A 110,325-nucleotide genomic window follows, 5' to 3' on the forward strand; every position below is an offset into this window, starting at 1 on the left:
GGGTGAACGCCGCGCGCTCACCGGTGAGTCGTTGCCGCCCCGCATGGCCGCGACCGCGACCGCCCAACGCGAAGGGCTGATCTGCGATACGCACGTGCGGGTGATCCGCAGCTTCTTCGCCCACCTGCCCACCGACGTGGACGGCTGCACCCGCGAGGCCGCCGAAGCAGACCTGGCCCGCACGGCCAGCCACTACCGACCCGACCAGCTCGCCAAATACGCCCAGCGGATCATGGACTGGCTCAACCCCGACGGCGAATTCAGCGACCGACAACGAGCGCGCAGGCGCGGGATCACCCTCGGCACCCAAGAATTCGACGGCATGTCGCGGATCACCGGGTTGGTGACCCCGGAGCTGCGCGCCGCGATCGAGGCGATGTTGGCCAAACTGGCTGCCCCCGGCGCCTGCAACCCCGAGGACGAAACCCCCGTAATCGATTCGCCGCCCGACGAAGATGCGGTGCGCCGCGACAGCCGATCCCCGGCCCAGCGCAACCACGACGGATTGCTCGCCGGCCTGCGCGCCCTGTTCGCCTCGGGCGAGCTGGGCCAGCACAACGGCTTGCCCGTGTCGATCGTGGTGACCACGACCCTGCAGGAGCTCGAGGCGGCCGCCGGCAAGGCGCTGACCGCCGGCGGAACTTTGGTGCCGATGTCGGATGTGATCCGTTGGGCCAGCCACGCGCATCACTACTTGGCGATCTTCGACCGCGGTAAGGCGCTGGCACTGCACCACACCAAGCGGCTGGCGTCGCCCGCCCAACGAATCGTGCTCTACGCCAAGGATCGTGGCTGCACCAAGCCCGGCTGCGATGCCCCCGCCTACCACAGCCAGGTTCACCACGTCCGGGGGTGGGCCGCGACCCGCCGCACCGACATCGACGACCTCACCCTGGCCTGCGGCCCCGACAACCGCCTCGCCGAAAAAGGGTGGACCACCCGCACCAATGCCCAGGGCGAGACGGAATGGATACCACCACCACACCTGGATCGCGGACAACCTCGCACCAACCCCTACCACCACCCCGAACGATTCCACCGCGACCCCGACGGTGACGAACCGTAGCTGGCTCCCTTGATCGGCGGCGGCGTCGCGGGGTAGCGTGGTCCTGCCAATTACGAAACCATGCGTAGCGTAATTGGTCGGCGTCCCGTCTACCGGAAGGATCGGCTTGATGCGCAGCCGTTACGCCGGCCATCCGTTCACCACCTCGACGGCCGAAATCGCGGCCGCGCTCGAGGATGTCAGCATCCCGACCCTGCTGCTGTCGCTCGTCCACATCACCGGCGACCCACGCTTCATCCGGGACTTCAAGCCCATGGGGATTTTCCTCAACGAGGTCCAGGGGTTCATGTCGGAGGAGGACAAGGCGCGGGCCCGCGCGGCCGCGCTGCCGGTGATCACCGACTATCGGGACCGCGGTTGCCCCGAGCCCGAGCCGCTGAGCCCTGAACTCATTCGGGAGATGATGGACTGGGCCGCCTGCGAACACGTGACCGACGACTACCTGCCGCTGATCCTGGAGGAGATGGATCTCGAGGGCGTCGACCCCCGTCGCCCGGCCAAGCTGCCCACCGAATCCGCCGCCGAGCTACCGGTCCTGGTGGTCGGGTGCGGTGAATCGGGCATTCTGGCCGGAATCCGCCTCAGGCAAGCCAACATCCCGTTCACCATCGTCGAAAAGAACGCCGGACCCGGCGGAACGTGGTGGGAGAACAGCTATCCCGGCGCCCGCGTCGATGTCGCAAACCATTTCTATTGCTACAGCTTCGAACCCAACAACGACTGGACCCACTTCTTCGCCGAGCAGCACGAGCTGCAGGACTATTTCACCGCGGTGATGAACAAACACGACCTGGCCGAGCACATCCGGTGGAACACGGAGGTGGTCGCGGCCGAGTGGGACGACGGCGACGGCGCCTGGAGCGTCGCCCTGCGACACGCCGACGGCGAGACGAGCACGCTGACCGCGCGGGCCGTCATCACCGCGGTCGGGCAACTGAACCGGCCCAATGTCCCCGAATTCGATGGCGCCGAGAGCTTCGAGGGCCCGTCGTTTCACTCCGCCGCCTGGGACCACTCGGTCGACCTGACGGGCAAGCGGGTCGCGCTGATCGGGGCCGGCGCCAGCGGATTTCAGATCGCACCGGCTATCGCCGACCAGGTCGAGCACCTGACGGTGTTCCAGCGGACGGCCCAATGGATGTTCCCGAACGCCATGTACCACGACGAGGTCGGCGAGGGCGTGCGCTGGGCGATACGCCACCTGCCGTTCTACGGGCGGTGGTATCGGTTTCTCGTGCTTTGGCCCGGCGCCGACAAGGGCCTCGACGCCGCGGAGGGCGATCCGAACTACGCCGATCAGGACTACGCGGTCAGCGACATCAACGCCGCCGCGCGAATGATGTTCTCGCAGTGGATCACCAGCCAGGTCGCCGAAGGCTCGAACTCCCAAGAGCTGTTGGACAAGGTGTTGCCCGACTACCCCGCGACGGGCAAGCGGACCCTGCAGGACAACGGCAGCTGGCTGCGGACGCTGCAACGGGACAACGTCGAGCTGGTGCGCACACCGATCCAGCGGATCGCGCCGCACGGCGTCGTTACCGACAACGGCGTGACCCACGACGCGGACGTCATCGTCTACGCCACCGGATTCCGGCACACCGATGTGCTGTGGCCCCTGAAGGTGCGGGGCCGCAATGGGATTGACCTGCACGAGATGTGGGGGAGTCGTCCGTACGCGCACCTGGGCATCACGGTGCCGGGGTTCCCGAACTTCTTCATCATCTACGGACCCGGCACCCACCTCGCCCACGGCGGCAGCCTGATCTTCCAATCCGAACTGCAGATGCGCTACGTCGACCAGTGCCTGCGGCGGCTGGCGGAGCAGAAGCTGCATTCGATCGAGCCGAAGGCCGAGGCCGCCACCGCATGGCACGAACGGACGCAAACGCAGATCAAGAAGATGGTCTGGTCGCACCCGGCGGTCAAGCATTCCTACTTCAAGAACGCCGACGGCGAGATCCACACCGTCAGCCCGTGGCGCCTGAACGAGTACTGGGCCGCGGTGCGCGAGCCCGACTGGTCGCAATTCATTGTGCGAGAGGGAAAGTGAGCACAGCAGCATGCGCACGGTAGTCGTCGACGGACCCCGCAACATTCGCGTCGAGACCCGCCCGGATCCGGCGCTTCCCGGCCCCGACGGGGCAATCGTCGAAGTCACCGCTGCCGGCATCTGCGGATCCGATCTGCACTTCTACGAGGCGGATTTCCCGATGCCCGATCCGATTGCGCTGGGCCACGAAGCCGTCGGCACGGTCGTGGAAGTCGGACCCGAGGTGCGCACGGTCAAGGCCGGCGACCAGGTCATGGTGTCCTCGGTGACCGGCTGCGGCCACTGCCCGGGGTGTGCCACCCGCGATCCGGTCCTGTGTTACTCGGGCTTCCAGATCTTCGGCGGGGGCCTGCTCGGCGGCGCGCAGGCCGACCTGCTCGCCGTGCCCGCCGCCGATTTTCAGCTGTTGAAGACGCCCGAGGGGATCAGCACCGAGCAGGCGCTGCTGTTGACCGACAACCTGGCCACCGGGTGGGCCGCCGCGCAGCGCGCCGATATCCCGTTGGGCGGCACCGTGGCCGTGATCGGCCTCGGCGCGGTCGGGTTGTGCTCGCTGCGCAGCGCGCTGTTCCAGGGCGCCGCAACGATTTTCGCCGTCGATCACGTCGACGGCAGGCTGGACCGTGCCGCGCGGTGGGGAGCCACGCCAATCAAGGCGCCGGCGGTTGAGGCCATCCTCGCGGCGACGGGGGGCCGCGGCGCCGACGCCGTGATCGACGCCGTCGCCACCGACGCGTCCCTGACCGACGCGCTCAATGCGGTGCGGCCGGGGGGCACCGTTTCGGTGGTGGGTGTGCACGACATGAACCCGTTTCCGCTCAACGCCCTGGGCTGCCTGATTCGCAGCATCACGCTGCGGATGACCACGGCGCCGGTCCAGCGGACCTGGCCCGAGTTGATCCCGCTGCTGCGGTCCGGCCGGCTCGATGTCGACGGAATCTTCACCACCACACTGCCATTGGACGAGGCGGCCAAGGGCTACGCGACCGCGGAGGCCCGGTCCGGCGACGAGGTGAAGGTCCTGCTAACGCCCTAGTCCCGGCTCACTCCGAGCGCGTCGCCGTGATGTATTGCGAGTGCATGAAGGCGTCGATCTTGACGTCGACCTCCGGCGGGGTCATCCCGTAGCCGGCCTGCAGGTCCAGCGTGTTGCGGACCGGTTCGACGGCCCAGCCGTGCGAGGCGAGCGAGTCCGCCGGGTCGGACTTGGGTTCGTAGGTGAGGGCGGAGAAGTCGACGTCACCGGACATGTTGACGCCGGGATGGTCGGCTTCCAGGGCGGCGAGCTGCTGGCGGTCCAACCGCGATCCCAGCGCGCCGATGGCGATTCGGCTGCCGGGCGCGCTGAGCCCGCTGATGCGGGTGAAGAGCGCGTTCTGGGCGTCGTCGGTCAGGTAGGGCAGCACCCCCTCGACCGACCAGGCGCTGGGCGTTTCCGTGTCGAAGCCGGCCCCTTCCAACCGCCGCGACCAGTCGGTGCGCAGGTCGGCTCCGACCTCGATGCGGCGGGCCTTGGGCGTGGCGCCCTGCTCACCGAGGACGCGGGTCTTGAATTCCAGGACTTTCGGCAAGTCCACCTCGAAAACCGTGGTGCCAGAGGGCCATTCGAGCCGGTAGGCCCGGGAATCCAACCCGGCGGCGACGATCACCGCTTGCCGGATGCCCGCGTCGCCGGCGGACGTGAAGAAGTCGTCGAAGAACCGGGTTTGCACGCCGTAGAGGCGCGGAAAGGCCGTCTCGCCCTCCGAGGTTCCCGGATTGGCAAGCACCCCCGCCAGATACGGGTCCTGTGCGGCGGCGATGAATACCTTCGCGTATTCGTCTCGGACCAGCGGTTGCGGGCTGACGGCGTGCAGCGCCCGCCACCCCGCCACCAGCAGCGCGGTGTAGCCCACGCCGCTGACGATGTCCCACTGGTCGTCCTCGGAACGAAGCGAGCCAAATTCAGGTGTCGTGCTCATAGCGCACCAACGTACCCGCGCGGGCGCCGTCAAAGTTCCAAGCTCACCGTGACCGGGCCGTCGTTCACCAACTCGACTTGCATGTGCGCGCCGAACACACCGGTGCGCACCTCGGCGCCCAGCGCTCGCAGCGTCTCCGCGAACACTGTCACGAGCGGTTCGGCGACCTCGGCGGGCGCGGCCGCGTTCCATGACGGGCGCCGGCCCTTGGCGGTGTCGGCGTACAGGGTGAACTGGCTGACCACCAAGATGGGCGCATCGACATCGGCCGCGGACCGCTCGTCGGCGAGAATGCGCAGATTCCAGAGCTTTTCGGCCAGCCTGCGCGCCTTGTCCGGATCGTCGGCGTGGGTGACGCCGACGAAGGCCAACAGGCCCTGGCCGTCCGGCCGGATGGCTCCCACCACCCGGCCGTCGACCGACACCGACGCCGACGAGACCCGTTGCACCAGAACCCGCATGGCCCTCGATGCTGCCAGGTTCGCCTCGACAAGGTTGGGTAGGCTCGTCACGTGTCCGTGCTCGTCGCGTTTTCGGTCACCCCGCTGGGCGTCGGCGAGGGCGTCGGCGAGATCGTCGCCGACGCGGTACGCGTGGTCCGCGAGTCCGGCCTGCCCAACAAGACCGACTCCATGTTCACCGTGATCGAGGGCGACAGCTGGGAGCAGGTGATGGCCGTCGTTCAACGCGCCGTCGAGGCGGTGGCCGCCCGTGCGCCCCGGGTCAGCACGGTGATCAAGGCGGACTGGCGGCCCGGGGCCCACGACGCGATGACGCAGAAGGTCGCCACCGTCGAGCGCTATCTGTCCGACGGTTAGCCGCGGACCGCGTTCCGGAACGCCCGCTCGGCCGCGTCGCCGTGGACCGCGAAAACGACCTTTTCCAGCGAGCTCGCCCGGTGTTGCCGGACGACGTCGACCATCAGCCGCGCGGCGTCCTCGAGCGGGAAGCCGCCGACGCCGGTGCCGAACGCCACCAAAGCCAGCGTGCGGCAGCCGAGTTCGTCGGCCTTGCGCAAGGTGGAAGCCGTCGCGCGGGTGATGATCTCGGCGGAGGTCGGGCCGCCGAGTTCCATCGTCGCCGCGTGGATCACGTAGCGCGCCGGCATGTCGCCCGCGCCGGTTTCGACCGCGTCCCCCAACCCGATCGGCGCTTTCTCGATCGACTCCCGCTGCACCTCGGGCCCGCCGGCGCGGGAGATGGCCGCGGCGACGCCGCCGCCGTGCCGGAGTTGAGTGTTGGCCGCGTTGGCGATCGCGTCGACGTCTAATTTCGTTACGTCCGCCTGCAAAACCTCGATCTCGACCATCGGCACATTGTCACGCACCGCTTGGCACCCGAGGAATAGGCTGATCTGGCTCCCAGGGAGGCAGGTGAAGCCATGACTAGTGAAACACCCACGAGCGGCGAACCCGGACAGCCCGGACAGGGCGGCGCCGGTGGAGCCGGGGGCAGGGGAGGCGACGGCGGCCAGGGCGGCGCGGGTGGAGCCGGGGGCCGAGGAGGTGACGGCGGCCGGGGCGGCGACGGCGGGGCGCCAGGACCCGGTGGGCAACCCGGCCAGCCCGGTCAGCCCGGGCAACCGGGTCAGCCGGGCCGCTAAGGCCGGATGGTCGCCTGCTCGCGCACCAGCGCGTAGAGCCGCCACAAGTCCGGCACGCCTTTGAGCTCATACTCGCCGCGCGGCGCGAAGTCGCGCCCGGAGCCGGCGACGATGTCGCGCACCGTCGAGGACACCAGCACCTCGCTCGGCCCGGCCAGCGCCGAAACGCGCGCACCGATGTGTACCGACAGCCCGGCGACGTCGTTGCCGCGAACCTCGATCTCGCCCGCGTGAATGCCGACCCGCACCTGGACGCCGAGCACCCGCACCGCGTCGACGACGGCGTCGGCGAACGAAATTGCGGCGCTGGGGCTCACAAACGTCGCGAGGAATCCGTCGCCCGCCTGGTTTCTTTCGGTCCCACGGAATCGCGTGATTTCCCGGCGGACCAGGGTGTCGTGCCGGTCGAGCAGATCCCGCCATCGTTGGTCGCCGAGTTCGGCGGCGCGCTGGGTACCGCCGACGATGTCGGTGAACACGATCGTGGTGAGCACGCGCTCGCTGTCGGAGCCCCCGCGAACGCCGGTGAGGAATTCCTCGATTTCCCCCAGCATCGGCCCGGCGTCGCCGACCCAGTACAGCGAATCTTCGCCCGGCAGTTCGACATAGCGTGAGCCGGCAATGTGCTGCGCAAGATAACGACCATTGCTCGGCAAGATGAATTTGACGCTATCCCGATGCAGGATAAGCGTTTTCACGCCGATGCGCGGGAGGGTGTCGCGCACGTCGCTCTCGGTGACGACTCTGCTCACGGCGCGCGCCATACTCGGCGACGCCGCGCGGTTGCCGGCGACGTCCCACCACGCCCGGAACGCGTCGTCGCGGGCGACGCTGGGCGCGATGATTCCCAGCACATCGAACCCCTGTTCAACCGCATCGGGCTCGATCGCGACGGACGTGAACGGGTCGGTGGCGCTGGGCCGGGCGCCGACCGGGTAGTCGGGCGCCCACACGATCCGGGCGGTGCCGTTGATGATCACCAGGCTGCGCACCCGTTCGGCGTAGTCGGCGGCGAGCACCAGCCCGCTCATCGCGTTGTAGCTCGTCGCGAGGATGGACGCCTGCTCGCAGCCGACCGCATCCATCACGGCGATCGCGTCCTCGGCCCAGAACTTCGGCCCGATCATCTCCAGCGAGGGCACCCGCGACGACAGACCCATTCCGCGGAAGTCGAAGCGGATCACGCGGCTGAATGAGGCCAGGCGCCGGTAGAAGCGGTAGAGGGAGGGCTCGGCGTCGATGGAGTCGATCGGTATCGATGGTCCCGCCAGCAAGACCAGGTCAACCGGCCCTTCGCCGAAGACCTGGTAGGCGATGTCCAGCCCCAATTCGGGGTCACCGCATTTGGCGTAGCGAATCCGCGGCGCAGACGTCCCGGCCACCGCCTCAGGCTAGTTCAGTCAGCCGAGACAGGACACGCCAGTAGGCTCATGCCGGTGAGCGCACGCGCAGGCATCGTCGTCACCGGAACTGAAGTCCTGACCGGGCGCGTCCAAGACGCGAACGGTCCCTGGATCGCCGATCGACTGTTGGAACTGGGCGTCGAGCTGGCGCACATCACCATCTGCGGCGACCGCCCGGCCGACATCGAGGCGCAGCTGCGGTTCATGGCCGAGCAGGGGGTGGACTTGATCGTCACCAGCGGCGGGCTGGGCCCGACGGCCGACGACATGACGGTCGAGGTGGTGGCGCGCTTCTGCGGCCGCGAGCTCGTCCTCGACGAGGCGACCGAGAATAAGATCGCCGAGATCCTCAAGAAGCTGATGGGCCGCAATGCCGCGTTCCAATCCGCCCTGGAACCCGGCACTTTCGAGTCCATCAGGGCCGCCAACCGCAAACAGGCGATGGTCCCCGAGGGGGCGCAGGTGCTCGACCCCGTCGGCACCGCGCCGGGGGTGGTGGTGCCCGGCAAGCCCACGGTGATCGTGCTTCCCGGGCCGCCGCGCGAGCTTCAACCCATGTGGCACACGGCAATCGAGACGCCCGCCGCCCAAGAGGCGATCGCCGGCCGGACGACGTACCGGCAGGAGACGATCCGGATGTTCGGGCTGCCCGAGTCCGGGCTGGCCGAAACGTTGCGCGCCGCCGAGCAATCCGTGCCCGGCTTCGAGCGCCTGGAGATCACCACCTGCCTGCGTCGCGGGGAGATCGAGATGGTCACCCGGTACGAGCCGGACGCCGCGGACGCCTATGCGCGCCTGACCGAGGTGCTGCGCGAGCGGCACGGCCGGCAGATCTACTCCGAAGACGGCTCAAGGGTGGACGACCTCGTGGCCCGATTACTGGCCGGCCGCTGGATAGCGACGGCGGAATCGTGCACGGCGGGGCTGTTGGCGGCGCGGCTGACCGATCGGGCCGGTTCCTCGGACTACGTGACGGGCGGCGTCGTCTCATACTCCAACGAGGCCAAGACGAACCTGCTGGGCGTCGACCCGGGCTTGATCGAGAAACACGGCGCGGTGTCCGAACCGGTGGCCGAGGCGATGGCGGCGGCCGCGCTGAAGCGCTTCGGCGCGGACACCGCCGTCGCCATCACCGGGATCGCCGGCCCGGGCGGGGGGACGCCGGAAAAGCCCGTCGGCACGGTGTGTTTCACCGTCATGCTGGGCGACGGTCGCACCGATACCCGAACGCTGCGGCTACCCGGGAACCGCTCGGACGTCCGCGAGCGGTCGACGACGGTGGCGATGCACCTGCTGCTGCGCATGCTCGGCACCGCCGAATAAGCTCACGTCATTTCGGTTGGCAGGAAAGCGCTTTCGGAGGTTCCGAAGCGAATCCCGGTGGCATCCTTGCCGATCAGCGTGAGGAACGCCACGGCGATCAGCACCGGCACGATCGTCGCCGCCAGCGCGAAGGGGTAGCCGTGCGACTCGGCCAGGCGTTCCTGGATGGGCAGGTTGAACGCCGCCAGCAGGTTCCCGAGCTGGTACGTCACACCGGGGTAGAGGCCGCGGATGGCGTCCGGGGACATCTCGGTGAGATGGGCGGGAATCACGCCCCACGCGCCCTGCACGCAGAGCTGCATCAAAAACGAGCCGAGGCACAGCATCGCCGCGGTGTGCGAGTAGGCGAACAGCGGCACGATCGGCAGGCCCAACAACGCGCAGAAGATGATCGTGTACCGGCGGCCGAACCGCTGCGACATCGTCCCGAAGAACAGGCCGCCGACGATGGCGCCGAGGTTGTAGACGATCACGATCCACTTGACGGTCGCGCTGGACAGGCCGGCGCCGTGATTGCCCGTGGCGCCCAGGAAGGTCGGGTAGACGTCCTGGGTGCCGTGGCTCATCCAGTTGAACGCGGTCATCAGCAGCACCAGGTAGAAGAATCGCCGGATGATCGCCCCGTCGCGCAGCACGTCGCGGATCCTGGTGCTGGTCAGCTTCATCCGGTCCTGCGCGGCCTCCCACACCTCGGACTCCTCCACCCGGTAGCGGATGATGAGGCTGATCAGTGCCGGGATGATGCTCAAGGCGAACAGCCAACGCCACGACAACCCCAGCCAGTTCATCACCACCAGTGAGGCGACGCTCGCCAGCAGATAACCGAACGCGTAACCCTCCTGCAGCAGCCCCGAGAAGAACCCGCGCCGCTCGACCGGAACCTTCTCCATGGCCAGCGCGGCCCCCAACCCCCACTCGCCGCCCATGCCGATGCCGTACAGCAGCCGCAGCACCACAAGGACGGTGAAATTGGGCGCGAAGGCGCACAGGAACCCGACCACCGAGTAGAACATCACGTCGACCATCAGGGGGAGCCGCCGTCCGACGCGGTCGGCCCACAGCCCGAACAGCAGCGCGCCGACGGGGCGCATGATCAGCGTCGCCGTCGTGACGAACGCGACCTCCGCCTTGCTGATGTGGAAGGTCTTGGCGATGTCGGCGTAGACCAGCACGACGATGAAGTAGTCGAAGGCGTCCATCGTCCAGCCCAGCAACGCCGCGACGAACGAATTTCGCTGATCGGCCGTCAACTTATTTCGAGGACTTGTCACTTCAGCATCGTGCAGTACCGGGCGGCGATGCGCGAGAGTAAGTTCCGGATACATGCGAATCATCGACGCCGATGGACACGTCGCCGAGAACTCCTCGCTGGCGATCGAAGCGATCAAGCGCTGGCCCGATCACGTCAGGCCCAGCACGGACGGGCGGCTGCGGTTGACGTTGGAAGGCCGCAATTATCCGGAGGACCAGGGACCCGGGGCGGGCTGCCCGCCCGAGCACGGGATCAGCAAGGCACCCGACATCAATTGCCGCTCACCCGAGGGGGTGCTGGGCGACGCCGACCGCGATCACATCGACACCATGGTGCTGTATCCGAGCATGGGGCTGTGCGCGCCCAGCCTGGAGGACCCGGAATTCGCCGCGGGATTTTCGCGGCTCTACAACCAGTGGATCGCGGATTACTGCGCCTCCTCGGGGGGCCGGCTGCGCGGGGTGGCGGTCACCCCCATCGAACACGGCCGGGCGGCCATCGACGTCATGACCGAGGCCAAAGAGCTCGGGCTGGTGGCGACGCTGATCCCGCCGGCGCTCAAGACCCGCAACCTCGACCACCCCGACCTCGATCCGTTCTACGCCGCCGCCGTGGATCTTCAGATGCCGCTCGGCGTTCACGGCGCACCCGGCATTCACCTGCCGAAGATCGGCGTGGACCGCTTCACCAATTACATTCAGGTGCACTGCATCAGCTTTCCCTTCGACCAGATGACGGCGATGACCGCGATGGTCTCCGGCGGCGTCTTCGAGCGGCATCCCCAGTTGCGGGTCGCCTTCCTCGAGGCGGGTGCAGGGTGGGTGCCGTTCTTCATCGATCGCCTGCACGAGCATTACGAGAAGCGGGGCGACTGGGTCGAGCGCGGCTGGCGTCGCGATCCGCACGAGTACCTGGCCGGAGGCAACATCTTCGTGACGTGTGAGCCCGAGGAACCGATCCTGCCCGGCGTGATCGACGTGCTCGGCGCCGACTTCATCATGTTCGCGAGCGATTACCCGCACTGGGACGGCGAATGGCCGGAGAGCACCAAGCACCTGCGCACCCGCGCGGACATCAGCGAGGAGGCGCGCGAAAAGATCGGCGGGCTCAACGCGCAGCGTTTCTACAACCTCAACTAAAACCGCCCCGGCGGGTGGCAGGATTTCCCGCATGGGCCCCTTCCTGCTTCGCGCCACGCTGACCGGCATCGCAATGTGGATCGTCACGCTCTTCGTGCACGGCATGAGATTCGTCGGCGGCAGCACCACGCTGCAGACGATCGGCATCATCTTCGTGGTCGCCGTGGTCTTCGGTCTGGTCAACGCGTTCATCAAGCCGGTCGTCCAGATCCTGTCGATCCCGCTGTACATCGTGACCCTCGGCCTCTTCCATATCGTGATCAACGCGCTGATGTTGTGGATCACGTCGTGGATCACGGTGCACACTACGCACTGGGGATTGGAGATCGATCACTTCTGGTGGACGGCGATCTGGGCCGCGATCGTGCTGTCCATCGTGAGCTGGGTGCTGTCGCTGGTCATCCGGGACGTCACCCGCGCCTGAGGTTCAGCGGGCCCGCCAGCGCGGCGGTCGCTTCTCGGCGAACGCGCGCGGCCCCTCCTTGGCGTCCTCGGTCTCGAAAACGCGGTCGCTGTGCCGGGTTTCGTTGTCGTAGGCCGCCTCGAGGCCGAGCGCCAAACCTTCGACGGCCGACTGCTTCGTCGCGAACACCGCCAGGGGAGCGTTGGCGACGATGCGCTCGGCGAAGTCGTAGGCGGTGTCCATCAGCCGATCCGCCGGGACGACGCGGTTGATCAGTCCCATGGCGAGGGCTCGCTCGGCGTCCACCATGTCGGCCGTCAGCAGCAACTCCATCGCGTACGGGTAGGGCATCTGGCGCGGCAACCGCACCGTGCTCCCGCCGCCGGCGAAGAGGCCGCGCTTGGGCTCCATCATCGCGAAGCGCGCCTCGGGGACCGCGACTCGGATGTCGGTGGAGGTCAGCATCTCGAAGCCGCCCGCGACACAGGTTCCGTTCACGGCGGCGACGATCGGCTTGTACACCGGGAACCGATGCAACACGGCGTGGATGGCGTCGTCCTTGTTCCACCCCTCGGGCCTGGGCAGGTCGCCGGTGAGTTCGGGAATGAACTTCTTGAGGTCGGCCCCCGTGCAGAAGTCCCGGCCGACGCCGGTGATCACCGCGACCCAGGCCCGTTCGTCGTCGCGGAACGCCGCCCACGCATGGGCCAGGTCGCGAAAGTGCGCCATGTCCAGGGAGTTTCGCGTCTCGGGACGGTTGATCGTGATGGTGGCGATGTGATCGTCCAGCCGGTAGTCGATGCTCACCGCGCGACCCCGTCGACCAGGCGCACAACGTCGCGCGCGCAACCCCACGACAGCGTCACGCCGTTGCCGCCGTGGCCGTAGTTGTGAATGCATCGGGCCCGCCCGAGCGGCTCGGCTTCCAGTCGCACCGATGGCCGGTCGGGACGCAGCGCGGTGATCGTCTCGAGCACCTCGGCGTCGCCGAGTCGTGGCTCGATCCGGCGGCACCGGTCCAGGATCCGGTCGGTCACCCCGGGATCCGGGGTGGTGTCCCAGCGGTCGGGGATGCTGATGCCGCCGCACACTACGCGCTGGGGGTGCGGGAAGAAACATGTCCATTCCGGGCCCTGGTTCAATTCGATAAACAGTTGGCGCAGACCGGGATTGGCCAGCACGACGTGCTGGCCGAACAGCGGCCGCACGGTGTCGTCGCCCGTCAGGGCTCCGGCGCCGAGCCCGGCGCAGTTGACGACGATCGGTGCGGCGTCGGCGACCTCGGCCAACGACTCGACCTGGCGCGCCTCGATTTCGCAGCCGGCCGCGGCCAGGCGCCCGGTCAGGTAGTCGAGGTATTGCGGCATGTCGACCATGGGCATGGTGGCGCGAAACCCGGCGCCGAAGTCCCCGGGGACGTCGGTGGGGTCGGCCGGCCGCAGGTCGGGGATCAGCTGGGCCGCGGGCGAGGCGGCCTCCGCTCCGATGAATTCCCCGACGGCCAGCGCCGGTGCCATGCGAACGCCGGTGTCGGGGTCGTCGGCCAGATCGCGGAACACCTCGAGCGAGTGCTCGCTCCAACGCAGGGTCGCCGCGGCGCGTTCGGCGGGCCGCGGGGGAGCCCAAACCGCTCCGGCCACCGCCGAGGTCGTCTGCCGGGGCATCGCGGCCGCCCACACCCGCACCGGCCAGCCCGCTTCGGCCAGACACACGGCCGACGTCAAACCGCTGACACCGGCGCCGACGACGACGATCTGCTGCGGGTCACCCGCGTCACTTGCCAATGGCAGCGGGCTCCCGTCAAGAATGGGGGGGTTGCTGGCCGTTCTGGCCGCCGAGCAGCCCGTTGAGGATGCCGAGCGTGCCTTGCACGCCGGCGGGCGGCGCACTGGGAGGCAGGGCGGCGTCCGGGGTCAGCTGCCACGGCTGGCAGCCCGTCGTCTTGAAGGATTTGTCGGTCGGGTCGATCTGCACTACCTGTGGCTTCTTGCTCAGCGCGTTGTCGACGAGGTTGCCGTCCGGGTTGCCCGACCGCTTCCAGTAGCAGGTGCCGTCGCCGACGGGCCCCGCCGAGCTGTAGATGCCCGGCGCGATGTCGGTTCCGACCGCATACGTGCCGTCGTGATCGATCGCCGTCTTCGGCCCGGGCGGCGGCGCCGGCGTCGGATCGGCGCCGGCGACTCCCGCGGACGCCGCCCAACCCGCAAGCAGCAGCCCGGCGGCAACGACTCGTGCCGCTACCGGTGCGCCCGCTTTGAACCGCATAGAACGTCAGCGTACCGGGGCGAGCGCCCCATTTCACATTTCTGTTGCCGTGCGCACACCGAGAACCGCCTGGGTGCCCCGTCCGTCGTCGAAGCTCGCACTCCATGGCCAGCGACCGCGTGCATCCACCCACACCACCTGCAGCGCCGTCACCTCATCGCCGAACATTGCGCCCGCGAAAATCAGATACACGTCGGGGTGCTCGACCTCGACCATTTCGACAAGGGGGCCGGCGGGCAGGCCGATCCGCATGCCGGGGGACGGCCGCTCGCCCTTCACCGCTCGCCGACCGAGGGTGTTCAGCATCCGCGCCGCTCGGCGCGGCGCGACGCCCGTGACCAGGAGTTCGGGCAGCCCGTAGCGGGTCAGGCCGACCGTATACGCGAACGGCATCCGATCGCTCTCCACGTACTGCACTGCCCAGCCGCTCTCGAGCATCGTCTGGCGCAGTTCGGCGAGGTAGTCCTCGGCGGTGGCGCCCGGATTGTCGCACTTCCAGCACATCCCAAGTCCCCTTTCATCGTGCTTGCCGACACGATGCACCCAGGGTCTGACATGTTTGGTACGGCGAAGGCCGATCAACGGCGGCGTGCTGCCGCGATCTGTACGAAATGTGTTGTAAGACAGCAGATTACGTCAACCGGCGTACCTTGCCCGCATAGCCCAGCGCGTGCTCGTACACCTCGAGGTTGTCGCGGGAAATCCTCGCGTGCACGGGGCGCTCCAGGAAGAAGCGCAGCACCGGGTTGTAGGCGTGGTAGGTCTCGTGGAAGGTCAGCACGGTGGTGCCGTCGGGCTGCTCCTCCAGTTCGTGATAACCCTCCGCGCGGGACCACAGCGGCGCACCGACGGCAACATAACGCGACAATTTGTTGATCTCGGCCTCGGTCACGCTCTCCCAGGATCGCCCCTTGCCGCCGGACAGCAGGTACTTGGGAACCGGGAATATGCACGTGCGCACCAGGCCCTCGCCGGCCTCATTGCCTTCGTTCAGGATTTCCATGCTGCCGGTGGGCCACGTGAGGACCCGCGGCCGCGGCGCGTTCGGCGGCACCGGCGGATGAAGCACCCGCCACACCTTCCTCGGCGGCGCATCGACGTGGAATCGCACGGTGTAGGACTGCATCAGCTCTCTCCCCAGCTATCCCAGTAAGTGATCGTCTCCGCCGGCGGCCGCTTGGCCGGCCGGAAGTCAGTGCCGATGGTGTAGGCGACCGGGAACAGCGCGGCCTGGGTGGCGGTGTCGGGGATGCCGAGCAATTCGGCCACTTCGTTTTCCTTGGCCAGGTGCATCGTCGTCCACACCGATCCCAGCCCGCGGGACCGCAGGGCCAGCAGGAAGCTCCAGCCCGCCGGGATGATCGACGCCCAGGCCGACGCGGCGGTCAGCAGATTCGAGTTGTCGATGCGGTTGTCCAGACAGGGGATGACGTGCACGGGCACTCGGGCCAGCGTTTCGGTCAGGGCCAGCGCGCCGGCGTACACGCGCTGGGTCTGGGGATCGGCCGCCTCCTTGACCGCGTACGCGAGGTACTCGGCGCCGATGCTGCGATAAATGTCGCCGATCGCGGCGCGCTTGTCGGCATCGGTGATCACCAGCCATCGCCAGTCCTGCGCGTTGCTCGCGGTCGGGGCCTGCATCGCGAGCCGGATGCACTCGAGGATCACATCGCGACCCACCGGCCGGCTCAGGTCGAGGCGTCTGCGCACCGCCCGGGTGGTGGTCAGCAATTCGTCGACCGAGGCGAGGTCCATTGCGTCCTTCCCGGGGTTGGTTCAAGAAAGCTCAGAGGTCGATGGCACAGGATTGGTCGACGCCCAGGACGGTCAGCGAACGCCCCAGGCCCAGGAAAACCGCGACGCACAGCGTGAGATCGAGGATCTCCTCGTCGGAGAACGACTCCCGCAGCCGATCGAAGAACGCGTCGCCCATCGACGCGTGGTCGGTGGCGAAGCGTTCCGCGAACTCGATGGCGAGGCGCTGGCGCGCGGTGTAGCCGGGGTAGCTGGCGTACGCGGCGACGTTGTCGTACAGCTCGGGGGCGACCCCGGCGTCCAGCACCGATTGGGCGCGGAAGTCCGAGCAGGCCACGCAGTCGTTGATCTGAGCGATTCGCATCCGGGCCAGCTCGCGTTCCTCGGCCGGGAGCATGCTCTGCTGGTAAGCGCCGCGAATCATCCGTTCGACCATGGAGCCGAGCTGGGGTCGTAGCGACCAGATCATGGCGGCTTCGCCACCGGGGCCGTCGGGGACACTGACGCGGGCCATGCGTGAACTCCTGCCCGGGGAAGATCGTTACCTAGTGGAGCAAACCAGATTCTCAACTCGGCTGTCTAGGTCGGCGCCCGCATGCGATCGTGCATATGCATACCCGGCGCGGGCCCGAAAATTTGGTTGGCTACGGTCCGTTGATTGAGGGCGCTCATCGGGCGGGCGTCCCGAATTTGGAGGTCTGTGCGTGCTCTTCATGCACGAGGTGCACAAGGTCCGCGGCCGCAGCGAGGATGACTTCGAGGCCGCGTTTCGACAGGGCTGGATGCCCATACTCGCCGCCGGGAACGACGCGCGGTTGCTCTGGTACGCGAACCAGGCCCATGGCAGTGGACCGGCCTACACAGTGGTCACCGTGACCGCCGTTCGCGACGGCGCGGCATGGGAGCGCCTGACCACCCGGGTCCAGAAGGGCGATCTGCAGGAGTGGATGCGCCACCTCGACGAGCTCCGCCACGAGGTCGACGCCAAGCTGCTGGTCCCGCTGCCGTGGTCGCCACTGCAGGAGGTGGCCCTCGATCAGGTTCCGGTCGACGGGCGAGAGCACGAGATGAGCCTCTACATGGAAGACACCATGTGGCCCTACGAGGACAAGTTCGAGGAGTACATCGTCAGATGCGGCGAGGTCTACGCGAAGAGCCTCGGCGAGCCGTCGTCCATGCTCACGATGCACGCCGCGTTCCAGCCCGCGCTCGGCAGCCATGTGCGCCGCGAGGTGATCCTGATGCAACGCATCAGCAGGCCGGAGGCGTTGCTCGATCTGCTGCGCACCCACATCCCCGCCGAATACCGCGCCCCCGGAACATGGATGTACGACGCCCTCGACCTGCGCGACCAGTGGACCAGCCGGCTGCTGCGCACCTCGACGTGGTCGCCGCTGTATTAGGAAAGCGGATGCACACCGGGACGATCCACGAGGCCGCCGCGACCGGCGATCCCACCCGCGCCGCCCTGATCATCGACGGGCGCACCATCAGCTACGGCGAACTCGCGGCGACGGTGCGATCGTGCGCCGCGACCCTGGCCGCCCGCGGCGTGGTGGCCGGGCAGCGGGTCGCGGTCGTCGACAACGGCAGCCTGCTGTCGATCGCGACCGTGCTCGGGGCGGCGCGCCTCGGCGCCGCCGCCGCGCTGATGAATCCCGCCCTGACCCCACCGGAGCTACAGGGACTGCTGAAGAACGCCGGCTGTGCCAACGTGGCGGTCGCGGGGGAGCCGTACGTCGGGCGGGTGCGCGAGGCGGGCGCACCGACCGTCCTGACGGCCACCGACCTCACGGATGACGGGCCCGATCCCGCGCCGCCCGCCGACGACGGGGAAGGCCTGGTCCTGTTCACCAGCGGCACGACCGGACTCCCCAAGGCCGTCGGCATCTCCGCCCGGCAGCTCACAGCGCGGATCACGGGGATGGCCGCGCCGTTCCGGGCGGACGCCGCACCCGCGGTGGGCATGATGTGTGTCCCGTTCTTCCACGTCGGCGGCTCGCTCGGCACGCTGGGCAGTTTGTACTCGGGAAACACCTCGGTGGTGCAGCCGCGCTTCGACGCCGGCGAGTGGTTGCGGCTGGTGGCGGAGCACCGGGTGACGGCCACCTTCATGGTGCCGACGATGCTGCAGCGCATCCTCGATCACCCCGACTTCGCGACCAGCGACCTTTCGTCCCTGGTCGCCATCGCGTATGGGGCCGCCGCCGCGCCAATTTCCTTGGTGCGCAGGGCAATGGCCGCGCTTCCGCACGTCGCGTTCGCCAACGTGTTCGGCCAGACCGAGACGCTCGGGGCGTACACGACCCTGCTGCCCCAGGATCACCGGGATCCGGCCCGGGCCGGTTCGGTCGGCCGGCCGCTGCCCGGGGTGGACGTGCGAGTGGTGGACCCCGCCAGCGGCGAGGACGTCGCGCCCGGAGCCGTGGGCGAGCTGTGGGTGAACACCAGCCAGAACGTCACCGAAGGCTGGCTGCACACCGGTGATCTGGCCCGCCGGGATCCCGACGGCTACATCTTCCCGTGCGGCCGGCTGAGTGACACGATCAACCGCGGCGGAGAAAAGTTCGGACCGATCGAAGTCGAGGAGGCGTTGCGTTCGCATCCGGCGGTGAGCGACGTCGCGGTCGCGGGCGTCGCCGACGAGGAGCTCGGCCAGCGGGTCGGGGCCGCCGTCGTGGCCCGCGCCCCGGTGACACTCGAGCAGTTGCGGTCGCATTGCCGCGAATTGATCGCGTACTTCAAGCTGCCCGAGAGCCTGGCGATCGTCGATCAGATCCCGTACAACGCGACCGGGAAGGTCAGCCGCCGCCAGATCGCCGCGCTCATCGCGGATAGTGCCTGAAATCAGGGAGTGCCAGTGCTGTTTCTTCACGAGACCCACAAGGTGGCGGGCGCGCGGGAGGAGGAATTCGAAGCCGCCTACCGCGAAGGCTGGATGCCCACGCTGGCCGAGGGAGACGACGCCCGGCTGCTCTGGTACACCAACCACGCCCATGGCTCCGGGGTGTCCTACAACGTCGTCACCATCACGGCCATCAGCGACGGCGCGGCGTGGGAAAGCCTGGTCCGCCGCGCCCAGACCGGGGACCTTCGCCCATGGATGCGCGAGCTGGACAACCTGCGCCACGAGGTGACGGGCAAGCTGCTGCTGCCCGTCTACTGGTCACCGCTGCAGACGGTCGACTTGGCGAGCGTGCCCACCAGCGGCGAGACCCACCCGCCCACCATGTTCATGGAGGACACCGGCTGGCCCTACGCGCCGTTGGACGACTACATCCGGGCATGGGACGAGATCTACTACCGGCCGCTGTCCAAGGCGCCGGCCGGTATGCGGATCCTCAACATCCAGGCGTGCTTCCAGGTGGCCCATGGAAGTTATCGCCGGCGAGAAGCCATGCTGTGGCAGAAGATTGACGACGCCAACAACTACGCGGCCCTGGTCCACCTGCTCACCAAGGAGGTCCCGGCCGAGCACCGCAGGCCGGGCAGCTACATGGTGGAGGCGCTGAAGTTGCGCGATCAATGGGAGAGCCGCCTGCTGCGCACGTCGGAGTGGTCACCCCTGTACTGAGCTGGGGGCTGCGCCCCGTTCAGGATCCTGGCGACCTCGCCGACCGAACCTGACAATTGGTCCTCACTGCCGTGCCAGGTGGCGAGGACAGGGTTGCCCAGCGCCCGCACCGGCCATGAGGGGCGCCCTTTCGCGAAACTTAAAGGAGCGTCACGTTTCTCGGCGTGTCGTCGCAGTCATTGCAGTGTCGCGACGCGATCGCGCGTCGATCAACGCCGCAGGCTGAGCGATTCCAGGAACGGCTCGGCGACGGCGAGAAACCCGGCGGGGTCCGACGAGAAGACCACGTGGCCAGTGTCGAGGATCTCCAGCCGGGAACCGGCGATGGCGTCGTGGGTCGCACGGCCCGCACGCAGCGGTATGGCGATGTCCTTCTTGCCCCACACGACGAGGGTGGGCACGGACAGCTCGTCGGCGCGGTCACGCAGGTCGTGCTCGGGCGTGGCGAAGCTTCGCCACAGCGCCGCTCCAATGCGGACGCCCTCGGGCGTCTTCGCCACCGCGGTCGCACGCTCAACGATCCGCCGGTCGTGGTCGGTCCTGGCCTTCATGTAACCGCGGACAAAGAGAGGAGCGGCCCGGCGGAACACCGCCGGCGTGCCGAGCACCCGGCAAAAGCCCCGGACCGGTGGGGTCAACGGCACGAACCCGCCTGTGTTGACGAGGATTAGACCCGCCACGCAGTCTGGGCGATTGATCGCCAGACGCGCGGCCGCAAATCCGCCGACCGAATTCCCGATCAGCACCGCCCCGGACAGGCCGAGGCCGTCGACGACGTCTTCGAGCACGTCGGCGAAGAGCGGCGCGCTGGCCGCCAAGGGGGAGGCAACTGGATCGGATTCGCCGTGCCCGGGCCAGTCCACCGCGATGGTGCGGTAGTCCCGCGCCAGCGTGTCGGCGATCGGGTCGAAATCGTGCCGGTCATGCAGCGTGGCATGCAGTAGCAAAAGGGTTGGGCCGCTGCCGGATTCGTGGTAGGCAACGCGCCCCGCCCGGGTTTCAACAATCGCCATGGGGTTCCTCTCGGTAAGCGTTGACCGACTGGTCGGTCATGCCGTACGCTACAACGATAGGAACGCCTTTACAAGGAGGGAATCCAGATGGAACAAGCCCCGCCGCCCGAAGCGCCGTTTGCCGACAAGATGGCTTACTACCGAACGCAGCACACCTCCAAGGGCGTACGGGCGGTGCACCGCGTCGGCATCCCGATCATCGCGGCCGGACTGCCGCTGTTGTTCGCCAGGCCGAAGGTCGGTGCCACCATGTTCGTCGGCGGCTGGGCCATGAACATCCTCGGTCACCGGGTGTTCGAGAAGAACCTCCCATCGACCCACAAAGGGTGGATCACCTACCAGCTCACCGGGGTGATCGACGTGTGCGAGCAGTACGGCGACATGCTCGCCCGGCGAAGCCAACGCAAGGCCGGATTGGCGTGAGGCCCCCCGAGCCCGGACGCAATGCGCTGCTGGACGCGGGACAGCGGCTGCTCGGATCGGCCGACCTGGCGCGGATCTCCGTCAACGCCATCGTCGCCGAGGCCGGCATGGCGAAGGGCAGCTTCTATCAGCATTGGCCCAGCCGCTCGGAATATGTGCGGGCCTTGCACGCCCGGTTCCATGACGACCTGCAGGACTCGATCGCGGCCGCCGGCGCCGACCTGCCGCCCGGCCGCGAGCGGCTCGAGGCGGGGATGAACGCCTACCTCGACGGCTGCCTGGCCGAGCCGGCCACCAAGGCGTTGCTCGTGCAGTCGCGCACCGAGGCCGGGCTGAGCGACCTGGTCGCCGCCCGCAACGAGAGCGCGGCCGCGCAGATTGTGCCCGACCTGGTCGCGCTCGGATGGGCGTCTCCGGAACCGATTGCGGCGCTGCTCGTCGCGGCGGTCGCGGAGATCGCGCTGATCGAGCTCGCCGCCGGCAAGCGTGACAAACGGCTGCGCCGAGGGTTGCTTCGGCTCGCCACCCGGACGCCCGCGGATTGAAGTTCAGGGTGTGCAGGCGGGTTGCAGGGGCAGGACCGGGCCGCCGGATTGCAGGGACACCAGGTACAGGTAGGTCGCGAGCGAATGTTCGCAGGACACCGAGTATTTGACCAGAACCTTCGGCGGGAGCGGCAGCAGCCGAACGGGGTTGAACCAGTACGGGTTCAGCACGTGTTCGTAGTCCACCGGGGGAGGCAACGCGGTGACGATGTCCAGGCGATTCGCGACGCGAGACGAATTCTTCACCACCTGGTCGAAGGTCGCGGCGAACAGCGAATCCCCGGTGCGTGGACTGCCATAGGTGTAAACGGCCGGGGTGGTGAACGCCGTGTTGGCCGCCACGTCGAGGGCCAGCAGCGTCGCCAGGGCCCCTCCCAGGCTATGGCCGCAGATCGTCAGTGCGCCAACGGCTTTCGGGAACGATAGCCTTGCCAGCGCGTCGACCACCTTAGGCGAATCCGGCGTGGACCCGGTCCGCAGGGACGCGTACATGTCGGTGAAGCCGTCCTCCGTGTGGCCGGCGCCGACCAGGAACGGGCATGGCACCAGGGCGAACTCGGCGTCGTGAATCCATTCCAGCCAGCCTTCGGTGCCGCGGATCGCGATCGCCACATCGCCGGTCTTGTTCTCCTGGCAGATCAATCCGATGGAGACCGCGTCGTCTTCCCGGGCCGGGTTCATGTCAGTCGCCAGGTCGTTGGCGTAGATCGTCGTGACCACGGTGTAGTCGACGCCGCCGGTGCTCAGCGGCTGACCGGCCCGGTTCGTCAAATCGCCGGGCGATGTCGCGTAGGTGGCGTTGACGAGCTGGCCGAATTGTATTGCCCGCGTTACGTCTAACGCGGGCTGCGTGGCAGGCATCAGCCTTCGAACGTTCCGGTGAACTGCGCCTGCGCCGATGCGGCATTCGTGATCGCCTGCGCCGCCGGCACCCCGACGAGCCCACCGGGAAGCTGATAGGTGGCGGGCAGCTGGTAGAGGGTGAACCGGTAGTGGTGCACCCCGGTGCCCGCGGGCGGGCAAGGGCCGCTGTAGCCGGCCTGCCCCGCCGAGTTCGGCAGGCTGCTGCCGCCGGCGGGAGTCTGGCCGTCCCCGGTGCTTCCGGGACCGGGCGGGATTCCGACGACGATCCAGTGGACGTAGAGTCCGCGCGGCGCGTCCGGGTCGTCGACGACGAGCGCCCCGCCCTGCGGCGCCGACCACGTCAACGGCGGCGCGACGTCGGCCCCCTTGCAGGTGTACTGCGCGGGGATCGGCGCGCCGTCGGCGAACGCCGGGCTGCTGATCGTCACCGGCCCGGTGCCGGGCGCCTGGGCGACGGTGCGGCCCAGGGTCGTCACCTTCGGTGTCTGCGGGCCGGTCGTCCGGGTGCCACCCTGGCCGCCGCAGCCGGCCAGCGCGACGAGGAGCGCCAGCCCGGCGGTGACCGGCGCGATGCGGCGAAACGATTCCATACAAGACAGTCTCGCTCGCCGACGGTCGGTCGGGAAGGACCCGTTTCGGAGCCTACTTGCCGCCCTTGACCTCGAGCACGCGCTTACGCAGGCCGTCGGTCGCGGTTTCCATCAGCCCCTTGGCCCCCCGTTTGACCAGGAACCCCGGGACCGGAGCGGAAAGATCCACGGTCAGATCGAAACGCACCCGGGTGGAATCGCCGTCGGGCGTCAGGGTGTAGCGACCCTCCTGCGCGCGCTGCTGTTTGGAGCTCTCCAGCGTCCAGCCCACGCCGTCGTCGTGCACGGAGTAGTCGAGCACCTGCTCGTCGCTGACGCCCACGATCTTCACCGTTTGCCGCGATTTGCTCGGATGGCCGTCGGCGTCGCGTTCCAGGATTTCGACCTTCTTGTGAAACGACGACCACTCGGTCAAGGACTCGAGGTCGAACAGCACGTCCATGATTTCGTCGGGCGTCGCGTCGATGACGACTTCGCGGGAATCGGTGATAGCCATGACGGATTAGATAGCCATTGTCGCGGCGCTAAAACTCACGGCACCAGCACGACCTTGCCGACGTTCTCCCGGGCCGCCAGGATCCGGTGCGCTTCCGGCGCCCGCGCGAACGGGACCGCCGCATGGACGACGGGCGCGATCGTGCCGTCGTCGAGCGCCTTGGCCAGGGGAGTGATCCACGGCTCGAGCGTGCCGCGGTCGTCCCACAGCCGCAGCATGTTGATGCCGATCACCGCCTTCGACTCCGAGAGCTGATCGAGCAGGTTGAAACCGCGCAGCATCGCCAACGCGTGCGGCGCGGCCGCGCGCAGCGAGCGCTTCTCGCCGTGCTGCATGTTCGAAATGCCATAGCCCACAAGCCTTCCGCCCGGGCGCAGCAGGGCATAGGACCGGCGCAACGACGTGCCGCCCAGCGCGTCGAGCACCAGGTCGTAGGGATTCAGTCCCTTCCACCAGCCGTCGCGCCGGTAGTCAATGGCCCGGTCGACGCCCAGCTCGGCCAGCTTCGGGTGCTTTGCCGGCGACGCGGTGCCGTGCACCTCAGCCCCGGCGGCCTTCGCGAATTGGACGGCGGCGATGCCCACCCCGCCGGCCGCGGCGTGCACCAGCACTCGCTCGCCGGCGCGCAGCGACCCGTAACCGTGCAGCGCCGCCCAGGCCGTCGCGTAGTTCACCGGGACGCCGGCGCCCTGCTCGAAACTCAACGCGGCGGGCAGCGGGACGGAATCGGTGGCCGCCACGTTGACCACCTCGGCGTAGCCGCCAAATCGCGTGCCCGCCAACACGCGTTCGCCGACGCGGCCGGGGTCGACACCGTCGCCGACGGCCTCGATCGTCCCGGCGACCTCGTAGCCGACCACCGCCGGAAGCTTCGGCGCGTCGGGATACAAGCCGACCCGGGCCATGTGGTCGGCGAAGTTGACCCCGGCCGCCCGCACCGCGACCCGCAACTGGCCGGCGCCGGGAGGAGGCGGGTCCGGGCGCTCCTGGACCCGCAGGACCGACGGGTCGCCGTGCTTGGTGATGACGACTGCGCGCATCGTGTGATGGTCGCACACGCCGCCGGGCGCCTCAGACCCGCGCGGCGACACCGCTGAGGCGGGGGAGAACGACGTCCCGCCAGCCGGGGGCCATGCGTTCGAACGCCTGCGCCATCCTGGTGTCGTTCAGGTCAAAACCGCTGTGCTCCAAGAACACCCGAGTGCCGCCGCCTTCCGGCTCGAGTCGCCAGGTCAGCGTCCAGGCCGCGGTGAACGTGTAGACGAAGCGGTGCGGAGGATCGACCTCGAGCACCTTGCAGGGCTGCCTGCCGTAGCCCGGCATGTCGAGGGTGAACTGGTGGCCGACCACCGCGGCCACCTCGCCCTCGGCCCACCACAGCCGCATCAGCGCCGGTTCGGTCAGCAGCCGCCACACCTTCGCCGGTGGGGCCGCAACGAATTGGTCCACGCGGATCGTCGCGGGCGTCTCGCTCATTCCAGCTCCTCTGCCGCCTCGGCGAGCCCGGCCAGCCGTGCACGCCAGAACTTCTCGAACGGATGTAGCCACTCGCCGAGCTCCGCCAGCGGTTCGGCGGTCAGGCGGTAGATGCGCCGGCGGCCCTGCGGCTCGTCAGCCACCAGCCCGGCGTCACGCAGCACCTTGAGGTGTTCGGCGACGGCCGGGCGGCTGAGCTCGAACCGGTCGCTGAGTTCCCCCGCGGACAGGGGCCGCCCGGCCAGGATCTCCAGCAGCTCGCGCCGCACCGGGTTCGACAGGGCGAGAAAGACGCGATCGGCGGAGGCCACAGCCGCAATATATGTCGGGAATTCCCGACATGTCAACTTTTCCCGACACGTTCTCGCGCGGCACAAACCGGGCTACCGTCCTCCTTGTGCGCCTCGCCTGGGAACGACTGACCGACACGGTCCATCGCTGTCGGCTGGCGTTCTGCGACGTCACGGTCGGGCTGGTGCGGAGCGCCGGCGGAACGCTGATCATCGACACCGGAACCACCCTCACCGAAGCGGCTGCCATCAATGCCGACGCACGGCGGCTCACCGGGCGCCCCGTGACTCACGTTGTGCTCACGCACCAGCACTTCGACCACGTCCTCGGTTGCTCGGCGTTCGGCGACGCCGAAATCCACTGCACGCCTGCGGTTGTCGAATATCTCAAGTCGGGCACCGGCCACCTTCGCGAAGACGCGCTGAGCTACGGCGCGAACGCCGCCGAAGTCGATCGCGCGATTTCGGCGTTGCGGCCGCCCCGGCGCGGCGTGTACGACGCCGCAATCGATCTCGGCGACCGCACCGTGACGGTGACGCACCCCGGGCGCGGCCACACGACCGCCGACCTGGTCGTGGTCGTGCCAGCCCGAGACGGTGGAAGCGACCCGGTCGTGGTCTTCACCGGTGACCTGGTCGAGGAGTCCGCCGACCCCGATATCGACGCCGATTCCGACGTGGCGGCCTGGCCGGCAACCCTTGATCGGGTACTCGAGATCGGTGGCCCCCAGGCCGTCTACGTCCCGGGCCACGGGAGGGCCGTCGACGCCGAATTCGTCCGCCGGCAGCGGGATTGGTTGAAGAGACGCGCGCCCTTGGCGCCCGGCTAGGCGCGCGCGGCGGTGCAGGCGGCGATGAGGACGGAGGCCAACGGGATGGCGGCCTCGAACGCCCAGCCCATCTTGACGTGCAGCACGCCCGCGTCCCAACGGATCTCGCTGTGGCGGGGGCCCATCCCGACCGCGCCCGCCAGCGGAAGATACCAACGCTCAAAGCGCAAGCTCGTCTGCACGAAACGGAGACTACCGATCACCGGCGGGCTTTGCTGGGGATTGCGCGGGGGAAGGTGGTGAGCGCCATTGCGCCGACATGCCGGAGTGCGGCATGGCCACAGTTCCGGCTCGGGACCATTGCCCCCTGATTGAACCGCCATCTCCGGGGATAAACTCACGGTCAGCGGATTCCTGCCGAAGAGGAGCGTAACCCCATGGCCATCATCGAAACGGACACCGAGGTCCGCACGCCGTTCGAGCAGGACGTCGAGGCTACGCAGCGATACTTCGAGGGTTCGCGCTTTGCCGGGATCACCCGCCTGTACACGGCCCGCCAGGTCGCCGAGCAGCGCGGCACCATTCCGACCGACTACACCGTGGCGCGCGAAGCGGCGGCGGCGTTTTACGACCGGCTGCGCGAACTCTTCGCGGCGAAGAAGAGCATCACGACGTTCGGCCCGTATTCGCCGGGCCAGGCGGTCAGCATGAAGCGGATGGGGATCGAGGGCATCTACCTCGGCGGCTGGGCGACCTCGGCCAAGGGCTCCACGACCGAAGACCCCGGGCCGGACCTGGCCAGCTACCCGTTGAGCCAGGTGCCCGACGACGCGGCGGTGCTGGTGCGCGCCCTGCTCACCGCCGACCGCAATCAGCAGTATCTGCGCCGGAACATGAGCGAACAGCAGCGGGCGACGGCGCCGGAGTACGACTTCCGGCCCTTCATCATCGCCGACGCCGACACCGGCCACGGCGGTGATCCGCACGTGCGCAACCTGATCCGTCGCTTCGTAGAGGTCGGCGTGCCCGGCTACCACATCGAGGACCAGCGCCCCGGCACCAAGAAGTGCGGCCACCAGGGCGGCAAGGTCCTGGTGCCGTCGGACGAGCAGATCAAGCGCCTCAACGCCGCCCGCTTCCAGCTCGACGTGATGCGGGTGCCCGGCATCATCGTCGCGCGCACCGACGCCGAGGCGGCCAACCTGATCGACAGCCGCGCCGACGAGCGCGACCAGCCGTTCCTGCTCGGCGCGACCAACCTGAAGATTCCGTCCTACAAGGCCTGCTTCCTGGCGCTGGTACGGCGTTTTTACGAGCTGGGCGTCAAGGAGCTCAACGGCCATCTCCTCTACGCGATGTCCGACTCGGAGTACGCCAACGCCACCGGATGGCTTGAGCGCCAAGGCATTCAGGGCCTGATCTCCGACGCCGTCAATGCCTGGCGGGAGAACGGCAAGCAATCGATCGACGACCTCTTCGACCAGGTCGAGTCGCGGTTCGTCGCCGCCTGGGAGGACGACGCCGGGCTGATGACCTACGCCGAGGCCGTCGCGGAGGTCCTCAAGTTCGGCGAGAGCGAGGACGAGCCGACGGCCATGACCCCCGACGACTGGCGCCGGTTCGCCGAGCGCGCCTCGCTCTTCGAGGCCAAGGAGAGGGCGAAGGAACTGGGCGTCGACTCTCCCTGGGACTGCGAGCTGGCGAAGACCCCGGAGGGCTATTACCAGATCCGCGGCGGCATTCCGTACGCGATCGCCAAGTCGCTCGCGGCGGCGCCGTTCGCCGACATCCTCTGGATGGAGACGAAGACGGCCGATCTCGCCGACGCGCGGCAGTTCGCCGAGGCCATCCACGCCAAGTTCCCCGACCAGATGCTGGCCTACAACCTCTCGCCGTCGTTCAACTGGGACACCACCGGCATGACCGATGACGAGATGAAGCGTTTCCCGGAAGAGCTCGGCAAGATGGGCTTCGTCTTCAACTTCATCACCTACGGCGGACACCAGATCGACGGCGTCGCGGCCGAGGAGTTCGCCACCGCGCTCAGACAGGACGGCATGCTGGCGCTGGCCCGCCTGCAGCGCAAGATGCGACTCGTCGAGTCGCCTTACCGGACACCGCAAACCCTGGTGGGTGGCCCGCGCAGCGACGCCGCGCTGGCCGCGTCCTCGGGACGCACCGCGACCACCAAGGCGATGGGCAAGGGCTCGACCCAGCACCAGCACCTCGTGCAGACCGAAGTGCCCAAGAAGCTGCTCGAGGAATGGCTCACGTTGTGGAGCGAGCACTACCACCTCGGAGAAAAGCTCCGCGTGCAGTTGCGCCCGCGCCGGGCCGGCTCGGATGTGCTCGTGCTGGGGATCCACGGCAACGGTGACGAGCAGCTGGCCAACGTCGTCTTCGATCCCATCAAGGACCGCCACGGCCGCAGCATCCTCACGGTCCGCGACCAGAACACGTTCGCCGAAAAGCTGCGCCAGAAGCGGCTGATGACCCTGATCCACCTGTGGCTGGTGCACCGGTTCAAGGCCGACGCGGTCTACTACGTCACGCCCACCGAGGACAACCTGTATCAGACCTCGAAGATGAAGTCCCACGGCATCTTCAGCGAGGTCAACCAGGAGGTGGGCGAGATCATCGTCGCCGAGGTGAACCATCCGCGCATCGAGGAGCTGCTGACGCCCGACCGGGTGGCGCTGCGGAAGCTGATCACCAAGGAAGACTAGGGATCCGCCCCCGACTATTTGCTGACCGAGCCGGGGCCGTTGCCGAGCTCGTCTCGCCGCGCGCCGTTTCGGTCCGCGCGCGGCTTCGCCCGCGCGGCGGTCTTCACCTACCGCTGGGCCCCCCCGGAATCGTCGATGGCCGTATGCCTTGACAACTCTCCCTTGCAGCAATAGTTGCACATGTGTAGGATTAGCTGCGGCAAGCGCCCCTGCGAGGAGAGGACAGACCGATGACGGCTCGGGTCAAGACGGCGATCGCGATGTTTGGTGGTACCACCGCGCTGGCACTGGCGGTCGGATTCGGTGGCGTCGGCGTTAGCCCGGTGGGCGGCGCGCCCGCACCGACGACGCATGCGTCGTCCAGCGTGACGTCGGCGCACCCCGACGCGGTGGCCCCGGCGGGTGGCGCCGGCGTGCAGGCCGCCACTTTGGCAAGCTGCGTGTCCGGCCTCGACTGCTAACCGGCCGCATTCGCCCACTGCCACCGCCCCCATCCGTTTGCGCCGGCGAGAGCCGGGGTACGGAGAAGTGGACCGCGCAAAGAGCGGCGCGAGTGGAGAGGTGGGGATTGGCGATGAGATCAGCAGCTAGGAATGCCGTCGCACTTTTCGGCGGCACGGCGATGCTCGTGTTCGCAGTCGGATGCGGCGGCGGCAATAAGGGGCCGAGCAGCAGCAGCACGACGCCATCGACCACCACCACACCGTCGTCCAGCGTTGCGCCCGCGCCGTCCACGGCGCCGGGCGGCCCGACCGGTGGCGGCGGTCCCGGCGGCGGGGGCGGCGGCGTGCCCGGCGGCCCGACTGGTGGCGGCGGCCCGGGCGGCGGCGGTGGCAGCGTCCCGGGTGGCCCGACCGGTGGCGGCGGTCCCGGCGGCGGGGGCGGCAGCATCCCCGGCGTCGGTGGCGGCGGCGGTGGGCCGGGCGGCGGCGGAGGTTGCGTCGGCAACGTCTGCGGCGGCTACTAACACGCCGGCTACGGCGAAGACTTGCTACCAAGCCGGTGGGGTCATGTGATTCTGGCCCCGCCGGCTGAGCAATATCTGGGGTCCGCCCTTTTGCGGTAACCAACGGCGGCTTGGGTTATGGTTCGGGCAACTCGACCGCAAGGGGACTCCAATGGCCAAGCTCAGGTTCGGATATTTCATCGCCCCGTTCCATCGAGCCGGTACGAATCCGACGCTGGCCCTGCAGCGCGATCTCGAGTTCGTCGAACACCTCGACGCCGTCGGCTTCGACGAGGCCTGGATCGGCGAACATCACTCGGCGGGCAGCGAGATCATCAGCTCCCCGGAGGTCTTCATCGCCGCGGCAGCCGAACGCGCGAAGCGGATTCGCTTTGGCACCGGCGTCATTTCGCTCGCGTATCACAACCCGCTCTGGGTCGCCGATCGGTTGATGCTGCTGGATCACCTGACGCACGGGCGCGTGATCGGCGGGATGGGACCGGGCTCCTTGCCGACGGATTCCGCGATGATCGGGCTGAATCCCACCGACACGCGCGAGCTTCTGGAGACGAACCTCGACATCGTGGTCCGGTTGCTGGCGGGGGAGACGGTTAGCGCGAAAACCGCGACGCACCAGCTATTCGACGCGAAGTTGCAGCTCGCCCCGTACTCGGACGGCGGGATCCCGCTGGCGGTCGCCGCGGTCGCCTCGCCGACCGGGGCGCGGCTGGCGGGCAAGCACGGCATCGGGTTGCTGTCCATCGGGGCGACGCTGATCGTCGAGGGCTTCGACGCGCTTTCCTATCACTGGGGCATCGTCGAGGAGCGCGCCGCGGCCTTCGGCACGCACGTCGACCGCAAGGACTGGAGCCTGGTCGGGCCGATGCACATCGCCGAGACCGACGAGCAGGCCCGCACCGACGTGAAATTCGGCATCGAGTCGTGGTTCAACTACTTCCAGAAGGTTGCGGCCTTCCCGCAGATGACCATGCCGGGGGAGCAGCTCGACGAGATGATCGACATCATCAACGAGAGCGGGGCCGGGGTGATCGGCACGCCCGAGCGGGCGCGGGCCCAGGTGCAGCGGCTATGGGACCAGTCCGGTGGATTCGGCTGCTTCCTGCAGATGGGCCACGAGTGGGCCAACCCCGCCGCCACCAAGCGGTCCGCCGAGCTGTTCGCCGCCGAGGTGATTCCGCACTTCCAGGGTCAAGCGCAGCCGACACTGGACGCCGCCGCGCGCGCCGGGCAGGTGCGCGAGGGCTTCGCGCAGTCCCAGCTGCAGGCCGTCGAGCACATGACCAAGAAGTATGAAAGCGAGAAAAGCGGCTAAGGGTTTTCCGTCGTCACGGGGTTGGGGGTCGCCGGGTTCGTTACCCCGGGAAGCTGCCCCGGCCAGGGCGGCAGCCCGGTGTTCGGCTCGGACGCCGGCGCCACCTCTACCGACACACATTTCTTCGCATGAAGCGCGTTTTTCCACGCGCCCGGTGGGTTCGGCGGGGCCGACAGCGCGCCGTCGGGGCAGCGGAACGAGCACGAACCCTCCAGCGCCCCCAGCGGAGTGATGACCGAGGCGTTGAAGATGAAGATGTTGATGCCGCCGATGCCCTGCACGGCACCGCCGCCGTATTCGCAGTGCCAATGACTGCCGTTCTCCTCGACGGGGAAGTCGCACCAGTAGTGATAGGCCCCCATTTCCATGCCCGATCCGCCCACCCCGGGGTAGTCGCACAACCCGGGGCCCGGCACGTTGCCGCCGATATCCGCCTGCGCGACGGGAACACTCAGACCCAGCCAACCGGTCGCCGCTATGCCGAAAACAACGAAGCTTTTCATTCGTCCACCCCTTCACAGCGACCGAGCTGCACCGCGGCATCGTGGGCAATCACCCACTCGGGCAAACCAGCCGCGACGCCCTTAGTATTTGGCCTCCCGCCTCTGGTTTAAACCTCATATGCGGGCGATAGCCCCTTCTCAGCGGGCAGCTAGCGAGGGGGCAGATACATGAAGGATGACAATCACCGCCCCGGATCGGCGCCGGCGAACGGTGCGGCTGGTTTTGGCCGGGGCGGCGGCCCTGGCGATGATCGCGCTGTTCGACGCCGCGCGCCCCGAAACGACGCCCGCCGCGCCCGGATCCGTGCGCCTGACGGACGTCGCCGTCTCGGCTCCCGAGAGCGGACCCTTCGGGGGCTTCGCCGCCGATGCCGACGACGACCAGGCTCAGCAGCAGGCCCAGCTGCAGGAACAGCTCGACCTGCAGCAGATGCAACAGTCCATGCAGCAGGCCGAGCAGCAGAACGAAGCGGCCCAGCAGCAGTTCTTACAGGACATGCAGCAGGCGCAGACAACCGAGCAGCAGGCCAACAACCCCTAAGCGGCTCGAAAAACCTTGTACGCCAAGGTAATCGCTACCTTCCGCCACTTGCTTCGCGCTCGGCCGCCCTCACCAACCGGCCCGCAAAAAACCTGACTGCGCCGCCCAGCGCGGCCCGCATCACCGGGCCCGTCCCGGGGACCCCCTCGACGAACGCGCCGGTCCAGCGAATGTCGGTGCCGCCCGCCGGATTCGGGGTGAGGATCACCTCGCCGGAGTAATCCTTGGCGGGGCTCGGCGGCCCGACCAGCTTGTAGGCGTGGCGATGGTCCTGCTCGTAGGCGACGGTTTCCTCCTGCACGAGCAGGGGCCACATGCCCACCTTGCGGATGGACCCGACGCCGCCCGGCGCCGGATCCCCCTGGCGCGCCCAACTCGACTGAAGGACGATCGGCTTGGCCCACTTCGACCAGTTGGCGCCGTCGGCCACCAGCCGGAACAACGTCGCCGCGGGCGCGCTGCTGGTCCGGTTGATCTCGAACGTGAACTTACGACCCGACATCCCGACTCCTGAAGATCGCTGAGTGACCCGGATGGCACTGCCGCGTACCCTACCCCCACCATCTCAAAGCGCGGTTTCTCTGCGGGGCCCCGCGCCGGGCGCGATCATTCACGGTATGGCTCGGCGGTTCGCGTTTTTCGCGGTCTTGCTGTTGGTCGGCGCCTGCGCCGCGGGCCGTGGCCCCGCGCCCACCACCAGGTCGGCAACCGAGCACGCCGACGCGGCTGTGCGCAGCCAGAGCGTGCTGGACGACGCGATCAAGGCGGGCGCGCCCGGGTGCTCGGCCGCGGTCGGGGTCAGGGGGAGGGTGGCCTGGACGGGCGTTCGCGGGGTCGCCGATATGTCGAGCGGCAAGGCCATCTCGACGCAAACGGTGTTCGACATCGCCTCGGTGTCCAAGCAGTTCACCGCCGCCGGGCTGCTCTTGCTCGTCGCCGCGGGCAAGCTGGGCCTCGACGACCCCGTGTCCCGCTACATGCCCGAGCTGCCGACGTGGGCCGGCACCGTCACCGTCGCGCAGCTGATGCACCAGACCAGCGGAATCCCCGAGTATGTCGGGCTTCTCGAGGCCCAGGGTTATCAGCTCGGCGATCGCACCACCGAGGACGAAGCCCTGCAGGCCGTGGCCGGCGTGCCAAAGCTGGAATTTCAGCCCGGCTCGCAATTCGAGTACTCCAACTCCAACTACCTGCTGCTCGGCGAGATCGTCCGCCGGGTCGCGCACCAACCGCTGCCGCAGTTCCTCGCCGACCAGATCTTCCGCCCGCTCGGACTGGCGATGGTGCTGGATCCCACCGGCCCGGTCCCCGACAAGGCCGTCGCCTACGAGAGAAGCGGCGACGGGTACCGGGCGACCTCATCGGGTTGGGAACAGGTCGGTGACGGCGGAATTCAAACCACGCCAAGCCAATTGGTCGGGTGGGCCGACAATTACCGAACCGGACGGGTGGGCGGTCCCGCGCTCCTGGATGCGCAGCTGGCCGGCGCGGTGCCGACCGAACCGGGCGGCGCCGATCGGTACGGAGCCGGGATCTATTTGATGGCCAACGGCACGCTCGACCACGACGGGGCATGGGGAGGGTTCGTCTCGGCATTCCGCGTGAGCAAGGACCGAAACACGTCCCTGGCCGTCGCCTGCAACACCGACAGGCAGGACCCCGAAACCCTGGCCGACTCGCTGGCCAAACTGTGGATGTAGCCGAGCATCAACCCTTTTCGGTGAGCCCGGTGACCGTGCGGCCGTCCTCCAGTTCGACCACGGTCAGCACCGCGGGCGCCGGGAGGTCCGCCACCAGGCGCCCCAGCACCGCTTCGGAAACCCGGAAGAGCTCGGCCCGCGACGGCACCGCCCGTCCGGGCTTGGGGGTGGCGTGACCGACGTGGCGGGCGCCGAGCAGTTCGAGTTGCCGGCGCAGGGGCTCCAAACCGAATAGTGCTACCTCGCAGCAGCTTTCGATCAGGAGCGCGGGTGCCGTTGCGCAGAAGCGCGCGGCGATGTCGACGGCGATTTGGTCATGGAACGCGGGCACGACGATCATCACGCCGAACGGGCCGCCCGTGGCCGTCGGCACGCCGGGAACCGCCACCGCGGCCATGTCGAGCAGGTTACAGAAATTGGTGTAGGTGCCCATGCGCCGGTTGATCGAGAACGGCTCGGCCCGAACGTCGGCCAGCGCGGGGTGTTCGGTGGTGGTCGGAAGCAGCAGCGCATCGAATCCGGCGAGGAGCTTCGCAGCGGCGGCCCGGGCGTGGGCCAGCGCGTCGAGGTCCGCGGCGAACGCGGGGCCGGTGATCGCGCGGCCCGCGGAGATGATCGCCGCCACGTGGGGGTCCGCGCCGCGGTGCGCGCCGGCGAGGAATTCGCCTACCGCGGCGTATCTTTCGGCGACGAACGCGCCGTCATACAGCAGCAGGGCCGCCTCCAGCAGGACGGAGATGTCGACGGGTTCAATGCTGCATCCCGCCTCGGAGGCGCGAATCACGCTCCGCTCGAACGCGTCTCGGTAGGTGTCGCTGAGCGCGGTGAGGTTCGCGGCATCGGGGATCGCGATGCGCGGGTTGTCGGGCGCTGCCAGCCGAACGTCGGGGGGCCAGGTGCGGCTGCGGGGGTCGCCGGGGTCGGGCCCGGTCATCACCGCGGCCGCGGCGGTCGCCACGGCGAGGTCGGCCGCCAGCACCGAGACCGCGTCGAAGCTTGGGCAGGCCGGAACGACGCCGTGGGTGGGGACGATGCCGAGCGTCGGTTTGATGCCGATGATCCCGTTGAGCGCGGCGGGGACCCGGACGGATCCGGCCGTGTCGGTGCCGATGCCGATGTCGGCGATGCCCAGCGCGACCGCCACGGCGGAACCGGAACTCGAGCCCCCGGCGATCAGCTGGGGATGACGCGAATTGCGCACGGCGCCATAGGGAGTTCGGGTGCCGACCAGGCCGGTGCCGAACTGGTCGAGGTTCGTCTTGCCCAGCACGACGGCCCCGGCCTCGCGGAGCCGCTCCACGGCGACCGCGGTGGTTGTGGGCAGGTAGGCGAATTCGGGGCACGCGGCCGTGGTGGGCAGGCCCGCCACGTCGATGTTGTCCTTGACGGCGACCACCAGCCCCGCCAGGGGCTGGCTTTCCCCGGCGGCGAGCCGCTTCTCGACCGCGCGGGCGTCGGCGAGCGCGTCGTCCCGCGCGCGCAGCGTGATCCAGATTTCGGGCCGGTCGGCTTCGGCTATGCGCCGATACGCGGCGCGCACGCGCGCGGCGGGGGAGCCGGGCGGCCCGGCCGGCGGGTCAGATGACATATGGCGCAATGAGGACCATGACGCTGGCGACCGCGAAACCGATGAGGAAGGCGATCACCGTAAAGCCCATCACCTGGCGGACATTGAGCTTGGCGATGGCGAGCACCGGCAGCAGCCAGAACGGCTGAATCATGTTCGCGACTCCCTCGCCGACCGCGACCGACATCGAGGTCAGCCCGAGGTATGCCGGCGAGTGCTGGCCAATGGCCAACGCCGAGTCAACGGCGATCGGTCCCTGCACCGCCCAATGCCCGCCGCCGGACGGCACGAACAACGAGATGATGACCGACCCGACGAACGTCAGGAACGGCAGCGTGTACTGATCGGCGCCCCGCACCAGCGCCTCGGCCAGCACCGTCTGCAGCGCTTTGCCCGAGCCGGTGGGCAGATAGCCCAACAGACCAACGATCCCGCCGTACAGCGGATACTGCAGCAGCAGCGGGCCGGACACCTTCGCCGCCCCGGAAAACGCACGGATGAAGCGGATCGGCGTCCGGTGCAGCAGGGCGCTGGTGACGGTGAACAGCATGATCATCGACGAGATGTTCAGCGCGAAGCCGCTCAGCGCGAAATATGTGATGCCCGCGACGAAGACGATGACGTTGAGGATCCACAGGTTTTCCAACCACTCGGCGAACGTCCGCTTGCCACCGGGCGTCGGAGGCTCCGGCTCCTCGTCGAAGACCGCCGGATCGGGCTCGAGCCCGTGCCGGGGCTCCATGCGCCAGATCGCGACGGCGAGCAGGCCGACCGTGGTGATCACGGCGATCCAGTTGTAGGGCTGGAAAACCGTCAGCGTCAACGGCACGGTCATGCCGGTGATCTTGTGGATCACGTTGATCGGGCTCGTCGTGTCGGTGTTGGCCAGCGCGATCGACGACGACAGGCCCTGCGTCCAGACGATGTAGCCCATGAACCCGGTCGCGATCAGGTAGCCGAAATGCGCGCCCCGCAGGCGCTTTGCGACCTGGCGCGCCACCAGAGCGCCCGCCACCAGACCGAGTCCCCAGTTGAGCAGGGAGAAGACGGTGCTGACCGCGAAGCACAGCAGCGCTCCCTGCACCTGGTTGTCGGGCTTGCTCGCGAGACGGACGATGGCCCGCTTGAGGGCGGGCGCCTCGGCCAGCGTGTAACCCGTCACCAGGACGAGCACCATCTGGAACGCGAAGGTGAAGATGTTCTGCGGTCCCCACACTCCGCCGTACCACGCCTTGAGGATGCCGGAGGCCGTCGCTCCCCGGACGAGCAACGCGACGAGCGCGACGACGATGAGGGTGAGGATGACCGCGAAGAGATAGGGGTCGGGCATGAGGCGTTCGACGTAGCGGACGCACAGCTCGGTCAGCCCCTGGATGAAGCCGCGTCGTTGCGCCCGTCGAGGCTGTGTCGTGGTCATCTGTTTCCTCTGTCTCCCCGTTCCCCGAAACCCCGCCTAAGGCAACCCCAATTTTGTTGCCGCCGGGTGAACTCAGGGGCCCTCGTCGCCGATGACAACCGGAGTTGCCAGAAGTTGCCGGCGGGCAGCGTCCCGCGCGGGGAAACTGGAGCTCGACATTGCGATGAGTTTCGGCGACGGAACCTGTCTATATCTGTAGTTCGATCGGACTCGATCGGCTCATCATCGACGCCCCCGCACCCCCGTGCGGGGGCTTTTCACTTGAGAGGGGTTTGTCATGGGTTTGGCGGAGGACACGGTCGCAGGCAAATCGGTCTTGGTCACGGGTGCCAACCGCGGCATCGGTCGGGCCCTTGTGGAGGAAGCCGTCCGTCGTGGGGCTGCGCGGGTGTACGCGGGCACGCGAGACGGTTCCTCGTATCCCGACGAGCGGGTGGTTCCGATCGCGCTCGACGTGACCGACGCGGCACAGATCCGCGCGGCCGCCGCGACGGCGGAATCGCTCGACGTCCTGATCAACAACGCCGGCATCGCGCTCTACGACGACCTGACCGATCCCGCGATGCTCGAACGGCACCTCGCCGTGAACCTCTTCGGCACGCACGCGGTGACGCGGGCGTTCCTGCCGGCGCTGATTCGATCCCGGGGAGCGGTGGTCAACAACCTGTCGGTCAACGCGCTGGCGCCCTTGCCGATCATCCCGGCGTACTCGGTCTCCAAGGCGGCCGCGTTCAACCTCACCCAGTCGCTGCGGGCCGTCCTGGCCCCGCAGGGCGTGCGGGTTTTCGCGGTGTTCACCGGCCCCGTGGACACCGACATGAGCCGCGAACTCGACATACCGAAAGCCACCCCGCGCTCGGTCGCGGCGGCCATCTTCGATGCGCTGCAACGCGGCGAGCAGGACGTCTTCCCCGATCCGATCTCGCAATCCATCGCCCAGGGCTGGGACAGCACCCCGGCCAAGGAGCTGGAACGTCAGTACGCCCAGCTGCTTGCGACGGCCACGCCCGCATAACACCATCACCAGGAGGACAAGATGAACAACCTATCGGGTCAGACCGCGCTCATCGTGGGCGCCAGCCGGGGCCTGGGCCACGGCATCGCGACGGCCGCGGCCGAAGCCGGCGCCTCGGTCGTCGCGGTGTCCCGCACCGCCACGACGTTTCCCAACCCCACCAACGGTGCCGGCAGCATCGAAGCGGTCGTCGCCGACGCGGCCGACCCCTCGGCGCCGGGCACCCTGCTGGATCGATACGACCCACAGCTTTTGGTGCTGGTGGCCGGGGCGAGCCCCTTGCCGCGCCCGCTGCAACACCAAACCTGGGAGACGTTCTCGGCCAACTGGAACACCGACGTGCGCATCGCCTTTCATTGGCTGCGCGAGGCCCTGCTCAAGCCGTTGCGCCCGGGAAGCCGGGTGGTGGTTTTCAGCAGCGGCGCCGCCCTGGCGGGATCACCGCTCAGCGGCGGGTACGCCGGCGCCAAAGCGACCCAACGCTTCATCACCGGCTACGCCCAAGACGAGGCAAACCGCGCCGACCTGGGCATCACCTTCACCGCCCTGATGCCCCGCATCACCCCGCTGACCGAGCTCGGCCGCCCCGCCGTTCGGGCGTACGCGGCCCGCGAGGGCCAATCCGAGGAGGAGTACATCAAGCAGCTCGGCGAACCGCTCAGCCCGCAGGGGGCCGGCGCGGCCGTCGTTGAGCTGGCGCAGGCCGATACCGCCGCCGTCGCCGCGAGCTACCTCCTGACCGGCGCCGGCCTGCAGAAGATCGCCTGAAAGACCTTCCACCACAAGCGAAAGGCTGGACATGAACATGCAAACGCCCCCGATCGTGTCGGCGCAGGAATGGGAGGCCGCGCGCCAGCGGCTGCTCGTCAAGGAGAAAGAGGTAGTCCGGGCGCGTGACGCACTGGCGGCCCAGCGCCGGCGGATGCCCTGGCTTGAGGTGGACAAGCCGTACCGGTTCGACGGGCCCGAGGGCACGGTGAGCCTGCTGGACCTGTTTCAGGGCCGGCGTCAGCTGGTCGTCTACCGGGCGTTCCTGGAGCCGGGGGTGGACGGCTGGCCCGAGCACGCGTGCCGCGGCTGCTCGATGATCGCCGATCACATCGGCAACCTGGCGCATCTCAACGCCCGCAGCACCACCCTGGTGTTCGCCTCCCGCGCCGGCCAGCCCGACATCGAGCGGGTGAAGGCCCGGATGGGTTGGCGGATGCCGTGGTACACCATCACCGACGACTTCGACCGCGACTTCGGGGTCGACGAATGGCACGGCACCAACGCGTTCATCCGCGACGGCGAGCGGGTGTTCCGCACGTACTTCATCAACAACCGCGGCGATGAGGCACTGGGCACCACCTGGAGCTACCTGGACATGACCGCGCTTGGGCGCCAAGAGGATTGGGAAGACTCCCCGGAGGGGTATCCGCAGGGGCCCGCGTACGCGTGGTGGAACTGGCACGACGCGTACGGCGATCAGCCGGCGCAATGGTGGGCAGACCCCGAGCCGGGCGAGCAGGATCCCAGCGATCCCCGGCCGTCGCGCCGGGAGCCGTGAAAGGCTTTGGGCCATGCCGGACTCCAGCCTCGACGATTTCGCGCAAGTCGCCGAACAGTACCGGCCCGAGCTGCGGGCGTACTGCTATCGCATGCTCGGATCCGTCGACGAGTGCGAGGATCTCGTTCAGGACACCTACCTTCGCGCGTGGCAGGCCTACGAGCGGTTCGAGGGCCGCTCCTCGGTGCGGTTGTGGCTCTACAAGATTGCGACCAACACCTACCTGAACGCGTTGCAAACCCGCAAGCGGCGCCCACTGCCGTCGGGGCTCAGCACCCCGGCCGACAGCGCGACGGCCGCGCTAGCGCCGGCGCAATCCGAGATCCCGTGGTTGCAACCCGCCCCCGATAGCCTGCTCTACGGCGCCACCGACGATCCCGCCGTGGTCGTGTCGTTGCGCAGCAGCGTGCGTCTGGCGTTCGTCGCCGCGCTGCAACACTTGTCGTCGTTGCAGCGCGCGGTCCTGGTGCTGCGCGACGTATTGGGCTGGCAGGCCGGCGAAGTCGCCGAGATATTGGAGACGTCCACGGCGGCGGTCAACAGCGCCCTGCAACGCGCCCGTGCGCGACTGGCCGAGGCCGGCCCGACGCTGGACGAGCTTGGCGAACCCGCCGAGCCCGAGCTGCGCGGCGTGCTGGACCGCTACATGGCCGCCTTCGAACACGCCGACGTCGACGGGCTGGCGGAGCTGCTGCGCGCCGACGTCGAGCTCGAAATGCCGCCCATCCCAACGTGGTTCATCGGGCGCGACGTCGTGCGCGGGTTCCTGGCCCGGGTGGTGCTGCATACGCCGGATCAATGGCGGCTGACCTACACCCGCGCGAACGGCGCCCCGGCGTTCGCCATGTACCGGCGCGGCCCGGACGGCTCTTTCCACGCTCACGGCCTGGACGCGCTGTCGCTGATCGGCGGCCGCATCTCACGCATCGTCGCCTTCAACGACGCAACGCTGGTCGCCAAGTTCGGGCTGCCCGAGACGTTCGCGGGGTGAGGGCCCGGTCCGTGTCCGACACCGATGAACTCCCCGTCCTGTCCGAGGCGACCCGGTATCTGTTCGGCAACCTGCTCCTGGTTCGCGAGGCCGACCTGTCGGCGCCGACGCCCTGCGCGGACTGGGACCTGCGCCGGCTGCTGTGCCACGTGCGCGCCTCGCTGGCGGATGTCGCCGACGTGCTGGCGGCGCGCGGCCCCGACCGAGGGGCCGAGCGGGCGGCGACCGACCCCGATCCCTCCGATCCCGTCGCCGCGGTGCGGGTCGGAATCGTCGACTTCCTGCTCGCGTCGACCACGGCACCGACCGCGGACCGGTGGTGTGAGATCCGCGGCCGCCCGATTCCCGCCAAAGTTGTTGTCTACGTTGGGGCGATCGAGATGGTGCTGCACGCGTGGGACATCGCCCAGGCGTGCCGAACCGACCGCCCCATTCCCGCGGAGGTCGCCTCGGCGCTGCTGTGGGTTTCGCCACCCCTCGCCGAGGCCGGACTCGCCGGGCACGTGTTCGCCGCGCCGCTGGCGTCGCCCGCGAACGCCACGCCAAGTGACCAGCTACTCGCCCTGTTCGGCCGTCGAGCGAGCCGAGGCTAGGCGCGGGCTGAGGTTCGCCACGCCGCCGCGCGCCGCCCGCCCGAGGCCGACCGGCTGACCCGGGGCCGCCCGGTCGGGCCCCTAGACTGCGCCTATGGATTGCGGTACCCGCCACGACGCCGCGGCTCCACAAGGCATGCTTCTGATAGAGGACTGCCTGGACGCCGACGGCGGCGTCGCGTTGCCGCCGGGCACCACGCTGATATCGCTCATCGAGCGCAACATCGCCAATGTCGGTGAGGCCGTGGCATATCGCTACCTGGACTACGCCCGCTCCGAAGGCCAGACCTTCGAAGTGACCTGGAACCAACTGGGGGTCCGGTTGCGGGCCATCGCCGCGCAGGTGCAGAAGGTCGCCGGCGAGGGCGATCGGGTGGCGATCCTGGCGCCGCAGGGCATCGACTACGTCGCCGGCTTCTACGCCGCGATCAAAGCGGGCGCCATCGCGGTGCCGCTGTTCGCGCCCGAGCTGCCGGGTCACGCCGAACGGCTGCAGACCGCGCTGCGCGACTCCCAGCCCGCCGCGGTCCTCACGACGGCGGCGACGAAAGAGGCGGTCGAGAACTTTCTGGAAAGCCTGCCGGACCTGCGCAAGCCGCACCTGATCGTCATCGACGCGGTCCCCGACTCGGCGGGGGAGTTGTTCCTTCCGGTCGAGCTGGACATGGACCGTGTGTCGCACCTGCAGTACACCTCGGGTTCGACACGGCCACCGGTCGGCGTGGAGATCACCCACCGGGCGGTCGGCACCAACCTCGTGCAGATGATCCTCTCGATCGACCTGCTCGACCGGAACACCCACGGCGTCAGCTGGTTACCGCTCTACCACGACATGGGCCTTTCCATGATCGGCTTTCCCGCGGTGTACGGCGGGCACTCGACGCTGATGTCGCCCACCGCCTTCGTCCGCAGGCCGCTGCGCTGGATCCACGCCATGTCCGCCGGGTCGAAGCAGGGCCGGGTGGTGACCGCCGCGCCGAACTTCGCCTACGAGTGGGCGGCGCAGCGCGGCCTGCCCGCGCCCGGTGACGACGTCGACCTGCGCAACGTGGTGATGATCATCGGTTCCGAACCGGTGAGCATCGACGCGATCCGCACCTTCAACAAGGCCTTCGCCCCGTATGGGTTGCCGCGCACGGCCTTCAAGCCCTCGTATGGCATCGCGGAGGCGACGCTGCTCATCGCCACCATCGACGCCTCCGCCGAGGCATCCGTCGCGTACCTCGACCGCGAACAGCTGAGCGCCGGTCACGCGCTACGCGTCGACGCGGACGCCCCCAACGCCGTGGCGCAGGTGTCCTGCGGCCGGGTCGCCCGCAGCCTGTGGGCCGTGATCGTCGACCCCGACAGCGGATCCGAGCTGCCCGACGGTGAGGTCGGCGAGGTCTGGCTGCAGGGCGACAACGTCGGTCTCGGCTATTGGGGGCTGCCCGAGGAAACCCAGCTGGCCTTCGGCGCCAAGCTGCAGTCGCGGCTGGCCGAGGGCAGCCACGCCGAGGGCTCGACGGCCGGACGAACCTGGTTGCGGACGGGGGATCTGGCCGTCTACCTCGACGGCGAGCTCTACGTGACGGGCCGAATCGCGGACCTGGTCACCATCGCGGGGCGCAACCACTATCCGCAGGACATCGAGGCCACCGCCGCGGAAGCCTCGCCGATGGTGCGCCGGGGCTACGTCGCGGCGTTCGCCGTTCCGGCCAACGGCGAAGAACGCCTGGTCGTGATCGCCGAACGCGCCGCCGGCACCGGACGCGACGATCCGCGCCCGGCGATCCTGGCGATCCAGGACGCGGTGTCGCGGCGGCATGGGGTGGCGGTCTCCGACGTGCGTTTCCTGCCGGCCGGCGCCATCCCGCGCACCACCAGCGGAAAGCTCGCCCGCCGGGCCTGCCGTGCCGAATACCTGGACGGCACATTGGGCGTGCGCTAGATGGCATCCTGGCGGTGTGGGCTTGCTGATCCGCTTGGCCGAGCTGCTGATCGTGATCCTTCCGCTGACGGGCATGGCGATCGCGGCGGTGCGGGCGTTCGGCGCCAACAAGCGCCGCACCGAACGGCGGCAGGAACTCGACCCGCCGGCCGAAGCCGCGGTCCCGGCGGCCGAACGCGGCGTCAATAGCCAAGCGGCGCAATGGCGTTCGCTGCGACGCGTCATCGAGGAGCACGGCCGCACCGACGCCCGATGGCTCGAGTACGAACTCGACGTTGCCAAACTTCTCGACTTCCCGCTGATGACCGACATGCGGGACCCGCTGACCGTCGGCTTCCACAAGGCAAAGCTTCGGGCGGACTTCTTGCGCCCCGTCAAAGCCGAAGACCTGCTCGACGACCGGGAGGCGGCGAGTCGGTATCAGACCGCGGTCGAGGACTACGTGACCGCGTTCAACGTGGCCGAGGCCGAGGCGATGCGCAAGCGCCGGAGCGACTTCTCGCGGGAGGCCCAGCAGCGGATCGCGCGCGCCCAGAGCCTGCTGCGGGTGGCGTCGGACCCGGCCGCGGCGGCGCAGGAACGCCAGCAGGCCTTCGACCTGGCCCGCAAAGAGCTGGACGGCCTCCTCGTCTTGCCGTCGACGACGCAGGCCAGCATCGAGCGCGGCATCTCCGGTCAGTTGGAGAGCTAGGCGGCAAAGCCGGCGGGGTGCCACGATGATCGCATGACCGCCATACCCGACCTGCCCGACGCGGATTCAGGTCTTGTGGGTTTCCCCCTCAGCCCGCCGCCGCTTCCCGGCCCGGTCACGTTCGAGCAGCGCTGGGCCGACCTGACCTTCGTCCATTGGCCGGTGCGGCCCGAGAGCGTCGAACGCTTCTACCCGCCGGGAACCCGGCCGGACGTGTTCGCGGACGGGATGACCTACGTGGGGCTGATCCCGTTCGTATTGGCCAGCACCAAAGTCGGCACGGCGTTACCGGTGCCGTATTTCGGCGGCTTCGCGGAGACCAATGTCCGGCTGTATTCGATCGATGACGCCGGCCGGCACGGGGTTTTGTTCCGATCGCTGGAAACGTCCCGCCTGGCCGTCGTGCCCGTGATCCGGATGGCGCTCGGCGTGCCCTACGCCTGGTCGCGGATGCGGGTGACGCGACGTGGCGAGCGCATCGAGTACGACAGCGTGCGCCGCTGGCCGCGGCGCGGCCTGCGCAGCCGGCTGACGGTCGCCGTCGGTGAGGCGGTCGAGCCGACGCCGGTGGAGGTGTGGCTTACCGCCCGCTGGGGGGCCCACACCCACAAGGCCGGGCGGACCTGGTGGGTGCCGAACGAGCACGAGCCGTGGCCGTTTCGCCGCGCGGAGATCGCCGAGCTCAGCGACGACCTGCTGGGCGCAAGCGGGGTCCGCCCCGCCGGCGAGCGCCTGCGCCCGCTGTTCTCGTCCGGTGTGCGGACCCGGTTCGGTCGCCCGTTCCTCGTCGGCTGAGCCCGCTCAGGGGCAGCAGTAGCCGCCGTCGATCACGACGTCCGAACCGGTCATGTAGCTGGACGCCTCGCTGGCCAGGTACAGGTACAGCCCGGCGAGCTCGTCGGGCCGGCCCAAGCGGCCCATCGGTATTTTCGGTTCCCACAGGGCGTGGTAGTCCGCCAGCGGCTCGACGAGCTCGGTGAGGATGTAACCCGGGCTGACGGCGTTGACCCGAATGTTGTGCGGCGCGAACTCGACGGCCATGGCCTTGGTCAGGTGAATCACCGCCGCCTTGGAGGCGCAGTAGTGGCCCACCTGCTGCGGGATGTTGATGATGTGGCCGGACATCGACGCGGTCGTGATGATTGACCCGCCCCGTCCCTGCCGCACCATCGCCCGGGCCGCCGCCTGGGCGGTGAGGAACACGCCCGTCACGTTGGTGTCCTGGATGCGCTGAAACTCTTCCAGCGGCATGTCCAGCATCGGGGTGACGGTGATGATCCCGGCGTTGCAGACCGCGATGTCGATGCCGCCCAGCTCCGCGGTGGCCCGGTCCACCATGGCGTCGACTTGAGCGGGCTGGGTCACGTCGCAACTGATGGGCACGGCCCGGCCGCCCGCCGCGGTGAGCTCTTCGGCGACTTTGGCCAAGGCGTCGGAATGCCTTGCCGCGATGGCCACTTCCGCGCCGGCTTGAACGTAGGCCAGTGCCACCTCCTTGCCGATGCCGCTGGACGCCCCGGTCACCAGGGCGCGCTTGCCGCGCAAATCAAACAGGTCCAGCACACTCATCGGACATCCCCATTCGCCAACCGTCGCCTTCAACAAGAACCCGTTCTAGTGTGTCCGGCATGGGCAAATTCACCAGGGCCGAAATCGAGCGAGCCGTCGAAAACTACACGAAAGTCGCCGAGGGGTGCAGCGCCTCGGGCGACTGGCGACCGTTCGCCGATCTCTTCACCGAGGACGTCGTCTACACCGAGCATCACTACGGCGTCTTTCATGGCCGGGAGGCGGTGCGCGACTGGATCGTCGCAGTGATGGCCCCGTTCCCGCACATGCGCTTTCCCAGCGACTGGATCGCCTACGACGACGACAACGACGCCGTGGTCATCATGATCAAGAACCTGCTAGACCACCCGACCGACCCGAACGGCGAGCCGTTCTGGTTCCCCAACTGGACCCGGCTCGTCTACGCGGGCAACGGCCTGTTCTCCAGCGAGGAAGACATCTACAACCCGAACCGGGACGCGCCCGGTGTGGTGGGGGCGTGGCTGCAGGCCGGCGGTCAGCTGGCCTCCACGGAATTCCTGCAGCCCAACGCCTAGGCCGCGCCGACGGCTTCTCATGACAATTGCATTGTGCAATAATTGCAGTTGTCTACCATAGGGGAGCGGAGGTCGTCGAATATGAGGATTGTCAAGGAGATTCAGCCACCAACGGGACCGACCCGGTTCCTTTTCCGGATGCCCATCCACCTGTATCGGCTCGGGCTGGGGTGGCTGTTCGGGAGCCGCATTCTGCTGCTCAACCACACCGGCCGCGTCTCCGGCCAGCCCCGCCAGACCGTCCTCGAGGTGGCCGAGCGCGACGGCGACAGCTATGTCGTCGCCTCGGGATGGGGAGCTAACGCGGCGTGGTATCGCAACGTCCTGCGCAACCCCGAGGTCAGCGTCCAGGTGGGGACGCGAACGATCCCCGTGACGGCCATACCGCTGGGCAAGGACGAAGGGGCGCAGGTCTTTCTTCGCTACGCGTCGCGGCATCGCGCGGCGGCCAAGTTCGTGCTGCCCCGCATGCTGGGGTTCTCCGTCGACGGATCCGACGCGGACTTCCGCGCCGTCGGCGAAAACCTCCCCTTCGTCCGGTTCGTCCCCCGGACGGCTTAATGCGCCGCAACGAATTCCACGGCCTCGTCGAGAAGTGACGCCCACGTTTGCGATCGACCGACGTCGACGGAGGCCCATTCGCGAAAGCGCCGCCCTGCCGGCGCGAACGGCACGGCCTCACCGGATTTGACGAGTTCGTCGACCCTGGCCGCGGGCAGCTTGACGAGCAGCGCGGCGGCGCGGCGGTCGAAAGAGGCGAAAAACCGACCGCCGACGCGCAGGCAGGGCAGGCCCATCATTGTCGAGCGGGTGACGGTCGCGGCGGTCAGCAGCGGTTCGGCGAGCGCCCAGAAGTTGGCTTCGGCGAAGTTGTCGCTCACCGGTGCAGCTCCTCGCGACTCGGCACCCGACGGTCGGCCCATGGATCGGCGCCGACGTGTTCGCCCTCGGCGGTGCGGCGCAGCCGGTCGAGGTAGTGAGCCCAACCGCCGTCGTGAGCGTCGGCGGCGCGATCCTCGAGACCACGGTGCACCAGTTTGACGAGAGTGGTGCCGTCGGGCTGTGCTATGAGGTCGATCTCGACGGTGGTCGAGCCGGGTGGGATCCCGACGTCGGCCCGCTCCCAGCCGTAGGTGAAGACGATGCGGCGCGGCGGCTCGACCTCGACGTAGCGGCCACTCACGGTGTCGCCGTTGGGATGCGTCCAGCGGACGACGCCGCCCGGCGTGGCGTCCAGCAGCGCATCCTCGGCCATCCATCGCCCGAATTGGACGGGGTCGGTGAACAATTCGAAGACCCGCTGCGCGCTGGCCCGCACCACGAACTGCTGGGCCACCAACTTCATGGCGCTTCGCTTTCCGCGGCGGCGCGCAACCGTTGCAGCGGTGCGGCCCAGAACTCGTCCAGCAGCGCGGCCACCTCGGCAACCCGAGCCACATCGGCGCGATACAGCCGCCGGGTCGCGTCGACGCGCACGTCGATCAATCCCGCGTCGCGCAGGACCTTGAGGTGTTGGCTCGCGGCCGATCTCGACAGGCCCGCCGCCTCGGCGAGCGCGGACGCAGGTCGCTCTTGATCCCATACCAAACGCAGCATCGTGCGCCGGCCCGGATGGGCCAGCGCCCTGATGGCCGCCTCGACGGCCGGCTCGGTCATACCGCGCGGCCCATCGCCGCCAGCAGTCGATCCTGCGCCGACGCCCCCTCGCCGAGCGGCACCTCCGGGCCGACAATGCCGGCTTCCCGCCCGCGCCTTGGCATTTCGGGCAGGAACATCGCGGCGCACGCCGCCACTTGGTCCGCATCGAGCCGCTCATCCTGGCCCGTGGCACGGGCCAGGTCCCAGGTGTGGATCAGAACATCCATGAACGTTCCCGCAACCGCATCGGCCACCGTCCAGTCGAAGCCCAGCGGCGAGACGCAGACGCGCTCCATCGCGCCAGGCGATTCCAGGGCCGTCAGGACGCGGTCCACACACTGCCGGTACTGCGCGCCGCGTAACGCGGCTTGCTCCGACCCCGTCGCTGCGGCGAGCAGATACTCGGCGCCGCCGACAAGATGATCGATCAGTTGCCGCACCGACCACTCCGAGCACGGGGTCGGCCACTCCAGTTGGTCCGGCGTGACCGCCTCCACGACCGCGACGGCGCGATCCGTCGCGGCCCGGTACAGCAGCAGGGGCGGGGGCGGCTGGTAGTTTAGCATCTCCTAAATTTAGGAGATGCTAAACAAAGCCGTCAAGGGGAAGCTAGCTGGAAGGGACCGACGCGGCGGGCGCCAGCCGCCTGCGCCGCCGCGACCGCACCGCCGCCAGCGCCTGCTCCCACGCCAGCATCGTGGTGGCCTTGAGGTTGGCCGGCTTGGCGCTGTCCTTCGAAAGCAGCGCCGTGGCGGCGGCTTTCGTGGTCGCCGACGCCTTCGACATGTGGCCGGAGTCGAACGGGGGCTGCGGGTCGTATTCGATCGCGAGCTGGATCGCCTTCGCGCGGCCTTCGCCGCCGATCTGGCCGGCCAGCCAGAACGCCAGGTCAAGCCCGGCGGAAACCCCCGCGCTGGTGACGACGTCGCCCTCGTGCACCACGCGCTCATCGGCCACCGGGATGGCGCCAAACCCCTTCAACAACGGAATGGCGAGCCAGTGCGACGTCGCGCGCCGTCCCTCGAGCAGGCCGGCGGCGGCGAGGATCACCGAGCCCGAACACACCGACGTCGTCCAGCTCGCGGTCCGGTGTGCCCGGCGCAGCCACTCCAGCAGCGCCTCGTCGCGCGCGTGCACCGGCGTCGATGGGCCGCCCGGCACCAGAATGACGTCGGGGGAAGGGGTTTCGGCCAGCGAGTGGGTGGCGCCGATGACCAGCGCCCCGGAGTCGGCGGTGATCGGTCCGGATTCGTGCCACACGAATCGCACCTCCGCGTCGGGCAGGTTGCGCAGCACCTCGTAGGGGCCGATCATGTCCAGCGCGGTGAATCCGGGATAGGCCACGAAGGCGATCTGGGTCATCGGAGGTGCCCTTTCTGATTTAGGCGAAGGCTTTGCGGTATTGATCCGGCGAGATGCCGATGCGCCGAATGAAGTTGCGCCGCATGGTTTCCGCGGTGCCGAAGCCGCACCGGGTGGCGATGGCGACGACGGTGTCGTCGGTCTCCTCGAGCTGGCGGCGCGCGGCCTCGGTGCGAATGCGCTCGACGTACTGGCCCGGCGCCTCACCGACCTCGTCGGTGAACACCCGGGTGAAATGGCGCGGGCTCATCGCCGCGCGGCGGGCCAGGTCGCCGATGCTGTGCTGACCGCCCGGTTCGGCCTCGATGGCCTCCTGCACCTCGCGGACCGAGGTGCGCCTGGCGCGCGGCATCCACACCGGCGCCGCGAATTGTGTCTGCCCGCCGGGGCGGCGCAAATACAGGACGAGCCAGCGGGCGACCGTCTGGGCGACCTCGGTGCCGTGGTCGTCCTCGACCAGCGAGAGCGAAAGGTCGATGCCGGCGGTGACGCCCGCGGCCGTCCAGACCGTGTCCGAGCTGCGGACGAAGATCGGGTCGGGATCGACGTCGACGGCGGGGAACTCGCGGGCCAGCCGTCCGGCGAACGCCCAGTGCGTGGTCACCCGCCGGCCGTCCAACAGCCCCGCTCCGGCGGCCAGGAACGCGCCGGTGCAGACGGTGACAACCCGGCGGGCGTTGCCGCTGACCCGCTTGATCCATCCGACCAGCTCGGGATCGGATCGCGCCGCGTCGACGCCGCCGCCGCCGGGCAGCACGACGGTGTCGAGCGGTTCGCTCGGTTCGGGCAGCGGCGTCGTGAGGAAGGCCAGGCCGGTGGCGGTGGTCACGGGCCTGCCGTCCACCGACGCCATGTCGACGTCGTACCCACCGTCGGTCAGCAGTGACGCCCCGGTGAACACGTCGTGGGGCCCGACGACGTCGAGCGCCTGAACGCCGGGAAAGCCGACGATCACCACTCTGCGAGCCATGGATTCAGTCTCGGCCAGACCGGCCATGGCGTCTATGCCGCGTACCCCACGAATTAGGACATGCGGACCTGACCCGAGGCCGCCGCACCGGCCTTGGCAGACTGTGCCCATGGCACAGATAACCTTGCGTGGAAACCCGATCAACACCGTGGGCGAGCTTCCGGCCGTCGGATCCTCGGCCCCGGCCTTCAATTTGACCGGCACGGACTTGGGCGCGATCGGCAGCGACCAGTACAGCGGTAAGCCCGTGGTGCTGAACATCTTTCCGTCCATCGACACCCCGGTGTGCGCGACCAGCGTGAGGACCTTCAACGAGCGGGCGGCCGCGACCGGCGCGTCCGTGTTGTGTGTGTCGAACGATCTGCCGTTCGCGCAGGCGCGATTCTGCGGCGCGGAGGGCATCGAGAACGTCAAGACGGGCTCGGCGTTCCGGGACAACTTCGGCAAGGACTACGGCGTCAGCATCGTCGACGGCCCCATGGCCGGGCTGCTCGCGCGCGCGGTCGTCGTGATCGGCGCCGACGGCAACGTCGCCTACACCGAGCTGGTTCCGGAAATCGCGCAGGAGCCCGACTACGACGCGGCGCTGGCCGCGGTCGGCTGACGCCGGCCGTTTGCAGCGCGATACGACTCGCCGCCCTGAGCTGTCGTATCGCCGTCGTCGCGTGTTAGCCTGCCAAGGCGATGACGAGAATCAGCGACCACCACACCCGGTTTGCGGCGGCCATGCTCGTACCCGTGGTCCTGCTGGCCGCGTGTCACGCGAAGTCGACCGTCAAGCCCGACGGCGCGGCGCAATCCGTCGTCGACGTCGTCTCCAGCCAGACCGGCTTTCACCCCAACGACGTGCACTGTCCGTCGGGCGTCGAGGCCAAGGTCGGCCAGGAGTTCGACTGTCACTTCACCGGCCCGGAGGGTAAGCCGTACACCGCGCACATGCGCATCACCAAGGTCGACGGTGAACGGGTCGAGTTCGACGTCAGAAGCCGTCCGTCGTAACCGGTCCCAGTCGATCGGCAGCCATCAGCCGCGGGGGTCGATCAGGTCACGGAAGCTCGCCGCGGGATAGACCGAGGCCCCCAACGCCGTGACGCGCTCAGTCAGGCCCTTGTCCGACGTCACTACCCGAATCTGCTCGGGCCGGGCGCCGGCCTGCACCAGCCGGACGATCTGGTCGTCGGCCGAGTTCGCCGCCGCCTTCGGGGCGTGGGCAACCTTGATCACCGATGAGGTGATGGCGGTCGCCGGCGGTCGCTCGAACACCACGGTCACGTCCTCTCCCTGGACCGATGCCCATCGGTCGAGCCTGTCCACCAGCGTGACCATGGCCGCGCCGCGGTCCTTCCACCAACCGTCGGGCCGGCTCCCGATCACGTTCATGCCGTCGACGATCCATCGCACAGACACACGGTAGGGCACCGCGCCATTCGCGCGCCGCGTGTGAGTCCTGGTACACGCGAAAGCCGTCAGCGCGCACTAATTCCCGACTGCCCGCCGGGAAGGCGCGGCAATGGTATTAACTACGGGCACCGGTATCAGTTTTCTCCAGTCGACGATGGGAAACGACAATGACGTCGCTAGCCGACACGGACGATCGGGTGGTTTCGCTGGCCCGGGGCATGCGGGACCTCGTGCGGGCCGAAGCCGCCGAGTCCGAGCGGGCGCGCACGCTCACCCCGGCGATCGTCGACGAGATGTGGGCCAGCGGGCTGATGTCCGCGTTCAACCCCGTCGAGGCCGGCGGGGTCGAGCCGTCGTTCGCCGCGATGATCGAAACCTGGATCGAAATGGGTTGGCAGGACGGGTCGTTCGGGTGGATCGGCATCGCCAACCTGCCGTCGTCCTTCGCCGCGGCGGCGTACCTGCCCGACGAGGGTTTCGCCGAGGTGTTCACCGCCCACGACAACCACGTCACCCTGGGCGGCCAGTTCTTTCCCAACGGGCAGGGGACCGTGGTCGACGGCGGCTACACCGTGACCGGGTCGTGGAACTTCGGCTCGGGCATCGGCCATTCGCAATACGTCGCGGCCGGGTTTTTTCCGATGGACAACGGCGAGATGCGTTGGATCAGTGAGGGCTTCCCCGAGATGCGCGTCGCCGTCATCCCATGCGACCAGATCAGCTTCGACGACGGCTGGTACGTGCAGGGGCTCAAGGGAACCGGCTCGTATGACTACAGCGCCCAGGACGTGTTCGTGCCCGACAGCCGCACCTTCGAGCTGTTCGTCCGGCAGCCGTACCGCGGCACCTCGCCGGCCACGCGCATGGGGCTGATGCCCGTGACGGCCGCCGGTCACGCGTCGTGGGCGCTGGGGGTGTCCAAGAGCATGCTCGACGACGTCCAGGAGCTGGCCGCCACGAAGTTCCGGATGAGCGACATGGCGTCGCTGGCCAGCCGCCCGACGTTCCAGAAGGGGCTGGCGCACCACCGGCCGACCTGGCGCGCCGCCCGCCTGCTGGTGCTCGACGCCTTCACCACCGCCGAGGCCGCCGTCGCGGCGGGCGACGACCTGACGCCGGCCCTGCGGGCCGACATGCGGGTGGCCGCCGTCTACGCGACCGACACGGCCCGAAACTGCGCCGAGTGGGCGCATCTGGTGGCCGGCACCAGCTCGATCCGCGAGGGCAGCCGCCTGGAGCGCGCCTTCCGCGACATCTACACCGGAACCCAGCACGCCTTCATCAGCGAGAAGGTGGCCATCGACGTGGCGCAGATCTGGCTGGGCATCATCGAAGACCAGCCGGGGCTGTAACTCCCGCCCTGCGCACAATGCGCAAAAGCACGTAATCGTCGCTTATTTCGACTATCGCCCACAAGAGCGACAGGGGCTTCGCCGCGCCGTAAGTTCGGTTTCAGCAAACAACCGAATACGCCGCACGAACGCAGCGCATTAACCCAATTTGCCTTAGCGCGAATGGAATTCGCGCGGAATCTGCGGCATCACAAGGGGACGGGGAAAATGGTCACACTCGGCAGCATCAACGGATGGCAGCCCGGCGACGGCTCGGTTATCACGTGGACGGCTTCGGCCGCGGCGCGGGCGGCGGCCCGCAATGCGCGGCGCAGCGAGCTGGCACCGACTTACCAGCGGCGTCGCCACCTCCGTGCGGCATACGACGCCAAAGCGATGGGCGTCCGGCTGCCCCGGCTGATGGTGGTGGCCTGGGACATGCCGGGCGTCTGCGACGCCAGAGCGATGACGGAAACGATCAACGCCCACGTCCGTCGTCACGACGCCTACCACGATTGGTTCGAATTCCAGGACGGCCGTTTCGTCCGCCGGACGATCGACGACCCCGACGTCATCGACCTGGTGCCGACCGACTTCGGGCACATGGGCGCCGAGCAAATACGCGAACACGCCCTGATGACCACGCCGGAAACGCTTGAGTGGGACTGCTTCACGTTCGGCATCGTCCAGCACGCCGACTACTTCACGTTCTACGCCAGCATCGACCACCTCCACATCGACGGCATGTCCGCCGGCCTGATCTTCTTCGACGTCAACCTGATGTACGAGCAGCTGTCCCAGGGCGGCGCCGAACCCGTTGAACCGCCCGTCCTTCCGGGGATCGCAAGCTACCGCAGCTACGCCGCGCGGCAGCGCGAGCAAGTGGCGAGCCTGACCGCGTCCTCTCCGGGAATCCGGGGCTGGATCGACTTCGCGCGCGACACCGGCGGCGACTGGCCGAGCTTCCCGCTTCCGGTCGGCGACACCGTGGCCGGCAGCAAGGGTGCGTTCCTGACGGTCGACCTGCTGGACGCCGCCGCGACGGAGTCCTTCGAGATCGCCTGCGACGCAGCCGGAGCCCGGTTCAGCGGAGGAGTGCTGGCGTGCGCGGCCCTGGCCGAGCACGAATTCACCGGCACCGAGACCTACCACGGTTTCACCGCCTACGACACGCGGACGCCGGGCGTCGACTCGATGACCGTGGGTTGGTTCGCCAACCTAGTTCCGATCACCGTGCCGATCGGCGCGGCCACGTTCGACGAGGCGGCGCGGGCGGCCCAGAAGTCATACGACGACGCCAAGCAACTCGCACAGGTGCCGGTCGAACGGGCGCTCGAGCTGGCGGGCCCGCTGGGGATGGCGGCGCCCACGGCGCGGGCAATGATGGTGTCGTTCATGGACTTTCGCAAGATTCCCGCGGCCACCCTGTTCGAGCAGACCAACTTCGGAACCTACGCCGACAGCCTGTCGCACGGCGGAATCAACCTGTGGATCAACCGCCAGACCGACAAGACCACGGCGACGATTTCCTTCCCGGACAACGCGACGGCCCGCAAGTCGGTGCATCGCTACCTCGCGGCGTTGACCCAGGCGTTCGCGTACGCGGTCAACACCACCTCGGATTGGGTGGACGCCGTTGCCGAGCACGCGAATTCGAATCACGGCATCCCGGTCATCAGCCTCTGACCCAACCACTGACCAAGAAAGGACCGACCCAAATGAGCAACGTACTCGATCTGTTCGACCAAACCGTCTTCCGCTTCGAGGAGGCGACCAACGTCACCAGCGTGGGCCAGTGCGTGTGGGTGTACAACCGCGCCGTCGACCTCGATGGCCTGCGCCGGTTCCACCGTCACCTGCAGCGGGGACGGCTGTCGCGCCGCATCGAACGTTCGGCCCTGCCGTTCGGCCGTCACCGCTGGGTGTCGCCCAGCGACGAGTCCGAGCTCGAGGTCGTCGCGACGCCGCGGCCCCGCGAAGAATTCGACGCCTGGCTGCGCGAGCAGGCCGCCACGCCGCTGGACGCCGAGCGCGGGCCCGGCTGGCACCTCGCGGTGCTCCCGTTCACCGACGGCGGCGCCGGCGTGAGCCTGGTCGCCCTGCACAGCCTCGCCGACGGCATGGCGGGTTGCCTCGCGGTGGTGGAGGCGGCCTGCGGCTACGACAGCGCCATCGACTGGCCCGCCGCGGGGTCGCGGCGGCGGTGGCGGGCCCTGCGCGAGGACGCCCGCCAAGCCGCCCGCGACCTCCCGAGCGTCGGGCGCGCCGTGGTCGCGGCGGCGGCCGCGGCACGACTTACGCGGCGAAACCGCGACGGCGCCGCACCGGACGCGCCGCGGCCCACCGGCGCGGACCGGCCGATCACCATCCCGACCGCCACGATCTTCCTCGACGCCGACGAGTGGGACGCCCGCGCGGAAGCGCTCGGCGGCACCAGCAACGCGCTGCTCGCGGGCGTTGCGGCCCGGCTCGCCCTGCGGGTGGGACGCGTCGGCGCGGACGGCTCGGTCACCGTGTCGATACCCGTCAGCGAGCGCATCGCCGACGACACCCGCGCCAACGCCGTCGGCAACGTCGACGTCGCGGTCGACCCCGCACCCGCGTCGACGGACCTGCGCCAGATCCGCGCGGCCATCAAGCGGGCGCTGATCGAGCGCCACGACGTGCCCGACGAGCGGGAGGCGCTGCTGCCCCTCGTTCCGCTGCTGCCCAAGCGGCTCGCCAAGCGATGCCTCGGGGTTGCCACCGGCACGGCGGCCGGTGTCGTCTCGTCCAACCTCGGTGCCGCCCCGGCGGCCGTCAACCGGCCGGACGGCACGGACGCCGACTACGTCTCGGTGACGTCCCTTTACCCGGGCATGACCGAGGCGACGCTGCATCGCGTCGGGGGAGTGCTGGCGCTCCTGTCGGCGCGGGTGAACGGACAGGTCTTCGTCTCGGTGCAGGCGTATCAGCCGGGGCGACCCAACTCGAAGGACCTGCTGCGCCAAACCCTTTCGAGCGTTTTGGACGAATTCTCGCTGCACACCATCGACGGCTGGTCGCGTCCCCTTGCCGCCCAAGCGATTTAGAACCCAAGGAGTTCAGAAAATGGACAACACACTCGACCTGTTCGACCAGACCTTCTCCAGCCTGGAGCGGGCCACCGGAGTTCTCGGCCTGCTGCAGTGCGTCTGGGTGTACGACCGGGGAATCGACATCGACGGCCTGCGGCGGTTTCACCGGAAGCTGCTGCGGGGACGGCTGTCGCGGCGCATCGAACGATCGGCCCTGCCGTTCGGCCGCGATCGCTGGGTCTCGAGCAGCGGCCGGTCCCGGCTGGAGATCGTCGCGACGCCAAGGCCGCGCGACGAGTTCGACGGCTGGCTGCGCGAGCAGGCGGCCACGCCGCTGGACGCCGAGCGCGGGCCCGAGTGGCACCTCGCGATGCTGCCGTTCACCGACGGCGGCGCGGGCATCAGCTTGGTCATCCCGCACGCCCTCACCGACGGCATCGGGCTGTGCGATGCGTTGGCGGACGCGGCTGCCGGCCGGGCTGACCCGGTCAGCTGGCCCCCCGCGGCCTCGCGCCGGCTGTGGCAGGCGCTGCGCGAGGACGCCCGCCAAACCGCGCGCGACATCCCGGGTATCGGCCGGGCCCTGGCCGGCGTGGCGCGACAGGCGCGCGCCGGATCCGCTCAGGCCGGGCCGCCGCGGGCGCCCTCCGCCGCCGCGGACCAACCCGTCACGCTCCCAACGGAAACGGTGTTCGTCGACGCCGGCGAGTGGGACGCCCGCGCCGAGGCGCTCGGCGGGACCAGCAACACCCTGCTCGCCGGGCTGGCCGCCCGGCTGGCCGAGCGGGCGGGACGCGTCACCACCGACGGCCGGGTCACCCTGGCGATACCCGTCAACGAGCGCACCGCGGGCGACACCCGCGCCAACGCCGTCGCCAACGCCGACATCACCGTGGACCCCGCGCCCGCGGCGAGCGACCTGCGTGCGATCCGGGCCGCGACCAAGCGCGCGCTGACGCGGCTGCGGGACACACCCGACCGGCGGCGCGAACTGCTGCCCCTCGTTCCGCTGATGCCGCGGCGGCTGATCAGGCGCATCGTCGGCGTGGCGGCCGGGAGTCCCACGGCCGTCGTCGCATCCAACATCGGCGACCTCAAGCCGGGCGTGTGCCGCCCGGACGGCGCGGACGCCGACCACTTCGCCATCAAGGCCCCCCACCCGGACGCGACCACGGCCGTCATGGACCGGTTCGGCGGGATGCTGTCGCTGGCCTCGGGACGGGCGAACGGACAGGTTTTCGTCTCGGTCGTCGCGTATCAGCCGGGCCGCCCCAACTCCAATGAAGGCTTGCGCCGGGACCTTTCGGCCGCGCTGAGCGACTTCTCGCTTGACGCCACGATCGGCTTTGCGTGCCCCGGGCCGGCGAGCACAACGCGCAAAAGCGTGGAATCGCGGCTAATTCCGACTATCGCCGACAAGCGAGACGCGGCCGCCGCGGCGTCATAAGTTCGGTGTAACCGGCGCGAAAGTCATTGCCGCGCACGACGATGAGGGGTATCCACGATGACCAACGAGTCCGCTACGTCCAAGACAGGCGCCGGCGCCTTTTGGGCGCTGGGCCGCGCCGCCGTGCGCGCGCCCTGGCTCATGATTGCCGCCTGGGCAGCCGTGGTGGCGGTGCTGGCCGTGGCATTCCCCCCGCTGACCAAGGTGGTCGAAGGCCAGACCGTGCAACCGTTGCCGCCCAAGGCGATGGCCGCGGCCGAGCAGATGGCCAAGGACTTCGGGGAATCCGCGCAGAACGTCCTGATCGTCGTGCTCACCGACGATCGCGGACTGCAGCCGGCCGACCAGGACGCCTACCGCAGGCTGGCCGCGACCTTGCGCGACGACGCCCGCGATGTGACCGGCGTGCAGGACGTCGTTACCACGCCCGCCCTGCGCCCGCTACTGGTCAGCGCGGACAACAAGGCGTTCTACCTCGCGGTGATGCTGCGCGCGCCCGCCGGATCTCCCGAGTCATCGCAGGCGTACCAACGGATCACGGACACGGTCAAACGCTCCACCGGGGGCGCCCCGCTGACGGCGGACGTGACCGGGCAGGCCGCCATGGTCGGCGACATGTCGCTGGTCACCGCCCGCGACTTGCACACCACCGAGATCGTCACCGCGTTGTTCGTGCTGGTCATCCTGCTGGTGATCTACCGGCGGCCCGTGACCGTGTTGCTGCCGTTGATCACCATCGGGGTCTCGGTGGCGTCCGCCCAGGGTGTGGTCTCCGCGCTGGCTCAGGTCGGGCTCGGCATCTCCGCGCTGACGATCGGGTTGATGACGGCCATGATCTTCGGCGCCGGCACCGACTACGCCGTCTTCCTGATCAGCCGCTACCACGAGTACATCCGGTCCGGCGTTGACTCCGACCTGGCCGTGCGAAAAGCGCTGAGTTCCATCGGGGAGGTCATCGCGGGCTCGGCGGCCACCGTGGCCGTCACCTTCCTCGGGATGGTGTTCACCCGCCTGCCCGCATTCACGAGCATCGGCCCGGCGCTTGCGATCTCGATCGCCATCGCGTTCCTCGCCGCCGTCACGCTGTTGCCGGCCGTCCTCGTGCTGGCCGGCCGGCGCGGGTGGGTGGCGCCGCGTCCGCCGCTGACCGGCCGCCTGTGGCAGCGTTCCGCGGTTCACCTGGTTCGCCGACCGAAAGCGCATCTGCTGGTAAGCCTTTCGGTGTTGATCGCGCTGGCCGGCTGCGCGGCCTTCCTGCGCCCCACCTTCAACGACCGCCTGCAGCTGCCCCGCTCGGCGCCGAGCAACGTCGGCTTTACCGCGATGGAGAACCACTTTTCGACGAGCGCCCTGCTCCCGGAATACATCTACGTCCGCTCGCCCCGCGACCTGAGGACGTCGCGCGCCCTGGCCGACCTGGACCAGATGGCGCAACGCGTATCCCAGTTGCCCAACATCGCCGCGGTGCGCGGCATCACGCGGCCCGACGGCCAGCCGCTCGATCAGGCCAAGCTCAGCTCCCAGGCCGGAGCGGTCGGTTCCAAGCTTGAAGACGCCTCGACGCAAATCAACGACCGGACCGGTGACCTCGACGCGCTGACCCGTGGGGCCGACCAACTCGCGACCAGCCTCGCTCAGGTTCGGGACCAAATCCGCGGCGCCAGCGGGCCAATGACCCAACTCGCCGCGACGCTGAGCCAGGCCCAGCAGCAGCTCGGCGCGGCGGCCAACCTGATGGACAGCGTGCGCGGGCTCGCCACCGGGTCCGTGTCCACGCTCACCAACGCCGTCACCGCCGCGGGGTTCGCCGCACCGCCCGCGGCACAAGGCGTCGAGGCGATCGTTCAGAGCCTGACCGCGGCCCTGGCGACGGCATCCAACAGCCTGCGGGCGGCCGGTGGCGACACCGCCGGCATGTCACAGAAGATCGCCGGCCTGCAGGCGGCCGCCGACCAGCTGGCCGACGGCAGCCGGCGGCTGGCGGACGGCGTGAGGGCGCTCGTGGACCAGACCAAGCGGATGGGCACCGGAATGAACCAGGCGGCCGACCTGCTGCTGTCGATGAAGCGCGACGCCACAGGGCAATCCATGGCGGGCATGTACATCCCACCGCAGGTGCTGAGCTCGAACGACTTCAAGAACGCTGCCAAGCTGTTCATCTCGCCCGATGGGCACTCGGCGCGCTACCTGGTCGAAACGAAGTTCGACCCGTTCAGCACGGCCGCGATGGATCAGGTCGCATCGATCCTCGAGACGGCGCGCGGCGCGCAGCCCAACACCTCACTCTCGGACGCGTCGATATCGATGGTCGGGACGACGGCGATGTACAGCGCGATTCGCGGCTACTACGACCACGACGTTCGCCTGATCGTGGCCATGACGCTGCTTATCGTCTTCGTCATCCTCATCCTGTTGCTGCGCGCGGTCGTGGCGCCGCTGTATCTCATTGCCTCCGTGGTGATCTCGTTCCTCTCGGCGGTCGGCGTGGGGGTGGTCTTCTTCCAGTTCGTGCTCCACCAGCCGATCTACTGGAACGTGCAGGCGACGGCGTTCATCGTGCTGGTCGCCGTTGGGGCGGACTACAACCTGCTGCTGATCACGCGAATCCGTGAAGAGTCGCGCACGGGCGTGCGCTCGGGGATCATCCGGGCGGTCCGTTCGACGGGCGGCGTCATCACCTCGGCGGGCATCATCTTCGCCGCGTCGATGTCCGGCCTGCTTTTCGGCAGCCTCTCGACCATGGTGCAGACCGGATTCATCATCGGCATGGGCATCTTGATCGACACCTTCGTGGTTCGCACCGTCACGGTGCCGGCCCTGGCGGCGATGGTCGGAAAGGCGAACTGGTGGCCTGCCCGCGGCGCCGGGACTGCGCACAGATCGCGGTTGGCCCGCCAGATCGCGCGCTGAGCGCAGTCTCGGCGAGACCCGTCAGCGGCGGGTGGGCCGCTTGTCCTGCGCCGCGAACTCCTGCTCGGGCCGGCCGGTCGTGCCGTACCGCAACCCGACCGAGACGTCGCCGGTGGTGGCTAGGGCCGCCAGATACCGTTGGGCGGTCGCCCGCGATATCCCGATCGCGGCGGACACTTCGGCGGCCGACATGGGTTTCTCCGCTGTGCGCAAGGCTTGCAGCACAAGCTGTTTGGTGGACGAGGCCGCGATGGTGGGCGGCGTCGCGGGTGCGATCCGGGGACGCAGCGCATCCAGCGCGGCGTCCACGTCGCTTGAACTCAGGCTGGGGCTCGCCAGGATCTTGCGGTAGCGCGCGTAGCCGGCCAACCGCGCGGCCAGCTCGGTCGTCGCGAACGGCTTGACGAGGTAGCTCAGCGCCCCCGCCGACATCGCGTCGCGGATGGTGGCCGCCTCGGTCGCCGCCGTCAACACCATGCTGTCCCCGCGCAATTCGCGGACGAAGTCGATCCCGGAGCCGTCGGGCAGGTACACGTCGACCAGCGCGAGGTCGACGGCGGGGGCGCCCCGCGCGGCCTCGAGGGTGTTCACGGTGGCGGTCACCGCGAATCCCGGCAGCGTGTTGACGACCTCGGCATGCAGGTTGGCGACGCGGAAGTCGTCGTCGACTACGAGCACCGTCAGGTCTGCGTCGCCCATTGCGCCTCCTCAACCATCACGCCCGGGAGCCGGGCGATGAATTCCGCACCGCGCAGCGGCAGCTCCGGATTGCCGGGGCTGGCCAGCCACAGGTCACCACCGAGGGCGCGGCTGATCTGCCGCGACAACGCGAGCCCGATGCCCCGCCCACCCGGTATGCCGGAGTTCGGCTTGGTCGACGTGCCCTCGGTGAAAAGGTGCTCGACGAACTCGGGCGCGACGCCGTCGCCGCTGTCGGCGACCGTGATGTGCAGCGTCGTACCCTCTTGCAGCAGCTCGACTTCCACCTGTTTGGTGGCGTTGTCGCTCGTGCGGGCCGCGTCGATGGCGTTGTCGAGCAGGTTGCCGACGACGGTGGTGACGTCCACCGGCAGCACGAGCCGCCCCGACACCCAAGTGTTTTCGCCGATCGTCAGTGTCACGCCGGCTTCGCGGGCCGCGGCGCCCTTGGCCGCCAGGAACGCCTGCAGGTAGGCGTCGCGGATGGCGTCGATGCCGGGCAGCGCGGATCCCAGCGGGCCCGACCCGAGGAGCTCCTCCAGATATTGCAGCCCCTCCTCGACGTGACCGCCGTGCAACAGCCCGGTCAGCAGGTGCAGGCGGTTGGCGAACTCGTGGCGTTGCGCGCGCAGCACCGTGCTCATCACCTGCACCGCGTCGAGCTGGCGGGTCAGCGACTCGACGTCGGTTCGATCCCGCACCACCAAAACGGTTCCCAGCGGGCGTCCTTCGCGCGATACCGGCCGCGCCGAAACCACGACGATCCGCTCGCCGACCGTCGCCAACGTGGGGGTGGTATCGGACGCGTTGAGCACGTCGAGCACCCGCGGGGTCAACCCGATCTCGCCGACTGGCCGGCCCGTTTCACTGCCGATCTCGAGCAGCCGGCATGCCTCGTCGTTGACGAAGGTCGTCCGCCCGGCCGTGTCGGTCGCGAGCACACCCTCGCCGATGCCCTGCAAGACCGCCGCCTGGCTGCGCACCAATTCGGTGATCTCGGCCGGCCGCAAACCCAGTGTCAGCCCCCGCCACCGGCGGGCCAGCAGCAGCGAGCCGGCGACCGAGATCAGTAGGAGGGCACCACCCATCGCGCCCAGCACGACCAGGTTCTTCGAAAACTGCTCATCGAAAGCCTTGGTGGAGAGGCCGACGATGACGACCCCCAGCACCCGATCGGAACCCGGCTCGAACACCGGGACTTTCGCGACGATCGCGCGGCCGAGAACCGTGTCGTCATGCGAGGTCATCTCGTGCCCGGCCAGCGGCGGTGCGATGTCGGCCTGGACGGGAAGGCCCAACCTGTCGCGTTGGGGATCCGCGACCCTGATGCCGCTCGCGTTGGCTATGACGACGAACGCCACATGGGTGCGTTGTTGGACCCGGGTTGCAACGCCCTGGATCGGACCCGTGGCAAGTTCGCCGATCAGTTCCGGGCTCGGGGTGAGCGGGCCGTTGTCGTACCGAGCGATGTTGGTGACCACGGTGGGGGATGAGGCCACCACGCGGGCGATATCGGTGGCGTGGACGTGGTATTGGCTGTCGAGGCGGGCCCGGTTGAAAACGGCGAACAACACGAAGGCGATGATCAAGGTCAGCGTCACGACAAAGAGTTGCAGCACCAACACCTGCGTGGCGAGTCGCAAGTCGATGCGGCCCCTGGCGGCCATGGAAGGACCCTACCGCGCGAGTGAGCACAATGCGCGAAAGTCGGTCGGCGTCTGCACCCCGTGGCGCTCACCTACTATCAGCGGATGCGCGGATCCAAGATCCTGATCACCGGCCCGACCGGTCAACTGGCCACGCCCATCGCCCTGGCGCTGGCGCCCGACAACGAGGTGTGGGGCGTCGCCCGCTTCACCAATCCCGCGGCGCGCGAAGGCCTCGAAAAAGCCGGTGTCCGGTGCGAGACAGTCGACCTGGCGGCCGGGGACTTCACGGGTCTCCCAGACGATTTCGAGTACGTCCTGAACCTGGCGGTTGCCAAGAGCGGGGACTGGGACACCGACCTCGGCGCCAACGCCGAGTCGGTCGGCCTGCTGATGGCCCACTGCCGCGGCGCGAAGGCCTTCCTGCACTGCTCCTCGGCCGCCGTGTACGACCCGCCCGGCGACGAGCCGCGCACCGAACGGGCCGCCCTGGGCGACAACCACAAGTTTCTGTTCCCCACGTACTCCATCTCCAAGGTCGCCGGGGAGGTCGTCGCCCGATCGATGGCGCGCATCCTCGACGTGCCCACCGTCATCGCCCGCCTCAACGTCCCGTACGGGAACAACGGCGGCTGGCCGTTCTACCACATGGAGATGATTCTGGCCGGTATCCCGATCCCGGTGCCGCCCGGCGGTCCGGCCCAGTACAACCCGATCCACGAGGACGACATCATCGCGACGCTGCCGAAGCTGCTCGACGCGGCGTCGGTGCCGGCGACCACGGTCAACTGGTGCGGCGACCAGACCGTCAGCCTGCAGGAGTGGTGCGGCTACCTCGGCTCGCTGGTGGGCAAGGAGCCCGTTTTCACCGAGGACGCGCACGCGCTGCGGGGCAATCCCACCGACCTGACCCGCATGCACGAGCTCATCGGCGGCACGGCGGTCGACTGGCAGGACGGGATGCGCCGGCTGGCGGCGAAGTTCCACCCCGAGCTGGTCAGCGCGTAGACGTTAGCGGGCCCCGATCAAATGGCCGGCAGGGCCGCAAAGTCGTTGCGCGCGAAGCGCTTCGCCGCGCCCGGCAACTTGTACGTCGCGAAGTGCCGCACGCCCCAGAGCTTTTTCAGCGTCGGCTTGAGGGCCGCCGGATGCGGAATGCCAACGACGAACAGCTTTTTGACGCGATCCGGCCCGAGCGCGGCCGCGCCGTAGGCGGCCGACGCGCCCCAGTCGTGCCCGATGACGACGGCCTCGCGCGCGCCGAGCGCTTCGATCAGCGCGAGCGGATCGCCCGCCAACGTTTCTTGGTCGGCGTCCCCGGCGGGGATCGCGCTGGGATGGTATCCGCGCATGTACGGGCTGACGGCGCGGTAGCCCTGGGCGGCCAGCCGCGGGCGCAGATCGTCCCAGGTGTGCGGGGTGTCCGGGAACCCGTGCAGCGAGAGGACGAGCGGCCCGGAGCCGTCCTCCAGATAGGCGAATCTCAGCGCGTGGGCTTCGACGAAGTGGATCTCATCGGCCATGGCTGGGGACGTTACGCCCCATTCGATTTCGGCGTCACGAGGCGGGACGCGGCCTCGACGGCGGCGGCGCGCCGCTCGGCGATGACGCCCGCGTCCGTGGTGGCCGCCGCGGGGTCGGGCCAGTGCGCCCACGCCAGGGCGATCGCAAAGAGCAAAACCAGCAGCTGCTGCGGATCCCATGCCGGGTCGACGTGGCCGTCGGCCTGCGCCTGCTCGAGGGCGGCGATGGCCCGCTCCGGCGGGTGCTCCTCGTCGAACTCCGGAATGTCCAGCGGGAAGCCTTCCAGCCGGGCCCAGGTGATCATCCGATCGTGCTCGGGCCGGTTCTGCGCCAGGTCGAAGATGCCGCCGACGAACTCGGGCACCGCGTCGGGGAGCAGCTCCACGGCCCGGAAGAATTCCGCGCCGTCGGTGGCGACCACGTCGCGAAACAGGGTCTCCTTGTCGCCGAAATGCGCGTACAGCCGTTCCTTGCTGGCGCTGGCGGCGCGGGCGATGCGGTCGATGCGCGCCCCGGCCAGGCCGTACTGGGCGAACTCCGCGCGGGCGGCGGCCAGGATCTCGCCGCGCAGCTCTGTCTTCGATCTCACAGGATCATCATATACAGACGAACTGGTTCGTTTGTTATGGTGGGTTCGACAACGCATGACGACATGAGAAGGAGAGGCCGTGATGGCTACGACCCACACCCCGGACCAGGCGATTGCGACGATGCCGCGGGGCGGCCCCGGCGCGTCGTGGCTGGATCGCCGATTCGAGACCGACGCGCTGGAGTACCTCGACCGCGACGACGTGGCCGACGAGGTCAAGCAGAAGGTCATCAGCATGCTCGATCGGATGGGCACGCTGACCAATCAGCATGAGAACTACGCGCGCGCGGCGCTCCGCGTCGTCGCCGACATCCCCAACCCACGCATCCTGGAACTCGGTGCGGGCCACGGAAAGCTCTCGGCGCAGATCCTCGAACTCCACCCGACCGCGACCGTCACCGTCAGCGACCTCGATCCGACCTCGGTCGCCAACATCGCCGCCGGGGAACTGGGCCAGCACCCGCGGGCGCGCACCCAGGTGGTCGATGCGACGGCGATCGACGCCGCCGACGGCAGCTACGACCTGGTCGTGTTCGCGCTGGCGTTTCACCACCTCCCGCCCGCGGTCGCGACCCGCGCCATCGCGGAGGCCACCCGCGTGGCCAAGCGATTCCTCGTCATCGACCTCAAACGGCGAAACCCGTTGGCCATGATGCTGTTTCCGGTCTTGACGCTGCCGCTGCATCTCGTGCTGCTGCCATGGTCGTCGATTCAACCCGGGCTGCACGACGGGTTCATCAGCGCGCTGCGCGCCTACAGCCCGTCGGCGATGGAGGCCATGGGCCGCGCCGCCGACCCGCGGATGAACATCGAGATGCTGCCCAGCCCGACGCGGTTCGGCCCGCCGTCGCTCACCGTGGTGTTCTCCCGCCCGGGAGCGGACGACCGTGGCTGACAACACAGACCTGGCCGCGATCACGGAGCCAAGCGCGCGGGTGCGGACACTGCGCCGCGCCCTCGACGGCGTGAGCGACCGTCTCCGCCCCGTCGTCGACCTTTCCCGGCCCTACGTCGACGGCGTCGAGCGCCTGCCCGCGGACGGACGATTCCTGTTGGTGGGCAACCACACTCAGTTCGGCTCCGAGGTCTTCTTGATCTCCGATACGGTGCGGCGCACGATCGGGACCCGGGTGCGGCCACTGGCCGAACGCGGTTTCGGGCGCATGCGGGGGCTGCCCGGCGACCTGATCGCGGCGTACGGCGCCGTCGTCGGCGCGCCGGAGACCGCGCGCGAACTCATGCGAAACGACGAGACCATCCTGGTGTTCCCCGGCGGCGGCCGCGAGATCGCCAAGTTCAAGGGCGAGGAGTACCGGCTGCGCTGGCAGGGGCGCGCGGGGTTCGCGCGCGTGTCGATAGAGAACGGCTACCCGATCGTGCCGGCCGGTCTCATCGGCGGCGACGACGTCTATCGCAGCTTGATCACCCGCGACAGCGCCTACGGGAGGTTCAGTGAGGCGCTGGGCCGCAGGCTCAATGGGCGCCCGGACATGGCGATGCCACTGCTGCGGGGGATCGGGCCCACCCTGATTCCCCGGCCGCAGCGCATGTATCTCCGGTTCGGTGCGCCGATCGACACCAGCAGGCCGGTGGGAGTCACCGAGCAGGAGTGGGTGGACATCGTCAAAGACCAAACACAACGGGCGCTGGAGAACATCCTGGATGATCTGCTGAAGTTGCGCGACGACGATCCATACCGCGGCCTCAACCCGCTGGCGTGGCACCGGGCGACGACGCCGTAGGCGCCCGGCCGATCGTGGCAATATCGGGTGGGTGACCAGCAGCTCGGCCGAGCAGCGGCTGCGCGACCTCGCGCTGCTGCGTCGCGTGCGCGACCGCATCGACCGGGACTACGCGCAGCCGCTGGACGTCGAGGCGCTCGCCCGGGCGGTGCACATGTCCGCCGGGCACCTGAGCCGCGAATTTCGGCGCGCCTACGGCGAATCGCCGTACTCGTATCTGATGACGCGGCGCATCGAGCGCGCGATGGCGCTGCTGCGTCGCGGCGACCTGAGCGTCACCGAGGTCTGCTTCGCGGTCGGCTGCTCGTCGCTGGGCACCTTCAGCACCCGGTTCACCGAGCTGGTCGGCATGCCGCCCAGCGCGTTTCGCCGCCGGGCGGCCGACGCGGCGGCGGGAATACCGCCGTGCGTCGCGAAGCAGGTCACCAGACCGATCAGGAATCGAGAAGCGCCCGGCACCGGGCCGCACCTAGCCTGACGGCATGGACATCACGATTCATTCGAGCATGCTTCCGCACGACGACCCGGAAGCCTCCCTGGCCTTCTACCGCGACGCCCTCGGCTTCGAGGTTCGCCTCGACGTCGGGCAGGGCAAGATGCGCTGGATCACGGTCGGGCCGCCGAACCAGCCCGACACGTCCATCGTGCTGAGCCCGCCGGCCGCCAATCCGGGCATCACCGACGACGAGCGACGCACGATCGCCGAGATGATGGCCAAGGGGACCTACGCCATGCTCATGCTGGCCACCAAGGACCTCGACGGCGCCTTCGAGCGGCTGCAGGCCGCCGACGCCGAAATCGTCCAGGAGCCAACCGAACAGCCATACGGGCTGCGCGATTGCGCCGTGCGCGATCCCGCGGGGAACCTGATTCGCATCCAGCAGGTCCGCTGAGTGCGCGCAACGGAAAAGTCCCGAACCACAAGCGGGTTCGGGACTTCTCGGCCGCGACGTCGCGAGGGTCAAGACCCCCTGGTGTAGCGGGTCAGGAACCCATAGGCCGCCACCCCGGCGACGGAGCCGACGACGGCCAGCATCAGCATCTGGAAAACCAGCGAGCCGAACATCCAGTCGAACGTCAGCGCCAGGTAGAGCGTCCAGATCAGGCGGAACAGGCTCAGCACCGCGACCACGGCGGCGCTGATGCCGAAGTACAGGCTGCGCTGGCGGTCGACGCGGTTGATCTGCTCTTCGATGCTGGTGGGGACAAGCTTCATTTCTGACTTCCTTTCACGTGGCGCCGCCGGGTTGGCGTCGTCGTTGTGACAAGTACAGAGGCCGGGATTCGCTACCGATCCCAAGAACGGCGGGCGTCAGGGGCGGGCGGCCATCTCGGCCTGGAACCGGCGATACGTCTCGGCGCGGCCGGGCCGGCGCCGCACCACCAGCCAGCCGGCGGCGAGCACCACGAACCAAAGGGGAAACCAGGCCAAGGCGATCGCGGTCTCGCGTTCGGTGCACAGCGTCCAGATCACGAACGCGAAAAAGCCCAGGATGGCCACGCACATCGGCACGCCGGCGGACATCTTGTAGGACGAGTCGGCATGCCGTTGCGGGTGCCTGCGCCGGTAGACGAGGTAGCTGACGACGATCACCGCCCACACGAACATGAACAGCAACGAGGCGACGGTGGTCACCAGCGTGAACGCATCCATCACCGAACCGCCCACGTAGAGCAGCGGGATGGAGGTCAGCAGCAGCCCCGCGGTGAGAAAGAGGGCGACCGCGGGCACACCGGCGCGGTTGAGCCGACGAAAGGGCGACGGGGCGCTTCCGTTGTCGGCCAGACCGAACAGCATGCGGCCGGTGGAGAAGACCCCGGAGTTGGCCGAGGAGGCGGCCGCCGTGGTCACCACGAAGTTGACGATCGATGCGGCGGCGCCCAGCCCGGCCAAGGCGAACATCGTCACGAACGGGGACTGGCCACCGGCGAAGTGCCGCCACGGGACGACGGTGAGGATCGCCAGCAGCGCACCGATGTAGAAGATCGCCACCCGGATGGGGACGGCGTTGATGGCGCGGGGGAGGGTGCGGCGCGGATCGGCAGTTTCGGCCGCCGCGGCGCCGACGAGTTCCACCCCCACGAATGCGAAGAACGCGATCTGAAACCCACCGACCACGCCCATGAACCCCGTCGCGAAGAACCCGCCGTCGTTCCACAGGTTGTCGACCGTCGCCCGATTGCCTTGCGGCGAAACGAAATCCGTCGCCACCAGCACGACACCAACGACGATGAGGCACCCGATCGCCGCGACCTTGATCAGGGCGAACCAGAACTCCACCTCCCCGAAGTTGCGGACGCTGGACAAGTTGAACACGAGGATCACGCAGCCGGTCACCAGCGCCGGCAGCCACAAGGGCACGTCGGGCCACCAGAACTTCGCGTAGCCGGCGATGGCGACGATTTCGGCGATGCCCGTGACGATCCAGGCGAACCAGTACGACCAGCCGACGAAAAAGCCTGCCGCGGGGCCCAATAGGTCGGCGGCGAAGTCGACGAACGACTTGTAGTTCAGGTTCGACAACAGCAGTTCGCCCATCGCGCGCAGCACGAAGAACACGAAGAACCCGATGATCGCGTACACCAGTAGCACCGCCGGGCCGGCGAGCGAGATCGTTTTTCCGCTCCCCATGAAAAGTCCGGTGCCGATCGCCCCGCCGATCGCGATCAGCTGGATGTGCCGGTTGGCGAGACCCCGGCGCAGTTGCGGAACGGCGTCCCCGGACGTCGTGGTTGAGGGAACGCCGGTTGCCATGGCGAAGACATTAGAGGCCGGCGGCCGGCAATAGTCAGGACTTGTCTCGGTTAGGCCAAGAAGACAACCGACGATGTGATCACGTCCCCGGCGGCAACATCGTTTTTGTCGAGTGTCTTGAAGAGCAAGCCGACGTTGTCACCGGTCGTCGCGGTGTCGGTTTTCTTGCGGGAAGCCTCGATCGCGTCCACGCGGACGGTCGGCCCGTCGTTGATCTTCACCTGGTCGCCGACGCGCAGCTCCCCGTACTCCACCCGGCCGGTGGCCACCGCCCCGCGACCGCGGATGACGAACACGTCCTGGACCGTCATGCGAAACATGTAGCTAGCCCGACAGTTTCACGACGAGCTTGCCGACGTTCTTGCCGTCGAAGAGCATGTTGATCGCGGTCGGCAGCTGCTCGAAGCCCTCGACGACGGTTTCGAGCGGGGTGAGCCGGCCCGCGCCGATCAGTCCGGCGATCTCAGTGGCCGCCTCCGGGGCACGCCCCAGGTGGTCGAGGACGATGAAGCCCTGCAGCGTCACACGCTGGATGAGCAGGTTGCCGAACGCGCGCGGTCCCGGGGGCGGATCTTCCGCGTTGTAGCCGGAAATCATGCCGCACAGCGCGACGCGGGCACCGATGTTGAGGCGCGCGAAGACCGCGTCCATGATGTCGCCGCCGACGTTTTCGAAGTCGACGTCGATGCCATTGGGAGTCGCCGCGGCCAGCTGGGCGGCCCAGTCGTCGGCGCGGTAGTCGACCGCCGCGTCGAAGCCGAGCTGGTCGGTGAGCAGGGCGCACTTCTCGGGTCCGCCCGCGATGCCCACGACCCGCGCCCCCTCGACCTTGGCGAGCTGCCCGGCGATCGATCCGACCGCGCCCGCCGCGGCCGAGACCACGACCGTCTCGCCTTGCTTGGGCCTGCCGATATCGCGGATGCCGACCCACGCGGTCAGCCCCGTCGTGCCCAGCGCACCCAGGTAGGCGCTCGGCGAAATGCCCTCGGCGACGTCGACCGGCATCACGAGCGCCGAATCCGAGAGCACCGCATACTCCTGCCAGCCGAGCAGGCCCTGTACCTTCTGCCCGACCGGGAAGCGCGCACTCTTCGACGCGACGACCTCGCCCAGGCCGCCCGCGCGCATGACCTCGCCGATGCCGACCGGCGGCAGGTAGGTGGGGGTGTCGTTGATCCACATCCGGTTTGTGGGGTCGAGCGATATCCAGTCGACGCGCACCAGCGCCTCGCCGTCGGCGAGCTCGGGCACGGCCTCCTCGCTCAGCTCGAAGGTGTCGGGGCCGATCCGGCCGGAGGGGCGTTCGCGGAGCAGAAAACGGCGATTTCGATCGGGCATAAGCGCACCGTACTGGACCGGCGCCGGGACAACTACGCTTCCACAAAGGGGTTCCGCCGGACGGAGGTTTTTGCGCGGTGAACATGGTCTCGCGAATTGCCCTGGTTCCCATCGCCGTCGTGATGGCAGGTTTGTCGCCGTCCGTGACCGCCAACGCCGATCCGCCACCCACGCAGCAGATCACCGTCATGGCCGTCGGCCCCAGCGGCGAACCGATCAACGGCTATACGGAGACGCCCGCGGAGGGCAACGTCGTCACCGTCGAGTGCTCGGAACCCTCACCGTCGGCCATGGACGACAATGTGTACTCCTGCTCGCCGAGCGCGGCGGGCGCCGCGACCTGCTGGCCGTCCACCCCGGGATCGCTGTTGTGCGTGGACAACCCCTGGGACAGGCGCATGCACCGGGTGCGATATGCCGGTTCGCTGCCGCCGGTGCAGCCGCCCGCGAACCCAAGTCCGTTCGCGCTGACGCTCGACGACGGCACCCATTGCCTCCTTCGCAACGGGGGCGCTTGGGGCGTGCGCGCCGACGGCTACGAGGGCGCCTACAGCTGCAGCGGCACCACCGCGCACCTCGCGGTGCTATGGCTTCCCAGCCCGCGCGGGAGCCCCATCGACCGCTCGTCGGCGGCGTGGACGGTCAAGGTCGGTCAGCTCGGCACACCCGACGCCGCCCTTCCGCCGCCGCAGACCCGCGCGGTGACCGAGGCCTGGTTTGCGGGAGGCAAGGCCGGTCAGTAAGCCGGGAGGAAACCAGCTATCCGGACGGAGGTTTGCGCGATGAACGTGGTTTCGCGAGTCGCCTTGATGCCCATCGCTGCCGTGACGGCGGCGGGTTTGTCGCTCCCCGCGCCGGCGGCCGCCGATCCGTCACCCACCCAGCAGATCACCGTCGTGGCCGTCGGACCCGGCGGCCAACCGATCAACGGCTACCGGGAGGCGCCCGGGGAGGGCAACGTCTTCACCGTCACCGACTGCACGACACCGTCGCCGTCCGCGGTGGCCGGCAACGTCTACTACTGTTCGCCGACCGCGGCCGGCGCCGGCACCTGCTGGCCGTCGACGCCCGGAACACTGCTGTGCGTTGACGATCCGTGGGACAAGCGCCTGCATCGGGTGAGCTACGACGGCCCGCTCCCGCCCGTGCAGCCGAACGCCACCCCGGACCCGTTCGCGCTGACTCTCGATGACGGCACGCGTTGCCTGCTCCGCAACGGGGGAGCCTGGGGTGGACGCGCCGACGGATATGTCGGCGTCTACGGCTGTGGCAGCGGCGGCGGCGCCAACCCCGCGGTGTTGTGGCAGCCCAGCCAGGGCGCCGGGGCGTGCATCGACCGCTCGTCGGGGGTGTGGAAGGTCAAAGTCGGTGAAGTCGGCGAACCGAACAGCGTCTTTCCGCCGCCGCAGACCCATGCCGTCAGCGCCGTCTGGCTGGCCGGGGGCAAGGCCGGTCAGTAGGGCGGCGGGCCGGCTGCTATAACGCAACTATGTCAGGCCCCACGCACTCGATCACCCATGTTTCGGACACGGCCCGCTGGACAGCGCTGCACCGGGCCACCGAATCTGCCCGTCCCGACGCGCTTTTCAGCGACCCCCTCGCCGAGCGCCTAGCCGGCGAGCACGGCCGCGCGATCGTTGCCAACGTCCCGCGGTCGACGCGCAACGGGTGGTGGCTCGTCGCACGCACCAAGATCATCGACGACGCCATCGCCGAAGCGATCGCCGGCGGCTGCGACCGGGTGCTGAACCTGGCCGCCGGCCTGGACACTCGGCCGTACCGATTGGAGCTCCCGGCCGAGTTCACCTGGGTGGAGGCGGACCTACCGAAGTTGCTCGAGGAAAAGACGCAGGTTCTAGCGGATCAGACGCCGCGGTGCCGGTTGACCCGGGTCGCCGTCGACCTGGCAGACCCGCAGGCCCGCGACGCCTTCCTCGACGAGGCTCTCGACGGCGCGACCAAAGCCCTCGTGCTGACCGAGGGACTGTTGATGTATCTGGAAGACAGCGACGTCGAGGCGCTTTCGGCGGCGTTCAAGCGACCCGAGATCGCCTGGTGGATGCTGGACTTCGCCGGACCCGGCCTCAAAAGGCTGATGAACAAGAAGATGGCCGGCATGCTGCAAAACGCGCCGTTCAAATTCGCGCCCGAGAATGGGTTGGCCTACTTCGAAAACCTCGGCTGGCGCACCGCGCAGGTGGAAGCGCTGTATCTCGCCGCCCACCGGTTCCATCGGTTACCGATGTTCATGCGCCCGCTCGCCTGGCTGCCCCAGCCCGATCCCCGTCGTCCCGGCCGCCGGCCCTGGAGTGCGGTCGCGCTGCTCACCCCGTGAGCTACCAGACACGTATCCAGTCGACGAGCATGTCGGCGGGATAGGTTCCCGGCCCCGGATCGCCGCCGCCCGAACCGGCGACGGCCAGGTTGAACACCGGGTACACGGCGTAGCCGGGGTTGTTGAACGGCCAATCCGGAAGCGAGCTGGCGGGCACATCGAAGTACGGCTGGGCGCCGTCGGAGTAGTCCTTCCAGAACCGGATGCCCGTCGCGTCCCACTGGGTGCGCCAGGTGTGCCAGGCGCTGTCCATCGCGATGTTGTGGGTCTTCCATTCACCGCCGTTCGCCTTCGCGTGCACGGTGGTGGCCGAGGGCCAGTTGCCGTTGCCGTACCACTCCATGACGTCGATCTCGCCCTGGTCGTCATTGCCCAACCAGTAGGCGGGCCAGGCGCCGGCGGTCAGGCAGTTCAGCTTGATCCGGGCCTCCCACGTGTGGCCGACCCCGCCCCGCCACAGGCTTTGGACCTTGCCGCTGAAGTACGTGGGGCCATCTTTCGCGGCGCGCAGGACGAGGTTGGAATTGCCGTCGACGAACACGTTCTTGCGGTCGTCCCGGTACTGCCCGATGTGCTCGGGCAACTCCCAATACGTCGGGTCCTTGATCGTCTCGCGGGCTTTCGCGATCGCCCACTTCGACGGGTCGGGGGCCGAACCGGCCGGACCGTCGAATTCGTCCTGGAAGATGTAGTTCGCGGATTGGCCGCTGGGCGCGTCTGGTCGACTCGGAAAGGCGCAGGCCTCGGGGAGCGGCAGCGCAGCTGCCAGCACTCCGATCCCGGTCGTCAACATCATGCGGCGGCGGTCTATGTGCTGCATAGGCAAGGCACGATAGCAGCCGGCGCTGTCCGGGCGCGAAACGGGAAATCCTGTCGGTGGCCGTCGCTAACGTGTGGATCGCCGGGTCAGTGGGGTTGGATGACGCCGAAATTCATGGCTAATTCTCATCTTGGGGCGTGGTTTGGTCACAGGATCGGCAGGGCATCCTGAATTACGAACCGATAAACACTGTTCGTGCTTTTGCGGATTGCTCGGGAGGAGTTGGGAATCGTGGCGGACGCAGGCGGGGCGACGGTCATTTTCCTGCAGTCCCATCCCGCATGGGCCGCGGCGCGGCGGCGGGATCGGGAGCGCCGCGAAGCGATGCGTCGCCATCCCTCTTTTGTTGCCCGGCGGCGCGCCGCAGCGGGTGGCCAGGTCACCCGCGACTTCAAGGTGTACTCGAGCACCGACACCCCGGCCTGAAAACCGCCGCTCTTAACCGCGAAAGTGCAACTGCCAACACCGTTTTTCGGTGAATGCGTCGGCAATTGCACGCTCGGGGACGCGGGCACCTCACCGCCATTTATCCGAATTCCCTTGTAATGCAATCTATTAGCATCGGGTGCGCAACGACCGGCCCCACGGCATAATTCTTCGCGTGGCAGAGACACGCAGGACGAAGGCACTCGCGAACCCCGCCCAGCCGCATGGCGCAGTTCTGCACGAGTTGGAGCGCTACATCGAGGCCCACAACCCCGGCGTCACCGACGTTAATGTCGTCAGCGCGACGGACACGGGCCAGGCGGACAAGAGCCACAAGCCGGTGCGGCACTGGTATCAGGTCACCTACGAAGCCTGAAACCTCCGCGCGGAGGTTGGTGGTGCGGGCCTGCGTACGGCGTCCACCATCGTGCATCTGCTTTACATTTTATGTAGACCGGTCTAGTGTTGCAGCATGGGCAAGAAGGGTGCGGCGACCAGGAGCGCGCTCATCGACTCGACCCAGACGCTGATCGAGTCGGGTGGCTACTTCGGCACCGGTCTTAACCAGGTGCTGGCCGACAGTGGCGCCCCGCGTGGTTCGCTCTACTTCCACTTCCCCGGCGGCAAGGATGAGCTGATCTGCGAAGCAATCCGTCAGGCCGGCAATAGCATCGACGCGATCATCGACGGCATCGAAGCAGCCAATACCAGCGAGCTCATGACAGTCCTGCTTCGCGCACTCGGGCAGCGGCTCGAGGAGTCGGACTGGAACCAGGGCTGTCCAGTCGCCACGGTCGCTTTGGAAACCTCAGCGAGCAACGATGCTATTCAGCAGGCTTGCTCGGCCGCTTATCGGGATTGGCACAAGACGCTTTGCAAAAAGCTCGAGGCCGATGGGCGCGTCGACACGGACGACATGGCGACGTTCTTACTTGCCGTGCTCGAAGGGGCGATGGTATTGGCCCGCACGCATCGAAGGACCGACCCTCTAGACGCAGCAATTCGAATCATCAACAACGTCCTCTGAGTAAGCCTGCCGACAGGTCAGGGGGCTACCTCAAAAATAGGTAGACCGATCTAGTGAAGAAGGCCAGATTATGCGGATACACCACCTGAACTGCGGAAGTAGCGAACCGCTCGGCGGCCGCCTGATGGGGGGCGAGGGCCACCCGCTTCGGAAAGCACGCGGCGTGTGCCACTGCCTGCTTCTCGAGACTGATCGTGCGCTCGTCCTTGTGGATTCCGGGCTCGGGATGGGCGACATCGAGCGCCCGGTCGAGCGACTGGGCAAACCCTTCGTGCGGCTCGCGCGGCCGGTCCTGGATCCCGACCAGACAGCGCTACGCCAGATACGGTCCCTCGGCTACGACCCAGCCGATCTCACCCACATCGTGCTCACGCATCTGGACCCCGACCACGCGGGCGGACTGTCGGATTTCCCGCACGCGAGAGTTCACCTGCTGGAGGACGAGCACCGGGCAGCGACCGCGCCTTCGGGCGGCGGCAAGGTCAACCCCACCCGGGTCAATCAGAAACAGTGGGCGCACGGCCCGCGCTGGCAGACTTATCGACTGGGCGTGGGAGAGCGCTGGTTCGGGTTCGAGGCGGTGCGTGAATTACGCGGATTAGCGCCGGAGATCCTTCTGGTCCCGTTGCCAGGTCACACGCTCGGCCACACCGGGGTCGCCGTCCGGCTCGACTCAACCGCCGGCTCGCAAGACCGATGGCTGTTGCATGCGGGCGACGCGTATTTCGCGCGTACCGAACTCGATCGCGACAATCCGCGGGCCCCGGCCGGCGTAGCACTGTTCGAAAAGCGTCAACAAGTCGACGCGGCTGCCCGCATGACCAACCAGGCACGTCTTCGTGCGCTGGTGAACGCCCATCCCGATCAGGTCGAAGTGATTTCGTCACACGACCCTGCCGAACTCGACCATTACCAGCTCAAGGCGGCCGCCGCGCGGTAATCGCTGCTATCTGAACCCTACGAAAGGAAAGAGCATGCCCCTCGTCTATATCACGCTTGCTGAAGGGACGACATCGCCGGACCAGCGCGCTCAGATCGGAGACGGCATCTATCGAGCGCTGGTTGATGTGGCTAATGTGCCCACCGAGGATCGCTTTCAGGTCATCAACGAAAGTCCGTCGGCGAACCTGATTTACAGCCCGGACTACCTGGGATTCGACCGGAGTCCCTCGGTTGTGTTCGTTCAGATCTTTTTCAATGCGGGCCGATCCGTGGATGTCAAGAAGGCCCTGTATGCGCGCATCGCGCAAAATCTGGCCGAGGCTGGTGTGCGTGGAGACGACCTGGTCATCAACCTCGTCGAGGTGCCCAAGGAGAATTGGTCGTTCGGGCGCGGTCAACTCAGCTATCCGCCGGACCGACCTGGCAGCACCCGATGAAGGTCGCCAACCTCGCTGGCAGGCTCACAATCGTCACCGACAGCGGGGCGATCGATGTCGAGCAGGCCAGCGGTGGTGGATTCGACGCCGACCCGCAGGCAATCTATGTGCGCTGGGACGAATTCACCCAATGGGCCGCACAGACCGACTTGGCCGGTGGCGGACGCGCGTACAGCCCGCTGGACCTGGGGGCGCCAGCTCCCCGGCCGAGCCAAATCTTTGCCGTCGGCTTCAACTATCGATCCCACGCCCAGGAATTCGGCACGACCGTCGCTCACGGGCCGCCACCGGTGTTCACCAAGTTCGCCAGCAGCATCACCGGCCCATTCGGTTCGGTCGCACTGCCCGAGGGCAGCGTCGATTGGGAAATCGAGCTTGTGGCGGTCATCGGCAGAAGAGGCTGGCAAGTCGATGAAGTGCACGCCTGGCGCCATATCGCAGGCCTCGCCGTGGGGCAGGACCTGTCCGAACGAGAAACCCAGTTACGCGGTAGCACACCGCAATTCAGCCTCGGCAAGTCCTATCCCGCGTTCGCCCCGATGGGACCCTGGATCGTCACACTCGATGAGATCGACGATCCCGACGATCTTCGTCTCACCTGCACACTCAACGGTGACATCGTCCAGGATGCACGGACCTCGCAGATGATCGCGCCCCTGCCCGCGCTGGTAGCACAGCTGTCCTGCGTCGTTCCGCTGCTGCCGGGTGACGTCATCTACACCGGGACACCGGCGGGTGTCGGTATGGGCCGCCAGTCTCCACGATTCCTCAGGCCCGGTGACGAACTCGCCAGCCGCATCGAAGGAATCGGTGACATGCAGCACACCATGATCGCCGCGAATGCGAAACCATCACCCGCACAACGGACGTGCGGCGGTCACCTCACCTAAGGAGTCAATGATGTTGGGTTCTATCGCATCTCGTCTTGCCGAACGTGGCGTCACGTTGGGCCTGGCACCGGCTGCGGCCGGCGCCTACACGGCGGCTCTTACCGTCGGCGATCTGTTGTTTACCTCCGGACAGGTCGCTGTTGATGGCGAGAGTGGTTTGGTGGCCCGAGGCGTGCTTGGTGCTGAGGTCGACCTTGAAACCGGGATTGCTTGTGCGCGGCAATGCGCGCTGAACGTGGTGGCGCAGATCGCCGCGGCGCTCGGCGATCTCGATCGTGTGCGTCACGTGGTCAAGCTGACGGTGTATGTCGCCAGTGCTCCTGGGTTCACCGATCAGCCGCTGGTAGCCAATGGGGCGTCGGAGCTGATCAACGATGTCTTCGGCGAAATCGGCATTCATACGCGCTCGGCGGTCGGCGTGGCATCCCTGCCCGGCGGAAGTCCGGTTGAGGTCGAAGCAATTGTGCAGATTGAAGGATCGAGGATATGAACGGCATCGAAAACACTCGAAACGACAATGTGATTTCGGCGCAACGCAGCGGATGGCTGCTCGGGGTAGGGCAGCTCCCTCTGTTCTATCGGACCTGGCAGCCGGAAACCGGGGCGCGCGCCGCCGTGCTGATTACCCACGGCCTGGGAGATCACAGCGGTCGCTACGCCCAACTCGCGGAATCCCTTGTGGCAGAAGGCAACGCCGTCTATGCCCTCGATCAACGTGGCCACGGCCGCTCCGCGGGACCGCGGACTGCCGGCAGGATCGTCGACTCCGTCGCCGACCTGTCCACGATGGTCGGGCTCATCAAGCGAGACCTTCCCGGCCGCAAGATATTTCTGGCCGGGCACAGTTGGGGCGGCCTGGTCACGTTGGCATACGCGGTTGAGCACCCACACGACATCCAGGGTCTGATACTTTCCGCCCCAGCGGCCCGCCCGAAGAACGTGTCGGCGATCCAAGTCCTGCTCGGCAAACTGCTCGCCAACATCGCACCCAACACCGGGGTAGCCACAATTCCCTACGACAAGGTCAGCAGCGACCCCAACGTCGTCGAAGCACAGCGCACCGATCCGCTCACCTACCAAGGGCCGATCCGCGCTCGTATGGCCAGCCAGACGCTGACTGCGATGAAATACGTCGCGGCGGGCTTACCCGCCCTGTCGATGCCCGTTCTGTTGTTGCACGGAACCGGCGACGTGATCGCCGACCTGTCAACCAGCCGCTACGTCCACGACACGATCGGGTCGCAAGACCGGACGCTGAAACTCTACGAAGGCTTGTGGCACCAGGTTTTCAACGAGCCGCAGCGCGAATCGGTCTACACCGACGTGACGACGTGGCTCGAGCGCCAGCGAGCCACGGATACGTAGGGGTCCCTGTCGGAGCACTTCCCTTCACGAGGAGTTCGCGTTTCGAACTGCGGTCGCTCCCGGGGTGTCGCCGGGTCTGCCGAGCGAGAGCACTCGAAGCGTTGTCCCGTCGACTACACGCCCGCCTCGGCGCCGCCCTGGCAGCCCCGGGAGCTGGTCAACCTGCGCGGGTTCAGCCGGATGCCGGCCAAACTGGGCACCCGGAGCACCGCGCCCGTGGGCCTTTAGCCGCTACAGCTTGGCCGCCACGAAATCGGCGGCCTGATTGGCCATGCCCGCGTCGATGTACGCGCTGGCGAGGTGTTGGGGCCAGTTCTCTTTCCAGGTGTTCGGATCGGCCGGGTTGCAGACGGGATCGGCGCCGTGGCACAGCTCGATGGTTCGGTCGTTGTAGAGCGGGTTGAAGTTCGTGATCGGACCCGCCCATGCGCTTCCGTTGCCGAACAACGCGACGGCGGCGATGTGCTGGTCGATGCCCGGCGGCAGGGGGCTGTCGAAGCCGAACGCGGCGATCGGCGCCGCGAGCACCACGTCGGTGACGGCCGCGCCGAGCGAGTAGCCGCCGAGCACCAGCCGGGTGTCGGGGCAGTTGTTGGCCATGTCCTGGATGTGATGGCTCATGTCGTTGGCGCCGATGTCGATCTGCGTGTCGGCCGGGTAATTGACGGCGTAGACGCCGATGTTCTTCGAAACCTTGGATCGCAGCGCACTAATGAAAGCGCTGCCGAGCGAGCCGGTGCCGGGCGACTCGAATCTTCCGCGGGCGAAGACGACCTGCACCGGGGGACAACTCGCGGCGGCGGCCTCGGGCGTCCCCGACGGCACCACTGCGGGCGTCAAAGTCAGTCCCGCCGCGACAGCAACGGCGGCCATCCCGATATCAACCAACTTGAGGAAGGGCAATGCACGCACAGCACGATCGTAGAGCGACCGCGCCGCCCGGGCAGCGCGAATGGCGGTCGGATAGGTTCGCCTCATGAGCCACGCCGAAGTCGGTCCAGCCGAGCGCCTGTTTGCGTTGGCCGAGCAGGTGCAAGGCTTCATGCCGCCCGACGAGGGCCGTGCGCTCTACGACGCCGCGCTGCGGTACCTCAACGGCGGCGTCGGCGTCGAGATCGGCACCTACTGCGGCAAGTCCACACTGTTGCTCGGCGCGGCGGCGCAAGAGACGGCCAGCGTGCTCTACACCGTCGATCATCACCACGGCTCGGAGGAACACCAACCCGGCTGGGAGTACCACGACACGTCGTTGGTCGATGACGTGACGGGACTGTTCGACACGCTGCCGACGTTCCGGCGCACGCTGGACGCCGCCGGCCTCGACGACCACGTCGTCGCCGTGGTGGGAAAGTCACCGGTGGTGGCCCGGGGGTGGCGGGCACCGCTGCGGTTGTTGTTCATCGACGGCGGCCACTCCGAGAAGGCCGCGAACGAGGACTTCGACGGGTGGGCGAAGTGGGTGGACAGCGGCGGGGCCCTGCTGATTCACGACGTGTTCCCCGACCCCCGCGACGGCGGCCGCCCGCCCTACTACATCTATCGCCGCGCGATGGATTCCGGTCAGTTCCGGGAGGTTTCGGCCACCGGGTCGCTGCGGGTGCTCGAACGCACCGGCGGACGGCCGGGTGACCCGATCGTCACGTGACCACGCATTCGCAGTCGAAGTCGGTCTGCAACCCCATGGGCAGGCCCTCGCCGCGGAAGATCCCGCTGCCCGCGGTGGTGTCCGACAGCGCGTCGGCCGCCAGGATCATCGCCGCGCCGGTCCAGGTGGTGCGCTCCTCGGGCCACCGCTTCCCGTCGGCGAAAACCAAGCCCGTCCAATAGGATCCGTCCTCTTCGCGCAGGTGCTGCATCGCGGCGAACTGCCGGTGCGCGGCCGAGCGGTGGCCAATGGCGTCAAGAGCCATCACCAGCTCGCAGGTTTCGGCGCCGGTCACCCAGGGCCGATCGTCGACGCAGCGGATGCCGAGACCGCCGACCACGAAGTCGTCCCAGCGCTGCCGGATCCGCCGGGCGGCCGCCGGGCCCCGCAGGGCACCGCCCAGGATCGGGTAGTACCAGTCCATCGAGTAGCGGTCCTTTTCGGTGAACGCCTCCGGGTGCACCGCGATCGCGTGGCCCAGGCGCCCGAGGGCCAGCTCCCACTCCGGCTGCGGGTCCCCGACTAGCACGGCCAGCGCCAGGGCGCAGCGGATGCTGTGGAACACGCTCGCGCACCCGGTCAGCAGCGCTTCCGGGAGCGGCCCGGCTTCGCTTCGGGCCCAAGCGATCTCGCCGTAGCCGAACTGCAAGTCGATGACGAAGTCGATCGCCTGGTGGACCACCGGCCACATTTCGGCGCCGAACGACCTGTCGCCGGTGATCAGCACGTGATGCCAGACGCCGGTGGCGATGTATGCACAGAAGTTGCTGTCGCTGTTGGGGTCTTCGATGACCCCCGCGCGGGTTTGGATGGGCCATGAGCCGTCGGGCCGCTGCGTGCGACGGCTCCACTCGAACGCGGCCCGCGCCGGCTCCAGCAGCCCGGCCGCGGTAAGCGCCATCGCGCATTCCACGTGATCCCACGGATCGGTGTGGCCACCCGCGAACCAGGGGATGGCACCCGACGATTCCTGATCGGCGGCTATCGAGCGCGCGGTCTGCCGGCATTGGTCCGGGGTGAGGACACCGGGAATCGCCGGCGCGCTAAATCGACGCAACTGAATACCCCGGGGCGGCTTCGCCTTCCGCGGCGGGCGGCGCGGCATAATACTTCGCGAAATACAGGACCACGCTCTTGCCCACGAACGGGTTGAGCAGCGACTCGGCCAGCTGGGTCACCTTGGGCCGCCGCATCAGGTCCCACACCAGGAGCTTGTGGTAGGCGGCCACGGCCGGGTGATCGGAATTCGACACGCCCACCGCGCATTTCAGCCACCAGAATGGCGAGTGCAGGGCGTGGGCGTGATGGGCGTGGATCAATTCCATTCCGCCGCCCGCGATCTTGCCGCGCAAATCGCTTGCCCGGTAGATGCGCACGTGGCCGCCTTCGTTGGCGTGGTATTCGTCGGAAAGCAGCCAGCAGACCCGCTCGGGAAGCCACCGCGGGACGCTGACCGCCAGTGTCCCACCGACTTTGAGGACCCTGACCAGTTCGGCGATAGCGGCGTCGTCCTGCGGGACGTGCTCGAGGATCTCCGAGGCGATGACGCAGTCGAACGTCTCGTCGGCGTAGGGCAGGCTCAGCGCGTCGCCGAGCACAACCTTCGCCGAGGCCGCCTCGGGCGCCTCTCCGGTCTCGGCCATCGCGCGCAGAATCGTTTCGACGGAACGCAGTTCGGCCTCGTCACGATCGAAGGCGACGACGTCGGCGCCGCGCCGATACGCCTCGAAGGCGTGCCGGCCGGCCCCGCATCCCACGTCAATCACCTTGGTGGACGGCCCGATACCGAGCCGGTCGAAATCTACGGTCAGCATCGCGCGATCGCCCGCTCGTAGACCTGCACCGTTTGAGCGGCCACGGCTTCCCAACTGAACACGTTGATCGCGCGGTCCCGGCCGGCCCTGCCCATGGTGCGGCGCTTCTCCGGCGAGTCGAGCAGCTCGCCGAGCGCGCCGGTCAGGGCGTCCACGTCGGCCGGCGGCACCAGCTCGGCGCAGGCGCCGTCGGTCCCCAGGACTTCGGGCAGCGCGCCCACCCGGCTGGCCACGATCGGCGTTCCGCTCGCCATGGCTTCCACCGCGGGCAGCGAAAACCCTTCGTAGAGAGAGGGAATGCAGGCGACCTCGGCCGACGCGAACAGGGCGGCGAGCGCCTCGTCCGGAAGCCCGCTGGTGATGTGGACGATGTCCGAGATCCCCAGCTCCGCAATGAGCTTGTGGGTGGGACCGTTGGGTTCCACCTTGGCGACGAGTCGCAATTCGACGTCGCGGCGCGTGCGCAGCCTGGCGACCGCGTGCAGCAGTGTACGCACACCCTTCAGCGGGGTGTCGGCGCTGGCGATCGCGATGATGCGGCCGGGTTGGCGGGGGCCCGATGCCGGCCGGAACAGCTCGGTGTTCACCCCTAACGGCACCACGTGCAGTTGCTCGCGGGAGACGCCGAAGTCGGCGACGATGTCCGCGGCCGACGACGACGAGACCGTCAACAGATCGGGAATCCGGCGGGCCACCTGTTCCTGCATTTTGGAGAACCCGTACCAGCGGTGCACCAGCGGCTTGCGCCACCATCGTGCGGCGGCGACGTCGAGCACGCGGTCGCGGGTGATGGGGTGGTGCACGGTCGCCACCACCGGCAGCCCGGCGTCGGCGATCGCCAGCAGGCCGGTGCCCAGGCTCTGGTTGTCGTGCACGAGATCGAAGTCGTTCGCGCGCTCGGCCAGCAGCCGGGCCACGCGCATGGTGAACGTTCGCGGTTCGGGAAAGCCCGCGGTCCACACGGTCAGTAGCTCGAGCAGGTCGATCGAGTCGCGGATCTCGCTGGGACGAGGCACCCGGAACGGATCGGGCTCGCGGTAGAGATCCAGGCTGGGCACCTTGGTCAGGCGCACCCGCGGATCGAGCAGCTCGGGATAGGGCTGACCGGAGAACACCTCGACATCGTGGCCGAGCTCGACCAGGCCGCGGCTGAGATGGCGCACGTAGACGCCCTGTCCGCCGCAATGGTCCTTACTGCGATAGGACAGCAGGGCAATTCGCATACTCAACTCTTATCCGCCGAGGAAAAATCGCGGGCGGGCGGCCCCCAATCCATCGCGATCAACGGACTCCCGAGCTCCGTGTCAGCAAACTGGACATGTGTCCAGACTATAGTTCGCCGACCTAATTGATGCAATCGAGGTCTCGGCGGCCCCGCATCGCCCGTGTGCGCTGGGGGCTTCCACTGTGAATCCAGCGCACAGTCAAAGCCCTCAGCGCACACTCGACGCCGTCAGGCGCTGAAGTCGATAACGCCGCGTATGTTTCGGCCGTCGCGAAGGTCCTGGATCGCGTCGTTGATCTCGTCGAGTTTGTAGCGGCGGGTGATGAGCTCGTCGAGTTTGAGGTCACCCGCTTCATACATCGACAGCAACATCGGCATGCTGGCGCGGGGATTCATTTGCCCGTACAGCGACCCCTTGAGCGTCTTACACGAGTTGATCATGTCGGCCAGGATCAGGGGCACAGACATCTCGGAGATGGGCGTCATCCCGGTTATCACGCAGGTTCCACCCTTTCGGGTCAGCATCATCCCCGCGGACACCAGATCGGGCGGAACGGTCCCGGCGGTGAGAATCACCGCGTCGGCCATCGCGCCCCACGTGATTTCCCGGACCAGCGAGAACGCGGCGCCGACGTCGGCCGCGGCGTGGGTGGCACCGAACGACGGCGCGATCTCACGTTTGAAGTCGACCGGATCGACGGCGACGACGTACTTGGCACCGGCGATGCGCGCGCCCTGCACAGCGTTCATCCCGACGCCGCCGACGCCGATCACCACCACCGTGTCGCCCGGCCTGGTTCCCGCGCTGATCGTCGCGGATCCGAAACCCGTTGTAGCGCCGCAGGAGACCAGCGATGCCGCCTCGAGTGGAATCCAGTCGTGGACCTTGATCAGCGACCGTTCCGACGCCACGACGTATTCGGAGAACGTGCCCACCTGCATCATGGCCATCAAGGGTTCGCCGTTGAGGTGGCGGCGGGGGGTGTGGTCGGTCGTCATGTTCTTGCTGTAGATGTCGGCGCCGACGTCGCATAGGAAAGTCGATCCCGTCGCACACCAGCGACAGCTCCCGCAAGCCGGAATGAACGACGTCGCGACGTGGTCACCGGTCTTCAGCGCCGTTACCCCTGGCCCGACCTCCTCGACCGTGCCGGCCCCCTCGTGCCCACCCAGCATCGGAAACCATTCTGGGACAGGCTGTCCCGCCGCCCTCATGATCGCGACCAAATCGCCGTTGGGAACGCCGTCACCGGTTGCAAAGTGGTCATCCGAGTGGCAGACCCCGGCGACGGCCATCTTCACCAAGACCTCGCCGGTCCGAGGTGCACCGATGTCGATCTCAGCGACGTCCCAGTGCTTCCCGACACCGTGCAGGATCGCCGCGCGAGATTTCATCGAAGGCTCCTCATCGGGCTCGAGGTCAGGCCGCGCAGGAGTCGATCCAGGACTTCGCCCGCGGACGCGCGGGCGGCCCCCGGGTCCGACGAATGCGCGACGAGCAACGCCGCCTCCTCCAACGCGGCCACCATCATGTGGGTGAGCTCGTGCACGGGTTGCGGCTCGATGGAGCCCTCGGAGATCGCGCGGCGGACCAGCACCTCGATCATCGCGATGCTGCCGGCGTCCTGGATCGCGCGCAGCGTCTGCCACCCCAGGATCACCGGCCCGTCGATGAGGATGATCCGCTGCACCTCGGGTTCCAGAGCCGCGTCGAGAAACCCCCGCAATCCGGTGACCAGGTACTCCCAGGCGCTACGACCCGACGGGGGATCGGCGAGTGACCGCAGCATGAGGTCCTGTTCCACCTCCCGGAACACCGCGTGAAACAGCTCCGCCTTGTTGTCGAAGTGGTGGTAGAAGGCGCCCCGGGTGCCCACCCCGGATCGCGAAACCAGCTCACCGATTGTCGTCTTCAGGAATCCCGGGTCGACAAAGAGCGCGCGCCCGGCGGCGATCAGGTCGCGGCGCGTCCGGTCGCCGCGGGCGCGACGGTCCTCATCGCTCCCACCTCGCCTCGCCATCCGCCGATCGTATCAACCTACGCGCTGAATGTTAGTGCCGGGAACACTGGCGATGCGGGCGCCGGGCACGGCCGGCCGTCGCGGGTGATCCGCACTACTGAAGGCGCAGCAGCAAAACGTGATTCGTTCCCCACGCTGAAATTGCCGGGCCTTAACTAATCAACCAACAAGCGATATGTTGATCAGCGTGCTGGACCGAGTCGAGTTCGAGGTAACCCGTGAGGCCCCGTCGCTGCAGCACTATCGGCGGGAATGGACGCCCGGACACGGCGCGGAATTGGCCGGCGTCTGGCTGGGGGCGGTCGTCACCGACGCCTCGGGCCAGGATTACTGGGGGCTGCGGGGAACGGACGACTTCCTGGTCGGGATGACCCATGTCGTCTCGCCCATTTGCGGTTTCCGCGCCCTGACGGAGGGCCTCGATCCGGACGCGCAGCACCTGTTCGACGAGTACTCGTCGATCGACTGGTTCGAACCCCTCGAGTACATCGACGGCGGCGATCGATTGCAGACGATCTACTCCAGCGGCCGCATCGAACGCGACGCCGCCGGCCTGCACTGGTACGACGCAAGCGACAGGTGGCAGATCCACGGGCAGACGGTCAGCGACGTCGTCGTGACCCACGTTCCCGCGCAAGACGGTGTCGACGACGAGGTCTACTACCGCCACGAGCTGATGTACGCGACGGGCGTGGTCAACGGCGTCGAGGTCTCCGGCTACGCTCACCAGGACTTCGCCTACGGCCCGCCGGGCATGGCCTATACGCAACTGCCGATCGCCCGTCACCTGCAGGGCATGTGGGTGTCCTGGCTGCACGTGTACAGCGACGGGGAACTCGGCGGCGGCAGCTTTTGGCAGGGCCGAGACAACCTCGTCTTCGGGCCCGGCTACCAGCTCCGGGGCGGCGTCACCACCGTGCACGACGACATCGTCGCCAAGCCGAGCTTCGACGGCGACGGAAGGCTGGTCGCCCTGGACGCGTCGATCGGCGCCGATTCGTACTCGTTCGCGTTCGACACCAGCGGCAGCCCGCTGCATTTCTTCGGACGACTGACCGGCAGTTCGTCCGGCAAGGAGCCGGCGCGAAGCTGGTGCTGGGTCGAGTACGCCGGCGGCATGCTGACGCCCGAACTGCTCGACATGATGATGCAGCGCTTCAAACTTGCCCGGGCCCACGGGTGACCGCGGTCAAGGCCGCCCGCATCGGGCTGCTGTTCGATTACCTCGACGGCGACGGTGGCTACGACCAGAACGTCCTTCCCTCTTTGCAATTGGTCGTCGACGACTACGTGCAGCGCGGCGTCGTGGACCGGCCGGTCGAGTTCGTCGTCCGCGCGGTGCAGGGCCTGCCGAACGGTTCCTTCCGAGCCGTCCGCGACGCCTTCTTCGAGCTGATCGAGGAAGACGTGCTGGTGATCTTCGGCCCGTGGGTGTCCGAGAACGGAGTCGCGCTCCGCCGCTACGTCGAAGACCTCGGGCAGGTGCCGATCATCACGATGGGCGCATCCGAGAACATGCTGGGCGAGTGGGTGTTCGGGCTGCCCGCGGGTTCGATGGAGGAAGAACCCATCATCATGGCGACCGTCGCCGCGCTCGACGGCTGCAGGACGGTGGGGATCGCGTTCGAATCTTCGCTGATCGGGGACGAGTACCTGCGCACGGCCCGCGTGGCGTGCAAGGACGTGGGCCTGGACATCACAGCCGAGGTCGCGATCCCGCAGGTCCAGACCAACAAACGAAAGGCCATGGCGGAGTTGGCGGTTCATCGACCCGACGGCATCCTGCACGTGGGTTTCGGGCTGGGCATCCCCGGCATGAACGTCGCGCTGACCGAAATCGGTTGGCTGCCGCCCCGATACACGACGACGGCCTTCGAGTTCGCGACGACCAGCCGGTGGTGGCTCGAGCAGCTGGCCGGCTGGATCGGGTTGGACCAGTTCGACGAGCGCAACACGATCGGTCGGGCCTTCCTCGACCGCTTCGAGGCGCGGCACGGGCACCGGCCCGAGTACTTCTTCCCGGTCTACTGCTGCGACGTCGGGCGCGTGATGATGACCGCCCTGGCCACCGCGCGACCGTTGACCGGCGGGGGCGTCAAGGCGGCGCTGGAGAGGATCAAGATGATGCCGGCCGCGTCGGGAGCACCGGGCACCCGAGTCGGCTTCGGCAAGTTCATCCGCCGGGGGTGGATGGGCAGCGAATTCCTGGTGGCCCGCCGGGTCCTGCCCGACGCCAGCGGCATCGTCATGCACGGGACCATCGAGGGCCTGGTCAATTCGCCTGCGCGCCAATGATACCCGTTCGCGTCGTGCAATGGGCGACGGGACCCGTGGGTTCCGCGCAGCTGCGCGAAGTGATCGACAACCCGCAGTTCGAGCTCGCGGGTGTGTTCGTGTACGACCCGGCCAAGGTCGGGACCGACGCCGGCGCACTGGTCGACAGGCCACCGACCGGCGTCGTCGCGTCCAATGACAAGTCGGCGATCCTGGCGCTCGACGCGGATGTCGTCCTGCACGCCGCCAGTAAGGCGGGGTCCGAAGACACCAACACAGCCGACATCGTGGCCCTGCTCGAGTCCGGCAAGGACGTCATCACGACCACGTCGTACAACCACCTGCCCACCTGTGGCCGCGACACCCAGGAACGAATCACCCGGGCGTGTGAGCGCGGCGGCGCGCGATTCCACGCCGCGGGCGAACACCCCGGCTTCATGCTCGAACGGCTCGCGGTGGGGCTCACGGCCCTATCGCAGCGCGTCGACCGGATCACCGTGCAGGAGTTCGTCGATTGCTCCGGCATCTCGGAGCGCCGGATGCTCGTCGATCTCATGGGCATGGGCAAACCTCCCGAAGAGATCACCACCGAGTCACCGATGTTTCGGGCTGTGTCGCTGCAATACGAACAGGCGCTCGGCGCCGCCGCGGACACACTCGGCCTGGGCCTGGACGAGATCCGCTCGGACATCGAAACCGCAACGGGCAAAACCGATATCGAGCTCGCGTGCGGGCGGCTTCGGGCGGGCACGGTCGTGGCGCAGAAGCTGCGGTGGGCGGGCTATCGCGACGGTCGGTGCGTGCTCGTCGCGGAAGAATTCTGGACGGTCACCGACTCCGTCGCCGGTTGGGACGTCGCGCGCGACGGTCAGTTTCTCGTGCGGGTGACCGTCGACGGGGCCCCGCCGCTGCGAGTCGAGATCCGAATCGGTGACGCCCCCGACGGCGGGCCGGGCGGCCAACTCGCGGTCGCCATGACCGCGGTCCGCGCCGTTCCCTATGTCAGGCAGATGCCGCCCGGCGTAGTGGTTCCGCCGGTGTTCGGCGCGTATCGCTGGCCTTGACCTGGGCCGGTTTTGTTACCATCGCGCCGTGCGATCGGTGTCACGACGCGAGGTCCTCAAGTACGCGTTCGCGCCGGCCCTGCTGGGGCTGGCCGCGCCGCTCGCGCAGCAAAAAGCGTCCGCCGCCGACCTGAAGCTGATCGACTTCGCCGAGAAGCGGATCGCGCCCGACGAGATCAAAGCCGCGGGTTACGGCGGCGTGGTGAACTACGTGTCCGCGTCGCGGCCGGGCGCGAACTTCGAGGCCAAGCCGATCACGCGCGAGTACGCCGACGCGCTGCGCGCCGCGGGCCTTCAGATCGTGAGCAACTTCCAGTACGGCAAACCCGGCTGGCCCGACCCGTCGGACTACACCCGCGGGTACGACGGCGGCGTGGCCGACGCGCACACCGCCCTGCAACTGCACAACGCGGCGGGAGGGACGGCCTCGGCGCCGATCTTCTTCAGCGTCGACGACAACATCGACGAGAACACCTGGAATGGCCCTGCGGTGCAATGGTTTCGGGGGATCAACTCGGCGTTGGGCGTGGGCCGCACCGGCATCTACGGGCACGCCCGGGCGTGCGGGTGGGCGATCCGCGACGGCGTCATCGGGAACTCGACCACCCCGGGCCACCGCTGGGCGTGGCAGACCAGGTCGTGGTCGAACGGGGAGCGCGAACCGGCGGCGGTGCTCTATCAGACCGTGGTCAACAGCCCGTCGAACCCGAGCCCGCTGCTGGGCGGGATCAACGTGGACATCGACGACGTCCTCGCCGCCGATTTCGGCCAGTGGGATTTTCCGCGCTGATCCGGCTCTACATCCCCAGGTGTACCGGACGGTCACCGTTCCGCTGGGGCGCGGTCGCCGGGGTCGTCGACGCGATGAAGTCCTCCAGGATGTCCGCCACAGCCGACGGAGCTTCCACATGAGGAAAGTGTCCGATGCCCTCGAGTACCTCGAGGCGACTGCCCTCCAGCGCATCATGGGCGGCGTAGGCGTGGGCAACGGGAATGATCCGGTCCTGGTCGCCCCAGATCAGCACTATGGGCATCCCGGCCGCGAGGTGGATCTTGTTCAAAGCGCTGACCGCCTGACCGCGGTAGTCCACCACTGAGCGCAAGGTCCGCAAAAAGGCTTGGCGGGTCCGCGCGTCGGACAGCGAGGAGTAGGCGTGCCACATCTGACCCGCTCGCGGCGCCCGAATCCCGGCCGAGGTCAGCCACGAACCCAGCTTGTTCCCGAGGTTCAGCACCGGTTGCGGTGCGACGACGGGCAACACGAACTCCGCGCCCGGTGCGGACAGGATCCGTAGCAGCGGGCTGAGGTCGGGGCCGAGGCCACCGCTGCCGATGAGGGCCAGCCGCTCGCAATGGTCCCGGTGCTGGTGGGCGAACTGCATCGCGATACCGCCGCCGAGGGACTGCCCAATGACCGTTGCCCGGTCCACCCCGAGTTCGTCGAGCAGGTCGCGCAGAAAGACGGCGAAGGCTCCCAGCGAGTAATCGCCACGGGGTTTGGCGGACATGCCGTGGCCGAGCAGGTCCGGGGCGATGACGCGGTATTTCTTCGACAGCTGCGGAATGATCGCATGCCACGTCGCGGAGCTGCCGGCCATCCCGTGGATCAGCAGCAGGGCAGGGCCGTCGCCGGCATCCCGGTACGCGATCCGGTCCCCGTGGAGTTCGAGATACTGCAATTCGCTCATGTCAACCGTTTACCCAGCTTTGGTAGTCGGACGCATCGGCCATCTAGCCACGGTACGCAACTTACGCCTTCGTAGGTTACCCGTGGGTAATAGTGTGGCTGGCCTCACTGTGCGCCATAGCCGACGCCCCGCGAGTCGGTAGCTCGCGGGGCGCCGGGCGTTATCGGATTCCGGGCGTTACTTGAGGTCGAACCGGTCGGCGTTCATGACCTTCACCCAGGCCGCGACGAAGTCCTCGACGAACTTCCCCTGGTAGTCGTCCTGGGCGTAGACCTCAGACAGCGCACGGAGCACCGAGTTCGACCCGAAGACCAGGTCGTTGGCGGTCGCCGTCCACTTCTTCTGTCCCGACTTGCGGTCGACCACCTCGTAGACGTTCTCCGCGGTCTCCGACGCCTTCCACGCGTTGTCCATGTCGAGCAGGTTGACGAAGAAGTCGTTGGTCAGCACCCCGGGCCTGTCGGTGAACACCCCGTGCTTGCTGCCGCCGTGGTTCGCGCCGAGGGCACGCAGCCCGCCGACGAGCACCGTCATCTCGGGCCCGGTCACGCCCAGCAGGTAGGCCCGCTCCACCAGCAGCTGCTCCAGTGGCGCCTTCTCGCCGGCGCGGATGTAGTTGCGGAACCCGTCGGCCCGCGGTTCGAGCACCGCGAACGACTCCACGTCGGTGCTCTCCTGCGAGGCATCGGTGCGCCCCGGCGCGAAGTGCACCGTGATCTCGTAGCCGGCGTCCTTGGCGGCCTTCTCCACCGCCGCCGAGCCGGCCAGCACGATCAGGTCCGCCAAGGAGATCTTCTTGCCGCCCGAAGCCGACGCGTTGAAGTCCTGCTGGATCTTCTCCAGCACGGGCAGCACCTTGTCCAGCTCGGAGGGCTCGTTGACCTCCCAGTTGCGCTGCGGCTCTAAGCGCAGCCTCGCCCCATTGGCGCCGCCCCGCTTGTCGGTGTTGCGGTAGCTCGACGCCGCCGACCACGCCGTCTTGACGAGTTGCGGCACCGACAGGCCGGAGTCGAGCACCTTGCCCTTCAGCGCGGCGACGTCCTTGTCGTCGACCAGCTCGTGGTCGACAGCCGGAACCGGGTCCTGCCACAGCTGCGGCTCGGCGACCCACGGCCCGAGGTAGCGGCTGATCGGGCCCATGTCGCGATGCAGCAGCTTGTACCAGGCCTTGGCGAACGCCTCGGTCAGCTCCTCGGGATGGTCGAGCCAGCGGCGGGTGATGTCGCGGTAGATCGGGGACTCCCGCATCGAGATGTCGGTCACCAGCATCGTCGGGGCGCGGCCCGGCCCGCCGAAGGGATCCGGGATGGTGCCGGCACCGGCCCCGTCCTTGGCGACGAACTGCCACGCGTCGCCGGGGCTCTTGGTCAGCTCCCACTCGTAGCCGTACAGGGTCTCCAGGAAGGTGTTGTCCCACTTGGTCGGGGTGGGCGTCCAGACCACCTCCAGGCCGCTGGTGATGGCGTCCTTGCCCACGCCGCTACCGTGCGAGCTCTTCCAGCCCAGCCCCTGTTGCTCGATCGGGGCGGCCTCCGGCTCGGGACCCACCAGGTCGCCGCTGCCGGCGCCGTGGGTCTTGCCGAAGCTGTGCCCGCCGACGATCAGCGCGGCGGTCTCCTCGTCGTTCATCGCCATCCGGCCAAACGTCTCGCGGATGTCGATCGCCGCGGCGATCGGGTCCGGCTTGCCCTCGGGCCCTTCGGGATTCACGTAGATCAGGCCCATGGTGGTCGCGCCGTAGGGCTGCGCGAGATCCCGCTCGCCGGAGTAGCGCTTGTTGGTGCCCAGCCATTCGTCCTCTTCGCCCCAGAGGATCTCTTCGGGCTCCCAGACGTCCTCGCGGCCGAAGGCGAAGCCGAAGGTCTTGAAGCCCATCGACTCCAGCGCGCAGTTGCCGGCGAAGATGATCAGGTCGGCCCAGGAGATCTTGTTGCCGTACTTCTTCTTGACCGGCCACAGCAGCCGGCGCGCCTTGTCCAGGCTGACGTTGTCCGGCCAGCTGTTGAGCGGGGCGAAGCGCTGCATGCCCTGCCCACCGCCGCCACGGCCGTCGTGAATGCGGTAGGTGCCGGCGGCGTGCCAGCTCATCCGGATGAACAGGCCGCCGTAGTGGCCGTAGTCGGCGGGCCACCAGTCCTGCGATGTGGTCATCACCGAGATGACGTCCGCCTTGAGCGCGTCGACGTCGAGCTTGGCGAATTCCGCGGCGTAGTCGAAGTCTTCGCCGAGCGGGTTGGACTGGGGGGAGTGCGGGTGCAGCGTCGACACGTCGATCTGGTCGGGCCACCAGTCCCGGTTCGTCAGCGGCGCGTGCGATTTGGGCTCGGGCGCGGGGATTACCGGGTTTTCGCTCTCAGACACAACTTTCCTTTCGGTGTTAGGTGGAACGGGCTGTGCTCAGGACTCTGCCGTCGAGCAGGCGGGGCACATGCCCCAATAGATGACTTCGGCCTCGTCGAGGACGTAGCCATCCAGAACGTTGTTGTCGTCCAACGGCGTCAGGCACGGCGCCTCGCCGACCGCACAGTCGACGTCGGTGATGTCCCCGCAGGAGCGGCACACGGCATGGTGGTGGTTGTCGCCGACGCGGGATTCATAGCGGGCGACCAGACCCAATGGCTGGATCCGACGCACCAGGCCCGCGGCGGTCAGCGCGCTCAGCACGTCGTACACGGCCTGGCGCGAGACGTCGGGCAAGTCCCCGCGCACCGCGTTGAAGATCGTGTCGGTGTCGGCATGCGGGTTGGCGTGCACGGCCTCGAGGACGGCGACCCGGGGGCGGGTCACTCGCAGGTCGGCCATGCGCAGCCGCTCCGCGTAACTCGCCGATGAGGACACGTGGTCCATATCACTCCCTTATTTGGAATCAGTCAAGACTTTCCCGGGGGAGAGTGCCCGAATGTCTGGTGAACCGTGCCCCTCGGTTGGGGGCCAGCGGGCCGAATCCCGTTGCGCCAGAGCGCGACTCCGCGACCCTAGGAAGCCGGCCGCAGGGCGCTGCCGTTGCGCCACTGGTCCCAGCTGAGCGTCCAGTCACCGTTCTGGGCCAGCGTCAACGGCGGCCCTCCGCTGTTGCGGACCTCGACGACGTCTCCCGGCACGGAGAAGTCGTAGAACCACTTCGCGTTGTCGGCGTTGAGGTTCAGGCACCCGTGGGAGGTGTCGCGGTGACCCTGGGCCCACACCGTGGCGTCCAGCTCGTGCAGGTAGATGCCGTCGGTGCTGATCTTGGTCGCGTAATTGATGGTCTCGCGATAGCCGAGGCGCGAGTTCTTGGGCAGCCCGAACGTCGAGGAGTCCATCACGACCGGGTTGCCCTTGTCGATCACGGTGTAGATGCCCGGCGGGGTCCACAGCGAGATGGTGCGACCGCCGACGTCCTCGGTGCCGCCCATGCCCATGCTGGTGGGCATGGTGCGGACGAGCCTGCCGTTGTCGAAGACGCTGACTTGTTTGGTGGCGTCGTCGGCGATGGATATGTGCGCGTCGCCGATCCGGAACGACACCCGCGTGTCGTCTTGTCCGAATAGCCCGTCGCCCAGGGCGATTCCGTAGATCTTGGCTTCGGCGGTGACGGTCGTTCCCGGGGCGTAGTAGTGCTCGGGTCGCCAGTGGGCGTTTTGGCTGTCCACCCAGAACCATGAACCCTGCACCGGCGGGTTGGTGGTCACGCTCAGCTGCCGCTCGGCGGCGGCCCGGTCGGCGATCTGCTCGTCGAAGTGGGCGACGACCACCATTCCGACGCCGTAGGTGCCGCCGTCGTGCAACGCGGCCTCCGAGGTGGTGGTGAACGAAACCTTGGTCTGGTTGGAGGGCTGCAGCGTGGAGAACGACGAGACCTGCGTTGCCGCAGCGCCGTTGGGCCCGCGCGCCGTGACGGTGACCGTGTAGGTGCGCCCGTATCCCAGCGGGACGGTGGGCTTCCAGACGGTGTTGTCCGGCGTCGTGACGCCCTGGACCGGTTTGCCGCTCTCGTTGACCATGCGAACGTCCGTGAGCGTCCCCGCGTCGGCCTTCACCATGACCGGTGCGACCGGGTCGACGTCGTGCGCGCCGGGTCCGGGCGTGATCGTTATCTGCGCCGTGTCAGGGTCTTTCGCCGCGGCCCCGGGGCGCGGGCAGGTGCCGTGCGGGCACCTGGCCGACGTCGCAAGCAAGATCGCGCCCACCACCCCGACCACGAGCAACACCGCCAACAGGAACGGGCGCAGCCATCCAGTTGCCGAGCGGAGGGCGATCATGTGCATCAAATAGCCCGGGGCGTACGCGCCGAAACGTGGCGCGGCCGGCGCGCGAGGATCATGGGGGTCGTGGCCGACGACGAACTCGACAGCCTGTACTGGGCGGAGCCGGGCGCATTCACCGCCCAACGCGACAGACTGGCCGCCCAGGCGAAGGACCGCGGTGACGCCGCGGCCGCCAAACAAATCTCGGCGGCGCGCAAGCCCACGACGGCGGCCTGGATCGTCAACCGGGTCGCGCTCGGGCACAAGGACACCAAGAAACGCCTGGCCGACCTCGGTGACCGCCTGCGCGCCGCGCACGCCGCGATGGACGGCGAACGCATCCGGGCGTTGTCGGCCGAGCAACACAAGCTGATCGAGGGGCTCACCCGCGCCGCGTTCGAGGCGGCCGACGTCAAGCGGCCGTCGGCGTCGGTGCGCGAAGACGTGACCGGCACCCTGCAAGCCGCGATCGCCGACCCCGAGGTCAGGGAACGGCTCGGCCGATTGGCCAAGCCCGAGCGATGGTCGGGCTTCGGCGGGTTCGGCGATGCCGCGCCGGCGCGGCCCGCGAAGGGTTCCCAGACTGCCGCCGAGCGGCGCCGGGAAAAGCTGAACGCTGCCGTTGCGGAAGCCGAGCAAGCCCAAGCCGATGCCGACAACGCGCTGGCCCGGCGGCAAGCCGAACGCGACGCGGCCCGCCGGCGTCGCGACGAAGCGCGCGCGACCCTGCGCAAGGCCGAGCGCGAATTCGACCGGGCCGAGGCCGACTACGACAAGGCGCAGCGGGCCTGCCGCGCGGCCGCCGAATCGGTCAAAGAGGCGAAGGCGCAGCTCAAGAGGGCGTGAACGCGGCGCGCAGTTTCCGTCGCCGCTGCGCGGGTATCTGCCCAGCCGTGACTTCTTTATGGTTGACCGACCGCGCCGAACCGGCTTGGGCCGCAAGCCGGCTTGACGAGGGCCCAACTTCCGCCGACGTCATCGTCGTGGGGGCCGGCATCACCGGGCTGATGACAGCCGTCCTGCTGGCCCGCGCCGGCAAGGACGTGTTGGTGGTCGAGGCGCGCACCGTCGGTTCCTGCGCGACGGGAAATACCACCGCGAAAATCAGTCTGCTGCAGGGCAGCCAGCTGTCGAAGCTGCTGCCCAGGCACGGCCCGGACGTGGCCCGCGCGTACGTCTGCGGCAATCGCGAGGGCCAGGAGTGGGTGCTGCAGCACTGCGAGGCGAACGGCATTGCCGTGCAGCGCGAGGACGCCTACACCTACGCCCAGTCCGCGAGGGGCGTCCTGTCCGCACGCGCGGAACTGGCGGCCTGCCAGGCGGTCGGCCTGGGCGCCGTGTGGGACGACGACGCGGACGTCCCGTTTCCGTACCACGGCGGCGTGCGGCTGCCCGACCAGGCCCAGTTCGACCCCATGCCGTTCCTCGACTCGCTGGTCACCGAGTTGCTCAGCCGCGGCGGGCGGTTGGTCGAGCACACCCGGGTCCGGCGCGTGTCCTGGCGCGGCAAGGGGGTACGCGTGCACGTCAACGATGCCGCCCGGCGGGACGTCGAGCTGGAGGCCGGGCAGCTGGTTCTTGCCACCGGAATCCCGATCCTGGATCGCGGCGGGTATTTCGCGCGGGTGAAGCCAAGCCGGTCCTACTGCCTGGCGTTTCAGGTCCCCGGCACCATCACCCGGCCGATGATGATCTCCACCGACTCGCCGACGCGTTCGGTCCGTTATGCGCCCGTCGCCGACGGGGAGCGGCTGATCGTGGGCGGGGCCGGCCACACGGTCGGCCGCAAGAAGAGCCCGTCGAAATCGCTGGCTGAACTTTCGGACTGGGCGCACAAGCACTATCCGGGCGCGGTGCAGACCCACTTCTGGTCGGCGCAGGACTACACGCCGATCGACCACCTGCCGTATGTGGGTCCCATCCTGCCGGGTAGCGAAACCATCTTCGTCGCAACGGGTTTCAACAAGTGGGGCATGACGAACGGCGCCGCGGCGGCGTTGGCGCTGTCGAGCCGCATCCTGGGCGGGCGGATGGATTGGGCCACCGCGTTCGCCAGCTGGAGCCCCCACGAGCTGTCCGGCTTGTTCACGGCCATGCAGGCCAACCTGGAGGTGGGATTCGACCTGGCGAAGGGCTGGATCACCCCGGCGATACGCACCGGCCGTCGCAGCCCCGTCAACGGCGAGGGCGGTGTGGTGAGCGGGCCGCCGTGGCACCTGGAGGCCCGCTGCCGGGTGGACGGCACCGAGCACCGCGTCTCGCCGGTGTGCCCGCACCTGGGTGGGATCGTCAACTGGAACGACGCCGACGAGGCGTGGGAATGCCCGCTGCACGGGTCGCGGTTCGCCCCGGACGGCACCTTGCTGGAAGGCCCGGCCACCAGGGACCTGACGGCGCACAGCCCCGCGTCGAACGTGTCCTGAGGGCGAAAAATTCGCCGATTTCTCGCCGTGAGAACACGTTCGGCGAGAGGGACGTCAGGCCGTCTTGCGGTAGACGAGCCAGCGCAACTCGATCGGGGACTCTTCGCGCGGGACGTCGAACACGTCGAGGCCGCTGGCCCAGCTCTCGAACCAGCCCGTCGGGGGCCAGGCGCCTTCGGGCAGATGGGCCTTCTCGTAGTCGTAGGCCGAATCGTCGGCGATCAGCTCGAAAGGCAGCCCGGCCGCGGCATTCGTCACCTCGTCACGGGTGAAGATCATGGTGTTGCACTGCTGCCCGAGTTCGAGCGCGGCGTTGTCGGGGGTGTAGCCGGGCCGCGGCAGGAACGCGTTGAACACCAGGCGCCCGCCGGGGGCCAGGACGTCGGCGGCGAGCTCGAACACGCCGCGCAACTCGTGCGGGGTCCGGAAGTCTGGCACCACCTCGGAGAGCACCATCAGCTGGTACTCGTCGCGGACTCCCTCCATCGCCGTGAAGACGTCGCTCTGCATGACGCGCACGCCGAGCGATTCGCCGTCCACCTCCGCGCGCATCAGCTCGGCGAACTTCGGCGCCATCTCGACCGCGTCCACCGGATGGCCGCGCCGGGCCAGGGCCAGCGCGTTGCGCCCCGTTCCCGCGCCGACGTCCAGCACCCGGCAGCTCGCCGGGTCGGCCGCCTCGCGGGCCAGCGCCAGCACGCGGGCGTCCGGCTCGTGGCCGAACAGCGGCGGTTGGCGGGTGGCGACCCAGTTGTCGTAGTCGGCCTCGACCGTCCGCCACTCGGCCTTGACGCGGTAGTTCAGGCCCGTCCCGAAGGGCACCTGAAACGAGATGACGATCTCCGAACGCTGGGAGGCCTTGAAGGCCTTCGCCAGCTCGGCCTCCAGCACCTGGTTGAGCTGACGAGCTTGTTCGGGCGTGTACGGCACGCCCAGGGTCGCGCACAGGTTCGCGCACAGCTGGGAGTACTCGTCGATCATGCCGGGCACGGCCGGCACCGAGATCTGGCCCTCGGCCATCGATCGGCGGTACAGCCGGCTGACCATCGCTTCGCGCAGCCTCGGCGTGTCGAACGGTTTGGGCTGCGGCGCGTCCACGAGACTCTTCTACACGACCCGATCCGCGGTCGCACAGGGGCAGCCCACCGACAGCACCTGTTAACGCGCCCGTTTGACGGGGTAATCGCCACGTTCACGCGCCGGACATGTACTACTGAGGGAAGTGCGATCCTTTGCCGGCCCGGTTTCGCCCGCCGCCCAACTAGTCGTCGCCGAAGGCGCCAGCGCCCTGGCGGCGCTTTGACTCGATCGGAGGGAACGACATGGACTTCGCCGCGCTGCCGCCCGAGATCAACTCCGCCCGGATGTACACCGGCCCCGGCTCGGGGCCGTTGCTGGCCGCCGCGACGGCCTGGGACGGGCTGGCCGCCGCCCTGCACGCGGCGGCGAGCTCCTACCAGTCGGAGGTCGCGGCGCTGACCGCCGGCCCCTGGCTGGGCCCGGCTTCGGGGTTGATGGCCGCCGCGGCCGCCCCGTACCTGACGTGGACGAGAATCTCCGCGACGCAGGCCGAGCAGACCGCCAACCAGGCCAAAGCCGCGGCGGGCGCCTACGAGACGGCCTTCGCCGAGACGATCCCGCCGCCGGTGGTCGCGGCGAACCGCAGCCTGCTGATGACCCTGGTCGCGACGAACATCTTCGGACAGAACACCCCCGCGATCGCGACAACCGAGGCGCAGTACGCCGAGATGTGGGCCCAGGACGCCGCCGCCATGTACGGCTACGCCGCCGCGTCGGCGTTGGCGACGACGCTGACGCCGTTCTCGCCGCCGCCGCGCAACACCAGCGCCGCCGGGCCCGCCGCCCAGGCCGCGGCGGTGGCGCAGGCCACCGGTACCTCCGCGGGAAACGCGCAGAGCGCCGTGTCGAGCGTGCCGGCGGCGATCGCCGCGGTGCCCAACGCGCTGACCAGCCTCGCGGCCACCCCCGCCCAGTTCGGCCCGCTCGACCTGCTGGCCGTGCTTGCGAACCTGAGCGGGGTCTTCATCGACCCCGAACTAAGCGCGGCGAGCCTCGGGGTCGACACGGGAGTGGCGCTACCGGCCCTTCCGTTCGACGTCGCCGGCGCCCTGACCGGTTTCCACACCGACAACATCGTCAGCGGTTGGGCGGGGGTCGAGGCGTGGCCGGGGACGGCGCCGGTGCCACCGTCGCCCTTCCCGGTGATCACGAACCTGGCCGGCGGGTCGGCGGCCACGGCCGGCCTCGCCGAAGCGAAAACCATTGGCGCGCTGTCGGTTCCACCTGCCTGGGCGGCGGAGACAACGATGATACGACCCCTGGCGGTCGCATTGCCGGCGGCCAGCGTGGGCGCCGCCGCCGAGGCCTCCACCGGAAGCATGGGCAGCCTGTTCAGCCAGATGGCACTGGCGGGCATGGCCGGGCGCGCGATGGCCGGTACCGGTGGCGCGGGCGGCGGCCCGGCCCGCCGGGAACGGATCGGCGCGCCCACGACCACCGAAAAGAAAGCGCCGCCGGACGCCCCGGCCGGCGGACCGATCACGAGCGTGGCCGCCGAGCTCCGGGAACTGGCCTCGCTGCGCGACTCGGGAATCCTCACCGACGAGGAATTCACAGAACAGAAAAAGAAACTCCTGGCTCAGATCCCCTAGCAAATTGTCGATCAGGGCAACAGTTGCCATTCGACGGCTGCCGAAGCTATGCACCGGATGGTTACGCGGCGTATTCGCCGGCGTTGCATTCCTGCCAACGGGCGATGCACTTGTTGCCGCGCGCGATAGGCCGTCCCCTCACTCACTGTCGCGGGGATCGACCCCGGCGTCATCGACCACCGAGCTTGGCCAACCGTCGCGTCACAAGTTTCTAAAATTTTAATATTCACGCCGGCCCGGACGCTCATATACTGGCGGCACCCTAGACGCCAAAAGAAAAGAAGGGCACGAAATGTCTGCACCTCGTTGGCTGGCCAAACTGACAATTCCCGTGATGGTTGGCGCTGCCCTGACAGCAAGCACCGCGATTGCATCGGCCGACTCCACGGACGACGCATACCTCGCGAAGCTGAAAACGCTCGGATTCAGCTGGCCCTCGTCGAGCGACTCCGACATGATCGCGATGGGGCACGCGGTGTGCGCCGACCGGATGGCCGGCAAGACGCCGGATGCGATCGCCGCCGACTTGCACTCCAACATGAGCCAGAAGGGCTTCTCGTTCGCCGACATGACCGGCTGGGTCAGCGCGGCGGAATCGACCTACTGCCCGGGCTAGTCGACGCCGCACGCCCCACTACTGTCGTCCCTGACGGTTAACGACGGGTCTCTCGCGGGGGATAAGTGCACATGCGGGTGGAGAGTTTGCGCCGCTATCCGGTGAAGTCGATGCTCGGCGAAGCCGTGGACTCCCTGTTCGTCGACGAAGGCGGCGCGGAGGGCGACCGGCGGCTGGCGCTCGTCGACACCGAAACCGGCCATGTGGCAAGCGCCAAACAGGCGCGGCTGTGGCGCGGGCTGCTGAAATGCACCGCCCACGCCGACACCGGTCGGGTCAGGATCCGGCTGCCCGACGGGACCGACATCACGGACGACGACCCCGGCGTCGACGACGTGCTGTCGCGGCTGTTGGGGCGCACGGTCCGATTGGTCAGTCAGCGACCACAAGGCGCGACGCTGGAGCGCCCGGATCCCGAGCAGCTGCTCGAGCTCGGGTTGGACGCCGAGGTCGGCGGCCGCATCCTGGAGATCGCTCAGGCGACCCCGGGTGACTCGTTCACCGACGAGGCCCCGCTGCATGCGATCACCACGGCCACCCTCGAGCACATCGGCGTGGAGGCCTTGCGATATCGGCCGAACCTGGTGATCACGACGCCGCCCGGCCACCCTCCCTATTCCGAAAATGATTGGGTGGGAAGGGAAATCGTGGTGGGGGAGGCGCGGCTGCGCGCCCTGACGGCCACCTCACGCTGCGTGGTGCCCACGCTCGAGCACGGCCCATTGCCGCGCGCCCCGCACGCGCTTCGCACTCCCGCCGCTGAGAACCGTTGGGACACAGGGGGTCACGGGCCGCAGCCGTGCGCGGGGGCCTACCTGGAGGTGGTGGGGCGGGGCGTGGTCCGGGTCGGTGACCCCGTCACCATCCGTGCGTAATCAGCCCAGCCCAAGTATTTTCATGACGAGCAGCACCCCCACCGCGGCGAACGCCACGACGAATACGCAGACGGCGATGATCGTAAGGGCGGACCCGGGAGTGAACCGCCCGCGATTGGGTGGTTGAGCCTCTGCCACACCGGAGGTCTGCGGCGCGGCCGGCGGGGTCGCCCCCGGCGTGACGCCCCCACCCCGCTCGAGGTCGGGGGTTTGTGCGGGATCGGGATCGGGGGGTTGCGCGGTCATAACTGCTGTTGCGATACCCGCCCGCGCGGCGGCCAAACGCGCGAATCAGGCTGAACGCCACTTGATGCCGCACCCGATCGACGGGCGCTGATCGGCATCGACCGGCCTCCCGGCGAGCACCGCGTCGACCGCCGCCCGGACGTCGGCGCCCGTCACCGGCTTGTCGTTTCCCGGGCGGGAGTCGTCGAGCTGTCCGCGGTAGACGAGCCGGCGCTCGCCGTCGAAGACGAACGTGTCGGGCGTGCAGGCCGCCGAGAATGCCCGCGCGACGTCCTGGCTCTCGTCGTAGAGGTAGGGAAACGTCCAGCCGTGGGCGCGGGCCTCGGCGACCATCTGCTCGGGCCCGTCCTGCGGGTAGGTGACGACGTCGTTGCTCGAGATGCCGACCATCGCGACGCCCTTGTCGGCGAGGTCACGGCCCAGCGCGGCGAGCCCGGCTGCGACGTGCTTGACGTACGGGCAGTGGTTGCAGATGAAGGTGACGACGAGCGCGGGGCCCGCGAGATCGTCGAGGCTGACCGTGTCGCCGGTGGCCGGCTCGGGCAGCGAGAAGGGCGGCGCGGGGGTGCCGAGGGCGAGCATGGTGGACTCGATGGCCATGCCAGCCAGATTAACCCGGCGTCACAGCTTGGAACCCAGCCCGGCGATCAAATTGATCGTGACCGCAAGGACAACGGCGCCAAGCAGATACGACAGCAGCGCCTGGCGCAACACCGTCGCCCGGATGGCGGTCAGTCCGATCTCGGTGTCGGACACCTGATAGGTCATGCCGACGGTGAAGGCCAGATACGCGAAGTCGCTGAACCGGGGCGGCTCCGGGTCGTGAAAGTTGATCCCGCCCGGCTCGTCCGAGTAGTACAGCCGCGCGTAGTGCACGGTGAACAACGTGTGCACCGCGAACCAGGACGCCGTAACGGCCAGGATCCCCAGCAGCGCGGCCGCGACGGCCGCCGCGCCGGAGCGCGACCCGGCCGCCACCACATAGCCGACCCCGACCAGGCTCGCCAGGCTTGCCGACACGACGACGGTGTCGGCGATCCACCGGGTGGGGTCCTCGCGGGTCACGTACTCACGGGTTTCGTCGGCATCCATCCGGCCCAGCAGGAGCCACGTCCACACCACATACACACCGGCGGTGACGACCCAGCCGACGAGTGCGAATCGCCAGCCGATCGTGTTGCCCACCGCGAATGCGACGGCGGCGCCGATCACCACGGCGATCAGGATCCGAACCGCGACGAGGGATTTCACAATCCGTTGGCTCGGAGGCTGCTAGCCGTTCTGTGCCCGCGCGGGCGTCTGACCGATCTTGTTGGCCGCGAACGTCGCGGCCTGGTTGACCATCCCGGAGTCGATGTACGTCATGTGGGAGAAGATGTTGCCGCCGGCGGAGCAGATGGGGTCGTCGGGCGCACACAGGCTGATGGTCCGGCCGACCAGCACCGGGCTGATCGTCGGGAGCGGCTGGCCGCCCCACAACATGCTGGAGAATCCGCTGGAGGGCTCGCCGAACAGGGCGACGGCCGCGACGTGATCGGCCACCGGGCCCGGCAATGTCTGGCTGGCGAGGTCGATCACGGTCGAGCCCTGCGAGTATCCGCCGAGCACCATTTTCGTGTTGGGACAGCTGGCGGCGACGTCCTGGATGTGCGCGCTGGCGTCGTTGGAGCCGGCCGTCGCGCTGTTGTGGTAGTCGTCGTTGGCCGGGTAATTGACGGCGTAGACGCTGACGGACCGCCCCCCGAGCTGCGACGTGAGCGAGTCGACAAACGCCTGCCCCATGTTTCCCAGGCCGGGCTCCTGATGGGTGCCGCGAGCGAAGACCACCGCGACGTCGGTGCAGGGATCGGCGGACGCGGCCGGGGTGACCATCGGCGCGCAGAGCGCCGCCCACGCCGTCACGGCCGAAACTCCAACGATGCGGGCAACCCTGCGTGAATTCATTTCCAAATGCTGACACACCCTCGCCGACCGCGGCGCATGCGGTGCCTCATAGCCCGTCGCCGCGCGCGATCCGGTCGGCGCGCCAGCAGCGCGCCTGCATCGGGATGTCCACCGCGTCGGCGCCGGGAAAGCGCGCCTCCAGGGCCGCCCGCGCTTCGGCCAGCCTCCGGGCGCGTTCGTCGGGGGATGCCACGATGACCCGGCTGTAGGTGCCCAGCATCGCGACGGCGTCGTCGATCGTCATGGTCCGGGTGAACCGGAACGTCTCGCGCGCGAAGTTGCGGAAGACCGCGGGCAGCGGGAGGACGATGTCCAGGCGCCGGCGCGCCCGGTCGGCCGCCTCGGCCCCGGAAGGTTCGTCGCCGGGCAGCCGGTCCAGGTTGCGCACCCAGCCGACCTCGCGGTCCCGGCTGGTCCAGATCAGGCCGAGCCGACCGCCGTCGCGCAGCACCCGACCGATCTCGGGCACGGCGCGCTCGTGGTCCAGCCAGTGCCACGCCGACGAGACGAACACCGCGTCCGCGGAGGCGTCGGGCAGCGGAATCGACTCGCCGCGGCCCTCGACGACGCGCACGCCGGGGGACCGGGCCGTCAGGACCCGCCGCATGCGTGCGTCGGGTTCGACGGCGATGACCTGCGTGGCCTTGCCCACCAGCGTGCGGGTGAACAGTCCGGTGCCCGCGGCGACGTCGACCGCCACCCCGCAACCCGGCGGAACGAGCCAGTCCACGGCCTGCTGCGGGGGTTGCGGCCGGAGCCCGTCATAGTTTTCGGCGATCGATCCGAAGGACATCGCGCGTTGTTGGCGGTCGGTCACAGCGCCACGGTAGTCGCGGTCGGCAGGCACGGCCGCCGGCATGGAAACGTTTGGTAAATCCCGAGAATTTTGCCCAGGTTTTCCCTAGAGTCTCGCGTATCGGCTGGTGGCGTGATGTGCCGTCCCCGCTGGAAACGTGGTCGTGGGGCAGAGCGGAAGGACACCCGGGGGATGAGTTTTCTGACGTCACCGCCAGAGATCATTTCGTCTCTGCTCCACGCGGGCGCCGGCCCGACGCCGATGCTGGCCGCGTCCGCGGCGTGGGATGGGCTGGCCGCCGAACTGGGCTCCGCGGCGCAGTCGTTCTCCTCGATCACCTCGGGGTTGGCCGCCGACGCCTGGCAGGGGCCCGCCTCGGCGGCGATGCTGTCGACCGCGGCGCAGTACACCGGGGCGCTGAGCGCCGCGGCGACGCAGGCGCAGACGGCCGCCGTGCAAGCCCAGGTGGTCGCCAGCGAGTTCGAGTCCGCCCTGGCCGCCACCGTGCATCCCGTGCTGGTCACCGCGAACCGGAACCAGTTGGTGCAGCTGGTGTTCTCGAACCTGTTCGGGCAGAACGCGCCCGCGATCGCCGCGACCGAAGCCGCATACGAGGAAATGTGGGCCCAGGACGTGTCCGCGATGGTCGGCTACCACGGCGGGGTTTCGGCGGCCGCGGCCCAACTCTCGACCTGGGCGTCCGCGGTGCAGGCGCTGCCGGCGCAGGCGTCCGCCGCGATTGCCGGCCAACCCAACCCTGCGGCCGCCGTCCCCGCGGCAATCGGCTCGCTGACCTCCGCGGCCAACAACCCGCTCACGAACCTGATTTCGGGCTTCGAGAAGTACGCCATCAACGTGATCAACGCGCCCACCGACATCCTGTTCGGGCGCCAGCTGATTCCCACCGGGCCGCAGTCGCTCGGCACCAGCGCGACAGTTACCGGCGGCACAGCGACCGCCCCGCTGACGGTCTTCGCCGGGACCGAGCCGTTGGTGAACGCGTCGGTCGGCACCGGATCGCCCGTGCCACTGCTGGTCGACACCGGCTCGGCCGGCCTCGTCATCCCGTTCACAAAGGTCGGCGGGCTGTTGGGAGTCCTCCAGCTCGGCATCCCCCGGGGCGGCGGCATCGGGGGTTACAGCGGCGGGCTGGATTACCTGTACCTCACCTACAACGCGCCGGTGAATTTCGGCGGCGGGCTGGTCACCGCGTCGACCCCTGTCAACGTCGAGTTCCTGGCGTTCCCGGTGTCCATCCAGTCCGCGATGACCAACGGCCTGACGTTCCAGTCCTTCTTCGCCTCCGACGGCGCGGCCGGCGTTCTGGGTGTCGGACCCAATGCCGGCGGCCCGGGCCCGAGCATTCCGCTGCAGGCGCTGCCGGCACCCTTCAACTCGGGCCTGCTGATCAATCAGACCGATCCCAGCCCTTATCTGCAGTTCGGAGCCCAACCAGCAATCAATGGGCATTCTGTGTTGACGACGCTGCCCCAAATGCCGATCACCGGCTTAGACGTGACCGTCACTCACGGCGCCACTACAACTTCGTTTCCAAATGTCCAATCGATTGTTGACTCCGGCGGTGTAGAAGGAACCCTCCCGACCGGGTTGAACGCGCAGCCGGGAGACACCATCGTGGTCTCTGCCAACGGTCAAGATCTTTACTCGTTCGTGTACAACTCGGACTACTTCCCCACGGCGATCTCGAGCGGGCTGATGAATACCGGGAACCTGATTTTCGCGGAGCACCCGGTCTACATCAACTACGCCACGGGCGGCGCGACCGTTTACCAGTGATCTGAGATCCGCCGCTTTAGCAATCGGTATAGCGGATCGTTAACGGGAAGAACGGTTTTCAACTCGTTCGTCCCGGCGTTCCATAACCTTTGCTTACCGATCGTGGTGCGGAGGGGGAGGGCGGCGGGGCATGAGTTTCTTGGTGCTACCACCGGAAATCAATTCGACCCTGATGTACTGCGGTGCCGGCTCGTCACCGATGCTGGCCGCCGCCGCGGCGTGGGATGGGCTGGCCGCCGAATTGGGGTCGGCGGCGCAGTCGTTTTCGTCGATCACCTCGGGGTTGGCCGCCGCGGCCTGGCAGGGACCGGCGGCAACGGCGATGACGTCCACCGCCGCGCGGTACGCCGGGACGCTCAGCGCGGCCGCGACGCAGGCGGAATCGGCTGCGGCGCAAGCCCAGACGGTCGCGAACGCGTTCGAATCCGCCGTCGCCGCCACGGTCCATCCCGCGGCCGTAAGCGCCAACCGCAACGGGCTCGTGCAGCTGGTCGTGTCAAACCTGTTCGGGCAGAACGCACCCGCGATCGCGGCGGCCGAGGCCGAGTACGAGCAGATGTGGGCCGCCGACGTGGCCGCGATGGTCGGCTACCATGGCGGCGCCTCGGCCGCGGCGGCACAGTTGCCCTCGTGGTCGTCGGCCCTTCAGGGTCTGCCGGCCCAGGCATCCGCCGCCGTCGCCGCGAGTCCCGTTGGCGCGGGACTGAATTCGATCAGCTCCGCGGTCGCGAGCAGTCCCGCCGCGGCGATGCTCGGCCAGGCTCAGCAAGCCGTCATCGACGCGGTCAACACCCCGGCCGAACTGTTGGTGGGCCGTCCGCTGATCGGCAACGTCGCCGCCAGCGTCGTCACCAACGCGACGACCAGCCAGCCCGGCACCGTCCCGATAACGATGGTCAATTCCGTCGAGCCGGTGGTGAATGTCGCCGTCGGCGGCGGAGGGTTTGCGCCCGTCTTGGTCGACACCGGATCCACGGGTCTCGTTGTCCCGCTTCGCAATGTCGGCGGAATATTCGGGCTGCTCAGTCTGGGATTGCCCGTCGGAATCGGCACCGGCGGCTACAGCGGCGGATTGAATTATCTCTACGCCACATTCGACGCGCCGGTGAATTTCGGGAATGGACTCGTCACGGCGAGGACCCCCGTCAATGTCGAGCTCTTTTCGTGGCCGTCGTCCCTGCAGGCGGCGATGAGCCACGGCTGGGGCTGGCGGTCCTATTTCGCGGCCGACGGTGTGACCGGCGTGCTCGGGGTTGGGCCCAATGCAGGCGGCCCGGGACCCAGCATCCCGACCCAGGCATTGCCGGCGCCCTACAACCAGGGCCTGCTGATCAACGAGGTCGGGGCTAAACCGTATCTGCAGTTCGGTCCGCCTCCGATAAACCTGACCCCGTTCGCCACGTTGAACGGGTCGCCGGTCACCACCTTGGGGCTGAGCACCGGACCGTTGGGCTTCCTGGGGCCGCAGTACACCGTCAACGCGGTGATCGATTCGGGCGGTGTCGAGGGAACCATCCCCACCGGCCTCAACGCGGTGCCCGGCACCGCCATTTATGTCTGGGCCCCCAACGGCCAGCTGTTGTACTCCTACGTTTACGACGGGACGTACTTCCCGACGCCGTCGCCGTACGTCATGAACACCGGGGCGCTGCCCTTCCTCGAACACCCGGTGTACATCTCGTATAGCCCCGGCGGCGTCGGGACGACGATCTTCTATCGGTGAGTCGCGCCCCCTCGACGGCCGAGTTTCGCGCCGCTTGAATGCCGGGTATGCACCCGGCCATGGGGTGGGTGGCGCAACACGCGGTGGCGATCGTGTCGGCGTTGCTTGCCGCATTCTGGGCCGCGGTCGGAATCGTCGTCCGGCAACGCGTCGCCCGCGGCGTACCGGACGACAAAGCCATGTCGCCGACGATGGCCACCACCCTGGTCCGCGAACCGCTGTGGTGGGCGGGCACTCTCGCCGCCGTCGCCGGCTACGTCTTCCAAGCGCTGGCGCTGGCCCACGGATCCTTGCTCTTGGTGCAGCCGCTGCTGGTGTCGTCGCTGCTGTTCGCGCTGCCGATGAGCGCGAGGCTGTGCCACCAGCGCATCAGTTGGGCCGACTGGGGGTGGGCGACGCTGCTGACCGCCGCCCTGGCCGTATTCGTGCTCGTCGGTCAGCCCCGCGAGGGCCATAACCGGGCCCCCGTGCCGGCGTGGACGATCGCCCTGATGATGACCGTGCCGCTGGTGATCGTGTGCGTCGCCGCGGCCCGCCGCGCCGCCGGCCGGCCCCGCGCCATGCTGCTCGCGGTCCCGGTGGCGGTCCTGCTAGGCATGATCGCCGTCCTGACTAAGATCTGCACGCACCGCTTCGCCGTGGCCGGGTGGCACGGGCTGCTGACGGTTCCCGCCCTGTATGTGCTGGTGGGGCTGGCCGTCGCGCTCACCGTGGTGCAGCAGGCGGCGTTCCACGCCGGTGCGTTGCAGGCGTCCGTGCCGATCATGTTGGTCGGCGAACCGATCGTCGCGGTCGTGCTCGGCGTCGTGGTGCTCGGGGAGCACCTCGCCGTTCGGGGGTCGGCGGCGCTGGTCCTTGCCGTCGCGGTGGCGGCGATGGCGGCGGCCGCGATCGCGCTCGGCCGCGACGAAGCCGCCGGAGCCAGTTTGCCGACCCGGCGGCAACCGCCGCTCGAGCCGATGACCGCCGCCCCCGCGCGAATCGGGGATAGCGCATAGCGTCGGCCGGTGGGCTCGCTACCGTTGAGCTACCCCGAGTCGGATCGACGGGAGGCCCACCGTGAGCGGTAAACCGCGCGCCACGCTGCTTGTCCTCGGCGTGATCCTGGTCGTCCTTGCTGGGGCGCCGGCTCCGACGTCGGCGGCCACGACGACGGCGCGGCCCGCCGCGCCGAGCATCCCCGCCGGCGCGCAGCCCCAACTGGCGTCGGACCCCGCACAAGTGGCCGACGACCTCGTCGCCGACGAGCACGCGCTGCGTGACGCGTCGACCGGGGAGGCCGCGTTGGCGGCGGCGGCGCACCGCGAGCAGGCGGCCTACCGCGCCATCGGGCGCCACCCCGAATGGGACGCGACCATACGACCGCGGATCCCGGCGTCGCTGCTCGACGTCTACGACCGCAACGTCGACGCCCGCCGGCAGCTCACCGCCATGACGGCCGTCCGAGACACGCTGCCCGCGTGGAGCATTGAGCCACCGGCGCCGGCCGACGAGCTGCTGGGCTACTACCACCAAGCGGAGTCGGAATCCGGCGTCGGCTGGAACTACCTGGCCGCGATCAACCTCGTCGAAACGCGCCTCGGCAGCATCCATGGCGTCAGCACCGCGGGCGCCCGGGGGCCGATGCAATTCCTGCCCGGGACATTTGCCAGCTACGGGCAGGGCGGTGACATCAACTCGCCGCACGACAGCATCATGGCGGCCGGCCGCATGCTGGCCGCCAATGGCTTTGTCGGCGACCGCGATCACGCCATCTACCGGTACAACCACGCGAACGAATACGTGCGCGCCGTCGATCAATACGCGGCCCTCATCGGATCCGATCCGGCCACGTTTGCCGGCTTCTACCGCTGGGACGTGTACTGCAACACCACCGCGGGCGACGTGCTGCTGCCCATCGGCTACGCCGCGTCGTCACCGATCCCCGCCGCGGAGTACGTGGCCAGCCACCCGCAGTGACGAGGATCGGCGCGCTGGCGGCGCGGATTTCATAGCCGAAAACTTGTCGTACCCGGTTGCGATGATGGGGTTATGTCGTTGACCGCAGCTGCTGGCTCTTGGGTGAATACGCCCACGCGTATTGACGTGTTGTTTGAGGAGTTGGCGGAGTTGTGCGGTCAGCGCAATGCGATTGATGGGGGCATTGTGGAGATCGTCGCCGAGATCGATCGTGACGGGTTGTGGGGTAACACCGGCGCGCGGTCGATCCCGGCGTTGGTGGCCTGGAAGACCGGTTGCTCGCCGGCCAACGCGCACACGATCACCACGGTGGCGCGCCGCATGGACGAGTTCCCGCGCTGCACCCAGGCGTTGCGGGAGGGGCGGCTGTCGCTGGATCGGCTCGGGGTGATCGCCGCACGCGCCGGGCAGGGCTCGGATGCGCATTACGTGGAGTTGGCGCAGGTCGCCACGGTCAACCAGTTGCGCACCGCGGTCAACCTCGAACCGCGCCCCCAACCAGAACCGCGGCCCGAGCAGGCCTCGATCACCAAGAGCTCCGATGAGCAGTTCGCCTGGTGGCGGATCAAACTCCCGCACCCCGAGGCGGCCAAGTTCGACGCCGCGCTGGCGTCGCATCGCGACGCGCTGATCACCCAGTGGAAGCGCGATCGCGGCGACAGTTCAGAGAATTGTCCGCCGCTGCCCGACACGATGGATGCGTTCATGCGCCTGGTCGAGGCCGGCTGGGACGCCGAGGCCACCCGCCGCCCGCACGGCCAGCACACCACGGTGGTCGTGCACCTCGACGTGGCGGCGC

At 68.5% G+C, this 110,325-nt stretch carries 121 protein-coding genes and 3 pseudogenes (1 of these 124 only partly in view); 67 read left to right on the top strand and 57 right to left on the bottom strand.

Features of this window, described 5'->3' with window-relative positions:
- From A5655_RS26090 to A5655_RS26100, 3 genes and pseudogenes are all read left to right on the top strand, one after another.
- Positions 1-1,066 (top strand): HNH endonuclease signature motif containing protein (locus tag A5655_RS26090; protein WP_067015773.1); only part of this gene is annotated, 1,066 nt, incomplete at its 5' end.
- A 109-nt stretch (positions 1,067-1,175) separates the two neighbouring features.
- Positions 1,176-3,116: an NAD(P)/FAD-dependent oxidoreductase gene (locus A5655_RS26095; protein WP_067015776.1), complete on the top strand. Its 1,941-nt coding sequence runs from the start codon at positions 1,176-1,178 to the stop codon at positions 3,114-3,116.
- A 10-nt stretch (positions 3,117-3,126) separates the two neighbouring features.
- Positions 3,127-4,294 (top strand): annotated as a pseudogene (locus A5655_RS26100) (alcohol dehydrogenase catalytic domain-containing protein); the annotation flags it as partial.
- 3 nt (positions 4,295-4,297) lie between these two features.
- Here the strand turns inward: A5655_RS26100 and A5655_RS26105 are convergent.
- A pseudogene (locus A5655_RS26105) lies at positions 4,298-5,077 on the bottom strand (SAM-dependent methyltransferase); the annotation flags it as partial.
- A 29-nt stretch (positions 5,078-5,106) separates the two neighbouring features.
- Entirely contained in the window at positions 5,107-5,538 is a 432-nt protein-coding gene (dtd, locus tag A5655_RS26110) for a D-aminoacyl-tRNA deacylase (RefSeq protein ID WP_067015786.1), read from the bottom strand.
- A 51-nt stretch (positions 5,539-5,589) separates the two neighbouring features.
- Between dtd and A5655_RS26115 the strand changes: the two genes are divergently transcribed.
- Complete coding sequence (locus tag A5655_RS26115) at positions 5,590-5,895, top strand: MTH1187 family thiamine-binding protein (protein ID WP_067015789.1); 306 nt, start codon at positions 5,590-5,592, stop codon at positions 5,893-5,895.
- Here A5655_RS26115 and A5655_RS26120 read toward each other — a convergent pair.
- Together A5655_RS26120 and A5655_RS26125 are read right to left on the bottom strand one after the other, a co-directional pair.
- A complete protein-coding gene (locus tag A5655_RS26120) occupies positions 5,892-6,386 on the bottom strand; it encodes a macro domain-containing protein (RefSeq protein WP_067016099.1) in 495 nt (164 codons plus the stop codon). The two genes, A5655_RS26115 and A5655_RS26120, sit on opposite strands and share 4 nt — an antisense overlap.
- 290 nt (positions 6,387-6,676) lie before the next feature.
- Positions 6,677-8,062: an adenylate/guanylate cyclase domain-containing protein gene (locus tag A5655_RS26125; RefSeq protein ID WP_067015793.1), complete on the bottom strand. Its 1,386-nt coding sequence runs from the start codon at positions 8,060-8,062 to the stop codon at positions 6,677-6,679.
- Positions 8,063-8,110: 48 nt separating this feature from the next.
- Here A5655_RS26125 and A5655_RS26130 point away from each other — a divergent pair, with 48 nt between their 5' ends.
- Complete coding sequence (locus tag A5655_RS26130; protein WP_067015797.1) at positions 8,111-9,406, top strand: competence/damage-inducible protein A; 1,296 nt, start codon at positions 8,111-8,113, stop codon at positions 9,404-9,406.
- Positions 9,407-9,408: 2 nt separating this feature from the next.
- Here A5655_RS26130 and A5655_RS26135 read toward each other — a convergent pair whose 3' ends face one another.
- A complete protein-coding gene (locus A5655_RS26135; protein ID WP_369807256.1) occupies positions 9,409-10,740 on the bottom strand; it encodes an MFS transporter in 1,332 nt (443 codons plus the stop codon).
- On the opposite strand from A5655_RS26135, the gene A5655_RS26140 reads away from it, so the two are divergent.
- The gene (locus tag A5655_RS26140) at positions 10,730-11,797 is read left to right on the top strand and encodes an amidohydrolase family protein (protein WP_067015801.1); all 1,068 of its coding nucleotides are present in this window, start codon (positions 10,730-10,732) and stop codon (positions 11,795-11,797) included. The two genes, A5655_RS26135 and A5655_RS26140, sit on opposite strands and share 11 nt — an antisense overlap.
- Positions 11,798-11,828: 31 nt before the next feature.
- The gene (locus A5655_RS26145; protein ID WP_067015804.1) at positions 11,829-12,221 is read left to right on the top strand and encodes a phage holin family protein; all 393 of its coding nucleotides are present in this window, start codon (positions 11,829-11,831) and stop codon (positions 12,219-12,221) included.
- 3 nt (positions 12,222-12,224) lie between these two features.
- On the opposite strand, the gene A5655_RS26150 is transcribed toward A5655_RS26145, so the two are convergent.
- The 7 genes from A5655_RS26150 to A5655_RS26180 all read right to left on the bottom strand — a co-directional run bounded on the left by A5655_RS26150 (position 12,225) and on the right by A5655_RS26180 (position 16,734).
- On the bottom strand, positions 12,225-13,007 hold the full coding sequence (locus A5655_RS26150) for an enoyl-CoA hydratase/isomerase family protein (RefSeq protein WP_067015807.1): 783 nt from the start codon (positions 13,005-13,007) through the stop codon (positions 12,225-12,227).
- Positions 13,004-13,984 (bottom strand): FAD-dependent oxidoreductase, encoded by a 981-nt coding sequence (locus tag A5655_RS26155; protein ID WP_082978905.1) that lies wholly within the window; start codon positions 13,982-13,984, stop codon positions 13,004-13,006. Before A5655_RS26155 ends, A5655_RS26150 begins: the two co-directional genes overlap by 4 nt.
- Before the next feature lie 16 nt (positions 13,985-14,000).
- Complete coding sequence (locus A5655_RS26160) at positions 14,001-14,465, bottom strand: hypothetical protein (RefSeq protein WP_067015810.1); 465 nt, start codon at positions 14,463-14,465, stop codon at positions 14,001-14,003.
- Positions 14,466-14,498: 33 nt separating this feature from the next.
- Positions 14,499-14,969 carry a DUF4262 domain-containing protein gene (locus A5655_RS26165; protein WP_067015813.1) on the bottom strand — a complete coding sequence of 157 codons (471 nt, stop codon included), beginning with the start codon at positions 14,967-14,969 and terminating at the stop codon, positions 14,499-14,501.
- A 127-nt stretch (positions 14,970-15,096) separates the two neighbouring features.
- Positions 15,097-15,591 carry an SRPBCC family protein gene (locus A5655_RS26170; RefSeq protein ID WP_067015816.1) on the bottom strand — a complete coding sequence of 165 codons (495 nt, stop codon included), beginning with the start codon at positions 15,589-15,591 and terminating at the stop codon, positions 15,097-15,099.
- Positions 15,591-16,220 carry a nitroreductase family protein gene (locus A5655_RS26175; RefSeq protein WP_067015818.1) on the bottom strand — a complete coding sequence of 210 codons (630 nt, stop codon included), beginning with the start codon at positions 16,218-16,220 and terminating at the stop codon, positions 15,591-15,593. Before A5655_RS26175 ends, A5655_RS26170 begins: the two co-directional genes overlap by 1 nt.
- A gap of 31 nt (positions 16,221-16,251) precedes the next feature.
- Positions 16,252-16,734, bottom strand: coding sequence for a carboxymuconolactone decarboxylase family protein (locus A5655_RS26180; protein WP_067015821.1), 483 nt, complete (start codon positions 16,732-16,734; stop codon positions 16,252-16,254).
- A gap of 199 nt (positions 16,735-16,933) precedes the next feature.
- On the opposite strand from A5655_RS26180, the gene A5655_RS26185 reads away from it, so the two are divergent.
- The 3 genes from A5655_RS26185 to A5655_RS26195 are packed head-to-tail and all read left to right on the top strand — an operon-like array spanning position 16,934 to position 19,794.
- Positions 16,934-17,623, top strand: a complete 690-nt coding sequence (locus A5655_RS26185; RefSeq protein WP_231999290.1) for a hypothetical protein — start codon at positions 16,934-16,936, stop codon at positions 17,621-17,623.
- An 8-nt stretch (positions 17,624-17,631) separates the two neighbouring features.
- The gene (locus A5655_RS26190; RefSeq protein WP_067015826.1) at positions 17,632-19,065 is read left to right on the top strand and encodes a class I adenylate-forming enzyme family protein; all 1,434 of its coding nucleotides are present in this window, start codon (positions 17,632-17,634) and stop codon (positions 19,063-19,065) included.
- 15 nt (positions 19,066-19,080) lie between these two features.
- Complete coding sequence (locus A5655_RS26195) at positions 19,081-19,794, top strand: hypothetical protein (protein WP_067015828.1); 714 nt, start codon at positions 19,081-19,083, stop codon at positions 19,792-19,794.
- A gap of 209 nt (positions 19,795-20,003) precedes the next feature.
- Here the strand turns inward: A5655_RS26195 and A5655_RS26200 are convergent, their stop codons facing one another.
- Positions 20,004-20,807 carry an alpha/beta fold hydrolase gene (locus A5655_RS26200; RefSeq protein ID WP_067015831.1) on the bottom strand — a complete coding sequence of 268 codons (804 nt, stop codon included), beginning with the start codon at positions 20,805-20,807 and terminating at the stop codon, positions 20,004-20,006.
- Positions 20,808-20,894: 87 nt separating this feature from the next.
- Here A5655_RS26200 and A5655_RS26205 point away from each other — a divergent pair, with 87 nt between their 5' ends.
- Together A5655_RS26205 and A5655_RS26210 are read left to right on the top strand one after the other, a co-directional pair.
- A complete protein-coding gene (locus A5655_RS26205) occupies positions 20,895-21,230 on the top strand; it encodes a DUF962 domain-containing protein (protein WP_067015834.1) in 336 nt (111 codons plus the stop codon).
- Positions 21,227-21,775 carry a TetR/AcrR family transcriptional regulator gene (locus tag A5655_RS26210; RefSeq protein WP_067015837.1) on the top strand — a complete coding sequence of 183 codons (549 nt, stop codon included), beginning with the start codon at positions 21,227-21,229 and terminating at the stop codon, positions 21,773-21,775. The genes A5655_RS26205 and A5655_RS26210 overlap by 4 nt, the downstream gene beginning before the upstream one ends.
- A gap of 3 nt (positions 21,776-21,778) precedes the next feature.
- Here the strand turns inward: A5655_RS26210 and A5655_RS26215 are convergent, their stop codons facing one another.
- The 6 genes from A5655_RS26215 to A5655_RS26240 are packed head-to-tail and all read right to left on the bottom strand — an operon-like array spanning position 21,779 to position 25,512.
- Positions 21,779-22,636, bottom strand: coding sequence for a lipase family protein (locus A5655_RS26215; RefSeq protein ID WP_067015840.1), 858 nt, complete (start codon positions 22,634-22,636; stop codon positions 21,779-21,781).
- The gene (locus A5655_RS26220) at positions 22,636-23,229 is read right to left on the bottom strand and encodes a YbhB/YbcL family Raf kinase inhibitor-like protein (protein ID WP_067015842.1); all 594 of its coding nucleotides are present in this window, start codon (positions 23,227-23,229) and stop codon (positions 22,636-22,638) included. Before A5655_RS26220 ends, A5655_RS26215 begins: the two co-directional genes overlap by 1 nt.
- Positions 23,230-23,281: 52 nt before the next feature.
- Entirely contained in the window at positions 23,282-23,725 is a 444-nt protein-coding gene (locus A5655_RS26225; RefSeq protein WP_067015845.1) for an SRPBCC family protein, read from the bottom strand.
- Between the two features lie 35 nt (positions 23,726-23,760).
- Positions 23,761-24,765 carry a medium chain dehydrogenase/reductase family protein gene (locus A5655_RS26230; protein ID WP_067016103.1) on the bottom strand — a complete coding sequence of 335 codons (1,005 nt, stop codon included), beginning with the start codon at positions 24,763-24,765 and terminating at the stop codon, positions 23,761-23,763.
- A 31-nt stretch (positions 24,766-24,796) separates the two neighbouring features.
- The gene (locus tag A5655_RS26235; RefSeq protein WP_067015848.1) at positions 24,797-25,201 is read right to left on the bottom strand and encodes an SRPBCC domain-containing protein; all 405 of its coding nucleotides are present in this window, start codon (positions 25,199-25,201) and stop codon (positions 24,797-24,799) included.
- Positions 25,198-25,512, bottom strand: coding sequence for a helix-turn-helix transcriptional regulator (locus A5655_RS26240; protein WP_156765045.1), 315 nt, complete (start codon positions 25,510-25,512; stop codon positions 25,198-25,200). The genes A5655_RS26235 and A5655_RS26240 overlap by 4 nt, the downstream gene beginning before the upstream one ends.
- Before the next feature lie 86 nt (positions 25,513-25,598).
- Between A5655_RS26240 and A5655_RS26245 the strand changes: the two genes are divergently transcribed.
- Entirely contained in the window at positions 25,599-26,321 is a 723-nt protein-coding gene (locus tag A5655_RS26245) for an MBL fold metallo-hydrolase (protein ID WP_067015851.1), read from the top strand.
- On the opposite strand, the gene A5655_RS26250 is transcribed toward A5655_RS26245, so the two are convergent.
- Positions 26,318-26,503: a hypothetical protein gene (locus A5655_RS26250; protein ID WP_067015854.1), complete on the bottom strand. Its 186-nt coding sequence runs from the start codon at positions 26,501-26,503 to the stop codon at positions 26,318-26,320. The two genes, A5655_RS26245 and A5655_RS26250, sit on opposite strands and share 4 nt — an antisense overlap.
- A gap of 195 nt (positions 26,504-26,698) precedes the next feature.
- On the opposite strand from A5655_RS26250, the gene aceA reads away from it, so the two are divergent.
- The 4 genes from aceA (at position 26,699) to A5655_RS26270 (ending at position 31,266) form a co-directional block, all read left to right on the top strand.
- Positions 26,699-28,987: an isocitrate lyase ICL2 gene (aceA, locus tag A5655_RS26255; RefSeq protein ID WP_067015857.1), complete on the top strand. Its 2,289-nt coding sequence runs from the start codon at positions 26,699-26,701 to the stop codon at positions 28,985-28,987.
- A 230-nt stretch (positions 28,988-29,217) separates the two neighbouring features.
- Positions 29,218-29,448: a hypothetical protein gene (locus tag A5655_RS28090; RefSeq protein WP_067015860.1), complete on the top strand. Its 231-nt coding sequence runs from the start codon at positions 29,218-29,220 to the stop codon at positions 29,446-29,448.
- Positions 29,449-29,561: 113 nt separating this feature from the next.
- Complete coding sequence (locus tag A5655_RS28095) at positions 29,562-29,954, top strand: hypothetical protein (protein WP_067015863.1); 393 nt, start codon at positions 29,562-29,564, stop codon at positions 29,952-29,954.
- Positions 29,955-30,105: 151 nt separating this feature from the next.
- Positions 30,106-31,266: an LLM class flavin-dependent oxidoreductase gene (locus A5655_RS26270; RefSeq protein ID WP_067015866.1), complete on the top strand. Its 1,161-nt coding sequence runs from the start codon at positions 30,106-30,108 to the stop codon at positions 31,264-31,266.
- Here A5655_RS26270 and A5655_RS26275 read toward each other — a convergent pair.
- The gene (locus A5655_RS26275; RefSeq protein WP_067015868.1) at positions 31,263-31,769 is read right to left on the bottom strand and encodes a hypothetical protein; all 507 of its coding nucleotides are present in this window, start codon (positions 31,767-31,769) and stop codon (positions 31,263-31,265) included. The two genes, A5655_RS26270 and A5655_RS26275, sit on opposite strands and share 4 nt — an antisense overlap.
- Positions 31,770-31,944: 175 nt before the next feature.
- On the opposite strand from A5655_RS26275, the gene A5655_RS26280 reads away from it, so the two are divergent.
- Positions 31,945-32,310: a hypothetical protein gene (locus tag A5655_RS26280; protein WP_156765046.1), complete on the top strand. Its 366-nt coding sequence runs from the start codon at positions 31,945-31,947 to the stop codon at positions 32,308-32,310.
- Positions 32,311-32,344: 34 nt separating this feature from the next.
- On the opposite strand, the gene A5655_RS26285 is transcribed toward A5655_RS26280, so the two are convergent.
- Positions 32,345-32,812, bottom strand: a complete 468-nt coding sequence (locus A5655_RS26285; RefSeq protein ID WP_067015874.1) for an SRPBCC family protein — start codon at positions 32,810-32,812, stop codon at positions 32,345-32,347.
- A 115-nt stretch (positions 32,813-32,927) separates the two neighbouring features.
- Here A5655_RS26285 and A5655_RS26290 point away from each other — a divergent pair, with 115 nt between their 5' ends.
- Entirely contained in the window at positions 32,928-34,010 is a 1,083-nt protein-coding gene (locus A5655_RS26290; RefSeq protein WP_067015877.1) for a serine hydrolase, read from the top strand.
- 7 nt (positions 34,011-34,017) lie between these two features.
- On the opposite strand, the gene A5655_RS26295 is transcribed toward A5655_RS26290, so the two are convergent.
- On the bottom strand, positions 34,018-35,598 hold the full coding sequence (locus A5655_RS26295; protein WP_082978906.1) for an allophanate hydrolase: 1,581 nt from the start codon (positions 35,596-35,598) through the stop codon (positions 34,018-34,020).
- Entirely contained in the window at positions 35,588-36,994 is a 1,407-nt protein-coding gene (locus A5655_RS26300) for a TIGR00366 family protein (RefSeq protein WP_067015882.1), read from the bottom strand. The genes A5655_RS26295 and A5655_RS26300 overlap by 11 nt, the downstream gene beginning before the upstream one ends.
- Positions 36,995-37,271: 277 nt before the next feature.
- Between A5655_RS26300 and A5655_RS26305 the strand changes: the two genes are divergently transcribed.
- The 8 genes from A5655_RS26305 (at position 37,272) to A5655_RS26340 (ending at position 44,558) form a co-directional block, all read left to right on the top strand.
- Positions 37,272-38,009 (top strand): SDR family NAD(P)-dependent oxidoreductase, encoded by a 738-nt coding sequence (locus tag A5655_RS26305; protein ID WP_067015885.1) that lies wholly within the window; start codon positions 37,272-37,274, stop codon positions 38,007-38,009.
- 21 nt (positions 38,010-38,030) lie between these two features.
- On the top strand, positions 38,031-38,777 hold the full coding sequence (locus A5655_RS26310) for an SDR family oxidoreductase (protein ID WP_067015887.1): 747 nt from the start codon (positions 38,031-38,033) through the stop codon (positions 38,775-38,777).
- A gap of 37 nt (positions 38,778-38,814) precedes the next feature.
- Entirely contained in the window at positions 38,815-39,558 is a 744-nt protein-coding gene (locus A5655_RS26315; RefSeq protein WP_067016110.1) for a DUF899 domain-containing protein, read from the top strand.
- 13 nt (positions 39,559-39,571) lie between these two features.
- Positions 39,572-40,549, top strand: coding sequence for a sigma-70 family RNA polymerase sigma factor (locus A5655_RS26320; protein WP_067015890.1), 978 nt, complete (start codon positions 39,572-39,574; stop codon positions 40,547-40,549).
- 11 nt (positions 40,550-40,560) lie between these two features.
- Positions 40,561-41,142: a TIGR03086 family metal-binding protein gene (locus A5655_RS26325; RefSeq protein ID WP_197508809.1), complete on the top strand. Its 582-nt coding sequence runs from the start codon at positions 40,561-40,563 to the stop codon at positions 41,140-41,142.
- A gap of 94 nt (positions 41,143-41,236) precedes the next feature.
- Positions 41,237-43,072 carry a fatty acyl-AMP ligase gene (locus tag A5655_RS26330; protein ID WP_067015896.1) on the top strand — a complete coding sequence of 612 codons (1,836 nt, stop codon included), beginning with the start codon at positions 41,237-41,239 and terminating at the stop codon, positions 43,070-43,072.
- Positions 43,073-43,088: 16 nt separating this feature from the next.
- Positions 43,089-43,763, top strand: a complete 675-nt coding sequence (locus A5655_RS26335) for a hypothetical protein (protein ID WP_067015898.1) — start codon at positions 43,089-43,091, stop codon at positions 43,761-43,763.
- A 33-nt stretch (positions 43,764-43,796) separates the two neighbouring features.
- On the top strand, positions 43,797-44,558 hold the full coding sequence (locus A5655_RS26340; RefSeq protein WP_067015900.1) for a YqjF family protein: 762 nt from the start codon (positions 43,797-43,799) through the stop codon (positions 44,556-44,558).
- A gap of 6 nt (positions 44,559-44,564) precedes the next feature.
- Here the strand turns inward: A5655_RS26340 and A5655_RS26345 are convergent, their stop codons facing one another.
- Positions 44,565-45,332 (bottom strand): SDR family oxidoreductase, encoded by a 768-nt coding sequence (locus tag A5655_RS26345; protein WP_067015902.1) that lies wholly within the window; start codon positions 45,330-45,332, stop codon positions 44,565-44,567.
- 59 nt (positions 45,333-45,391) lie between these two features.
- Here A5655_RS26345 and A5655_RS26350 point away from each other — a divergent pair, with 59 nt between their 5' ends.
- Both A5655_RS26350 and A5655_RS26355 read left to right on the top strand, forming a co-directional pair.
- A complete protein-coding gene (locus A5655_RS26350; RefSeq protein WP_067015904.1) occupies positions 45,392-45,868 on the top strand; it encodes a nuclear transport factor 2 family protein in 477 nt (158 codons plus the stop codon).
- An 81-nt stretch (positions 45,869-45,949) separates the two neighbouring features.
- Positions 45,950-46,429: a nitroreductase family deazaflavin-dependent oxidoreductase gene (locus A5655_RS26355; protein ID WP_067015906.1), complete on the top strand. Its 480-nt coding sequence runs from the start codon at positions 45,950-45,952 to the stop codon at positions 46,427-46,429.
- Here A5655_RS26355 and A5655_RS26360 read toward each other — a convergent pair.
- The 6 genes from A5655_RS26360 to A5655_RS26385 are packed head-to-tail and all read right to left on the bottom strand — an operon-like array spanning position 46,426 to position 49,838.
- On the bottom strand, positions 46,426-46,749 hold the full coding sequence (locus tag A5655_RS26360) for a hypothetical protein (protein ID WP_067015911.1): 324 nt from the start codon (positions 46,747-46,749) through the stop codon (positions 46,426-46,428). The two genes, A5655_RS26355 and A5655_RS26360, sit on opposite strands and share 4 nt — an antisense overlap.
- Positions 46,746-47,213, bottom strand: a complete 468-nt coding sequence (locus A5655_RS26365) for an SRPBCC domain-containing protein (RefSeq protein ID WP_067015914.1) — start codon at positions 47,211-47,213, stop codon at positions 46,746-46,748. The genes A5655_RS26360 and A5655_RS26365 overlap by 4 nt, the downstream gene beginning before the upstream one ends.
- Positions 47,210-47,524 carry a helix-turn-helix transcriptional regulator gene (locus A5655_RS26370; protein WP_067015917.1) on the bottom strand — a complete coding sequence of 105 codons (315 nt, stop codon included), beginning with the start codon at positions 47,522-47,524 and terminating at the stop codon, positions 47,210-47,212. Before A5655_RS26370 ends, A5655_RS26365 begins: the two co-directional genes overlap by 4 nt.
- A complete protein-coding gene (locus A5655_RS26375) occupies positions 47,521-48,072 on the bottom strand; it encodes a TIGR03086 family metal-binding protein (protein ID WP_067015920.1) in 552 nt (183 codons plus the stop codon). Before A5655_RS26375 ends, A5655_RS26370 begins: the two co-directional genes overlap by 4 nt.
- A gap of 43 nt (positions 48,073-48,115) precedes the next feature.
- A complete protein-coding gene (locus A5655_RS26380; RefSeq protein ID WP_067015923.1) occupies positions 48,116-48,868 on the bottom strand; it encodes a DJ-1/PfpI family protein in 753 nt (250 codons plus the stop codon).
- Positions 48,869-48,887: 19 nt separating this feature from the next.
- Positions 48,888-49,838: a GlxA family transcriptional regulator gene (locus tag A5655_RS26385; RefSeq protein ID WP_067016113.1), complete on the bottom strand. Its 951-nt coding sequence runs from the start codon at positions 49,836-49,838 to the stop codon at positions 48,888-48,890.
- A 109-nt stretch (positions 49,839-49,947) separates the two neighbouring features.
- On the opposite strand from A5655_RS26385, the gene tpx reads away from it, so the two are divergent.
- Positions 49,948-50,442 (top strand): thiol peroxidase, encoded by a 495-nt coding sequence (gene tpx / locus A5655_RS26390; protein ID WP_067015926.1) that lies wholly within the window; start codon positions 49,948-49,950, stop codon positions 50,440-50,442.
- 80 nt (positions 50,443-50,522) lie between these two features.
- Positions 50,523-50,837, top strand: a complete 315-nt coding sequence (locus tag A5655_RS26395) for a DUF4333 domain-containing protein (protein WP_231999284.1) — start codon at positions 50,523-50,525, stop codon at positions 50,835-50,837.
- Between the two features lie 24 nt (positions 50,838-50,861).
- Here A5655_RS26395 and A5655_RS26400 read toward each other — a convergent pair whose 3' ends face one another.
- Positions 50,862-51,239 (bottom strand): NYN domain-containing protein, encoded by a 378-nt coding sequence (locus A5655_RS26400; protein WP_067015929.1) that lies wholly within the window; start codon positions 51,237-51,239, stop codon positions 50,862-50,864.
- Positions 51,240-51,406: 167 nt separating this feature from the next.
- On the opposite strand from A5655_RS26400, the gene A5655_RS26405 reads away from it, so the two are divergent.
- The 5 genes from A5655_RS26405 (at position 51,407) to A5655_RS26425 (ending at position 59,983) form a co-directional block, all read left to right on the top strand.
- Positions 51,407-52,591 (top strand): acyl-CoA dehydrogenase family protein, encoded by a 1,185-nt coding sequence (locus A5655_RS26405; RefSeq protein ID WP_067015932.1) that lies wholly within the window; start codon positions 51,407-51,409, stop codon positions 52,589-52,591.
- 207 nt (positions 52,592-52,798) lie between these two features.
- Positions 52,799-54,256: a condensation domain-containing protein gene (locus tag A5655_RS26410; RefSeq protein ID WP_067016118.1), complete on the top strand. Its 1,458-nt coding sequence runs from the start codon at positions 52,799-52,801 to the stop codon at positions 54,254-54,256.
- Between the two features lie 32 nt (positions 54,257-54,288).
- On the top strand, positions 54,289-55,641 hold the full coding sequence (locus A5655_RS26415) for a hypothetical protein (RefSeq protein ID WP_067015935.1): 1,353 nt from the start codon (positions 54,289-54,291) through the stop codon (positions 55,639-55,641).
- Positions 55,642-55,660: 19 nt separating this feature from the next.
- A complete protein-coding gene (locus tag A5655_RS26420) occupies positions 55,661-57,073 on the top strand; it encodes a hypothetical protein (protein ID WP_067015938.1) in 1,413 nt (470 codons plus the stop codon).
- 57 nt (positions 57,074-57,130) lie between these two features.
- Positions 57,131-59,983 carry an RND family transporter gene (locus tag A5655_RS26425; RefSeq protein WP_067015941.1) on the top strand — a complete coding sequence of 951 codons (2,853 nt, stop codon included), beginning with the start codon at positions 57,131-57,133 and terminating at the stop codon, positions 59,981-59,983.
- Between the two features lie 21 nt (positions 59,984-60,004).
- On the opposite strand, the gene A5655_RS26430 is transcribed toward A5655_RS26425, so the two are convergent.
- Together A5655_RS26430 and A5655_RS26435 are read right to left on the bottom strand one after the other, a co-directional pair.
- The gene (locus A5655_RS26430) at positions 60,005-60,682 is read right to left on the bottom strand and encodes a response regulator (protein WP_067015944.1); all 678 of its coding nucleotides are present in this window, start codon (positions 60,680-60,682) and stop codon (positions 60,005-60,007) included.
- Entirely contained in the window at positions 60,664-62,349 is a 1,686-nt protein-coding gene (locus tag A5655_RS26435) for an ATP-binding protein (RefSeq protein WP_082978907.1), read from the bottom strand. Before A5655_RS26435 ends, A5655_RS26430 begins: the two co-directional genes overlap by 19 nt.
- An 84-nt stretch (positions 62,350-62,433) precedes the next feature.
- On the opposite strand from A5655_RS26435, the gene A5655_RS26440 reads away from it, so the two are divergent.
- Entirely contained in the window at positions 62,434-63,336 is a 903-nt protein-coding gene (locus A5655_RS26440) for an NAD(P)-dependent oxidoreductase (protein ID WP_067016124.1), read from the top strand.
- 17 nt (positions 63,337-63,353) lie between these two features.
- Here A5655_RS26440 and A5655_RS26445 read toward each other — a convergent pair whose 3' ends face one another.
- Together A5655_RS26445 and A5655_RS26450 are read right to left on the bottom strand one after the other, a co-directional pair.
- Positions 63,354-63,851, bottom strand: coding sequence for an alpha/beta fold hydrolase (locus A5655_RS26445; protein ID WP_067015947.1), 498 nt, complete (start codon positions 63,849-63,851; stop codon positions 63,354-63,356).
- Between the two features lie 11 nt (positions 63,852-63,862).
- On the bottom strand, positions 63,863-64,441 hold the full coding sequence (locus A5655_RS26450) for a TetR family transcriptional regulator (protein WP_067015950.1): 579 nt from the start codon (positions 64,439-64,441) through the stop codon (positions 63,863-63,865).
- Between the two features lie 82 nt (positions 64,442-64,523).
- Between A5655_RS26450 and A5655_RS26455 the strand changes: the two genes are divergently transcribed.
- Genes A5655_RS26455 through A5655_RS26470 form a run of 4 tightly spaced genes read left to right on the top strand, consistent with a single transcriptional unit; the run spans position 64,524 to position 67,076 of the window.
- Positions 64,524-65,336 (top strand): class I SAM-dependent methyltransferase, encoded by an 813-nt coding sequence (locus A5655_RS26455; RefSeq protein WP_067015953.1) that lies wholly within the window; start codon positions 64,524-64,526, stop codon positions 65,334-65,336.
- Complete coding sequence (locus A5655_RS26460) at positions 65,329-66,183, top strand: lysophospholipid acyltransferase family protein (RefSeq protein ID WP_067015956.1); 855 nt, start codon at positions 65,329-65,331, stop codon at positions 66,181-66,183. Before A5655_RS26455 ends, A5655_RS26460 begins: the two co-directional genes overlap by 8 nt.
- Before the next feature lie 31 nt (positions 66,184-66,214).
- Positions 66,215-66,661: a helix-turn-helix transcriptional regulator gene (locus A5655_RS26465; protein ID WP_067015959.1), complete on the top strand. Its 447-nt coding sequence runs from the start codon at positions 66,215-66,217 to the stop codon at positions 66,659-66,661.
- A gap of 4 nt (positions 66,662-66,665) precedes the next feature.
- Positions 66,666-67,076 carry a VOC family protein gene (locus tag A5655_RS26470; protein WP_067015962.1) on the top strand — a complete coding sequence of 137 codons (411 nt, stop codon included), beginning with the start codon at positions 66,666-66,668 and terminating at the stop codon, positions 67,074-67,076.
- Positions 67,077-67,144: 68 nt separating this feature from the next.
- On the opposite strand, the gene A5655_RS26475 is transcribed toward A5655_RS26470, so the two are convergent.
- The 4 genes from A5655_RS26475 to A5655_RS26490 form a co-directional block, all read right to left on the bottom strand.
- Positions 67,145-67,399: a hypothetical protein gene (locus tag A5655_RS26475; protein WP_067015965.1), complete on the bottom strand. Its 255-nt coding sequence runs from the start codon at positions 67,397-67,399 to the stop codon at positions 67,145-67,147.
- A 96-nt stretch (positions 67,400-67,495) separates the two neighbouring features.
- Positions 67,496-68,938 (bottom strand): amino acid permease, encoded by a 1,443-nt coding sequence (locus A5655_RS26480; protein WP_067015968.1) that lies wholly within the window; start codon positions 68,936-68,938, stop codon positions 67,496-67,498.
- Between the two features lie 50 nt (positions 68,939-68,988).
- The gene (locus A5655_RS26485) at positions 68,989-69,258 is read right to left on the bottom strand and encodes an EF-Tu/IF-2/RF-3 family GTPase (RefSeq protein ID WP_067015971.1); all 270 of its coding nucleotides are present in this window, start codon (positions 69,256-69,258) and stop codon (positions 68,989-68,991) included.
- 4 nt (positions 69,259-69,262) lie between these two features.
- Positions 69,263-70,276 carry an NADP-dependent oxidoreductase gene (locus A5655_RS26490; protein ID WP_067015974.1) on the bottom strand — a complete coding sequence of 338 codons (1,014 nt, stop codon included), beginning with the start codon at positions 70,274-70,276 and terminating at the stop codon, positions 69,263-69,265.
- A gap of 83 nt (positions 70,277-70,359) precedes the next feature.
- On the opposite strand from A5655_RS26490, the gene A5655_RS26495 reads away from it, so the two are divergent.
- The 3 genes from A5655_RS26495 to A5655_RS26505 are packed head-to-tail and all read left to right on the top strand — an operon-like array spanning position 70,360 to position 72,611.
- The gene (locus A5655_RS26495; RefSeq protein WP_067016127.1) at positions 70,360-71,019 is read left to right on the top strand and encodes a hypothetical protein; all 660 of its coding nucleotides are present in this window, start codon (positions 70,360-70,362) and stop codon (positions 71,017-71,019) included.
- A gap of 39 nt (positions 71,020-71,058) precedes the next feature.
- The gene (locus A5655_RS26500; protein WP_067015977.1) at positions 71,059-71,736 is read left to right on the top strand and encodes a hypothetical protein; all 678 of its coding nucleotides are present in this window, start codon (positions 71,059-71,061) and stop codon (positions 71,734-71,736) included.
- Positions 71,737-71,765: 29 nt separating this feature from the next.
- The gene (locus A5655_RS26505; protein WP_067015981.1) at positions 71,766-72,611 is read left to right on the top strand and encodes an SAM-dependent methyltransferase; all 846 of its coding nucleotides are present in this window, start codon (positions 71,766-71,768) and stop codon (positions 72,609-72,611) included.
- Between the two features lies 1 nt (position 72,612).
- Here A5655_RS26505 and A5655_RS26510 read toward each other — a convergent pair whose 3' ends face one another.
- The gene (locus tag A5655_RS26510; RefSeq protein ID WP_067015984.1) at positions 72,613-73,431 is read right to left on the bottom strand and encodes a family 16 glycosylhydrolase; all 819 of its coding nucleotides are present in this window, start codon (positions 73,429-73,431) and stop codon (positions 72,613-72,615) included.
- A 231-nt stretch (positions 73,432-73,662) separates the two neighbouring features.
- Between A5655_RS26510 and A5655_RS26515 the strand changes: the two genes are divergently transcribed.
- From A5655_RS26515 to A5655_RS26550, 8 genes are all read left to right on the top strand, one after another.
- A complete protein-coding gene (locus A5655_RS26515) occupies positions 73,663-73,857 on the top strand; it encodes a hypothetical protein (RefSeq protein WP_067016129.1) in 195 nt (64 codons plus the stop codon).
- Positions 73,858-74,032: 175 nt separating this feature from the next.
- Positions 74,033-74,233 (top strand): hypothetical protein, encoded by a 201-nt coding sequence (locus A5655_RS28100; RefSeq protein WP_067015987.1) that lies wholly within the window; start codon positions 74,033-74,035, stop codon positions 74,231-74,233.
- A gap of 96 nt (positions 74,234-74,329) precedes the next feature.
- Positions 74,330-74,884 (top strand): TetR/AcrR family transcriptional regulator, encoded by a 555-nt coding sequence (locus tag A5655_RS26525; protein ID WP_067015990.1) that lies wholly within the window; start codon positions 74,330-74,332, stop codon positions 74,882-74,884.
- 70 nt (positions 74,885-74,954) lie between these two features.
- Positions 74,955-75,824: an MBL fold metallo-hydrolase gene (locus A5655_RS26530; protein ID WP_067015994.1), complete on the top strand. Its 870-nt coding sequence runs from the start codon at positions 74,955-74,957 to the stop codon at positions 75,822-75,824.
- Positions 75,825-75,858: 34 nt separating this feature from the next.
- The gene (locus A5655_RS26535) at positions 75,859-76,263 is read left to right on the top strand and encodes a tautomerase family protein (protein ID WP_067015998.1); all 405 of its coding nucleotides are present in this window, start codon (positions 75,859-75,861) and stop codon (positions 76,261-76,263) included.
- On the top strand, positions 76,260-77,153 hold the full coding sequence (locus A5655_RS26540; protein WP_067016001.1) for a fumarylacetoacetate hydrolase family protein: 894 nt from the start codon (positions 76,260-76,262) through the stop codon (positions 77,151-77,153). The genes A5655_RS26535 and A5655_RS26540 overlap by 4 nt, the downstream gene beginning before the upstream one ends.
- Positions 77,154-77,163: 10 nt before the next feature.
- On the top strand, positions 77,164-77,643 hold the full coding sequence (locus tag A5655_RS26545; protein ID WP_067016132.1) for a RidA family protein: 480 nt from the start codon (positions 77,164-77,166) through the stop codon (positions 77,641-77,643).
- On the top strand, positions 77,640-78,518 hold the full coding sequence (locus tag A5655_RS26550; protein WP_082978908.1) for an alpha/beta hydrolase: 879 nt from the start codon (positions 77,640-77,642) through the stop codon (positions 78,516-78,518). Before A5655_RS26545 ends, A5655_RS26550 begins: the two co-directional genes overlap by 4 nt.
- Positions 78,519-78,749: 231 nt before the next feature.
- Here the strand turns inward: A5655_RS26550 and A5655_RS26555 are convergent, their stop codons facing one another.
- Positions 78,750-79,391: a cutinase family protein gene (locus A5655_RS26555; RefSeq protein ID WP_231999291.1), complete on the bottom strand. Its 642-nt coding sequence runs from the start codon at positions 79,389-79,391 to the stop codon at positions 78,750-78,752.
- A gap of 103 nt (positions 79,392-79,494) precedes the next feature.
- Here A5655_RS26555 and A5655_RS26560 point away from each other — a divergent pair, with 103 nt between their 5' ends.
- A complete protein-coding gene (locus A5655_RS26560) occupies positions 79,495-80,163 on the top strand; it encodes a class I SAM-dependent methyltransferase (protein ID WP_067016007.1) in 669 nt (222 codons plus the stop codon).
- Here A5655_RS26560 and A5655_RS26565 read toward each other — a convergent pair.
- The 5 genes from A5655_RS26565 to A5655_RS26585 form a co-directional block, all read right to left on the bottom strand.
- A complete protein-coding gene (locus A5655_RS26565; protein ID WP_067016138.1) occupies positions 80,156-81,220 on the bottom strand; it encodes a prenyltransferase in 1,065 nt (354 codons plus the stop codon). The two genes, A5655_RS26560 and A5655_RS26565, sit on opposite strands and share 8 nt — an antisense overlap.
- Positions 81,207-81,977, bottom strand: a complete 771-nt coding sequence (locus A5655_RS26570; protein WP_067016010.1) for a class I SAM-dependent methyltransferase — start codon at positions 81,975-81,977, stop codon at positions 81,207-81,209. Before A5655_RS26570 ends, A5655_RS26565 begins: the two co-directional genes overlap by 14 nt.
- On the bottom strand, positions 81,971-83,200 hold the full coding sequence (locus A5655_RS26575; protein WP_067016013.1) for a glycosyltransferase family 4 protein: 1,230 nt from the start codon (positions 83,198-83,200) through the stop codon (positions 81,971-81,973). The genes A5655_RS26570 and A5655_RS26575 overlap by 7 nt, the downstream gene beginning before the upstream one ends.
- A gap of 230 nt (positions 83,201-83,430) precedes the next feature.
- Positions 83,431-84,597, bottom strand: a complete 1,167-nt coding sequence (locus A5655_RS26580; protein ID WP_067016015.1) for an NDMA-dependent alcohol dehydrogenase — start codon at positions 84,595-84,597, stop codon at positions 83,431-83,433.
- A complete protein-coding gene (locus tag A5655_RS26585) occupies positions 84,594-85,223 on the bottom strand; it encodes a TetR/AcrR family transcriptional regulator (protein WP_067016019.1) in 630 nt (209 codons plus the stop codon). Before A5655_RS26585 ends, A5655_RS26580 begins: the two co-directional genes overlap by 4 nt.
- Before the next feature lie 187 nt (positions 85,224-85,410).
- Here A5655_RS26585 and A5655_RS26590 point away from each other — a divergent pair, with 187 nt between their 5' ends.
- From A5655_RS26590 to A5655_RS26605, 4 genes are read left to right on the top strand one after another with little or no spacing between them, the layout of a single operon-like run.
- Positions 85,411-86,406: a hypothetical protein gene (locus tag A5655_RS26590; protein ID WP_067016141.1), complete on the top strand. Its 996-nt coding sequence runs from the start codon at positions 85,411-85,413 to the stop codon at positions 86,404-86,406.
- Positions 86,403-87,518, top strand: coding sequence for an ABC transporter substrate-binding protein (locus tag A5655_RS26595; RefSeq protein ID WP_067016022.1), 1,116 nt, complete (start codon positions 86,403-86,405; stop codon positions 87,516-87,518). The genes A5655_RS26590 and A5655_RS26595 overlap by 4 nt, the downstream gene beginning before the upstream one ends.
- Positions 87,519-87,553: 35 nt before the next feature.
- Positions 87,554-88,561: a dihydrodipicolinate synthase gene (locus tag A5655_RS26600; RefSeq protein ID WP_231999285.1), complete on the top strand. Its 1,008-nt coding sequence runs from the start codon at positions 87,554-87,556 to the stop codon at positions 88,559-88,561.
- Between the two features lies 1 nt (position 88,562).
- Complete coding sequence (locus A5655_RS26605; RefSeq protein ID WP_067016025.1) at positions 88,563-89,351, top strand: DUF1906 domain-containing protein; 789 nt, start codon at positions 88,563-88,565, stop codon at positions 89,349-89,351.
- A gap of 7 nt (positions 89,352-89,358) precedes the next feature.
- On the opposite strand, the gene A5655_RS26610 is transcribed toward A5655_RS26605, so the two are convergent.
- From A5655_RS26610 to A5655_RS26625, 4 genes are all read right to left on the bottom strand, one after another.
- The gene (locus A5655_RS26610) at positions 89,359-90,249 is read right to left on the bottom strand and encodes an alpha/beta fold hydrolase (protein WP_067016028.1); all 891 of its coding nucleotides are present in this window, start codon (positions 90,247-90,249) and stop codon (positions 89,359-89,361) included.
- Between the two features lie 177 nt (positions 90,250-90,426).
- Positions 90,427-92,610, bottom strand: coding sequence for a catalase/peroxidase HPI (gene katG / locus A5655_RS26615; protein ID WP_156765048.1), 2,184 nt, complete (start codon positions 92,608-92,610; stop codon positions 90,427-90,429).
- A gap of 36 nt (positions 92,611-92,646) precedes the next feature.
- Positions 92,647-93,087 (bottom strand): Fur family transcriptional regulator, encoded by a 441-nt coding sequence (locus tag A5655_RS26620; RefSeq protein ID WP_197508812.1) that lies wholly within the window; start codon positions 93,085-93,087, stop codon positions 92,647-92,649.
- 137 nt (positions 93,088-93,224) lie between these two features.
- Positions 93,225-94,490: an Ig-like domain-containing protein gene (locus tag A5655_RS26625; RefSeq protein WP_231999286.1), complete on the bottom strand. Its 1,266-nt coding sequence runs from the start codon at positions 94,488-94,490 to the stop codon at positions 93,225-93,227.
- Between the two features lie 69 nt (positions 94,491-94,559).
- Between A5655_RS26625 and A5655_RS26630 the strand changes: the two genes are divergently transcribed.
- Positions 94,560-95,321, top strand: coding sequence for a hypothetical protein (locus A5655_RS26630; RefSeq protein WP_082978919.1), 762 nt, complete (start codon positions 94,560-94,562; stop codon positions 95,319-95,321).
- Positions 95,322-95,368: 47 nt separating this feature from the next.
- The gene (locus A5655_RS26635) at positions 95,369-96,898 is read left to right on the top strand and encodes an FAD-dependent oxidoreductase (protein ID WP_067016037.1); all 1,530 of its coding nucleotides are present in this window, start codon (positions 95,369-95,371) and stop codon (positions 96,896-96,898) included.
- A 54-nt stretch (positions 96,899-96,952) separates the two neighbouring features.
- Here A5655_RS26635 and A5655_RS26640 read toward each other — a convergent pair whose 3' ends face one another.
- Positions 96,953-97,945, bottom strand: coding sequence for a bifunctional 2-polyprenyl-6-hydroxyphenol methylase/3-demethylubiquinol 3-O-methyltransferase UbiG (locus A5655_RS26640; RefSeq protein WP_067016151.1), 993 nt, complete (start codon positions 97,943-97,945; stop codon positions 96,953-96,955).
- Between the two features lie 275 nt (positions 97,946-98,220).
- Here A5655_RS26640 and A5655_RS26645 point away from each other — a divergent pair, with 275 nt between their 5' ends.
- The 3 genes from A5655_RS26645 (at position 98,221) to A5655_RS26655 (ending at position 101,061) form a co-directional block, all read left to right on the top strand.
- The gene (locus A5655_RS26645) at positions 98,221-99,570 is read left to right on the top strand and encodes a PPE domain-containing protein (protein ID WP_067016040.1); all 1,350 of its coding nucleotides are present in this window, start codon (positions 98,221-98,223) and stop codon (positions 99,568-99,570) included.
- Positions 99,571-99,904: 334 nt separating this feature from the next.
- Complete coding sequence (locus A5655_RS26650; protein ID WP_231999287.1) at positions 99,905-100,186, top strand: DUF732 domain-containing protein; 282 nt, start codon at positions 99,905-99,907, stop codon at positions 100,184-100,186.
- Positions 100,187-100,257: 71 nt separating this feature from the next.
- Positions 100,258-101,061, top strand: coding sequence for an MOSC domain-containing protein (locus tag A5655_RS26655; RefSeq protein WP_067016047.1), 804 nt, complete (start codon positions 100,258-100,260; stop codon positions 101,059-101,061).
- Here A5655_RS26655 and A5655_RS26660 read toward each other — a convergent pair whose 3' ends face one another.
- Genes A5655_RS26660 through A5655_RS26680 form a run of 5 tightly spaced genes read right to left on the bottom strand, consistent with a single transcriptional unit; the run spans position 101,062 to position 104,068 of the window.
- The gene (locus A5655_RS26660; RefSeq protein WP_067016050.1) at positions 101,062-101,307 is read right to left on the bottom strand and encodes a DUF6480 family protein; all 246 of its coding nucleotides are present in this window, start codon (positions 101,305-101,307) and stop codon (positions 101,062-101,064) included.
- Positions 101,308-101,352: 45 nt separating this feature from the next.
- Positions 101,353-101,907 (bottom strand): thioredoxin family protein, encoded by a 555-nt coding sequence (locus tag A5655_RS26665; RefSeq protein ID WP_067016053.1) that lies wholly within the window; start codon positions 101,905-101,907, stop codon positions 101,353-101,355.
- Between the two features lie 21 nt (positions 101,908-101,928).
- The gene (locus tag A5655_RS26670; RefSeq protein WP_369807257.1) at positions 101,929-102,558 is read right to left on the bottom strand and encodes a DUF1345 domain-containing protein; all 630 of its coding nucleotides are present in this window, start codon (positions 102,556-102,558) and stop codon (positions 101,929-101,931) included.
- 21 nt (positions 102,559-102,579) lie between these two features.
- Positions 102,580-103,251: a cutinase family protein gene (locus A5655_RS26675; RefSeq protein WP_067016059.1), complete on the bottom strand. Its 672-nt coding sequence runs from the start codon at positions 103,249-103,251 to the stop codon at positions 102,580-102,582.
- Between the two features lie 46 nt (positions 103,252-103,297).
- Positions 103,298-104,068, bottom strand: coding sequence for a class I SAM-dependent methyltransferase (locus tag A5655_RS26680; RefSeq protein WP_067016154.1), 771 nt, complete (start codon positions 104,066-104,068; stop codon positions 103,298-103,300).
- A 171-nt stretch (positions 104,069-104,239) separates the two neighbouring features.
- On the opposite strand from A5655_RS26680, the gene A5655_RS26685 reads away from it, so the two are divergent.
- The 5 genes and pseudogenes from A5655_RS26685 to A5655_RS26705 form a co-directional block, all read left to right on the top strand.
- Complete coding sequence (locus tag A5655_RS26685) at positions 104,240-105,844, top strand: PecA family PE domain-processing aspartic protease (protein ID WP_082978910.1); 1,605 nt, start codon at positions 104,240-104,242, stop codon at positions 105,842-105,844.
- A 130-nt stretch (positions 105,845-105,974) separates the two neighbouring features.
- Positions 105,975-107,546 (top strand): annotated as a pseudogene (locus tag A5655_RS26690) (PecA family PE domain-processing aspartic protease); the annotation flags it as partial.
- Between the two features lie 68 nt (positions 107,547-107,614).
- Positions 107,615-108,565, top strand: a complete 951-nt coding sequence (locus A5655_RS26695) for a DMT family transporter (RefSeq protein WP_231999288.1) — start codon at positions 107,615-107,617, stop codon at positions 108,563-108,565.
- 61 nt (positions 108,566-108,626) lie between these two features.
- Positions 108,627-109,526, top strand: a complete 900-nt coding sequence (locus A5655_RS26700; protein WP_067016068.1) for a lytic transglycosylase domain-containing protein — start codon at positions 108,627-108,629, stop codon at positions 109,524-109,526.
- Positions 109,527-109,598: 72 nt separating this feature from the next.
- On the top strand, positions 109,599-110,325 hold the 5' portion of the coding sequence (locus A5655_RS26705; protein ID WP_082978911.1) for a DUF222 domain-containing protein. It continues 560 nt past the right edge of the window; only the first 727 of its 1,287 coding nucleotides appear in the window; it begins with the start codon at positions 109,599-109,601; its stop codon lies off the right edge, out of view.

Source organism: Mycobacterium sp. 1081908.1 (assembly GCF_001673535.1).
Taxonomy (GTDB): Bacteria; Actinomycetota; Actinomycetes; order Mycobacteriales; family Mycobacteriaceae; genus Mycobacterium.

Excerpts from the sequence above, each read along its gene's own strand:
- A5655_RS26455 (WP_067015953.1), top strand. The coding sequence starts at position 64,524 with ATGGCTACGACCCACACCCCGGACCAGGCGATTGCGACGATGCCGCGG.
- A5655_RS26495 (WP_067016127.1), top strand. The coding sequence starts at position 70,360 with ATGGTCTCGCGAATTGCCCTGGTTCCCATCGCCGTCGTGATGGCAGGT.
- A5655_RS26220 (WP_067015842.1), bottom strand. The coding sequence starts at position 23,229 with ATGGAATCGTTTCGCCGCATCGCGCCGGTCACCGCCGGGCTGGCGCTC.
- A5655_RS26685 (WP_082978910.1), top strand. The coding sequence starts at position 104,240 with ATGAGTTTTCTGACGTCACCGCCAGAGATCATTTCGTCTCTGCTCCAC.
- A5655_RS26490 (WP_067015974.1), bottom strand. The coding sequence starts at position 70,276 with ATGCCCGATCGAAATCGCCGTTTTCTGCTCCGCGAACGCCCCTCCGGC.
- A5655_RS26305 (WP_067015885.1), top strand. The coding sequence starts at position 37,272 with ATGGGTTTGGCGGAGGACACGGTCGCAGGCAAATCGGTCTTGGTCACG.
- A5655_RS26130 (WP_067015797.1), top strand. The coding sequence starts at position 8,111 with ATGCCGGTGAGCGCACGCGCAGGCATCGTCGTCACCGGAACTGAAGTC.
- A5655_RS26545 (WP_067016132.1), top strand. The coding sequence starts at position 77,164 with ATGTTGGGTTCTATCGCATCTCGTCTTGCCGAACGTGGCGTCACGTTG.
- A5655_RS26555 (WP_231999291.1), bottom strand. The coding sequence starts at position 79,391 with ATGGCCGCCGTTGCTGTCGCGGCGGGACTGACTTTGACGCCCGCAGTG.
- A5655_RS26285 (WP_067015874.1), bottom strand. The coding sequence starts at position 32,812 with ATGTCGGGTCGTAAGTTCACGTTCGAGATCAACCGGACCAGCAGCGCG.
- A5655_RS26135 (WP_369807256.1), bottom strand. The coding sequence starts at position 10,740 with ATGATTCGCATGTATCCGGAACTTACTCTCGCGCATCGCCGCCCGGTA.
- A5655_RS26375 (WP_067015920.1), bottom strand. The coding sequence starts at position 48,072 with ATGCTAAACTACCAGCCGCCCCCGCCCCTGCTGCTGTACCGGGCCGCG.
- A5655_RS26385 (WP_067016113.1), bottom strand. The coding sequence starts at position 49,838 with ATGGCTCGCAGAGTGGTGATCGTCGGCTTTCCCGGCGTTCAGGCGCTC.
- A5655_RS26695 (WP_231999288.1), top strand. The coding sequence starts at position 107,615 with ATGCACCCGGCCATGGGGTGGGTGGCGCAACACGCGGTGGCGATCGTG.
- A5655_RS26505 (WP_067015981.1), top strand. The coding sequence starts at position 71,766 with ATGTCAGGCCCCACGCACTCGATCACCCATGTTTCGGACACGGCCCGC.
- A5655_RS26170 (WP_067015816.1), bottom strand. The coding sequence starts at position 15,591 with ATGCAGTCCTACACCGTGCGATTCCACGTCGATGCGCCGCCGAGGAAG.
- A5655_RS26270 (WP_067015866.1), top strand. The coding sequence starts at position 30,106 with ATGGCCAAGCTCAGGTTCGGATATTTCATCGCCCCGTTCCATCGAGCC.
- A5655_RS26350 (WP_067015904.1), top strand. The coding sequence starts at position 45,392 with ATGGGCAAATTCACCAGGGCCGAAATCGAGCGAGCCGTCGAAAACTAC.
- A5655_RS26230 (WP_067016103.1), bottom strand. The coding sequence starts at position 24,765 with ATGCGCGCAGTCGTCATCACCAAGCACGGCGACCCGTCGGTCCTGCGG.
- A5655_RS26280 (WP_156765046.1), top strand. The coding sequence starts at position 31,945 with ATGACAATCACCGCCCCGGATCGGCGCCGGCGAACGGTGCGGCTGGTT.
- A5655_RS26440 (WP_067016124.1), top strand. The coding sequence starts at position 62,434 with ATGCGCGGATCCAAGATCCTGATCACCGGCCCGACCGGTCAACTGGCC.
- A5655_RS26095 (WP_067015776.1), top strand. The coding sequence starts at position 1,176 with ATGCGCAGCCGTTACGCCGGCCATCCGTTCACCACCTCGACGGCCGAA.
- A5655_RS26650 (WP_231999287.1), top strand. The coding sequence starts at position 99,905 with ATGGTTGGCGCTGCCCTGACAGCAAGCACCGCGATTGCATCGGCCGAC.
- A5655_RS26235 (WP_067015848.1), bottom strand. The coding sequence starts at position 25,201 with ATGAGCGAGACGCCCGCGACGATCCGCGTGGACCAATTCGTTGCGGCC.
- A5655_RS26525 (WP_067015990.1), top strand. The coding sequence starts at position 74,330 with ATGGGCAAGAAGGGTGCGGCGACCAGGAGCGCGCTCATCGACTCGACC.
- A5655_RS26225 (WP_067015845.1), bottom strand. The coding sequence starts at position 23,725 with ATGGCTATCACCGATTCCCGCGAAGTCGTCATCGACGCGACGCCCGAC.
- A5655_RS26320 (WP_067015890.1), top strand. The coding sequence starts at position 39,572 with ATGCCGGACTCCAGCCTCGACGATTTCGCGCAAGTCGCCGAACAGTAC.
- A5655_RS26645 (WP_067016040.1), top strand. The coding sequence starts at position 98,221 with ATGGACTTCGCCGCGCTGCCGCCCGAGATCAACTCCGCCCGGATGTAC.
- A5655_RS26365 (WP_067015914.1), bottom strand. The coding sequence starts at position 47,213 with ATGAAGTTGGTGGCCCAGCAGTTCGTGGTGCGGGCCAGCGCGCAGCGG.
- A5655_RS26575 (WP_067016013.1), bottom strand. The coding sequence starts at position 83,200 with ATGCGAATTGCCCTGCTGTCCTATCGCAGTAAGGACCATTGCGGCGGA.
- A5655_RS26190 (WP_067015826.1), top strand. The coding sequence starts at position 17,632 with ATGCACACCGGGACGATCCACGAGGCCGCCGCGACCGGCGATCCCACC.
- A5655_RS26585 (WP_067016019.1), bottom strand. The coding sequence starts at position 85,223 with ATGGCGAGGCGAGGTGGGAGCGATGAGGACCGTCGCGCCCGCGGCGAC.
- A5655_RS26405 (WP_067015932.1), top strand. The coding sequence starts at position 51,407 with ATGACGTCGCTAGCCGACACGGACGATCGGGTGGTTTCGCTGGCCCGG.
- A5655_RS26275 (WP_067015868.1), bottom strand. The coding sequence starts at position 31,769 with ATGAAAAGCTTCGTTGTTTTCGGCATAGCGGCGACCGGTTGGCTGGGT.
- A5655_RS26445 (WP_067015947.1), bottom strand. The coding sequence starts at position 63,851 with ATGGCCGATGAGATCCACTTCGTCGAAGCCCACGCGCTGAGATTCGCC.
- A5655_RS26610 (WP_067016028.1), bottom strand. The coding sequence starts at position 90,249 with ATGAGCGAATTGCAGTATCTCGAACTCCACGGGGACCGGATCGCGTAC.
- A5655_RS26345 (WP_067015902.1), bottom strand. The coding sequence starts at position 45,332 with ATGAGTGTGCTGGACCTGTTTGATTTGCGCGGCAAGCGCGCCCTGGTG.
- A5655_RS26675 (WP_067016059.1), bottom strand. The coding sequence starts at position 103,251 with ATGAATTCACGCAGGGTTGCCCGCATCGTTGGAGTTTCGGCCGTGACG.
- A5655_RS26140 (WP_067015801.1), top strand. The coding sequence starts at position 10,730 with ATGCGAATCATCGACGCCGATGGACACGTCGCCGAGAACTCCTCGCTG.
- A5655_RS26380 (WP_067015923.1), bottom strand. The coding sequence starts at position 48,868 with ATGACCCAGATCGCCTTCGTGGCCTATCCCGGATTCACCGCGCTGGAC.
- A5655_RS26340 (WP_067015900.1), top strand. The coding sequence starts at position 43,797 with ATGACCGCCATACCCGACCTGCCCGACGCGGATTCAGGTCTTGTGGGT.
- A5655_RS26215 (WP_067015840.1), bottom strand. The coding sequence starts at position 22,636 with ATGCCTGCCACGCAGCCCGCGTTAGACGTAACGCGGGCAATACAATTC.
- A5655_RS26500 (WP_067015977.1), top strand. The coding sequence starts at position 71,059 with ATGAACGTGGTTTCGCGAGTCGCCTTGATGCCCATCGCTGCCGTGACG.
- A5655_RS26420 (WP_067015938.1), top strand. The coding sequence starts at position 55,661 with ATGGACAACACACTCGACCTGTTCGACCAGACCTTCTCCAGCCTGGAG.
- A5655_RS26330 (WP_067015896.1), top strand. The coding sequence starts at position 41,237 with ATGGATTGCGGTACCCGCCACGACGCCGCGGCTCCACAAGGCATGCTT.
- A5655_RS26355 (WP_067015906.1), top strand. The coding sequence starts at position 45,950 with ATGAGGATTGTCAAGGAGATTCAGCCACCAACGGGACCGACCCGGTTC.
- A5655_RS26410 (WP_067016118.1), top strand. The coding sequence starts at position 52,799 with ATGGTCACACTCGGCAGCATCAACGGATGGCAGCCCGGCGACGGCTCG.
- A5655_RS26530 (WP_067015994.1), top strand. The coding sequence starts at position 74,955 with ATGCGGATACACCACCTGAACTGCGGAAGTAGCGAACCGCTCGGCGGC.
- A5655_RS26550 (WP_082978908.1), top strand. The coding sequence starts at position 77,640 with ATGAACGGCATCGAAAACACTCGAAACGACAATGTGATTTCGGCGCAA.
- A5655_RS26310 (WP_067015887.1), top strand. The coding sequence starts at position 38,031 with ATGAACAACCTATCGGGTCAGACCGCGCTCATCGTGGGCGCCAGCCGG.
- A5655_RS26165 (WP_067015813.1), bottom strand. The coding sequence starts at position 14,969 with ATGTGCTGGAAGTGCGACAATCCGGGCGCCACCGCCGAGGACTACCTC.
- A5655_RS26425 (WP_067015941.1), top strand. The coding sequence starts at position 57,131 with ATGACCAACGAGTCCGCTACGTCCAAGACAGGCGCCGGCGCCTTTTGG.
- tpx (WP_067015926.1), top strand. The coding sequence starts at position 49,948 with ATGGCACAGATAACCTTGCGTGGAAACCCGATCAACACCGTGGGCGAG.
- A5655_RS26290 (WP_067015877.1), top strand. The coding sequence starts at position 32,928 with ATGGCTCGGCGGTTCGCGTTTTTCGCGGTCTTGCTGTTGGTCGGCGCC.
- A5655_RS26660 (WP_067016050.1), bottom strand. The coding sequence starts at position 101,307 with ATGACCGCGCAACCCCCCGATCCCGATCCCGCACAAACCCCCGACCTC.
- A5655_RS26485 (WP_067015971.1), bottom strand. The coding sequence starts at position 69,258 with ATGTTTCGCATGACGGTCCAGGACGTGTTCGTCATCCGCGGTCGCGGG.
- A5655_RS26570 (WP_067016010.1), bottom strand. The coding sequence starts at position 81,977 with ATGCTGACCGTAGATTTCGACCGGCTCGGTATCGGGCCGTCCACCAAG.
- A5655_RS26535 (WP_067015998.1), top strand. The coding sequence starts at position 75,859 with ATGCCCCTCGTCTATATCACGCTTGCTGAAGGGACGACATCGCCGGAC.
- A5655_RS26295 (WP_082978906.1), bottom strand. The coding sequence starts at position 35,598 with ATGTCATCTGACCCGCCGGCCGGGCCGCCCGGCTCCCCCGCCGCGCGC.
- A5655_RS28095 (WP_067015863.1), top strand. The coding sequence starts at position 29,562 with ATGAGATCAGCAGCTAGGAATGCCGTCGCACTTTTCGGCGGCACGGCG.
- A5655_RS26625 (WP_231999286.1), bottom strand. The coding sequence starts at position 94,490 with ATGATCGCCCTCCGCTCGGCAACTGGATGGCTGCGCCCGTTCCTGTTG.
- A5655_RS26175 (WP_067015818.1), bottom strand. The coding sequence starts at position 16,220 with ATGGACCTCGCCTCGGTCGACGAATTGCTGACCACCACCCGGGCGGTG.
- A5655_RS26435 (WP_082978907.1), bottom strand. The coding sequence starts at position 62,349 with ATGGCCGCCAGGGGCCGCATCGACTTGCGACTCGCCACGCAGGTGTTG.
- A5655_RS26300 (WP_067015882.1), bottom strand. The coding sequence starts at position 36,994 with ATGACCACGACACAGCCTCGACGGGCGCAACGACGCGGCTTCATCCAG.
- A5655_RS26430 (WP_067015944.1), bottom strand. The coding sequence starts at position 60,682 with ATGGGCGACGCAGACCTGACGGTGCTCGTAGTCGACGACGACTTCCGC.
- A5655_RS26475 (WP_067015965.1), bottom strand. The coding sequence starts at position 67,399 with ATGAAGCTTGTCCCCACCAGCATCGAAGAGCAGATCAACCGCGTCGAC.
- A5655_RS26120 (WP_067016099.1), bottom strand. The coding sequence starts at position 6,386 with ATGGTCGAGATCGAGGTTTTGCAGGCGGACGTAACGAAATTAGACGTC.
- A5655_RS26655 (WP_067016047.1), top strand. The coding sequence starts at position 100,258 with ATGCGGGTGGAGAGTTTGCGCCGCTATCCGGTGAAGTCGATGCTCGGC.
- A5655_RS26185 (WP_231999290.1), top strand. The coding sequence starts at position 16,934 with ATGCACGAGGTGCACAAGGTCCGCGGCCGCAGCGAGGATGACTTCGAG.
- A5655_RS26160 (WP_067015810.1), bottom strand. The coding sequence starts at position 14,465 with ATGCGGTTCAAAGCGGGCGCACCGGTAGCGGCACGAGTCGTTGCCGCC.
- A5655_RS26395 (WP_231999284.1), top strand. The coding sequence starts at position 50,523 with ATGACGAGAATCAGCGACCACCACACCCGGTTTGCGGCGGCCATGCTC.
- A5655_RS26145 (WP_067015804.1), top strand. The coding sequence starts at position 11,829 with ATGGGCCCCTTCCTGCTTCGCGCCACGCTGACCGGCATCGCAATGTGG.
- A5655_RS26480 (WP_067015968.1), bottom strand. The coding sequence starts at position 68,938 with ATGGCAACCGGCGTTCCCTCAACCACGACGTCCGGGGACGCCGTTCCG.
- A5655_RS26510 (WP_067015984.1), bottom strand. The coding sequence starts at position 73,431 with ATGCAGCACATAGACCGCCGCCGCATGATGTTGACGACCGGGATCGGA.
- A5655_RS26665 (WP_067016053.1), bottom strand. The coding sequence starts at position 101,907 with ATGGCCATCGAGTCCACCATGCTCGCCCTCGGCACCCCCGCGCCGCCC.
- A5655_RS26540 (WP_067016001.1), top strand. The coding sequence starts at position 76,260 with ATGAAGGTCGCCAACCTCGCTGGCAGGCTCACAATCGTCACCGACAGC.
- A5655_RS28090 (WP_067015860.1), top strand. The coding sequence starts at position 29,218 with ATGACGGCTCGGGTCAAGACGGCGATCGCGATGTTTGGTGGTACCACC.
- aceA (WP_067015857.1), top strand. The coding sequence starts at position 26,699 with ATGGCCATCATCGAAACGGACACCGAGGTCCGCACGCCGTTCGAGCAG.
- A5655_RS26470 (WP_067015962.1), top strand. The coding sequence starts at position 66,666 with ATGGACATCACGATTCATTCGAGCATGCTTCCGCACGACGACCCGGAA.
- dtd (WP_067015786.1), bottom strand. The coding sequence starts at position 5,538 with ATGCGGGTTCTGGTGCAACGGGTCTCGTCGGCGTCGGTGTCGGTCGAC.
- A5655_RS26180 (WP_067015821.1), bottom strand. The coding sequence starts at position 16,734 with ATGGCCCGCGTCAGTGTCCCCGACGGCCCCGGTGGCGAAGCCGCCATG.
- A5655_RS26200 (WP_067015831.1), bottom strand. The coding sequence starts at position 20,807 with ATGGCGATTGTTGAAACCCGGGCGGGGCGCGTTGCCTACCACGAATCC.
- A5655_RS26580 (WP_067016015.1), bottom strand. The coding sequence starts at position 84,597 with ATGAAATCTCGCGCGGCGATCCTGCACGGTGTCGGGAAGCACTGGGAC.
- A5655_RS26415 (WP_067015935.1), top strand. The coding sequence starts at position 54,289 with ATGAGCAACGTACTCGATCTGTTCGACCAAACCGTCTTCCGCTTCGAG.
- A5655_RS26315 (WP_067016110.1), top strand. The coding sequence starts at position 38,815 with ATGCAAACGCCCCCGATCGTGTCGGCGCAGGAATGGGAGGCCGCGCGC.
- A5655_RS26640 (WP_067016151.1), bottom strand. The coding sequence starts at position 97,945 with ATGGTCAGCCGGCTGTACCGCCGATCGATGGCCGAGGGCCAGATCTCG.
- A5655_RS26560 (WP_067016007.1), top strand. The coding sequence starts at position 79,495 with ATGAGCCACGCCGAAGTCGGTCCAGCCGAGCGCCTGTTTGCGTTGGCC.
- A5655_RS26370 (WP_067015917.1), bottom strand. The coding sequence starts at position 47,524 with ATGACCGAGCCGGCCGTCGAGGCGGCCATCAGGGCGCTGGCCCATCCG.
- A5655_RS26205 (WP_067015834.1), top strand. The coding sequence starts at position 20,895 with ATGGAACAAGCCCCGCCGCCCGAAGCGCCGTTTGCCGACAAGATGGCT.